This is a genomic window from Plantibacter sp. Mn2098, from assembly GCF_049319745.1.
GTDB lineage: Bacteria > Actinomycetota > Actinomycetes > Actinomycetales > Microbacteriaceae > Plantibacter.
Genome location: NZ_JBMOUH010000011.1, coordinates 57,672 through 166,017, shown reverse-complemented (window position 1 = coordinate 166,017; position 108,346 = coordinate 57,672). Strand labels below are relative to the sequence as shown.

The 108,346-nt window shown below is 67.2% G+C and carries 102 protein-coding genes, 4 tRNA genes, 1 pseudogene and 1 riboswitch (1 of these 108 running past the window's edge); of the genes and pseudogenes, 31 read left to right on the top strand and 76 right to left on the bottom strand.

What is annotated here, in order from left to right:
* Positions 1–105 precede the first annotated feature (105 nt).
* Both ACL9RL_RS17415 and ACL9RL_RS17410 read right to left on the bottom strand, forming a co-directional pair.
* Positions 106–178, bottom strand: a tRNA-Arg gene (locus ACL9RL_RS17415).
* A 39-nt stretch (positions 179–217) separates the two neighbouring features.
* Complete coding sequence (locus ACL9RL_RS17410; RefSeq protein ID WP_422781547.1) at positions 218–442, bottom strand: SCO4848 family membrane protein; 225 nt, start codon at positions 440–442, stop codon at positions 218–220.
* 74 nt (positions 443–516) lie between these two features.
* Here ACL9RL_RS17410 and orn point away from each other — a divergent pair, with 74 nt between their 5' ends.
* The 3 genes from orn to ACL9RL_RS17395 all read left to right on the top strand — a co-directional run bounded on the left by orn (position 517) and on the right by ACL9RL_RS17395 (position 1,692).
* On the top strand, positions 517–1,137 hold the full coding sequence (gene orn, locus ACL9RL_RS17405; RefSeq protein WP_422781546.1) for an oligoribonuclease: 621 nt from the start codon (positions 517–519) through the stop codon (positions 1,135–1,137).
* A 48-nt stretch (positions 1,138–1,185) separates the two neighbouring features.
* Positions 1,186–1,261, top strand: a tRNA-His gene (locus tag ACL9RL_RS17400).
* An 80-nt stretch (positions 1,262–1,341) separates the two neighbouring features.
* A complete protein-coding gene (locus ACL9RL_RS17395) occupies positions 1,342–1,692 on the top strand; it encodes a metallopeptidase family protein (protein ID WP_422781545.1) in 351 nt (116 codons plus the stop codon).
* A 40-nt stretch (positions 1,693–1,732) separates the two neighbouring features.
* Here ACL9RL_RS17395 and ACL9RL_RS17390 read toward each other — a convergent pair whose 3' ends face one another.
* The 6 genes from ACL9RL_RS17390 to dinB all read right to left on the bottom strand — a co-directional run bounded on the left by ACL9RL_RS17390 (position 1,733) and on the right by dinB (position 7,145).
* On the bottom strand, positions 1,733–2,368 hold the full coding sequence (locus ACL9RL_RS17390; RefSeq protein WP_422781544.1) for a hypothetical protein: 636 nt from the start codon (positions 2,366–2,368) through the stop codon (positions 1,733–1,735).
* Positions 2,365–3,165 carry an energy-coupling factor transporter transmembrane component T family protein gene (locus tag ACL9RL_RS17385; protein WP_422781543.1) on the bottom strand — a complete coding sequence of 267 codons (801 nt, stop codon included), beginning with the start codon at positions 3,163–3,165 and terminating at the stop codon, positions 2,365–2,367. Before ACL9RL_RS17385 ends, ACL9RL_RS17390 begins: the two co-directional genes overlap by 4 nt.
* Positions 3,162–4,664, bottom strand: a complete 1,503-nt coding sequence (locus ACL9RL_RS17380) for an ABC transporter ATP-binding protein (protein ID WP_422781542.1) — start codon at positions 4,662–4,664, stop codon at positions 3,162–3,164. The genes ACL9RL_RS17385 and ACL9RL_RS17380 overlap by 4 nt, the downstream gene beginning before the upstream one ends.
* Before the next feature lie 3 nt (positions 4,665–4,667).
* Entirely contained in the window at positions 4,668–5,297 is a 630-nt protein-coding gene (locus ACL9RL_RS17375) for an ECF transporter S component (RefSeq protein WP_422781541.1), read from the bottom strand.
* A gap of 36 nt (positions 5,298–5,333) precedes the next feature.
* Positions 5,334–5,442, bottom strand: a riboswitch (TPP riboswitch).
* A 46-nt stretch (positions 5,443–5,488) separates the two neighbouring features.
* Entirely contained in the window at positions 5,489–5,818 is a 330-nt protein-coding gene (locus ACL9RL_RS17370) for a hypothetical protein (protein WP_422781540.1), read from the bottom strand.
* A gap of 67 nt (positions 5,819–5,885) precedes the next feature.
* Positions 5,886–7,145, bottom strand: a complete 1,260-nt coding sequence (gene dinB, locus ACL9RL_RS17365) for a DNA polymerase IV (RefSeq protein WP_422781539.1) — start codon at positions 7,143–7,145, stop codon at positions 5,886–5,888.
* Between the two features lie 116 nt (positions 7,146–7,261).
* Between dinB and ACL9RL_RS17360 the strand changes: the two genes are divergently transcribed.
* A complete protein-coding gene (locus tag ACL9RL_RS17360; RefSeq protein WP_422781538.1) occupies positions 7,262–7,846 on the top strand; it encodes a TIGR03086 family metal-binding protein in 585 nt (194 codons plus the stop codon).
* Between the two features lie 30 nt (positions 7,847–7,876).
* On the opposite strand, the gene ACL9RL_RS17355 is transcribed toward ACL9RL_RS17360, so the two are convergent.
* From ACL9RL_RS17355 to gatC, 4 genes are all read right to left on the bottom strand, one after another.
* A complete protein-coding gene (locus ACL9RL_RS17355) occupies positions 7,877–8,473 on the bottom strand; it encodes a hypothetical protein (protein WP_422781537.1) in 597 nt (198 codons plus the stop codon).
* Between the two features lie 155 nt (positions 8,474–8,628).
* Entirely contained in the window at positions 8,629–10,137 is a 1,509-nt protein-coding gene (gatB, locus tag ACL9RL_RS17350) for an Asp-tRNA(Asn)/Glu-tRNA(Gln) amidotransferase subunit GatB (RefSeq protein WP_422781536.1), read from the bottom strand.
* A 3-nt stretch (positions 10,138–10,140) separates the two neighbouring features.
* Positions 10,141–11,652 (bottom strand): Asp-tRNA(Asn)/Glu-tRNA(Gln) amidotransferase subunit GatA, encoded by a 1,512-nt coding sequence (gatA, locus tag ACL9RL_RS17345; RefSeq protein ID WP_422781535.1) that lies wholly within the window; start codon positions 11,650–11,652, stop codon positions 10,141–10,143.
* Positions 11,649–11,948: an Asp-tRNA(Asn)/Glu-tRNA(Gln) amidotransferase subunit GatC gene (gatC, locus tag ACL9RL_RS17340; RefSeq protein ID WP_422781534.1), complete on the bottom strand. Its 300-nt coding sequence runs from the start codon at positions 11,946–11,948 to the stop codon at positions 11,649–11,651. The genes gatA and gatC overlap by 4 nt, the downstream gene beginning before the upstream one ends.
* A gap of 133 nt (positions 11,949–12,081) precedes the next feature.
* Between gatC and ACL9RL_RS17335 the strand changes: the two genes are divergently transcribed.
* On the top strand, positions 12,082–13,809 hold the full coding sequence (locus tag ACL9RL_RS17335; protein ID WP_422781533.1) for a long-chain-fatty-acid--CoA ligase: 1,728 nt from the start codon (positions 12,082–12,084) through the stop codon (positions 13,807–13,809).
* On the opposite strand, the gene ligA is transcribed toward ACL9RL_RS17335, so the two are convergent.
* Positions 13,806–16,118 (bottom strand): NAD-dependent DNA ligase LigA, encoded by a 2,313-nt coding sequence (gene ligA, locus ACL9RL_RS17330; RefSeq protein WP_422781532.1) that lies wholly within the window; start codon positions 16,116–16,118, stop codon positions 13,806–13,808. The genes ACL9RL_RS17335 and ligA overlap by 4 nt on opposite strands.
* 215 nt (positions 16,119–16,333) lie before the next feature.
* On the opposite strand from ligA, the gene ACL9RL_RS17325 reads away from it, so the two are divergent.
* Positions 16,334–17,821 carry a sugar porter family MFS transporter gene (locus ACL9RL_RS17325; RefSeq protein ID WP_422781531.1) on the top strand — a complete coding sequence of 496 codons (1,488 nt, stop codon included), beginning with the start codon at positions 16,334–16,336 and terminating at the stop codon, positions 17,819–17,821.
* A gap of 93 nt (positions 17,822–17,914) precedes the next feature.
* Here the strand turns inward: ACL9RL_RS17325 and mnmA are convergent, their stop codons facing one another.
* A complete protein-coding gene (gene mnmA, locus ACL9RL_RS17320) occupies positions 17,915–19,027 on the bottom strand; it encodes a tRNA 2-thiouridine(34) synthase MnmA (RefSeq protein WP_422781530.1) in 1,113 nt (370 codons plus the stop codon).
* Between the two features lie 68 nt (positions 19,028–19,095).
* On the bottom strand, positions 19,096–20,319 hold the full coding sequence (locus tag ACL9RL_RS17315) for a cysteine desulfurase family protein (protein WP_422781529.1): 1,224 nt from the start codon (positions 20,317–20,319) through the stop codon (positions 19,096–19,098).
* Positions 20,320–20,382: 63 nt separating this feature from the next.
* Between ACL9RL_RS17315 and glgX the strand changes: the two genes are divergently transcribed.
* Both glgX and ybaK read left to right on the top strand, forming a co-directional pair.
* Entirely contained in the window at positions 20,383–22,425 is a 2,043-nt protein-coding gene (gene glgX, locus ACL9RL_RS17310; RefSeq protein WP_422781528.1) for a glycogen debranching protein GlgX, read from the top strand.
* A complete protein-coding gene (gene ybaK, locus ACL9RL_RS17305; protein WP_422781527.1) occupies positions 22,425–22,919 on the top strand; it encodes a Cys-tRNA(Pro) deacylase in 495 nt (164 codons plus the stop codon). The genes glgX and ybaK overlap by 1 nt, the downstream gene beginning before the upstream one ends.
* 10 nt (positions 22,920–22,929) lie before the next feature.
* Here the strand turns inward: ybaK and ACL9RL_RS17300 are convergent, their stop codons facing one another.
* Positions 22,930–23,856, bottom strand: coding sequence for a saccharopine dehydrogenase (locus ACL9RL_RS17300; RefSeq protein ID WP_422781526.1), 927 nt, complete (start codon positions 23,854–23,856; stop codon positions 22,930–22,932).
* A 74-nt stretch (positions 23,857–23,930) separates the two neighbouring features.
* Here ACL9RL_RS17300 and ACL9RL_RS17295 point away from each other — a divergent pair, with 74 nt between their 5' ends.
* Positions 23,931–24,605 (top strand): TetR/AcrR family transcriptional regulator, encoded by a 675-nt coding sequence (locus tag ACL9RL_RS17295; RefSeq protein WP_422781525.1) that lies wholly within the window; start codon positions 23,931–23,933, stop codon positions 24,603–24,605.
* A 28-nt stretch (positions 24,606–24,633) separates the two neighbouring features.
* On the opposite strand, the gene glgP is transcribed toward ACL9RL_RS17295, so the two are convergent.
* A complete protein-coding gene (glgP, locus tag ACL9RL_RS17290) occupies positions 24,634–27,207 on the bottom strand; it encodes an alpha-glucan family phosphorylase (protein ID WP_422781524.1) in 2,574 nt (857 codons plus the stop codon).
* Positions 27,208–27,323: 116 nt separating this feature from the next.
* Here glgP and ACL9RL_RS17285 point away from each other — a divergent pair, with 116 nt between their 5' ends.
* Together ACL9RL_RS17285 and glgB are read left to right on the top strand one after the other, a co-directional pair.
* A complete protein-coding gene (locus ACL9RL_RS17285; protein WP_422781523.1) occupies positions 27,324–29,429 on the top strand; it encodes an alpha-1,4-glucan--maltose-1-phosphate maltosyltransferase in 2,106 nt (701 codons plus the stop codon).
* Positions 29,426–31,753, top strand: a complete 2,328-nt coding sequence (gene glgB / locus ACL9RL_RS17280) for a 1,4-alpha-glucan branching protein GlgB (RefSeq protein ID WP_422781522.1) — start codon at positions 29,426–29,428, stop codon at positions 31,751–31,753. Before ACL9RL_RS17285 ends, glgB begins: the two co-directional genes overlap by 4 nt.
* Positions 31,754–31,910: 157 nt before the next feature.
* Here glgB and ACL9RL_RS17275 read toward each other — a convergent pair whose 3' ends face one another.
* Positions 31,911–32,918 (bottom strand): tetratricopeptide repeat protein, encoded by a 1,008-nt coding sequence (locus ACL9RL_RS17275; protein WP_422781521.1) that lies wholly within the window; start codon positions 32,916–32,918, stop codon positions 31,911–31,913.
* Complete coding sequence (locus tag ACL9RL_RS17270; RefSeq protein WP_422781520.1) at positions 32,915–34,768, bottom strand: hypothetical protein; 1,854 nt, start codon at positions 34,766–34,768, stop codon at positions 32,915–32,917. The genes ACL9RL_RS17275 and ACL9RL_RS17270 overlap by 4 nt, the downstream gene beginning before the upstream one ends.
* A gap of 191 nt (positions 34,769–34,959) precedes the next feature.
* Here ACL9RL_RS17270 and ACL9RL_RS17265 point away from each other — a divergent pair, with 191 nt between their 5' ends.
* The gene (locus ACL9RL_RS17265; protein WP_422781519.1) at positions 34,960–36,012 is read left to right on the top strand and encodes an AI-2E family transporter; all 1,053 of its coding nucleotides are present in this window, start codon (positions 34,960–34,962) and stop codon (positions 36,010–36,012) included.
* Positions 36,013–36,024: 12 nt separating this feature from the next.
* Here ACL9RL_RS17265 and ACL9RL_RS17260 read toward each other — a convergent pair whose 3' ends face one another.
* From ACL9RL_RS17260 to rpsB, 9 genes are all read right to left on the bottom strand, one after another.
* Positions 36,025–36,741, bottom strand: a complete 717-nt coding sequence (locus ACL9RL_RS17260) for an alpha/beta hydrolase (RefSeq protein WP_422781552.1) — start codon at positions 36,739–36,741, stop codon at positions 36,025–36,027.
* 64 nt (positions 36,742–36,805) lie between these two features.
* On the bottom strand, positions 36,806–37,099 hold the full coding sequence (locus ACL9RL_RS17255; protein ID WP_422781518.1) for a hypothetical protein: 294 nt from the start codon (positions 37,097–37,099) through the stop codon (positions 36,806–36,808).
* A gap of 72 nt (positions 37,100–37,171) precedes the next feature.
* Positions 37,172–37,858, bottom strand: a complete 687-nt coding sequence (locus ACL9RL_RS17250) for a lytic transglycosylase domain-containing protein (RefSeq protein WP_422781517.1) — start codon at positions 37,856–37,858, stop codon at positions 37,172–37,174.
* A 54-nt stretch (positions 37,859–37,912) separates the two neighbouring features.
* On the bottom strand, positions 37,913–38,464 hold the full coding sequence (locus tag ACL9RL_RS17245) for a DivIVA domain-containing protein (RefSeq protein WP_422781516.1): 552 nt from the start codon (positions 38,462–38,464) through the stop codon (positions 37,913–37,915).
* Between the two features lie 101 nt (positions 38,465–38,565).
* Positions 38,566–39,600 carry a phosphatidate cytidylyltransferase gene (locus tag ACL9RL_RS17240; RefSeq protein ID WP_422781515.1) on the bottom strand — a complete coding sequence of 345 codons (1,035 nt, stop codon included), beginning with the start codon at positions 39,598–39,600 and terminating at the stop codon, positions 38,566–38,568.
* 43 nt (positions 39,601–39,643) lie between these two features.
* The gene (gene frr / locus ACL9RL_RS17235) at positions 39,644–40,198 is read right to left on the bottom strand and encodes a ribosome recycling factor (RefSeq protein WP_422781514.1); all 555 of its coding nucleotides are present in this window, start codon (positions 40,196–40,198) and stop codon (positions 39,644–39,646) included.
* A gap of 110 nt (positions 40,199–40,308) precedes the next feature.
* A complete protein-coding gene (pyrH, locus tag ACL9RL_RS17230) occupies positions 40,309–41,022 on the bottom strand; it encodes a UMP kinase (RefSeq protein WP_422781513.1) in 714 nt (237 codons plus the stop codon).
* 155 nt (positions 41,023–41,177) lie between these two features.
* Positions 41,178–42,005, bottom strand: coding sequence for a translation elongation factor Ts (gene tsf / locus ACL9RL_RS17225; RefSeq protein ID WP_422781512.1), 828 nt, complete (start codon positions 42,003–42,005; stop codon positions 41,178–41,180).
* A gap of 14 nt (positions 42,006–42,019) precedes the next feature.
* Complete coding sequence (gene rpsB / locus ACL9RL_RS17220) at positions 42,020–42,952, bottom strand: 30S ribosomal protein S2 (RefSeq protein ID WP_422781511.1); 933 nt, start codon at positions 42,950–42,952, stop codon at positions 42,020–42,022.
* Positions 42,953–43,259: 307 nt separating this feature from the next.
* On the opposite strand from rpsB, the pseudogene ACL9RL_RS17215 reads away from it, so the two are divergent.
* Positions 43,260–43,742: pseudogene (locus ACL9RL_RS17215) on the top strand (peptidoglycan DD-metalloendopeptidase family protein); the annotation flags it as partial.
* A gap of 66 nt (positions 43,743–43,808) precedes the next feature.
* Here ACL9RL_RS17215 and ACL9RL_RS17210 read toward each other — a convergent pair.
* The 10 genes from ACL9RL_RS17210 to ACL9RL_RS17165 form a co-directional block, all read right to left on the bottom strand.
* Positions 43,809–44,732 carry a tyrosine recombinase XerC gene (locus tag ACL9RL_RS17210; RefSeq protein ID WP_422781510.1) on the bottom strand — a complete coding sequence of 308 codons (924 nt, stop codon included), beginning with the start codon at positions 44,730–44,732 and terminating at the stop codon, positions 43,809–43,811.
* 54 nt (positions 44,733–44,786) lie between these two features.
* A complete protein-coding gene (locus ACL9RL_RS17205) occupies positions 44,787–45,140 on the bottom strand; it encodes an iron chaperone (RefSeq protein ID WP_422781509.1) in 354 nt (117 codons plus the stop codon).
* Positions 45,141–45,254: 114 nt separating this feature from the next.
* Positions 45,255–46,553 carry a DNA-processing protein DprA gene (locus ACL9RL_RS17200; protein WP_422781508.1) on the bottom strand — a complete coding sequence of 433 codons (1,299 nt, stop codon included), beginning with the start codon at positions 46,551–46,553 and terminating at the stop codon, positions 45,255–45,257.
* Positions 46,550–48,082 carry a YifB family Mg chelatase-like AAA ATPase gene (locus ACL9RL_RS17195; RefSeq protein ID WP_422781507.1) on the bottom strand — a complete coding sequence of 511 codons (1,533 nt, stop codon included), beginning with the start codon at positions 48,080–48,082 and terminating at the stop codon, positions 46,550–46,552. The genes ACL9RL_RS17200 and ACL9RL_RS17195 overlap by 4 nt, the downstream gene beginning before the upstream one ends.
* Positions 48,082–48,438 carry a YraN family protein gene (locus ACL9RL_RS17190; RefSeq protein WP_422781506.1) on the bottom strand — a complete coding sequence of 119 codons (357 nt, stop codon included), beginning with the start codon at positions 48,436–48,438 and terminating at the stop codon, positions 48,082–48,084. The genes ACL9RL_RS17195 and ACL9RL_RS17190 overlap by 1 nt, the downstream gene beginning before the upstream one ends.
* A gap of 114 nt (positions 48,439–48,552) precedes the next feature.
* Positions 48,553–48,876 carry a DUF2469 domain-containing protein gene (locus ACL9RL_RS17185; RefSeq protein WP_422781505.1) on the bottom strand — a complete coding sequence of 108 codons (324 nt, stop codon included), beginning with the start codon at positions 48,874–48,876 and terminating at the stop codon, positions 48,553–48,555.
* 12 nt (positions 48,877–48,888) lie between these two features.
* Positions 48,889–49,533, bottom strand: coding sequence for a ribonuclease HII (locus ACL9RL_RS17180; protein ID WP_422781504.1), 645 nt, complete (start codon positions 49,531–49,533; stop codon positions 48,889–48,891).
* Positions 49,533–50,267 (bottom strand): signal peptidase I, encoded by a 735-nt coding sequence (gene lepB / locus ACL9RL_RS17175; protein ID WP_422781503.1) that lies wholly within the window; start codon positions 50,265–50,267, stop codon positions 49,533–49,535. The genes ACL9RL_RS17180 and lepB overlap by 1 nt, the downstream gene beginning before the upstream one ends.
* 115 nt (positions 50,268–50,382) lie before the next feature.
* Positions 50,383–50,730, bottom strand: a complete 348-nt coding sequence (gene rplS, locus ACL9RL_RS17170) for a 50S ribosomal protein L19 (protein WP_422781502.1) — start codon at positions 50,728–50,730, stop codon at positions 50,383–50,385.
* A 149-nt stretch (positions 50,731–50,879) separates the two neighbouring features.
* The gene (locus ACL9RL_RS17165; protein ID WP_422781501.1) at positions 50,880–51,488 is read right to left on the bottom strand and encodes a hypothetical protein; all 609 of its coding nucleotides are present in this window, start codon (positions 51,486–51,488) and stop codon (positions 50,880–50,882) included.
* A gap of 101 nt (positions 51,489–51,589) precedes the next feature.
* On the opposite strand from ACL9RL_RS17165, the gene map reads away from it, so the two are divergent.
* The gene (map, locus tag ACL9RL_RS17160) at positions 51,590–52,357 is read left to right on the top strand and encodes a type I methionyl aminopeptidase (protein ID WP_422781500.1); all 768 of its coding nucleotides are present in this window, start codon (positions 51,590–51,592) and stop codon (positions 52,355–52,357) included.
* 111 nt (positions 52,358–52,468) lie between these two features.
* On the opposite strand, the gene ACL9RL_RS17155 is transcribed toward map, so the two are convergent.
* Positions 52,469–53,137: a LuxR C-terminal-related transcriptional regulator gene (locus ACL9RL_RS17155; protein ID WP_422781499.1), complete on the bottom strand. Its 669-nt coding sequence runs from the start codon at positions 53,135–53,137 to the stop codon at positions 52,469–52,471.
* Positions 53,134–54,366 (bottom strand): PspC domain-containing protein, encoded by a 1,233-nt coding sequence (locus ACL9RL_RS17150; protein ID WP_422781498.1) that lies wholly within the window; start codon positions 54,364–54,366, stop codon positions 53,134–53,136. Before ACL9RL_RS17150 ends, ACL9RL_RS17155 begins: the two co-directional genes overlap by 4 nt.
* 128 nt (positions 54,367–54,494) lie before the next feature.
* On the opposite strand from ACL9RL_RS17150, the gene ACL9RL_RS17145 reads away from it, so the two are divergent.
* Together ACL9RL_RS17145 and ACL9RL_RS17140 are read left to right on the top strand one after the other, a co-directional pair.
* Positions 54,495–56,072, top strand: coding sequence for a PspC domain-containing protein (locus ACL9RL_RS17145; RefSeq protein ID WP_422781497.1), 1,578 nt, complete (start codon positions 54,495–54,497; stop codon positions 56,070–56,072).
* Positions 56,069–56,584, top strand: a complete 516-nt coding sequence (locus tag ACL9RL_RS17140) for a hypothetical protein (protein ID WP_422781496.1) — start codon at positions 56,069–56,071, stop codon at positions 56,582–56,584. The genes ACL9RL_RS17145 and ACL9RL_RS17140 overlap by 4 nt, the downstream gene beginning before the upstream one ends.
* 111 nt (positions 56,585–56,695) lie before the next feature.
* Here the strand turns inward: ACL9RL_RS17140 and trmD are convergent, their stop codons facing one another.
* The 4 genes from trmD to rpsP are packed head-to-tail and all read right to left on the bottom strand — an operon-like array spanning position 56,696 to position 58,743.
* Positions 56,696–57,385: a tRNA (guanosine(37)-N1)-methyltransferase TrmD gene (gene trmD, locus ACL9RL_RS17135; protein ID WP_422781495.1), complete on the bottom strand. Its 690-nt coding sequence runs from the start codon at positions 57,383–57,385 to the stop codon at positions 56,696–56,698.
* A gap of 4 nt (positions 57,386–57,389) precedes the next feature.
* Complete coding sequence (gene rimM, locus ACL9RL_RS17130) at positions 57,390–58,061, bottom strand: ribosome maturation factor RimM (protein ID WP_422781494.1); 672 nt, start codon at positions 58,059–58,061, stop codon at positions 57,390–57,392.
* 2 nt (positions 58,062–58,063) lie between these two features.
* Entirely contained in the window at positions 58,064–58,315 is a 252-nt protein-coding gene (locus ACL9RL_RS17125; RefSeq protein WP_422781493.1) for an RNA-binding protein, read from the bottom strand.
* Positions 58,316–58,317: 2 nt separating this feature from the next.
* Positions 58,318–58,743 (bottom strand): 30S ribosomal protein S16, encoded by a 426-nt coding sequence (rpsP, locus tag ACL9RL_RS17120; protein WP_422781492.1) that lies wholly within the window; start codon positions 58,741–58,743, stop codon positions 58,318–58,320.
* Positions 58,744–58,990: 247 nt separating this feature from the next.
* On the opposite strand from rpsP, the gene ACL9RL_RS17115 reads away from it, so the two are divergent.
* Positions 58,991–60,142, top strand: coding sequence for a glutamate--cysteine ligase (locus ACL9RL_RS17115; RefSeq protein WP_422781491.1), 1,152 nt, complete (start codon positions 58,991–58,993; stop codon positions 60,140–60,142).
* 102 nt (positions 60,143–60,244) lie between these two features.
* Here the strand turns inward: ACL9RL_RS17115 and ffh are convergent, their stop codons facing one another.
* Positions 60,245–61,795 carry a signal recognition particle protein gene (gene ffh, locus ACL9RL_RS17110; RefSeq protein ID WP_422781490.1) on the bottom strand — a complete coding sequence of 517 codons (1,551 nt, stop codon included), beginning with the start codon at positions 61,793–61,795 and terminating at the stop codon, positions 60,245–60,247.
* Positions 61,796–61,943: 148 nt separating this feature from the next.
* Here ffh and lipB point away from each other — a divergent pair, with 148 nt between their 5' ends.
* Positions 61,944–62,582 (top strand): lipoyl(octanoyl) transferase LipB, encoded by a 639-nt coding sequence (lipB, locus tag ACL9RL_RS17105; RefSeq protein WP_422781489.1) that lies wholly within the window; start codon positions 61,944–61,946, stop codon positions 62,580–62,582.
* A complete protein-coding gene (gene lipA / locus ACL9RL_RS17100; protein ID WP_422781488.1) occupies positions 62,579–63,592 on the top strand; it encodes a lipoyl synthase in 1,014 nt (337 codons plus the stop codon). The genes lipB and lipA overlap by 4 nt, the downstream gene beginning before the upstream one ends.
* Before the next feature lie 45 nt (positions 63,593–63,637).
* On the opposite strand, the gene ACL9RL_RS17095 is transcribed toward lipA, so the two are convergent.
* The 3 genes from ACL9RL_RS17095 to smc are packed head-to-tail and all read right to left on the bottom strand — an operon-like array spanning position 63,638 to position 68,693.
* On the bottom strand, positions 63,638–64,138 hold the full coding sequence (locus ACL9RL_RS17095) for a DUF2004 domain-containing protein (protein ID WP_422781487.1): 501 nt from the start codon (positions 64,136–64,138) through the stop codon (positions 63,638–63,640).
* Positions 64,138–65,016: a signal recognition particle-docking protein FtsY gene (gene ftsY / locus ACL9RL_RS17090; protein WP_422781486.1), complete on the bottom strand. Its 879-nt coding sequence runs from the start codon at positions 65,014–65,016 to the stop codon at positions 64,138–64,140. The genes ACL9RL_RS17095 and ftsY overlap by 1 nt, the downstream gene beginning before the upstream one ends.
* 59 nt (positions 65,017–65,075) lie before the next feature.
* On the bottom strand, positions 65,076–68,693 hold the full coding sequence (gene smc, locus ACL9RL_RS17085; protein WP_422781485.1) for a chromosome segregation protein SMC: 3,618 nt from the start codon (positions 68,691–68,693) through the stop codon (positions 65,076–65,078).
* Between the two features lie 225 nt (positions 68,694–68,918).
* On the opposite strand from smc, the gene ACL9RL_RS17080 reads away from it, so the two are divergent.
* Entirely contained in the window at positions 68,919–69,998 is a 1,080-nt protein-coding gene (locus tag ACL9RL_RS17080; RefSeq protein ID WP_422781484.1) for a GNAT family N-acetyltransferase, read from the top strand.
* 24 nt (positions 69,999–70,022) lie between these two features.
* Here the strand turns inward: ACL9RL_RS17080 and mutM are convergent, their stop codons facing one another.
* From mutM to ACL9RL_RS17050, 6 genes are all read right to left on the bottom strand, one after another.
* On the bottom strand, positions 70,023–70,913 hold the full coding sequence (gene mutM / locus ACL9RL_RS17075) for a bifunctional DNA-formamidopyrimidine glycosylase/DNA-(apurinic or apyrimidinic site) lyase (protein ID WP_422781483.1): 891 nt from the start codon (positions 70,911–70,913) through the stop codon (positions 70,023–70,025).
* Positions 70,897–71,631 (bottom strand): ribonuclease III, encoded by a 735-nt coding sequence (rnc, locus tag ACL9RL_RS17070; protein WP_422781482.1) that lies wholly within the window; start codon positions 71,629–71,631, stop codon positions 70,897–70,899. The genes mutM and rnc overlap by 17 nt, the downstream gene beginning before the upstream one ends.
* 114 nt (positions 71,632–71,745) lie before the next feature.
* Positions 71,746–71,955, bottom strand: a complete 210-nt coding sequence (gene rpmF / locus ACL9RL_RS17065) for a 50S ribosomal protein L32 (protein WP_056006932.1) — start codon at positions 71,953–71,955, stop codon at positions 71,746–71,748.
* 3 nt (positions 71,956–71,958) lie between these two features.
* Entirely contained in the window at positions 71,959–72,453 is a 495-nt protein-coding gene (locus tag ACL9RL_RS17060; RefSeq protein ID WP_422781551.1) for a YceD family protein, read from the bottom strand.
* Positions 72,454–72,558: 105 nt separating this feature from the next.
* Positions 72,559–73,044, bottom strand: a complete 486-nt coding sequence (coaD, locus tag ACL9RL_RS17055; RefSeq protein WP_422781481.1) for a pantetheine-phosphate adenylyltransferase — start codon at positions 73,042–73,044, stop codon at positions 72,559–72,561.
* A 103-nt stretch (positions 73,045–73,147) separates the two neighbouring features.
* On the bottom strand, positions 73,148–75,319 hold the full coding sequence (locus tag ACL9RL_RS17050; RefSeq protein ID WP_422781480.1) for an ATP-dependent DNA helicase RecG: 2,172 nt from the start codon (positions 75,317–75,319) through the stop codon (positions 73,148–73,150).
* Positions 75,320–75,422: 103 nt separating this feature from the next.
* Between ACL9RL_RS17050 and rsmD the strand changes: the two genes are divergently transcribed.
* Positions 75,423–75,995 (top strand): 16S rRNA (guanine(966)-N(2))-methyltransferase RsmD, encoded by a 573-nt coding sequence (gene rsmD, locus ACL9RL_RS17045; RefSeq protein ID WP_422781479.1) that lies wholly within the window; start codon positions 75,423–75,425, stop codon positions 75,993–75,995.
* On the opposite strand, the gene thiL is transcribed toward rsmD, so the two are convergent.
* A complete protein-coding gene (thiL, locus tag ACL9RL_RS17040) occupies positions 75,983–76,996 on the bottom strand; it encodes a thiamine-phosphate kinase (RefSeq protein WP_422781478.1) in 1,014 nt (337 codons plus the stop codon). The two genes, rsmD and thiL, sit on opposite strands and share 13 nt — an antisense overlap.
* 25 nt (positions 76,997–77,021) lie before the next feature.
* On the opposite strand from thiL, the gene ACL9RL_RS17035 reads away from it, so the two are divergent.
* A complete protein-coding gene (locus tag ACL9RL_RS17035; protein WP_422781477.1) occupies positions 77,022–77,525 on the top strand; it encodes a DUF3515 family protein in 504 nt (167 codons plus the stop codon).
* Between the two features lie 233 nt (positions 77,526–77,758).
* Here ACL9RL_RS17035 and ACL9RL_RS17030 read toward each other — a convergent pair whose 3' ends face one another.
* The 9 genes from ACL9RL_RS17030 to ACL9RL_RS16990 all read right to left on the bottom strand — a co-directional run bounded on the left by ACL9RL_RS17030 (position 77,759) and on the right by ACL9RL_RS16990 (position 86,630).
* Entirely contained in the window at positions 77,759–78,850 is a 1,092-nt protein-coding gene (locus ACL9RL_RS17030) for a D-alanine--D-alanine ligase family protein (RefSeq protein ID WP_422781476.1), read from the bottom strand.
* Positions 78,753–79,889 carry an NAD(P)H-dependent glycerol-3-phosphate dehydrogenase gene (locus ACL9RL_RS17025; RefSeq protein WP_422781475.1) on the bottom strand — a complete coding sequence of 379 codons (1,137 nt, stop codon included), beginning with the start codon at positions 79,887–79,889 and terminating at the stop codon, positions 78,753–78,755. Before ACL9RL_RS17025 ends, ACL9RL_RS17030 begins: the two co-directional genes overlap by 98 nt.
* Positions 79,879–80,589 (bottom strand): lysophospholipid acyltransferase family protein, encoded by a 711-nt coding sequence (locus ACL9RL_RS17020; RefSeq protein ID WP_422781550.1) that lies wholly within the window; start codon positions 80,587–80,589, stop codon positions 79,879–79,881. The genes ACL9RL_RS17025 and ACL9RL_RS17020 overlap by 11 nt, the downstream gene beginning before the upstream one ends.
* A gap of 119 nt (positions 80,590–80,708) precedes the next feature.
* Positions 80,709–82,079 carry a UDP-N-acetylglucosamine 1-carboxyvinyltransferase gene (gene murA, locus ACL9RL_RS17015; RefSeq protein ID WP_422781474.1) on the bottom strand — a complete coding sequence of 457 codons (1,371 nt, stop codon included), beginning with the start codon at positions 82,077–82,079 and terminating at the stop codon, positions 80,709–80,711.
* Positions 82,080–82,115: 36 nt separating this feature from the next.
* Complete coding sequence (leuD, locus tag ACL9RL_RS17010) at positions 82,116–82,712, bottom strand: 3-isopropylmalate dehydratase small subunit (protein WP_422781473.1); 597 nt, start codon at positions 82,710–82,712, stop codon at positions 82,116–82,118.
* Positions 82,712–84,214, bottom strand: a complete 1,503-nt coding sequence (gene leuC / locus ACL9RL_RS17005) for a 3-isopropylmalate dehydratase large subunit (protein ID WP_422781472.1) — start codon at positions 84,212–84,214, stop codon at positions 82,712–82,714. Before leuC ends, leuD begins: the two co-directional genes overlap by 1 nt.
* 126 nt (positions 84,215–84,340) lie before the next feature.
* Positions 84,341–85,339 (bottom strand): TerC family protein, encoded by a 999-nt coding sequence (locus tag ACL9RL_RS17000; protein ID WP_422781471.1) that lies wholly within the window; start codon positions 85,337–85,339, stop codon positions 84,341–84,343.
* A 226-nt stretch (positions 85,340–85,565) separates the two neighbouring features.
* Positions 85,566–85,638: transfer RNA gene (locus ACL9RL_RS16995), tRNA-Glu, on the bottom strand.
* Between the two features lie 89 nt (positions 85,639–85,727).
* Positions 85,728–86,630 carry a diacylglycerol kinase family protein gene (locus tag ACL9RL_RS16990; RefSeq protein ID WP_422781470.1) on the bottom strand — a complete coding sequence of 301 codons (903 nt, stop codon included), beginning with the start codon at positions 86,628–86,630 and terminating at the stop codon, positions 85,728–85,730.
* 132 nt (positions 86,631–86,762) lie between these two features.
* Between ACL9RL_RS16990 and ACL9RL_RS16985 the strand changes: the two genes are divergently transcribed.
* Positions 86,763–87,401: an MBL fold metallo-hydrolase gene (locus tag ACL9RL_RS16985; RefSeq protein ID WP_422781469.1), complete on the top strand. Its 639-nt coding sequence runs from the start codon at positions 86,763–86,765 to the stop codon at positions 87,399–87,401.
* 94 nt (positions 87,402–87,495) lie between these two features.
* On the opposite strand, the gene ACL9RL_RS16980 is transcribed toward ACL9RL_RS16985, so the two are convergent.
* A complete protein-coding gene (locus ACL9RL_RS16980; RefSeq protein ID WP_422781468.1) occupies positions 87,496–88,590 on the bottom strand; it encodes a fatty acid desaturase family protein in 1,095 nt (364 codons plus the stop codon).
* Between the two features lie 354 nt (positions 88,591–88,944).
* Here ACL9RL_RS16980 and ACL9RL_RS16975 point away from each other — a divergent pair, with 354 nt between their 5' ends.
* Positions 88,945–89,148: a cold-shock protein gene (locus tag ACL9RL_RS16975; protein ID WP_422781467.1), complete on the top strand. Its 204-nt coding sequence runs from the start codon at positions 88,945–88,947 to the stop codon at positions 89,146–89,148.
* A 96-nt stretch (positions 89,149–89,244) separates the two neighbouring features.
* Here ACL9RL_RS16975 and ACL9RL_RS16970 read toward each other — a convergent pair whose 3' ends face one another.
* Together ACL9RL_RS16970 and ACL9RL_RS16965 are read right to left on the bottom strand one after the other, a co-directional pair.
* On the bottom strand, positions 89,245–89,679 hold the full coding sequence (locus tag ACL9RL_RS16970) for a DUF2269 family protein (RefSeq protein WP_422781466.1): 435 nt from the start codon (positions 89,677–89,679) through the stop codon (positions 89,245–89,247).
* A gap of 42 nt (positions 89,680–89,721) precedes the next feature.
* Positions 89,722–90,423, bottom strand: a complete 702-nt coding sequence (locus ACL9RL_RS16965) for an SOS response-associated peptidase (protein WP_422781465.1) — start codon at positions 90,421–90,423, stop codon at positions 89,722–89,724.
* Between the two features lie 108 nt (positions 90,424–90,531).
* On the opposite strand from ACL9RL_RS16965, the gene ACL9RL_RS16960 reads away from it, so the two are divergent.
* From ACL9RL_RS16960 to ACL9RL_RS16950, 3 genes are all read left to right on the top strand, one after another.
* Positions 90,532–91,275 (top strand): hypothetical protein, encoded by a 744-nt coding sequence (locus ACL9RL_RS16960; protein ID WP_422781464.1) that lies wholly within the window; start codon positions 90,532–90,534, stop codon positions 91,273–91,275.
* Positions 91,272–92,963 (top strand): DNA polymerase Y family protein, encoded by a 1,692-nt coding sequence (locus tag ACL9RL_RS16955; protein ID WP_422781463.1) that lies wholly within the window; start codon positions 91,272–91,274, stop codon positions 92,961–92,963. Before ACL9RL_RS16960 ends, ACL9RL_RS16955 begins: the two co-directional genes overlap by 4 nt.
* 82 nt (positions 92,964–93,045) lie before the next feature.
* On the top strand, positions 93,046–96,474 hold the full coding sequence (locus tag ACL9RL_RS16950) for an error-prone DNA polymerase (protein ID WP_422781462.1): 3,429 nt from the start codon (positions 93,046–93,048) through the stop codon (positions 96,472–96,474).
* Positions 96,475–96,528: 54 nt separating this feature from the next.
* Here the strand turns inward: ACL9RL_RS16950 and ACL9RL_RS16945 are convergent, their stop codons facing one another.
* Positions 96,529–96,921 (bottom strand): MmcQ/YjbR family DNA-binding protein, encoded by a 393-nt coding sequence (locus ACL9RL_RS16945; protein WP_422781461.1) that lies wholly within the window; start codon positions 96,919–96,921, stop codon positions 96,529–96,531.
* Positions 96,922–97,170: 249 nt separating this feature from the next.
* Between ACL9RL_RS16945 and ACL9RL_RS16940 the strand changes: the two genes are divergently transcribed.
* The 3 genes from ACL9RL_RS16940 to ACL9RL_RS16930 all read left to right on the top strand — a co-directional run bounded on the left by ACL9RL_RS16940 (position 97,171) and on the right by ACL9RL_RS16930 (position 99,782).
* Positions 97,171–97,647, top strand: coding sequence for a DapH/DapD/GlmU-related protein (locus ACL9RL_RS16940; protein WP_422781460.1), 477 nt, complete (start codon positions 97,171–97,173; stop codon positions 97,645–97,647).
* 109 nt (positions 97,648–97,756) lie between these two features.
* A complete protein-coding gene (locus ACL9RL_RS16935) occupies positions 97,757–98,074 on the top strand; it encodes a nucleotide pyrophosphohydrolase (protein ID WP_422781459.1) in 318 nt (105 codons plus the stop codon).
* Complete coding sequence (locus ACL9RL_RS16930) at positions 98,043–99,782, top strand: DNA/RNA helicase domain-containing protein (RefSeq protein WP_422781458.1); 1,740 nt, start codon at positions 98,043–98,045, stop codon at positions 99,780–99,782. Before ACL9RL_RS16935 ends, ACL9RL_RS16930 begins: the two co-directional genes overlap by 32 nt.
* Positions 99,783–100,123: 341 nt before the next feature.
* Here the strand turns inward: ACL9RL_RS16930 and ACL9RL_RS16925 are convergent.
* The 4 genes from ACL9RL_RS16925 to ACL9RL_RS16910 all read right to left on the bottom strand — a co-directional run bounded on the left by ACL9RL_RS16925 (position 100,124) and on the right by ACL9RL_RS16910 (position 103,793).
* A tRNA-Gln gene (locus ACL9RL_RS16925) sits at positions 100,124–100,195 on the bottom strand.
* A gap of 150 nt (positions 100,196–100,345) precedes the next feature.
* Entirely contained in the window at positions 100,346–101,266 is a 921-nt protein-coding gene (locus tag ACL9RL_RS16920) for an NAD(P)/FAD-dependent oxidoreductase (protein ID WP_422781457.1), read from the bottom strand.
* A complete protein-coding gene (gltX, locus tag ACL9RL_RS16915; protein ID WP_422781456.1) occupies positions 101,263–102,783 on the bottom strand; it encodes a glutamate--tRNA ligase in 1,521 nt (506 codons plus the stop codon). Before gltX ends, ACL9RL_RS16920 begins: the two co-directional genes overlap by 4 nt.
* Before the next feature lie 50 nt (positions 102,784–102,833).
* Complete coding sequence (locus ACL9RL_RS16910; protein ID WP_422781455.1) at positions 102,834–103,793, bottom strand: LysR family transcriptional regulator; 960 nt, start codon at positions 103,791–103,793, stop codon at positions 102,834–102,836.
* An 82-nt stretch (positions 103,794–103,875) separates the two neighbouring features.
* Here ACL9RL_RS16910 and ACL9RL_RS16905 point away from each other — a divergent pair, with 82 nt between their 5' ends.
* On the top strand, positions 103,876–104,982 hold the full coding sequence (locus ACL9RL_RS16905) for an aminotransferase class V-fold PLP-dependent enzyme (protein WP_422781454.1): 1,107 nt from the start codon (positions 103,876–103,878) through the stop codon (positions 104,980–104,982).
* On the opposite strand, the gene ACL9RL_RS16900 is transcribed toward ACL9RL_RS16905, so the two are convergent.
* The 4 genes from ACL9RL_RS16900 to ACL9RL_RS16885 all read right to left on the bottom strand — a co-directional run.
* Positions 104,951–106,234, bottom strand: a complete 1,284-nt coding sequence (locus ACL9RL_RS16900; RefSeq protein WP_422781453.1) for an MFS transporter — start codon at positions 106,232–106,234, stop codon at positions 104,951–104,953. The two genes, ACL9RL_RS16905 and ACL9RL_RS16900, sit on opposite strands and share 32 nt — an antisense overlap.
* A 14-nt stretch (positions 106,235–106,248) precedes the next feature.
* On the bottom strand, positions 106,249–107,013 hold the full coding sequence (locus ACL9RL_RS16895; protein ID WP_422781452.1) for a fumarylacetoacetate hydrolase family protein: 765 nt from the start codon (positions 107,011–107,013) through the stop codon (positions 106,249–106,251).
* A gap of 125 nt (positions 107,014–107,138) precedes the next feature.
* Positions 107,139–108,251: a branched-chain amino acid aminotransferase gene (locus ACL9RL_RS16890; RefSeq protein WP_422781451.1), complete on the bottom strand. Its 1,113-nt coding sequence runs from the start codon at positions 108,249–108,251 to the stop codon at positions 107,139–107,141.
* 26 nt (positions 108,252–108,277) lie between these two features.
* On the bottom strand, positions 108,278–108,346 hold the end of the coding sequence (locus ACL9RL_RS16885) for a 3-isopropylmalate dehydrogenase (RefSeq protein ID WP_422781450.1). Its footprint extends 987 nt past the window's final position; only the last 69 of its 1,056 coding nucleotides appear in the window; its start codon lies off the right edge, out of view; the stop codon is at positions 108,278–108,280.

Below are 108,346 nucleotides of genomic sequence, written 5' to 3'. Positions count from 1 at the left end.
GCGACCAAGAGATGAGAAGGCACCTCTCGAACACCTGATTGTGCCCCCGGCAGGATTCGAACCTGCGACCAAGAGATGAGAAGGCACCTCTCGAACACCTGATTGTGCCCCCGGCAGGATTCGAACCTGCGACCAAGAGATTAGAAGGCTCCTGCTCTATCCCCTGAGCTACGGAGGCGGCGTGAACAGAATACCGTAGGCGACCAGTCGCCTCGGTTCAGATGCCGACTCCGAGGAGTCCGAGGACGCCGAAGACGAGCGAAACGAGTCCGACGACGAGCGCGATGGTGACGAGCACGACGTGCACGATCAGGAACGGCGTCGCCTTGCCTGCCGCATCCCTGGCGCGTTCATCGCGGGCGACACGCTTGAGGAATTGCGGCCACACGACCACGTTGAAGACGCCGTTCACGAGCAGCAGGATGGAGAGTGCGAGGATCACCGGTCCAGTGTAGTTCGCGCAGCGGGCGACACCCGGCGGACAGCGACGTCGGACCGCCTGAGTAGACTCAAGCCATGAGTACAGCTGGGGACCGCATGGTCTGGATCGACTGCGAAATGACCGGACTCGACCTCGAGGTCGACGAACTCGTCGAAATCGCGGTCGTCATCACCGACTTCGAATTGAACATCCTGGATCCCGGATTCTCGATCGTCATCAAGCCGGACGACTCCGCGCTGGCCAACATGGGCGAGTTCGTCACCAACATGCACACCACCTCCGGTCTCATCGAGGAGATCCCCAACGGCGTGAGCGTCGCGGAGGCCGAGTTCGAAGTGCTCGAATACATTCAGAAGTTCGTTCCGGAGGAATCCAAGGCGCCGCTCGCCGGCAACACGATCGGCACGGACCGCGCATTCATCGCGAGGTACATGCCGCGCCTCGATTCCCACCTGCACTACCGCAACGTCGACGTGTCCTCCATCAAGGAACTCGCTCGCCGTTGGTACCCGCGCGTCTACTTCAACGCACCGTCCAAGCACGGCGGACACCGCGCCCTCGCGGACATCCTGGAGTCGATCCGCGAGCTCGCGTACTACCGCAAGGCGGTGTTCGTCGAGGTCCCCGGACCAACATCCGATGAAGCAAAATCAGTTTCTGAGGCCGTCGTGAACATTTACGCTCCAAACATGTAATAGACTTCTTCAGGCGCTTGTACGAGAAACAATTCGAACAAGCACATGGTGGGTATAGCTCAGTTGGTAGAGCGCCTGGTTGTGGTCCAGGAGGTCGCGGGTTCAAGCCCCGTTACTCACCCCAATAGCTTCACGGAGCGCCATCCGGACCGGATGGCGAATCTCCATGCTCGACACGGTTCGATTGCAGTGAGCGGAGACGACATGCTCGAACTCGATTCCGACGCGTTCGAAGCCATCGTGGTCGCGGAACTCGACCTCCTCCCCGATGAGATGATCGACGGACTCGACAACGTCGTGTTCGTCGTCGAGGACCGGCCGGAGAACGGCACCCTCGACACCCTCGGGTTGTACGACGGTGTCGCCGTGACCGAACGGGACCGATACGGATTCGGCGAGATGCCGGACCGAATCATCGTCTACCGGGAGCCGCACCTCGACGTCTGCGCGACGCTCGAAGAGTTGCAGGACGAGATCCACACGACGCTCGTGCACGAGATCGGCCATTACTACGGGATCGACGACGCACGCCTCCACGAACTCGGCTGGGCGTAGTCAGAACACCCTGACGGTCGATACACGCTGGCGGTCGATGTCAGCGCGCAGCGAGCCACCGATCCCACGTCACGCCGTGGACGCCCGCTGACAGCGCCTCGAGCGCTCGCGCGAGCACCTCCTCCGAGGCCGCTCCCCCGTCCAGCACGACGTCGGCCAGGGCGTCCGGACGCTCCCGCGCGATGAACGCATCCTCCTGCACCGTCCAGGCCGGCCACCACTCGACGGTACCGTCGCGACGGCTCAGCCTGCCCTCCCGCATCGGTGGTGGAGCATCCAGCCAGATCGAGGAGGCGGCGAGCCTCGCTGAAGCCCGCGACAGTGCTCCGCAGCCCTCGACCACCAACGGGATCGACGGATCGACGACGTGCGCCTCGGCACGCTCAGACCGATGCCAGTCCCACCGACGCCACACGGCCGGCAACCCGGCCGACAACGGACGGAGCACCGATTCGGTGAGCAGGACGCTCCCCTCGTCCAGTCCGTCCCAACCCGGGTACAGGTCGTCCATGTGCACGACCGTCGAGTCCGTGAGCGCCCCAGCGACCGCTGCGGCCAGGCTCGTCTTGCCCGAACCGGAACGACCGTCGATCAGGAGCACCGGAGCACGCGTGGCACCCGCGGATCCCCACGCTCCCGACGCTCCCGCCGGCATCCCGTCCTGTCCCACCGTCATGACCCGATGAATCGGAACGAGCCCGAGACAACGGCCGTGCCGATCGCGAGGACCATGATCCCGACCGCGACCAGCACTGCGACGGCGTCTGCCGCACTGAGCGTGGACGATCTCGCCCAGGTGCGAGGAATGGACGAACCGAACCCTCTCGCCTCCATCGCGGTCGCCAATTTACTCCCCCGGCGGATCGCGAACACGAGCAGCACAAACGCCATCGACACGAATCTCCGGATGACGCCGTGGTCGCCGAGCCCTCTGGCCCGCCTGGCCAACGCCATGCTCCTCCAGTCCTCCACGAACAGACCGAGCATGCGCGCACCGGCGAGCGTCCCGAGCACAAATCGACTCGGAAGCCTGACGATCTGCGACAGCCCGTCGGCGAGGTCCGTCGGGTCGACGCGCGCGAACAGCAGGATGGTCGGCAAGCCGAGCGCGACCACCCTGACGGTCACGGCTATGGCGAGTTCGATGGAGCTGTCGGTGATCCTGATCACCCAGAACGACCAGTACTCGTGCCCGCCCGGCTTGCCGTACAACAGCATGCTGATCCCGCCGACCGGGGCGAAGAGCAGCACCGGCCACGCTCGGCGCAGAAACGCCCGCAGCGTGAGTCCAGCGAGCGGGAAGAGCATCGCCTCGAGCACCACCGCGACGGCCGCGCTCACCCAGTCGATCGTCACGAGCAGCGGGAGGGACAACAGGATGACGATGAACGCCTTCGTCACCGGGTTCACCCGGTCGAGCACAACCGGACGGCCATCCCTGGTTGCGACAGGAGCATTCGCCAGCGCCGTCATGCCGCAGCCTCCGCTCCGCGCATCGGTTCGTGCATCGGTTCGAGTGTCAGGACACGATCGCCCAGCAGATCGACGTAGGCCGCGTCGTGCGTGACGGAGATGACCGTCATGCCGGCATCGAGCTCGTCCTGCAGGAGTTCGACCAGCGAGATCCAGCTCCTCCGATCCTGCCCGAACGTGGGTTCATCGAGGATCATCACCTGCGGCCTCGCGGCGAGCACCGTCGCAACCGACAAACGGCGCTTCTGACCACCGGACAGGCTGAAGGGATTCGCACGGGCGAGCTTCGCGAGGTCCAGTCGTTCGAGCAGATCGTCGACACGGGCCTCGATCTCGGCAGGGGCCCAGCGCAATGCGCGCAGGGCCACAGCGAGTTCGTCGTGGACGGTGCTCGTGACGAACTGGTGCTCAGGGTCCTGGAACACCGTGCCGACCCGGGTGAGCAGTTCCCTCGACGTCCACGTGATCGGCCGGCGACCGCGGCGACCGGCGAGGGCCTCCGATGAGCGGACCTCGCCCGAATACTCCGGCAGGAGACCCGCCAGCGTCAAGGCGAGCGTCGACTTCCCGGCGCCGTTGGGTCCGACCACGACCGTCGATCGCCCGGTCTCGATGGCGACCTCCAGATGCTCCTGCACGGGAACACCCGCAGCACGCGCCGTCCGCGGAACCCGAGAGATCCCGAGGTCCTGCGCCAAGAGCGCGTGCGTCCCATCGCCTGGCCGCCCTCGGCGAGCGAGCCCGAGCGGGACTCCGGGAACCCACACGCCCGACGCTGCGAGCCGCGCGCCGACATCGTCGAGCACCGTTTCCGGCGAACCGTCCGCGAGTACACCGCCGTCCGGATCGAGGACGATGACCCGGGTGATGAGGTCACGCCACACGTCGACGCGGTGCTCGATGACGACGAGCGTCGAGGAACCGTCGCCGACGACCCGTTCAACCGCATCGCGCACCTCGAGGACCCCGGCCGGGTCGAGATTCGCCGTCGGCTCATCGAGAAGGAGCAGCGATGGCTGCATCGCGAGCACACCGGCCAGGGCCAGCCGCTGCTTCTGCCCGCCGGACATCGCCTGCGTCGGGTGATCGAGCGGCAGGTCGAGCCCGACCGCATCGAGGCTCGCCCGCACCCGTGCCCAGATCTCGTCCCTCGGGACGCCGAGATTCTCGCATCCGAATGCGACATCGTCGCCGACGCGCGCGAGGATGACCTGCGAATCGGGGTCCTGCAGAACCAGGCCCGCGCGGCCTCGGACCCGTTCGGGAGGCTCGCCGTCGATCAGGATCGAACCGGCGACCTCGCCCTCGTCCGAGCCGCCCAGGACACCGGCGAGGGCATGGATGAGGGTGGACTTGCCCGCCCCGGACGCGCCGAGGAGGAGCACCCGCTCCCCCGGTTCGATCGTGAACGTCAGATCGCGGGCGGCCCAGGCCTTCCGGCCGGCGTGTCGCCACCCCCAGCCGTCGACCTGGACCCGCGCCGCGATTCCGCGTGACACGATCTAGACCTCGTTCCGGGCATCCCGTCCAGCCGCGAACCGGCTGAGCGCCCCCGTTGACGCGAGCGCCTTCACAAGCGCCCACCCGAGCACACCCGCGAGGACGGCACCCGAGACGACCGTTGCGATGAGGTAGAAGGTGTTGAACTCCGCCGACTTCGCGAGGTTGCCGGAGGTGAAGAGTTCGAGCAGCCACTCCGCGAGTCCTGCGCCCGCGCCGGCGAGGATCGCCGGCAGCAGACCGAATCGACGGTACGCGAACGCCGCGAAGACGAGTTCCGCACCGAGCCCCTGTGCGAGGCCGGAGTAGACCGTGGAGATGCCCCACACGTTGCCGATGAGCGCGGAGACGACCGCGCCGATGAGTTCGACGAGGAGCGCAGCACCCGGCTTCCGGATGATGAGGCCGCCGAGGACCCCGCCGAGCAGCCAGACGCCGTTCGCGATGCCGCCGAAGCCGGGTGTCACCGCGTTGGCGCCCTCGTACCAGAGGTAGCCGATGGTGTTCCAAGCCCAGAAGATGAGCCCGGTTGCGACGCCGAGGACGGCGACCACGACGATGTCGACGACGCGCCACTTGAGAGTGCGGTTGTTGGCGTCGAGGCGTGCTGGTGTGTTGATCGATGCTGACACGTGACGTGCCCTTCCTGTTTTGGGAAAGAGGGCACGGGTAGTGAGAAATGGTCTCCCTGCGCTGGCATGATCCAGATCAGGTTTGACGGTCGAAGGCGGATACCTTCCTCTCAGCCCGGTTCACCGGACTCCCGTGATGTCACCGAGTATAGCTCTGGTGAACAGCGGGGAACGCTTCGCGCGTCCCTCCGCTACTTCTTGAGCGCCCGGATGATCCCGGAGAGCGCTTTGCCGCTTACCCAGATGAACGGGATGGCGACCGCGATGAGCGAGATCAGGTTCGGGTCGAAGCGCAGCCCGTCCCTGGTCTTGATGTACGCGCCGACCGGAACGGCGAGTCCGCCGCCGCCTCCGCCACCGGCTGCTTCATCGTCGCCGCCTTCGCTGCCGGCGCCGAAGCCGTAGTACGACAGCGCGACGGGGACGAACTTCACGCCGTCGACATCCTGCTGCTCGCCGTAGGCCGCCGTCACGCCGATGTTCTTGGCCTGTTCCGCAAGTTTCAACACGAGATTCGTCATGGTGCCACGCTACCCCGCGCACCCACGAGAACCAAGGTGCATCACGGCGGGTGACCAGCGTGGGCCCTCAGCGCTCCTGCAGGCCATCGCCCCGGCTGCCGAGTCCGCGTCGCCTCGGTTTGCCGAGCAGCGACGCGGGGGCGATGGCATGATCCCCGAACCGGCCGGCGACCTGATCCATCGTGGCCTCGGCATCCCGCCACTCCTCATCCGGGTCCCAGAGCCCGGCCGACCCGCCGGCATCCTCCGACAGTTGCTCGACCTTGACACCGATCAGACGGACGAGTTGTCCACGGCGGTCGAGTGCGTCGAACAGCGAGACCGCCTCCTCGTACAGCCGTCGGCCGACGTTCGTGGGGTCCGGGAGCGTCTTGGATCGCGACACGACCGAGAAGTCGGCGAAGCGCACCCGGATGCCAACCGTTCGCCCGGCGAATCCGCCGCGCCGAAGCCGCACCGCGACGAGGTTCGCGAGATTGAGGACCTCTCGTCGCAGCATTGCAGGATCGGCGATGTCGGTCTCGAACGTGACCTCGTGGCTGACGCTCTTCTCGCGCCGCACCGTGGTCACGGATCGGGGGTCGACACCGCTCGCGAGCTCGAGCAGTTTGCGTCCCGTGGCGTCCCCCACCGCGCGTTGCAACACCGAGAGCGGAGTGTCCGCCACCTCCCCGACCGTGCGGATGCCGCGGTTCAGGAGCTGCTCCTCCGTCTTGCCGCCGACACCCCAGAGCGCGCCCACCGGCAACGGCCGCAGGAAGGCGACGGTCTCATCCGCGGGCACCACGAGCAACCCGTCCGGCTTGGACAGACCGGATGCCAGCTTCGCCACGTACTTCGTGGCGGCGACCCCGACGGAGCACGGCAATCCGGTCTCGGCGAGCACCCGTTGCTTGATGATGCTCGCGATCTCCTTGGGTCGGCCCATGAGCCTGATAGCGCCTGAGACGTCGAGGAAGGCCTCGTCGATGCTGAGCGGCTCGACGAGCGGCGTGATCGATTCGAACACCTGCATCACCAGATCCGAGTACTTGCGGTACTCCCCGTGATGGGGCTCCAACACGATCGCCGTCGGGCAGAGCCGCAGCGCCTGGGACACCGGCATCGCCGCCTTGACGCCGTACCGCCTGGCCTCATAGCTGGCGGAGGTGACGACCGAGCGGCCTTCACGATGTCCGACGATGAGCGGGAGCCCGGCAAGTTCCGGTCGCTGCAAGAGCTCCACCGAGACGAAGAACGCGTCCATGTCGACGTGCAGGATGTGGGTGCCGCTGTCATCCGCGTCCGCGTGGGACACGCGCCGTGATGCACCGTCCTGCCGACTCATGACACCATTGTCTCAGCAGGGTCCGACATCGCCTCGCCGGCAGCGTGGCGTCCGATCCGGCCGAGCGGAATGAGCTGGCGCATCGTGCGTTGGAGTAAGCGACGAAAGGTGCGCCCGTGACTGACATCGACTGGCTCCACATGCAGCAACTCGCAACCGACGAGTTCACCAGACGGCTCGAAGCGGTCACCGATTGGGACGGTGAGACACCGGACACCGAGTGGACGACGAAGCAACTCGTGCAGCACGTCATCGAAGAGCAGCAGTGGATCGATCCGCTCCTCGGCGGCATCACGGTGAAGCAGGCCGAAGCGCTCATCGCGCCGCTCTCGAACGACCTCCAGGCCGAATGGGAGCGCTATGCTGCGCAGGCCCGTGCCGCCTGGCTCCGCGCCAAGCCGACGACCCGCGTCCACCTGTCGTACGACACGGTCAACCTCGACCACTACCTGAGCGAGCAGGTGTCGGACGTGGCCATCCACACGTGGGACCTGGCGCGCGCGACCGGCTCGGACGAGAACCTGCCGATCGAACTCGTCGAAGCGGTGTGGACCGTCTTCGAGCCGCAGCAGGACGCACTCGAAGCGAGCGGGCTCTTCGCGTCGAAGGTCGACCTCGGGGAGGACGCTCCGCTGCAGTGGCGGCTGCTCGCGCTCACCGGACGGGACGTGCGAACCGCCCGGCCGCTCCCCCGGAGCTGACCGAGCTGACCCGGACCCCGGAGCCTCCGTTCACACCAGCCCGTAGATGAGCGGCCGTAGCCACTCGCGGAACGCCTCTCGGTCGTCGCGGAGCGTCTCGCTCACGACGATCGTGTCGGAGGCGACGACCCACGCGCCCGTCTCCGCGATCGGCAGCACCTCGAGGTCGATCCGGAACGAACTCGACTGACGCCGCAACTCGAACTGACGCTCCCGGATGAGGTCGTAGACGTCACGAAGCCGCGACGGTTGTCGCGAGTTCAAGGCGACGGCGTACTCGCGGAGGCGGTCATCGGCCCAGACCGACGCGTCGCCGTACGCACGGTACGCGAGTTCCTGCAATTCGAGCGCACGATCGAACGCCGCGAAGTGCGGCGGTTTGGCCTCGACCACGAACGGCCTCGTGTCACGACGGGCGATGCCGAGCCACCAGCCGTCCCACTGGGCGGCGAGGAGGGTCTGGTCGATGTCGCTCACGTCGACCCGCGGGACCTCCGGCGCGACCGCCGGCAGGTGCGGCGCGCAGACAGCGCCGAGTCCCGCCATCTGCCGGAGCGCGAGTGCGATCAGCAGCACGGTGGGGCAGTCTTCAGTGACCTGCCAGCGAATGGTTCCTTCCACCAGCATGCGAGCAGTGTAAACCCACACCCGTGGGCTGGGCCAGGGCTACCGTGTGCGCACCACCGGACACTTCGACAAGCTCAGTGACCGGACGCCCGGTCCCTGAGCTTGTCGAAGGGCCCGAAAGCTCACAACGACACCACCCGGGACCGGACCGAGGACTACTCCGCCGTTGCGGCCGCGCGCTCCAGGACGAGTTCACGCACACGAGCCGCATCGGCCTGTCCGCGCATGGCCTTCATGACCGAACCGATGACCGCGCCGGCCGCCTGCACCTTGCCGTCGCGGATCTTCGCGAGCACGTCGGGCTGGGACGCGAGCGCCTCATCGATCGCGGCGATGAGCGCTCCGTCGTCCGAGACGACTTCGAGCCCGCGCGATGCGACGACCTCCGCCGGTGCACCCTCGCCGGCGATGACGCCTTCGAGCACCTGGCGGGCGAGCTTGTCGGTCAGCGTTCCGGCATCGATCAGTCTGGCGAGCTCTGCGACGTGCTCCGGCGAGACGAGCGTCGAAGCCTCGACGTCCTGCTGGTTCGCGAGGCGCGAGATCTCACCCGTCCACCACTTGCGCGCAGCAGCAGGCGTTGCGCCGGCGGCGACGGTCGCGGTGATCTCGTTCAGCAGGCCACCGTTGACGACGTCCTGGAACTCGAGATCGGTGAAGCCCCACTCGCCCTTCAGACGACGACGACGCAGCGCCGGCGCCTCGGGCAGCGCGGCACGCAGCTCCTCGATCAGCTCCGGCGACGGAACCACGGGCAGCAGGTCCGGCTCAGGGAAGTACCGGTAGTCGTCGGCGTCGCTCTTCGGACGGCCGGCAGACGTTGCTCCCGTGTCCTCGTGCCAGTGACGGGTCTCCTGCGTGATCGAACCGCCGGCCTTGAGGATGGCCGCCTGACGCTGGATCTCGTAGCGGACCGCGCGCTCGACGGAACGGAGCGAGTTGACGTTCTTCGTCTCCGTGCGCGTGCCGAGCTTCTCCTGGCCACGCGGGCGCAGCGAGATGTTCGCGTCGCATCGCAGGTTGCCCCGCTCCATCTTCGCGTCGGAGATGCCGAGCGCCACAACGATGTCGCGGATTGCGGAGACGTACGCCTTCGCGATCTCGGGTGCGCGGTGCTCAGTGCCGTAGATGGGCTTCGTGACGATCTCGACGAGCGGCACACCGGCACGGTTGTAGTCGACGAGCGAGTACTCCGCACCCTGGATGCGGCCGGTCGAACCACCGATGTGTGTGAGCTTGCCGGCGTCCTCCTCCATGTGCGCGCGCTCGATCGGCACGGTCACGATGGTGCCGTCGGCGAGCTCGACGTCGACGGAGCCCTCGAAGGCGATCGGCTCGTCGAACTGAGAGATCTGATAGTTCTTCGCGAGGTCGGGGTAGAAGTAGTTCTTCCGGGCGAAGCGGCTGGACGGCGCGATCGAGCAGCCGAGGGCGAGGCCCAGGCTGATCGAGTAGCGCACGGCCTGCTCGTTCACAACGGGCAGCGAGCCCGGGAGACCGAGGCACACGGGCGAGATGTTCGTGTTGGGGGCGTCGCCGAACCCGTTGGGCGCCGACGAGAACATCTTCGTCTTGGTGTTGAGCTCCACGTGGACCTCGAAACCGAGGACGGGCTCGTACAGTTCGAGCGCCTCCTCGTAGGACAGGAGTGCGTCCTTCGCCATGTTCTACTTCCCTCCGAGAGTCGGTGCCTGCGAGATGAGCGAGTGTCCCCACTGCCCTTCGAGCAGCGCTTCGAGCGCCGCTCCCACCCGGTAGAGCCGGGCGTCTTCCCTCGCGGGGGCCATGAACTGGATGCCGACGGGCAGGCCGTCCTCCGGCGCGAGGCCGATGGGGACGCTGATGCCCGGGATGCCGGCGAGGTTCGCCGGGATGGTGGTGACGTCGTTGAGGTACATCGCGAGCGGGTCGTCGATGCGCTCACCGAGCTTGAACGCCGTGGTGGGGGCGCTCGGGCTGACGAGGACATCGACCTGGTCGAACGCCGCAGCGAAGTCGCGCTGGATGAGCGTGCGCACCTTCTGGGCACTGCCGTAGTACGCGTCGTAGTAGCCGGCGCTCAGGGCGTAGGTGCCGAGGATGATGCGTCGCTTGACCTCCGGGCCGAAACCGGCCTCACGCGTCGCGGACATGACCTGCTCGACCGTGCCGCCACCCTGGGGCGTGACCCGCATGCCGAAGCGCACGGAGTCGAACTTGGCCAGGTTGCTCGACGCCTCCGCCGGGAGAATGAGGTAGTACGCGGCGACCGCGTACTCGAAGTGAGGTGCGCCCACCTCGACGATCTCGGCCCCATTGGCCTCGAGGACCGCGAGCGCCTCCTGGAAGCGGCTCTTGACACCGGCCTGGAAGCCTTCGCCGTTGAGTTCCTTGACGACGCCGACGCGCAGGCCCTTGAGGACCTGACCCGTCGCACCCTCGCGGGCGGCGGCGGCCATCGACGGCCAGGCGTCCTTGAGGGACGTCGAGTCGAGGGCGTCGTGGCCCGCGATGACGTCCTGCAGGAGGCCCGCGTCGAGGACCGTGCGGCTCACTGGGCCGACCTGGTCGAGCGAGGAGGCCAGCGCGATTGCGCCGTAGCGGCTGACCGCGCCGTACGTGGGCTTCACGCCGACGGTACCGGTGACGTGCGCCGGCTGACGGATCGATCCACCGGTGTCGCTGCCGAGCGCGATGGGCGCCTCGAACGCGGCGACCGCAGCAGCGGAACCACCACCGGATCCACCCGGGATGCGGTCGAGGTCCCACGGGTTGTGCGTCGGGCCGTACGCGGAGTGCTCCGTGCTGGACCCCATCGCGAACTCGTCCATGTTGGTCTTGCCGAGCGGCACGAGGCCGGCAGCGCGCGAGCGTGCCACGACCGTCGCGTCGAAGGGCGACATGTACCCCTCGAGGATCTTGCTGCCGGACGTCGACGGCATGTCGGTCGTGACGAGCACGTCCTTGATGGCGAGCGGCACACCGGCGAGTTCACCGAGCTGTTCACCGGCGGCACGACGGGCGTCGATGTCGGCTGCGACCGTGAGCGCGTTGTCGGAGACGTGCAGGAAGGCGTGGACGTCGCCGTCGACCTGGGCGATGCGATCGAGGTGGGCCTGCGTGGCCTCGACGCTCGACACCTCGCCGGAGGAGAGCTTGGCCGAGAGCTCGGCCGCGGTCAGGCGGATCAGATCGGTCACTGCTCTTCTCCCAGGATTGCGGACACCTTGAAACGGTTGTCGGCGGACTCCGGCGCGTTCAACAGCGCCTGCTCCACGGTCAGCGTGTTCCCGACGACGTCGTCGCGGTAGACGTTCTCCAGCGGGATCGGGTGGCTGGTGGCCGGCACGTCAGGCGTCGCGACCTCCTGCACCTTGGCGATGCTGTCGACGATGGAGTCGAGTTCGGTGGTCAGGTGGTCGATCTCGTCCTGACTCAGGGCGATCCTGGCGAGGTTCGCGAGATGCGCGACCTGCTCGGAGGTGATTTCAGACATGCGTCTCCCGTACGTGTTGCGGTGGCGGTGGGTCCAGTCTATTCGTCCGGGCGTCACTCCCCTACTCTCCTGGCGTCGTGCGGGAGGCGTCGTCACCGCGCGGAAGCGGGCGCATTCCCCGTAGGGTTGTCCCGTGAGATCGAGCGATGACGCCACCGACGCAGACCGTACGACCAGACCGCGCCCCTGGGTCGCCAGCTACGCCGCGGGGGTGCCGTCCGACATTCCAGAGCAGACAGGGAGCCTCGGCGACCTCGTCGAGCAGTCCGCGGCGAGCTACCCGGACGCCGTCGCCCTCGAGTTCTTCGGTGCGACGACGAACTACACGGAGCTGACCGAGCAGATCGCCCGCGCCGCGGAGGGGCTCCGGTCGCTCGGCGTCCGCTCCGGCGACACCGTCGCGCTGATGCTGCCGAACTGCCCGCAGCACATCGTCGCGTTCTACGCCGTCCTCCGCCTCGGCGCCGTCGTCATCGAGCACAACCCGCTCTACACGCCGCAGGAGCTGCGCCACCAGTTCGAAGACCACCGCGCGAAGGTCGCGATCGTCTGGGACAAGGTCGCACCCCACCTGCAGGACTTCCCGGCGGACCTCGCGGTGACCTCGCTTATCACGATCGACATCACCCGAGCGATGCCGGCGACCATGCGTCTCGCACTCCGCCTGCCGATCAAGAAGGCCAAGGAGTCCAGGGCGCAACTGACCGGCCCCGTCTCGGGCACGATCCGCTGGGAGAGCCTGCTCGCATCGAATCCGATCGATCCTGAGCACCCGAAGCCGGCGACGTCGCAGCTCGCGCTCATCCAGTACACGAGCGGGACGACGGGTTCGCCGAAGGGCGCGGCGCTCACCCACGCGAACCTGCTCGCCAATGCTGCCCAGTCCCGCGCCTGGGTTCCGACGGTCAAACGCGGTGAGGCGGTCGTCTACGCCGTCCTGCCGATGTTCCACGCCTACGGCCTGACCCTGTGCCTCACCTTCGCGATGAGCATGGGGTCGCGGCTCGTCCTGTTCCCGAAGTTCGATCCTGACCTCGTGCTGAAGGTCATGCGCAAGCGGCCGCCGACCTTCCTCCCCGCCGTCCCGCCCATCGCGGATCGACTGCTCGCAGCCGCCACGGCGCAGGGCGTGTCCATCCGCGGCACCGAGATCGCGATCTCCGGAGCGATGGCGCTCCCCCATGAGCTCGTGGTCCCGTTCGAGCGCGCATCAGGCGGATTCCTCGTCGAGGGCTACGGGCTCTCGGAGTGCTCGCCGGTCATCTCTGCGAACCCCGTCTCAGATGGGCGGAAGCCCGGCACGATCGGCCTGCCGCTGCCGAGCACCGAGGTCAAGATCGTGGACCCTGAGGACCCGACGACCGAACGACCGACGGGCGAACCTGGCGAACTCCTCGTCCGCGGTCCGCAGGTCTTCCAGGGGTACTACAACAAGCCACAGGAGAGCGCTGCGGTGCTGCTCCCAGGGGGTTGGTTCCGCACGGGCGACATCGTCCGCATCGACGACGAGGGGTTCATGACGGTCGTCGACCGCATCAAGGAGCTCATCATCACGGGTGGATTCAACGTGGCGCCGACCGAGGTCGAGCATGTCCTGCGAAGCCACCCGTCGATCACCGATGCCGCCGTGGTCGGCCTGCCGAGCGCGCACTCCGGCGAGGAGGTCGTCGCGGCGGTCGTCGTCGCACCAGGGCAGACGCTCGACGTCGAAGAGCTCCGCGCCTACGCTCGTGGCATCCTCACGCCCTACAAGGTGCCGCGGCGCATCGTCCAGGTCGACGCCCTGCCGACGTCCCTCATCGGCAAGGTCCTGCGTCGTTCAGTCAGGGAGCAGCTCCTGCAGGACGACCAGCAGCACTAGCTGGAGGATTCAGCCGGCTCAGGGGCGGGCCCCAGGGCGTCCGGGCCCTCGGTGACGAGGATGGCGAACTCGGCTGCATCGATGATGCGGACACCGAGCGACTCGGCCTTTGCCAGTTTGGAACCGGCGCCTGGACCGGCAGCGACGAAGTCCGTCTTCTTCGAGACGCTCGATGCGGCCTTGCCGCCGGCCGAGATGATGGCCTCCTGAGCGCCGTCCCGTGTGAAGCCGTCGAGCGAACCCGTCGCCACGATCGTCAGACCGGAGAGCACTCCGCCCGAGGCCTCCGCTGCACCGGGTCCTGGGTGACCAGGGGTGGCGAACTGCACACCGTCCACCGTCCACCGGTCGACGATGTCGCGGTGCCAGTCGACCTCGAACCACGCCAGCAGGGCGTCCGCGATGATGCCGCCGACGCCGTCCACCGCCGCGAGTTCCTCGCGGCTGGCGGACCGGATCGCGTCGAGCGAACCGAAGTACTCGGCGAGCGAGCGAGCCGCCACCGGACCGACGTGACGGATGTTGAGCGCCACGAGCAGCCGTGACAGCGGGCGGAATCTGGCGGCGTCGAGATTGGCGAGCAACTCGATCGCGTTCTTCGACGGCACGGAGTCCTCATCGCCGTCGAATTCGGCGGCATCGGGGTCGTGGAAGCCATCCTTCTTGGGCGCTCGCTTCCGACGGAACGGCGTATCGGTCTTGGGTGTGCCGTCGTCGAGGAGTTTGGGCAGACCCGTCTCGGAGTCCCGGACGACGACCGTCACCGGGAAGATGTCCGCCATCTTGAGCGAGAAGATGCCCGCCTCGGTGGGCAGCGGCGGCTGGGCCGGTTCGAGCGGCTGCGTGAGCGCGGCGGCAGCGACCTCGCCGAGCGCTTCGACGTCCAGCGCGCTCCGCGAACCGAGGTGCTCCACCCGACCACGGACCTGCGCAGGGCAGCTCTTGGAATTGGGGCAGCGGAGGTCGATGTCGCCCTCCTTGGCCGGAGCGAGCGGTGTGCCGCACTCCGGACAGTCGGCCGGCATCACGAACTCCCGCTCCGTGCCGTCGCGCAGTTCCACCACCGGCCCGAGGACCTCCGGGATGACGTCACCCGCCTTCCGCAGGACGACCGTGTCACCGATGAGCACACCCTTGGCCTTCACCACGTCCTGGTTGTGCAGCGTGGCCTGGCGGACCTCGCTCCCGGCGACGCGCACCTTCTCCATCACCGCGAACGGTGTTGCCCGGCCGGTTCTGCCGACGCTCACCACGATGTCGAGCAGTTTGGTGTTGACCTGCTCCGGCGGGTACTTGTAGGCGATCGCCCAGCGAGGCGCCCTGCTGGTCGCCCCGAGCTCCGCGTGCAGTGCGAGATCATCGATCTTGATGACGATGCCGTCGATCTCGTGTTCGACGCTGTCTCGGTGCTCGCCGAAGTACTGGATGAAGGCTGCTGCGTCCGCGGCCGTCTTCGTCACGCGGTAGTGCGTCGAGGTGGGCAGGCCCCAGCTGTGCAGCAGCTCGTAGACCTGCGACTGCGAGCGGACGGGTGGGTTCTCCCACGCGCCGATGCCGTGCACGAGCATCTGCAGCCGAGACAGGCGGTCCTTCATGAGGGTCAACTGAGCCGGCGTCTTGCTCTCGGCCTTCTGGCGGAGCGAGCCGCTGGCCGCATTGCGCGGGTTCGCGAAGATGCGCTCCCCGGCCTCCGCCTGCGAGGCGTTGAGCTCTCGGAAGGCCTCGACCGGGAAGAAGATCTCGCCGCGCACCTCGACGACGTCCGGGAACGGTACGACGGCGTCCGACCCCGTCGGCGCCGGAGCCGGCTGCAACCTGGTGGGGATGGAGGCGATGTACTTGACGTTCTCCGTCACGTCCTCCCCGACGACGCCGTCTCCGCGCGTGGCGGCGCTCACGAGCACACCGCGTTCGTAGCGGAGGTTGATGGCGAGCCCGTCGATCTTGAGCTCGCACAGGAAGTCGACGGCGCCCCCTGCGTCGCGCTGCGCCTTGGCGGCCCACGCCTCGAACTCCTCGATCGAGAAGACGTTGTCGAGGCTCAGCATGCGTTCGAGGTGCGTGACCGGATCGAACAGCGTCGTCTCTGCGCGCCCGCCGACGGTCTGCGTCGGGCTGTCCTGGCTCTGCAGCTCCGGATAGAGCCGTTCGAGTTCTTCGAGCCGGTGGATCATGCCGTCGTACTCGAGATCGGAGACGAGCGACTCGTCGCGCTCGTAGTACGCGTCGCGCAGTTCGAGGATGCGCGTCGTCAGCGCCTCGGCTTCCTGGGAGGCCTGCTGGAGAGTGAGTTCGATGCCGTCTGCCACCTGCTCAGTCTAGAGAAGGCCGCCGACATCGGCCCATCCGGGACCGGATCGCGCCACCCCCTTGATGAGGGCCGTGACGCGAGTACAGTGGACGGCGTTCGGTGTCGAGCGAGGGGGACGCCGACAACATCGTGCACGACCGTACTCGCTGACCCTCCCGACGAACCTCCGCAGTGCAATCCGCCGCGGAGCAGGCAGTGCAGAAACGAGGAATCGTGTCCACAACCCCAGCGAGCGGCAGTACGCCAGACATCAGTCCGAAGCAACTCCAACGTCGGGTGGTGGGAATCGCGATCTCGGCGGCCGTCGGCGGATTCCTCTTCGGCTTCGACTCGTCGGTCGTCAACGGCGCGGTCGACGCCATGCAGACGGCCTTCAATCTGAGCGAAGTCGCGATCGGCTTCGCCGTCGCCTCCGCGCTCCTCGGTTGTGCGCTCGGCGCCTACCTCGCCGGCCGCATCGCCGACAGTCGAGGACGCATCTTCACGATGCTCATCGGCGCCGGGCTCTTCTTCGTCTCCTCCTTCGGCGCCGGCTTCGCGTTCGCGCCGTGGGATCTCATCATCTGGCGCGTCGTCGGCGGCCTCGGCATCGGCATCGCCTCCGTCGTCGCCCCCGCCTACATCGCCGAGATCGCCCCGAGCACCATCCGCGGCCGCCTCGCATCGCTGCAGCAGCTCGCGATCACCCTCGGCATCTTCGCTGCGCTCCTCTCGGACTCGCTGCTCGCGGGGGCCGCCGGAGGCGCGATCAAGGAACTCTGGTTCGGCGTCGAAGCGTGGCGCTGGATGTTCATCGCCTGCGCGATCCCAGCGGTCGTCTACGGCCTCCTCGCCCTCAGACTGCCTGAGTCGCCCCGCTTCCTCGTCCGCGCTGGTCGTGTCGACGAAGCACGCAAGGTCTTCGCGAGCATCCTTCCGAAGGCGGAGGTCGACAAGGCCGTCCGTGAGGCCGAGCAGGCTGTCAAGCAGGACGAGACCACGAAGAAGGCCAGCCTCTGGTCGGGTCCGGGCCGGCTCCTGCCGATCGTCTGGATCGGCATCATCCTGTCGATCTTCCAGCAGTTCGTCGGCATCAACGTGATCTTCTACTACTCGACCACGCTTTGGAAGGCGGTCGGCTTCCAGGAGTCGGATTCGTTCACGATCTCCGTCATCACCTCGGTCACGAACGTCGCCGTGACGATCGTCGCGATCCTGCTCGTCGACCGCATCGGTCGCCGCCCCATCCTGCTCACGGGTTCCATCGGCATGGCCGTCTCACTCGGCGCGATGGCGATCTCGTTTATGAACTCGTCCACGAACGCGGCTGGCGATGTCAGCCTCGACCAGCCGTGGGGCACGGTCGCGTTGATCGCCGCGAACGTCTTCGTCGTCGCGTTCGGCGCGTCGTGGGGCCCGCTCGTCTGGGTGCTGCTCGGTGAGATCTTCCCGGGCAAGATCCGCGCGAAGGCACTCGGTGTCGCCGCGATGGCCCAGTGGATCGCGAACTTCCTCATCACCGTGACGTTCCCCGGCCTGTCGGCCTGGTCCCTGCCGCTCACCTACGGCATGTACGCCTTCTTCGCCCTGCTGTCGTTCTTCTTCGTCCTCATCAAGATCCCGGAGACGAACGGTCTGACGCTCGAACAAGCGGAGACGCTGTTCGTCAAGAAGCCGAAGGGTCAGAATGCCGCCGCGAAGGCCGCCACGAAGACCGTGTAGGTCCGGGCGCTGAGACGCACCCGCAGAAACGGCCACCGACATCGCGTCGGTGGCCGTTTCGGCGTTCTGGGTGTTGCGGCTGCGCGCCTGGGCTCAGCCGGTGGCCGAAACCGGGACAGCGCTCACGGTGCGATCGATCGTGAACTGACCGAGCACACGGGTTCCGAGGTAGAGGACTGCGGTCTGACCGGGTGCCACGCCGTCGAGCGGCACGTCCGGCCGAACCACGATCTCGCCGTCGACGAGCACGGCGGTGGCCGGGACCGGATCGGCGTGCGCGCGGATCTGCACGTCGCAGGAGAACGCCGTCTCGAGGTTCTCCGGGGCGCGCCCGGCCCAGGTGTACCTGCCGCCGGCGATCTCACCGATCGCGAGCGCCTCCTTGGGGCCGACGACGACGGTGTTGTCCTTCGGTCGCACTTCCAGCACAAAACGAGGGCGGCCGTCGGGAGCCGGGACACCGAGGTGCAGGCCCTTCCGCTGACCGACCGTGAAGGCATGCGCACCCTCGTGCGAACCGACGACCGAGCCGTCCCGATCGAGCACCTGCCCGGTTTCGGTTCCGACGCGCTCCCCCAGCCAACCGCGGGTGTCGCCGTCCGGGATGAAGCAGATGTCGTGGCTGTCCGGCTTGTTCGCGACGGTGAAACCGCGCTCTGCCGCTTCAGCGCGCACCTCGGCCTTGGACGGCGTCGCACCGAGCGGGAACATCGAGTGGGCCAGCTGCTCAGCGGTCAGGACGCCGAGGACGTAGGACTGGTCCTTGGCCCAAGCGCTTGCGCGGTGGAGTTCGCGATGGCCGTCCTCCGTGGTCACGATGCTTGCGTAGTGGCCGGTGACGACGGCATCGAATCCGAGGTCGATCGCCTTCTCCAACAGGGCTGCGAACTTGATCTTCTCGTTGCAGCGCATGCAGGGGTTCGGCGTGCGGCCGGCGCGGTACTCCGCGATGAAGTCGTCGACGACGTCGAGCTTGAACCGCTCGGAGAAGTCCCACACGTAGTACGGGATGCCGATGAGGTTCGCGGCCCGCTGGGCGTCCATCGAGTCCTCGATGGTGCAGCACCCTCGGCTGCCCGTGCGGAGCGTGCCCGGCATCCTGCTGAGCGCAAGATGCACGCCGACCACGTCGTGCCCGGCGTCGACCGCCCGTGCCGCCGCCACTGCGGAATCGACTCCGCCACTCATCGCTGCCAGTACCTTCACCCGACAAGTCTACGCGCCGTATCCTCCAGGCCTCCCGGAAGCGGCGGCCTGGCCGAACGGGCGAGTGGTCAGGGGCGCGCGCCGAGGACCGTGGTCCGGTCCGCGTAGCCGGCCTTCGCGGCGTTCGCGTAGGCGTGCGGCAGCGCTCGGACGAGTGCATCGACGTCGGCCTCTGTCGTCGTCCGTCCGAGGGTGACGCGGATGGCGGTCCGTGCGACGTCCTCCGAGCGACCCATCGCGAGGAGCACGTGCGACGGCTCCGGCACTCCGGCCTGACAGGCCGATCCGGTGGAGACGGCGACACCGGCCATGTCGAGCAGGAACAGGAGCGAGTCCCCCTGCGCGCCGGGGAAGACGAAGTGCGCGTTGCTCGGCAGGCGATCGACGGGGTCGCCGTTCACAACTGCGCCGGGGACCGCGTGCTGCACGCCGGCGATCAACCGCTCCCGCAGCGCCGTCAAGCGGGCGTGCTCTGTGATCCGGTCGCGTTCTGCTGCTGCGGCGGCGACGGCGAACGACACCGCTGCGGCGACGTCCTGGGTGCCGGAGCGCAGCCCGCGCTGTTGCCCCCCGCCGTGCTGGAGCGGTTCGAGCGTCACGGACCGCGATGCAACGAGTGCGCCGATGCCGACGGGTCCGCCGATCTTGTGGGCGGAGACGCTCAGCGCGACGAGTCCCGTCGCCCCCGTCGAACCGGACGCTGCGCGCAATCCGTCGACGTCGATCGGGACGTGGCCGTATGCCGAAACGGCGTCGATGTGGAACGGGACGCCGTGTGCGGCGCTGATCCCGGCGATCTCGGCAACGGGCTGGATGGTGCCGACCTCGTTGTTCGCCCACAGCATCGTGGCGAGCGAGACGCGGTCCCCGTCCTCGGCGAGCGCCGCGGCGAAGGCGGCAGCGTCGATGCGGCCGAGGGCGTCGATGCCGATCCAGCGCGGCTGGGCGCCCTCGTGCCGCTGCAACCACTCGATCGTGTCCATCGTCGCGTGGTGCTCACCGTTCGGGGCCACGACGACGGGGCGGGTGCGGTCGTCTTGTCGTTTCCAGTGCAGTCCTTTGACCGCGAGGTTGATCGACTCGGTGCCGCCGGAGGTGAAGACGAGCTCGATGGGGTCGCAGCCGAGGGTGGCCGCGACGGTCTCCCGTGCTTCCTCCAGCATCCGTCTGGCCTGCTGCCCCGGACCGTGGATGGATGCCGGGTTGCCGACGACGGCCATCGCCTCGGCGTACGCGCTGATCGCTTCAGGGCGCATGGGGGTGGTGGCCGCGTGATCCAGATAGACCGACACGTTCATCTCCAAACAACACTCGTTGGGGAAGATTGCCCCCACTCACTCACTACTCTAGAACGCATGACTGCCGCAGACCCCCTGCACGACCTCGGAGTCCGCCTCGGCCCCTACGGCGGCGAACTCCGCGTCTGGTCCGAGCACGCCGATGCACTCGAATTGGTGATCTTCGACGACAAGGATCCCAACTGGATCACCCGCACCGTGCAGATGGAACGCGGCGAGGGGAACGTCTGGACCGGTCGCTCACGCAGCCTCATCCGGGGTCGCCGGTATGCGGTCAGGGCATCGGGTCCAACGAGTCCGAACAACGTCTTCAACCCGCAGACGCTCCTGCTCGACCCCTATGCGCGCGGACTCACCCGGGTCGCCGCGGAGCAGTGGCGTTCATATGTCGTCGACGACGCGTTCGACTGGGGTGAGGCGCAGAAGCCGAAGACCCCGCTGGATCGGACAGTGCTCTACGAGGGCCATGTCAAGGGACTCACCCGCCTTCACCCCGGTGTCCCGGAGGAACTGCGGGGCAGCTACGCAGGACTCGCGCACCCCGCCATGATCGAGCACCTGCACTCGCTCGGCGTGACGAGCATCGAGTTGCTCCCCGTGCACGCGTTCGTCTCCGAGCAGCGGCTCATCAAGCAGGGGCTCACCAACTATTGGGGCTACAACACCGTCAATTTCTTCAGTCCGCACGCCGCGTACGCGACGCGTCAGGCGCAGGCGGCAGGTCCCGACGCCGTGCTGCGGGAGTTCAAGGGGATGGTGAAGCTCCTCCACGAGGCCGGCCTCGAGGTCATCCTCGACGTCGTCTACAACCACACGGCCGAGGAGGGTCTCGGCGGCCCGCGGATGAGCTTCCGCGGCATCGACAACGCGAACTACTACCGTCAGGACGACACGGGCGCGTACATCGACGTCACCGGCTGCGGCAACACCGTGAACTTCTCGCACGATGTTCCACAGCGCCTCGTCCTCGACTCGCTGCGCTACTGGGCGAACGAGGTCCAGGCGGACGGGTTCCGTTTCGACCTCGCGGCGACGCTCGGCCGTGACGAGCGCGTCGAGTACACGCGTGACCACCCGCTCATCAACGCGATCGTGACCGATCCGCAGCTCGCGGACGTCAAGATGATCGCCGAGCCGTGGGACGTCGGCATGGGCGGTTGGCAGACCGGCAACTTCCCCGATGGCTGGCACGAGTGGAACGACCGCTACCGCGACCGCGTCCGGAACTTCTGGCTCTCCGACATCGATTACGCCAGGCGTGCAGAGGCCCCCATCGGCATCGGCGGATTCGCCACTCGTCTGGCGGGGTCGAGCAACACCTTCGCCGCGGAGCGCGGCCCGCTCGCCTCGGTCAACTTCATCACGGCACACGACGGCTTCACCCTCGCGGACCTCGTCTCCTACGACGTCAAGCACAACGTCGGCAACGGCGAATCCAACCGCGACGGCACCGACAACAACCGGTCGTTCAACCACGGCGCGGAGGGCCCGACGACGGACGAGACGGTCCTCGCAGCCAGGCGCAAGGCCATGCGGAACCTCCTCGGCACCCTGTTGCTCTCCTCCGGGATGCCGATGCTGACCGCCGGAGACGAATTCGGCCGTAGCCAGCAGGGCAACAACAACGCGTACTGCCACGATTCCGAACTCACCTGGCTCGACTGGACCTTCGAACCGTGGCAGCAGGACCTCCTGCAGCACACGACGAAACTCCTCGAACTCCGCCGCACGAACCCGGCGCTCCGGCCCATCCGGTTCGCAACGCTCGGCGAGGACACGCCGAGCGCATCGGTCATGGACTGGTTCGACGCCGGTGGCGAGACCATGAGCACCGACGACTGGACGAGCCCGCGCAACCGCACGCTGCAGTTCTTCTCCGCGTCGACGCCGGAGACGGAGGACGCCAACCGGATCCTCTTGATCGTCCACGGCGTCGAGACCTCCGTCGACGTCACCCTGCCGGCGCACGATGACGTCGACCACTACGTCCGCGTCTGGAACAGCGCGAACGAGACGCCGGATGCACCGGAGCAGCAGTTCTCCCCCGGCGACGTCCTGCCCGTCGCGCCGACGTCGATGCAGCTCTTCCGAGCGGTGTGATGGCGGCGAAGAAGCGTCAGGAGGGTGGTGGGACCCCGGCGACCGTGCGCCTCACGACGCTCGGCATCGCGTTCGTCGCACACCCGTACGTCCACGACCCGGCGGCACCCAGCTTCGGCCTGGAAGCGGCTGCGGCCCTCGGCGTCGCGCCGGAGCGGGTGTTCAAGACGCTCCTGGCCGACGTCGACGGCACGCTCGTGGTCGGCGTCGTCCCCGTGTCGACGCAACTGGATCTGAAGGCAATCGCGGCGGCCGCCGGCGGCAAACGTGCGCAGATGGCCGACCCGGCGCTCGCGGAGCGGAAGACCGGGTACGTCGTCGGCGGCATCAGCCCCATCGGGCAGAAGACGCCGCTGCGCACGTTCGTGGACGAGTCCGCCGGCCTGTGGGACACGGTGTTCGTGTCCGGCGGACGTCGCGGGTTCGATCTGGAACTCCGTGCGGACGACCTCCTGACGGTCACCTCCGGAGCGTTCGCGGACATCGCGCGCTGACCCGGGCAGATCAGTCCCGCCCGACCGTGATGCCGTCCCATCCGTCGACGTCCTCCACGGCGAGCACGGCTTGGACGCCGTGCACACCGGCTGCGAGACCGACCGATCTGATCGCGGCGGTTGCAGCCGCGAGCCCGGTCGCGCGGGACTGACCGTTCCCCACGGCCCAGGCGCGCTCGCCAGAGCCCGATTCGGCCAGGACGACCCAGCGGTCACCTCCCGGCAGGTGCACCGCTGGGAGTCCGCGTGCGCCCGGCACCCAGGTCAGTACGGCGAGGAGGGCGGTGCTGAACCGGTCGTCCGTACCGAAGAATGAGCGCACCGGCCGATCGAGTTCACGCGTGAGGGTGTGCTGATCGGCGAAATCGGCCCGCAACAACCGTCTCACCCGCCCGCCAGGCAGCAGCATCGATCTGGGCGAGGTGTAGTTGCGGACCCGGCCGCCACCGGCCGGGTCGACGAAGGACTGTCCGAACAGCGAGTAGCTCCATGCCGTGGCCGCCGGTCCGTGGGCATCCCCTGCGCCCAGGACGATGCCGATGTCGATCGGTCCGACAGAGCGAGCGGCCACGTCCCTGGCCAACACGTTGGTGATCCCGGGGGCGAGTCCGACGCCCAGGACGACGGGAGCAGACCAGTCGCGCCGCTCGAGCTGCTGCAGATAGGCGGCCGTCGCACTGATCTCGACGAACGCCGCGCCGGCCGAGGCGACCGAGGCCGCCACTCGTGGATCTTCCTGACCTGAAGCGTTCACAACGACGTCGACGTGTTGAGCTGCACTCGTGAGGCCGATGAGATCCGGGCCTTGCAGATCGACCACGATGTCGGTGCGCGCAGCGTTTCGACCACCGCTGACCGCTTCGACGCCTTGCGCACGGAGCGATGTGATCGTTTCGCGTCCGACCGCGCCTGAACCACCGAGCACCAGAACCCGCATCGCTCCTCCATCCAGCCACTCTTTTTAGAGTGGAACTAAAAGAACTCTATCTATAGTGTCACTATAGTCATCGTATGGACGGAGACCTCCCCGAGTCGTTCGCAGCACTCCCCACGAAGCCGGACGGACGCAGAGCACGTGCTGAACGAACGCGCGCGGGGATCGTCGAGTCGGCCGTCGCGCTCTTCGCCGAGACCGGATACACCGCGACCTCCATCTCGGCGATCGCCGCGCGGGCCGGCGTCAGCGAGCAGACGATCTACTACTCCTTCGGCACCAAGCGCGAGATCCTCGCGAAAGCCCTCGACGCCGCAGCGGCCGGCGACGACGCGCACATCCGGATCATCGACCGCGCCTGGGTGCGGCACGCCACGTCAGCCGAGCACGCCGCAGAACAGATCCGACGGCAGGTCGCCGGTGCCGCAGAGATCCTCTCCCGCACGGCCGGCATCCTCGACGTCGTGCGCGGAGCGATGAACACGGAACCGGAGATCGCCGTGCTCTGGAACGAGAACCTCGCGCAGCGCAGACTCACGCAGCTCGTATTCGCCCGCGCCCTCGCCGCCCGTGGTGCGTTGGCGCCCGGCCTGACTGCCTCACGGGCTGCTGACCTCTCGCTCGCAGCGACGAGCCCGGAGAGCTACCTCCTGCTCACCCGGGATCGCGGCTTCAGCGCGCGGGACTGGGAGCACTGGACGACGCGGATGCTCGTCGGAACGTTGCTCGACGGCGCAGAGGCCTCGGGCTGAACCCGCCAGGGCGACGCCGCAACGACGACTACCCCTCAGCCACCGCGATGAGCCCGAGTTCCGCCGGCCCGATGAGATGCGGATGCCGCGGCACCACACGGACCGTATAGCCGAAGCCGCCGGCCCGGTCGAGGACGATCGACCCCGTGTACTCGAGCGAATCGTCCGGCGAACCCGTGCGCGACGACTGCTGCCACTCGAGCGCCTCGGTGCGGACCTGCGTCAGTTCCCCGCCAGGCTCGGAGACACCGGAGACGACCTCGACCGCGACGTCCTCAGGACTCAGCTCACCGAGCTGCACGTACGCGCGCAGCCGGAGGACGTCGCCGACCTGCGGGACCTCGTCGACGCCGCCGCTCTCCACATGGGCGACGACGACGCCCGGCCAGGCCTGTCGCACTCGCGCCTTGTACACGGCGAGATCCCTGGCGCCCTGGTTGTTCGACGCCGTGAGGGTCGTCTCCATCGCCCCGGCCGGCAGATACATCCGCTCGACGTACTCGCGGACCATCCGGTCGGCGCTCAAGGCCGGTGACAGCGTCGTGATCGTGTGCCGGACCATCCGCATCCACCGCTCGGGCAGACCGGCCTCGTTGCGCTCGTAGAACCGCGGAGCCAGCTGATGCTCGATCATCTCGTAGAGCGCAGCAGCCTCGAGGTCGTCGCGTTCGTCATCACTCGTCGCGTTGTCCGCCGTGGGGATCGCCCACCCGTTCTCGCCGTCGAAGAACTCATCCCACCAGCCGTCGAGGATCGACAGGTTGAGGGCGCCGTTCAACGCGGCCTTCATCCCGGACGTCCCGCAGGCCTCCAGCGGACGCAGCGGGTTGTTGAGCCACACGTCGCACCCGGGGTACAGGTTCTTCGCCATCGCGATGCCGTAGTCGGGCAGGAACACGATGCGCGTGCGCAGCTGCGGGTCCTGACTGAACTGCACAAGCTGCTGGATGAGCCGCTTGCCCTCGTCGTCGGCCGGATGCGACTTGCCGGCGATGACGATCTGCACTGGCCGCTCCTCGTCGAGCAGGAGGCGCCGCAGACGCTCCGGATCGCGCAGCATGAGCGTCAGGCGCTTGTACGTCGGGACACGGCGTGCGAAGCCGATCGTCAGCACGTCCGGGTCGAGGAGGTCGTCGATCCACCCAGGGACGACCGCCGTCGGCGTCTCGGATCGCAGGCGGGAGGAGACCCGCCGTCTGACGTCCTGCACGAGCTGCTCGCGCATGTCCCGGCGCAGCGACCAGAGCGCATCGTCTGTGAGGGACGGAGAGGACCAGTCCGCGGCGGAGGTGTCCGTGGTCCCGAGCGTGCCCTCGGCGAGCGCCGCGACCATCGCATCGGTCCAGGTCGGCGCGTGGACGCCGTTCGTGACCGAGGTGATCGGCACGTCCGAGACGTCGAATCCGGGCCAGAGCCCCTTGAACATCTCCCGGCTCACCGCGCCGTGCAGGACGCTCACACCGTTGGCCCGCTGGGCGAGGCGCAACCCCATCATGGCCATGTTGAAGACATCGCCGGAACCGCCGTTCGCCTGCTCGTCCCCGAGGGCGAGCACATCGGACGTCGCGACCCCTGGCAGCAGATCGCCGGTGAAGTAGCTCTCGATGAGCGACCGGTCGAATCGGTCGATGCCGGCCGGGACGGGTGTGTGGGTGGTGAACACGGTGCCGGCCCGCACGACCTGCACGGCCTCGTCGAAGCTCAAGCCGATGCCGATGAGATCGCTGATCCGTTCGAGACCGAGGAAGCCGGCGTGCCCCTCGTTCGTGTGGAAGACCTGCGGAGCGGGCTGATCGTTCAGCTCCGCCCACCGCTTGATGGCGCGTACGCCGCCGATGCCGAGCAGCAGCTCCTGCAGCAGGCGATGCTCGCCCGAGCCGCCGTAGAGGCGGTCCGTCACAAAACGCAGCCCGTCGGCGTTCTCCGGGATGTCGGTGTCGAGCAGCAGCAACGGGACGCGGCCGACCTGTGCGATCCACACACGCGCGTTGAGCGTGCGATCCTCCGACAGCGCGAGGGTCACGGTGACGGCGGTGCCGTCCGGCTCCCGGAGCACCGTGAGCGGGAGGCCATCCGGGTCCTGGACCGGATACGTCTCCTGCTGCCAGCCGTCGGAGGTGAGCGACTGTGCGAAGTAACCGGAGCGGTACAGCAGACCGACGCCGACGAGCGGCACCCCGAGGTCCGAGGCGCTCTTCAGGTGGTCGCCGGCCAGGATGCCGAGGCCGCCGGAGTACTGCGGGAGCGCTGAGGCGATGCCGAACTCAGGTGAGAAGTATGCGATCGACGTCGGCTTCTGCTCCTCGATGCCCTGATACCAGCGCGGCTCGGCGATGTAGGCGCGGAGATCGTCGCGGAGCGCCTGCGCGCGGGCGACGAAGCCTTCGTCGGCCGCGAGCTCGTCCAACCGCTCCGGCGTCACCATGCCGAGTCCGCTGATGGGGTCGTGGTCGGTGTCGCGCCAGACGAGCGGCTCGATCTCGGCGAACAACCGCTGCGTCGGCTCATGCCAGGACCAGCGAAGGTTCGCCGCGAGCTCGGCGAGCGGCGCGAGCCGTTCCGGGATGACTGCACGGACGGTAAACCTGCGGATGGCCTTCACGCGCTCAGCATAAGGCAGGTGCATGACGACGACGTAAACCCTGCGTCGTTGCACGGCGCATCGGCCCGATTCGCGGTACGGTCGGACGAGTGTCACCGAAGGAGATGGATCGCACCATGCCGAAGTCAGCACCGCAGACCGAATCACCACGCCCGGACGAGCGCGGCGCGCGCCCCGGCGAGGCCGAGTCAGGATCCGGGACGGGGGACGGAACCGGAGCAGCCCTTCCGGCCGCGGGTGTCGGCCGCATCCCGATCCTCGATCCGAGCCCGGCGGTCGACGGCGGTCGCTGGCCGGCGAAGGCGTTCGTCGGCGAGGTGGTGCCCTTCGGAGCCACCGTCTTCCGAGAGGGCCACGACCTCGTCGGCGCCCAGGTGGTCCTCACGACCCCCTCGGGACGCGAGTACACCCATCCGGTCCCCCTCGCCCCGGGAGCCGCGGGAACCGACCGCTACGAGACCGACATCCGCCTCGATGAAGAGGGAACGTGGACGTATCGCATCCGCGCCTACGCTGACGATCTCGCGACCTGGGTGCACAACGCGACCGTCAAGATCGCCGCAGGGGTCGACGTCGAGGTGATGTACCTCATCGGCGCCCGTCTCCTCGAGGACGCGTCGATCGACAAGCGTCGTCCGCTCCGTGACCGGAAGCATCTCGCCGCACTCGCCGCGACGCTCCGGAACCCCGACGATCCCGGCCGATTCGCGGCCATCACGAACGAACGGCTCCACACGATCGCGACGCTCGCCCCCATCGCGAGCCTCGTGACCGAAACCGCCCCGCTCGCGATCCGCGTCGAACGCGAGCGGGCGGGCGTCGGCAGCTGGTACGAGTTCTTCCCCCGCTCAGAGGGCGCGAAACGCAACGCCGACGGGTCGTGGACCTCCGGCACCTTCCGCACAGCGGCAAAGCGGTTGCCGGCGGTCGCAGCGATGGGCTTCGACGTCGTCTACCTGCCACCCATCCACCCCATCGGCCATGCCTTCCGCAAGGGGCCGAACAACACGCTCACCCCGGGACCGCACGATCCCGGCTCACCATGGGCGATCGGTTCTGCCGACGGCGGACACGACGCCATCCACCCGGAGCTCGGCACGGTCAAGGACTTCAGCTACTTCCTCGGACAGGCGAGGAAGCACCGACTCGAGATCGCGATCGACCTCGCGTTGCAGGCATCCCCGGACCACCCGTGGGTGGCCGAACACCCCGAGTGGTTCACAACCCTGCCGGACGGCACCATCGCGTTCGCGGAGAACCCGCCGAAGAAGTACCAGGACATCTATCCCATCAACTTCGACAACGATCCGCAGGGCATCCGCGACGAGGTGCTGCGCATCGTCCGGTACTGGATCTCACTCGGCGTGCGCATCTTCCGCGTCGACAACCCGCACACCAAGCCGCTCGACTTCTGGGAGTGGCTCATCGGCACCATCAATGCGGAGGACCCGGACGTCGTGTTCCTCGCCGAGGCGTTCACGAGGCCGGCGATCCTGCGATCCCTCGCGAAGGTGGGCTTCCAGCAGAGCTACACCTACTTCACCTGGCGCAACACGAAGGACGAGATCGAGGAGTTCGTCACCGAACTCGCGACGGTCACCGCCGACTACCTGCGCCCGAACCTCTTCGTGAACACCCCGGACATCCTGACCGAGTACCTCCAGTTCGGCGGACGCGGCGCGTTCAAGACCCGGGCGGCGATCGCCGCGACGGCCGCACCCACCTGGGGCGTGTACGCAGGTTTCGAACTGTTCGAGAACGTCGCCCGCCCGGGCGCCGAGGAGAACATCGACAGCGAGAAGTACGAGTTCCGACCACGTGAGTGGGCCAAGGCCGAGGCCGCCGGCGCATCACTCGCCCCCTATCTGACCCTGCTCAACCAGGCTCGTCGCGACCACCCGGCCCTCCGGCAGTTGCGCAACATCGACTTCCATTGGAGCGACGACGACAGCGTCATCGTGTACAGCAAGCACCTCGCTGCGGAATACACCGGCTCAGGCGCCCCGGACACGATCCTCGTCGTGGCGAACCTCGACCCGCACTCGGTCAGACAGACGATGGTCCACCTGGACCAGACCAGCTTCGGATCGACCCCGGGCGCGACACTCGACGTGACGGACCTCGTCACGGGGCAGAGTTGGGTGTGGGGCGACAGCAACTTCGTGCAGTTGGACGCCTTCGTGGAACCCGTGCACATCCTGGACGTGAGGATCCGACCATGACCGATGACAGCAAGGCGACTCCCCCGGCAGATCAGTCCACGGCACCGCGACGGCACGGTCGACGGGCTGCGAGCCCGGGCGGTGCTCCGGCGCAGGCGGCGCAGGCACCCACTCCGGCTCCGACTCACGACGAGATCACGCTGCCGACGATCGACGGCTGGATCCTCGACGCCGTGGCCGACGGCAGCTACTACGACCCGCACACCGTCCTCGGGCAGCACGCCGTGCAGATCGACGGCGTCTCCGACGCGCTCGTGGTGATCCGCACGCGTCGGCCGCTCGCCGAGCAGGTCGTCGCGATCCTTAGCAACGGAGCCCACATCGAATTAACGCATGTGCGGGCCGGGATCTGGCAGGGATTCCACGTCACCGGACTCGGCGACTACGAGATCGAGGCCCGCTACGCGGACGGTTCGACCTGGATCGCCGACGATCCCTACCGGTACGTCCCGTCCCTCGGGGAACTCGATCTGCACCTCATCGGCGAGGGCCGCCACGAGGAGCTCTGGACGGTGCTCGGATCGCACGTCATCGAGCATGCCGGCGTGCGCGCTGCGACCTCCGGCACGGCGTTCGCGGTATGGGCGCCCCATGCGCGGGCGGTCAGGGTCATCGGCGGCTTCAACGGCTGGGACGGCGCATCCCACGCCATGCGCAACATGGGCAGCACCGGCGTGTGGGAGCTCTTCGTCCCGGCGCTCGGCACGGGAGAACTGTACAAGTACGAGATCCTCGCCCAGGACGGCCGATGGGTCAGACGAGCCGATCCGATGGCCAGATTCACCGAGATCCCGCCCGCCACGGCATCGGTCACCGGTGTGAGCGAGTATCGGTGGACCGACGGTGCATGGCTCGACCGGCGGGCGGCTTCGGACCCGCACAACGGTCCCATGAGCGTCTACGAACTGCACATGGGCTCATGGAGACCCGGCCTCGGGTATCGGGAGATCGCCGACCAGCTGATCGACTACGTCACCGAGCTCGGGTACACCCACGTCGAGTTCATGCCCCTCGCAGAACACCCGTTCGGCGGGTCCTGGGGGTATCAGGTCACCGGCTACTACGCGCCTACGAGCCGTTTCGGACACCCGGACGACCTCAAGTACCTGATCGACCGGTTGCACGGCGCCGGCATCGGCGTCCTCCTCGACTGGGTGCCCGGGCACTTCCCGAAGGACGAGTGGGCGCTCGCGAACTTCGACGGGCAGCCGCTCTACGAGCACCCGGACCCTCGCAGGGGCGAACAGCAGGACTGGGGCACCCTGGTCTTCGACTTCGGGCAGCGCCAGGTACGGAACTTCCTCGTCGCCAACGCGCTCTACTGGCTCGAGGAGTTCCACATCGACGGGCTGCGCGTCGACGCGGTCGCCTCGATGCTGTACCTCGACTACTCCCGCAAAGACGGCGAGTGGCTGCCGAACGAGCACGGCGGACGCGAGAACCTCGAAGCGATCAGCCTGCTGCAGGAGACGAACGCGACCGCGTACAAGCGCAATCCGGGCATCGTCATGATCGCGGAGGAGTCCACGAGCTGGGGCGGCGTCACCGCGCCGACGACGGCGGGCGGACTGGGGTTCGGCCTCAAGTGGAACATGGGGTGGATGCACGACTCGCTCGAGTACATCAAGCACGATCCGCTGTACCGGGGGCACCACCACGGCGAGATCACGTTCTCGTTCCTGTACACGCACAGCGAGAACTTCATCCTGCCGATCAGCCACGACGAGGTCGTGCACGGCAAGGGTTCGCTGCTCGCGAAGATGCCGGGCGACCACTGGCAGCAGCTCGCCAACGTCCGCGCCTACCTGGCGTTCATGTGGGCGCACCCCGGCAAGCAACTGCTGTTCATGGGGCAGGAGTTCGGACAGCCGTCCGAGTGGTCCGAGGAACGTGGCCTCGACTGGTGGATCCTCGATCAGCCGAGCCATCGCGGCCTGCTCGACCTCGTCGCCCGGATGAACCGGGTGTACCGCGAGGTGCCGGCGTTCTGGGAGCGCGATCACGAACCCGGTGGATTCGAGTGGTTGGACGGGGGCGATTCCCGCAACAGCGTCGTGTCGTTCCTGCGTCGCGATCACTCGGGTGGCGTCATCGCGGCGCTCGTGAACTTCTCGGGGACGCCGGTCGGCCCGTACCGGGTCGGTCTGCCGCACGCTGGGCGTTGGGAGGAGCTCCTCAACACCGATGCGACCGAGTACGGCGGGTCAGGCGTCGGCAACTACGGCGAGGTGCACGCAGACGACACCCCCTGGGCCGGGCGTCCGGCATCCGCTGAGCTGACGCTGCCGCCCCTCGGCGTCCTCTGGCTCCGCTACACCCCCTGACTCCCCGCGACCTCCCCGCGAGCTGCCCGCGAACTGTCACTCGTGGCTGTTCCCGCATCGCCAGAACGACCACGACCGACAGCTCGCGAGCTGTCGGTCGTGGTCGTTCTCAAGCCCGCAGAACCGCCACAACTGACAGTTCGCGGGCAGGAAGGGGTTAGTAGAGCAGTCCGGTCAGGCGCGAGCGGGCGCGCGAGACGCGCGGATCGGTGGCGCCGACGACGACGAACAGCTCGAGCAGGCGGCCACGGACGAGGTCCTTTCCCGGCTGGTCGAGGTCGGGGAAGAGCGTCAACAGACGGTCGAACGCGTCCTCGATGTGCCCACCGGACAGGTCGAGGTCTGCAACGAGCAGCTGCGCGTCGAGGTCGTCAGGAGCGGCAGCCGCTCCCCCACGGATCTCGTCGAGCGACTTGCCGGAGAGCCGGTGCAGCAGGTTCACCTGCGCGAGCCCGGCGATCGCCATGTCGTCCTTCGGGTTCTGGGCGATGGCTGTCGTGTAGGCGGCGATGGCGGCCGGGTAGTCCCCGCGCTCGATCGCGTCGTACGCCTCAGCGTGCAGTGGCGGCAGCGGCGGTTCCTCCGGTGCCGCGACCTCAGCGGCGGGCGAACCCTCCGCGACGACCGCACGACCGGACACGCCGTTCTGTGCCGAGAGTTCGAGGAGCTGCTCGATGACGTCGCGGACCTGGTTCTCCGGGATGGCGCCGTTGAACATCGGCACCGGACGACCGGCGACGACCGCGACGACCATCGGGATGGACTGCGCCTGGAACGCCTGCGCGAGCTGCGGGTTCGTGTCGACGTCCACCTTCGCGAGGACGAATCGGCCGGCGTACTCCGCGGTCAGACGCTCAAGGACCGGTGAGAGCTGCTTGCACGGCCCACACCACTCCGCCCACAGGTCGATCACGACGGGGACGACGGTGGAGAGCTCGACCACGTCGCCGAAGCCGGCGTCGGTCGCGTCGAAGACGAGCGATGCGACGGGAACCGTCACGCCGTCGGTCGACCCCACCGGCTCAGGAGCGACCCCAGGCTGTCCCTGTGGGGCGCCGACGCCCTGGCCCGCCTGCTGTGCCGGAGGCGCGGCGTGACGCCTCGCGAGACCCGACAGGTCGACAGCGCCTCTCAGGTGCGCGGCACTCGGCTCTGCGGCGCTCACGGGAGCTCCGCCGCACTGATGAGGGACTGGGTGAATCCGAGCAAGGTGATCTTCTCTCCAGAGTTGACGCCGGGAACGTAGAAGAGCAGCTGGTCGCCGTAGGTGGCCTGAGTGCCTTTGGCCGTTTCGGTCAGGCCGGACAGTGCCGCGACTGCACCGCTCGGTTTTACGGTAGCACCGGTCGTGACCACCTTCGTGACCTCGTTCTCGTGGATGTTGACCGCCACGATGGCGCCGGAGTCGTTCGTGGCGAGCGCGATGTTCGGGCCGGGGCCCGCCTCGGCGGAGAACTCGATGCTGGCCGTCGAGGACAGGCCGGCCTTCTTCTTCTCACGGTCTGCGGCGATCTGCGTCCGGAAGACGTCGCCCTCTGCGTTGAACTCGGCGGCGTACTTGCTCGAGTCACCGTTGATGATGACATCGGCGTAGGCGGCTGCCAGCTGGTCGGGCGGCAGCACAACGAGCTTCGAGTCCGGCGGGACGGAGGCGGCACCGATGGTCGCCGGTGCGACGTTCTCGAGCCTGGCGCCCTCGAGGAGCTTCTCCGCGTACACGACCTGGTAGTTCGAGCGCGGGTTCTCCTGGTTCATCACGAGCACGGTCGGCGGCACGGTGTCGTCCGTCTTGTCCTGGATGACCGTCATGACCGTGCGCGGCCAGCTGTCCGTCGCCTGCGGGAGTGTGAGCGTGACCGGGGACGCCGGGATGAGCGTCGGACCGGGGTACTCCGCGTTCTTGCCGCGGATGGTGTAGTTGGACGTGCGCTCCACGAGCGCAGGACCGGCGAACCGGATCCCAGCCTTCGCCGGGTCGAGGGCGGCGTCCGCCTCTGCAGCGCTCGTCGAGATGCGCGACACGATGCGCTCCACCTGGGGAACTGTGACGACTGGCGCGGCGAAGTCCTTGTCCGCGTCGGAGGGCAGGTTGGTCGCCGAGACGGTCGGCGACGGCGTCGGCTGGGAGATCTGCGGCCAGAAGTCCTGCGAGCATCCGCTCAGACCGAGCGTGCCGACGAGGACGATGGGAACGGCGACGACGAATGACCGACGCATCGATGACCGTCCCTTCGGGCCTTCTTCGATCGCCTTCTGCTGCTTGGGCGAGTTGAGCTTCGGAGGCTTCGGCTGCTTGGGCAGTTTGCTGTGCCCCTTGCGTCCGGTCGTGATGCCCTTGCGGCGCGGGCCGCGGGAGCGGCGCATGCGCGAGATGCCGAGCAGGTAAAGGACGATGCCGCCGATCAGCACGAGCATGCCGCCGACGATGAGCGGACCGGCCCACGGGGTGGCGTTGTCGAGCGGCCAGGCGAGGCGGAGCGAGCTGGGGGCAGGCTTCGTCCCATCGGTCGCGATGAGGACGTCGACGTCCTTCGGCAGGTTCACGGTGGTGATGACCGCACCGGTCTCGTCGTACTCGCCGAGCCACAGGTCGGACCCTCTGGGGTTCGGGCCTGCTGCATCAGTCCCGGACGCGGCATCTGTGGCTGCGCCCGATGCCCCTGCCTCGTCGGTCGTCGCAGGCTTCGGCGTGACGACCTTGCTCGTGAGCTTCCCGGAGTCGGCATCCACACCGATCGATGCGTACGGCTGATCTCCGAGCCATGCGGAGATGTCAGCCGCACGGCCGTAGCTGAGGAACACGGGATCCTTGGCGGAGGCGCTCGCGACGATCGACTGTGCGCCCGGGTGGGTCTGCAGGACCTTGCCGGGGATCACGATGAAACGCTCGCCGCTGTCGACGGTCGTCTCAAAGCTCAGCGTGCCCGGTTTCAAGAACACGGTGCGCTGCGCGATTCCGGTGACGATCATGACTGCGGCCACCACGAACGCCGCGATAGCTAGAACAAATCGCACGAAATAATCTCCTTCAGCGCCGATTCCGGCGCATGTCGCCATTCGCCGCACTCGCCGCGGCAATCGACATAGATGCTCCAGAGTAGTGGATCTCACTGGGAGGTGCCTAGACGGAAGCTGAACAGGCGCGGCGGAGATCTCGGGTTCCACGCACGCCCCTATGATTGTCCAGACGTCAACGAGGGGCACCGATGAAGATCCACAACGCGTTCAGAGTCGGCCTGGTGGGAACCCTCGGCGTCGGGCTCGGGGCCTTGATCCTCTCCTCGGTCGTCGCCCTGTCCACGATCCTGACCTACGTGGGTGCGGCACTCTTCATCGCGCTCGGTCTCGACCCCTTCGTGTCGTGGCTGGAGAAGCGATCGCTCCCCCGCTGGGCGGCGCTCGTCATCACGGTGGTCCTGGTGCTCGGCGTGTTCGTCGGGCTGGTGTTCGCGGTCGTGCCGACCATCGTGTCCCAGACGAGCGCGCTCATCGAGCGGGTGCCGTCGCTCATCGAGGACGTCGGCAGACTCGACTGGCTCGAGGCCCTCAAGTCCCAATTCCCTGCGCTCCCGCTCGACGACCTCCTGCTCGAGATCGAGAAGTTCTTCAGCGACCCGAAGACGATCGCCGCCATCACGGGCGGCGTCTTCCAGGCCGGCGTCGCCATCGCGAACGGCTTCTTTGGCGCCCTCATCGTGCTGATCCTGACCCTCTACTTCACGGCATCGCTCGGATCAATCAAGCGTGGGATGTACCAGCTGGTGCCGGCCTCGAAGCGCGCGCGGTTCGCAGATCTGAGCGATCAGATCACGGGCTCCGTCGGCCGCTACGTCATCGGCCAGGTGACGCTCGCGGCGTGCAACGGTGTGCTGAGCTTCATCTTCCTGTCGATCATCAACGGGCCGTTCCCGGCCGTGCTCGCGTGCATCGCGTTCTTCTTCTCGCTCATCCCGCTCGTCGGCAGTCTGACCGGATCGATCCTCATCGTCCTGATCTGCCTCATCCCGGGCCTCGGTTCGCCACTCACGGCGCTCGTCGCCGGCATCTACTACCTCATCTACATGCAGGTCGAGGCGTATGTGCTGAGCCCGAACATCATGCGGCGCGCGGTTTCCGTGCCGGGGGCGCTCATCGTCATCGCCGCCCTCGCCGGCGGGTCGTTGCTCGGCTTGCTCGGTGCGCTCGTCGCGATCCCCGCGGCGGCGGCGGTGCTCCTGATCGTCAAACAGGTCGTGATCCCGAGGCAGAACGAACTCTGACCGGGACGGTCGCTACGGCGAAGAGACCCATTCGGTCGGCAGCGGCAGCGCCTCCGGGTTGACGGCGGCGACGATCTCGGTGAGGACGCGCCTGGTCTGGTTCTCTCCGACCCACAGGTGTTTTCCCCCGTCGACGGCGATGAGCGTCGCGCTGGGGACCGCGGCGAACCGTGCGGCCGCCTCTGCCGGGCGGAGGTAGTCGTCGAACTCCGGCACGAGCACCACGACCGGACGCGGGTCGTCCCGCCATCTGGCGAGTTCATCCGCCGACGTCCGGTGCAGCGGCGGCGAGAGCAGGATGACGCCCTCGACGTCCGTGTCGACGCCGTACTTCAACGCCAGTTCCGTCCCGAAGGACCACCCGAGCAGCCACGGGTTCGGGAGCCCGCGCTCCCGGACGAACGCGAGCGCGGCCTCGACGTCGGCACGCTCTGCGACACCACCGTCGAACGCGCCGTCGCTCGTTCCGCGCGGCGACGTCGTGCCGCGTGTGTTGAATCGCAGCACGGCGATGCCGGCCGCCTCCGGGAGTCGCAGCGCGGCCTTGCGGAGGATGTGCGAATCCATAAAGCCGCCGGCCGTGGGCAGCGGATGCAGCGTCACGAGTGTGGCGACGATCTTCCCGTCCACCGGTGTTGCGAGTTCGCCGACGAGCGTCAGGCCGTCCGAGGTGTGCAGCTCGATGTCCTCGCGCACCGCCGGGAGCTCGACGGCTCCCCTGATCTCGATGCGCTCGCTCACGATTCCGCTCCTTCTGACAGCTGTACGTCCGGTCCTGATCCGCGACTCGTGGTCACCGGATCCGCCAGCAGTGGGTGTGCCAGTGCCGCCTGGCTGCGATGTCGGCGGCGTCGCCCATCAGTCCGTCGGCACGCCAAGCGACGAGGTGCGCCGTTCCGGGAGTGATCGTCTGACCGCAGCCGGGGCACAGGTATTCCTTCTGCGAACTCGCACCAGACACGGGCTGGACGTACCAGCTGCCGTCCCGGTGGTCTTCCGTCCGCTTCCACCCGGCAAGCAGGTGGCTCAGATCCGAGGCATCATCGTCGGAACCCTGTTTGGGCCGATGGCGATGGTGGCGTGGCATGTGACAAGTCTATGCACACGCGCGGGCATGGATGGAGTTCTCCAGGACGATCGCGCGGATTCCGTACGAGGGTCAGTACCAGCCGTTGGCTTCCGAGTGCGCCCACGCGCCACACGGCGTGCTGTAGCGACCGGTGATGTAGCCGAGTCCCCACGTGATCTGCGTGGCCGGGTTCGTCGCCCAGTCTGCGCCGGCGGAGGCCATCTTGCTCCCGGGCAGCGCCTGCGGGATGCCGGTGGCGCCGGAGCTGGCGTTGTACGCGTAGACGTTCCAGCCGGACTCGCGGTTCCAGAGCGACACGAGGCAGCTGTACTGGTCGTCGCCCCAGCCGTAGGAGGCCATCATGCCGTACGCGACGGCCTGCGCGGTGCCGGGATCCGGGACGCCTGCCGCGGGAGCGCCGCCACCGGAGGACGACGACGACGTGCTCGTCGTCGCGGCGGGGGGCGGAGGGGGCGGCGGTGCGATCGCCTCGTACCCGTCACGCGTGATCGTGTACTGGAAGTTCGAGCTGGCGACGACGGACTGCGCCACGGTGCCACCGAACTGAGCGTCCTTCTCGACGTAGGAGGAGGCACTCACTCCGCTCGTCGGGTCGACCATCGTGACCGCAACGAAGCCGAAGGCTGCGGTGGCGGCGAAGATGCCGAGGACCGCCTTGCCGCGTGAGCGGGGTCGGCGATAGACCTGAACGGCACGCCCTGAGGTGGACCTGGGCTGCGGTTCTCTACGGGAAACGTCGGTTGTGTTCTGAGGCACGATTCATCGATAGTAGCGGAGAAGCCCAGATCAGGCGAGCTGTGACGCCGATGTTCAGCGAACCGCCAGCATCACATCGACGACGCTGTCGAGCACCGCATCGACCTGCGACTCGTTGTATCCGGCCCACTGATTGCGGAACACCGCCGTGCGAACGCGGTCGACGCTGAGCGGCTTGCCCTCCTGGAAGTACGCGACGAGACGCTCCGACAAGGCGTCGACGTCCTTCCGGCTGTACCCGCGGGCGAGGAAGTTGACGCGCTTGAATCGCTCGCCCTCCGGACGGTTCAGGCGGTTGAGGAGCACCTGCGCCGTTGCGCGCGCATCGTGCAGCCATTCCTTGGCCCCGACCGCGTCCACCGAGCGCTCGCGCTCGCGGAGGGCGAACGCGTCCTCGAGGCGCTCCAGCGCTGCGTCGACGTGATCCGTGCTGTACCCGTGCCGACGGAGAGAGAAGGCGACGTGTCGGATGTCCTGGGCGACGAGCAGGGGCGGAGCCGCCGGATCCTGTCCGTACGCCTCCCTGGCACGCTGCAGGAACTCGTCGACCTCGGACTGGTCATAACCACGCTTCGAACGCTGGGAAGTGGGGAACGTAGCACTCACCAGACCATTCTCTCCCATGGGTGCGGCTCAGCGCGAAACCGACCGTGGGGACAGTGACCGGACCGGGCGTCGAATGCAGGCCGATCGGGCGCGGGATCCGCTCAGACGAAGATCAGATACACGACGTAGGCGATGACCGCGGAGGGCAGGATCGAGTCGAGCCGATCGAGGAACCCGCCGTGACCCGGCAACCAGGAACTCATGTCCTTGACGCCGATGTCGCGCTTGATGAGCGACTCCGCGAGGTCGCCGACGGTCGCACTGCCGAGGAGCAGGAGACCGAGGATCACACCGACCCACCACGGAACCTGCAGCATAAAGATCGCCAGCAGGACGCCCGCGATGACGGCGACGACGGCCGCGCCGGCGAAGCCCTCCCATGTCTTGTTCGGGCTGATGACGGGCGCCATCTTGTGCTTGCCGAACGACAGCCCGCTCGCGTAGGCGCCGACATCGACGCAGATCACGAGCACGAGGAAGGCGAGCGCCCACCACTCGCCGTTCGGCTGCGCGACCAGGAGGACGGCGAACGATGCCAGGAAGGGCACGTACACCTGGATGAGCGTTCCGGAGGCGATGTCACGGATGAGGGTCGGCAGATCCGTCCGCCTGCTCTCCGCGAGCTGCTCGAACACCCGCCACAGTGCGACGAACAGGATGCCGAGCAGCACAACGAGCCACCTGGACACGTCGTGCAGGAAGAACGCCGCCGGTTGCATGGCCACGGCGGAGATGACCGTCGGGATGGGAGGGACGCGGCGTCCCGTCTGCTCAAACGCCTTCCGGAGTTCGAGCGACGCGAACGCCACGACCGCGGCGGCCAGCGCCACGAACAGCACCTTGAAGAAGATGAGGCTCACGAGCATGATGCCGCCGGCAGCCACGCCGATCACGATCGCCATCAGCAGATTGCGACCGACCCTGGCCTCGATGCGCTCGTTCGTCGCATCGAATTGCGCCTTCGTGGCATGCACCTGCCGCTCGATGTCGGCGCGCTTCGATTCGACCTGCTTCTCGAACTTCGCCCGACGGTCCTTCAGCTGCGACCGGATCTCCGCCGGGTCGAGCTTTCCGTGGTGCTTGTCGTCGGAGACCGGCGGTTCACCCGCCGGACCCGATGTCCCCTGGTCTTCCACGTGGTTCCTCCCGCGGATGCGCCGTGCTCGGAAACCGAGCAGATCAGACTGTGAGCAGTTCCGTCTCTTTGGACTTCAGGGCGTCGTCGATCGCGTCGATGTGCGACTTCGTGACCGCTTCGAGTTCCTTCTCGGCGCGTGCGACGTCGTCATCGCCGACCTCGCTCTTGAGAGCCTCGAGGTCGTCCTTCGCCTTGCGGCGGATGTTGCGGACGGCCACCTTGGCATCCTCGCCCTTGCTGCGGACGATCTTCACGTACTCCTTGCGACGCTCCTCGGTGAGTTCAGGGAGGGTCACACGGATGAGGGTGCCGTCGTTGGTCGGGTTCGCGCCCAGGTTCGGGGTGTCCCGGATGGCCTGCTCGATGTCGCGCAGCGCACCCTTGTCGTAGGGCGTGATGACGATCGTGCGTGCTTCCTGGTTCTGCAGGGACGCGAGCTGCGCGAGCGGCGTCGGCGTTCCGTAGTAGCTGACCATGATCTTCTGGAACAGCTGGGGGTTTGCACGACCCGTACGAATCGACGAGAAATCGTCTTTGGCGACCTCGACCGCCTTCGACATCCGGGTTCCTACGTCCGAGAGGACATCCGCGATCACGAGCACTCCTTTGATTGCACTTCTGAATTCAGTCTAGTCTGGCGGGCGTCGACCGACCTGGTCGACGGACGCTCGCCTCCGCGCTCCGTGTGGACGGGCGCGTGCGGTCGTCAGGCCGAGGTGACGAGGGTGCCGATCTCGGCACCGCGGATGGCGGCCGTCACGTTGCCGGCGGGCTCCATGCCGAAGACGCGCATGGGCATGCCGTTGTCCATGCAGAGGCTGAACGCGGTCGAGTCGACGACCTTGAGTCCCTGCTGGAGCGCGTCCTGGTAGGAGATGCCGTCGATCTTGACGGCGTTGGGGTCGAGACGGGGGTCAGCCGTGTAGACGCCGTCGACGCCGTTCTTCGCGACGAGCACGATGTCCGCGCCGATCTCCAGCGCGCGCTGCGCCGAGACGGTGTCCGTGGAGAAGTAGGGCAGACCGGCGCCGGCGCCGAAGATGACGACACGACCCTTCTCGAGGTGACGCTCTGCACGCAGCGGGATGTACGGCTCCGCCACCTGGGTCATCGCGATCGCGGACTGCACACGCGTCGCCGCACCCGCCTGCTCGAGGAAGTCCTGGAGCGCGAGGGCGTTCATCACGGTGCCGAGCATGCCCATGTAGTCGGCACGACCGCGGTCCATGCCGCGCTGGCTGAGCTCAGCGCCACGGAAGAAGTTGCCACCGCCGACGACGATTGCGATCTCGACCTCTTGCGCCGCCTCGGCGATCTCGCGAGCGATGCCGCTCACGACGTCCGGGTTCACACCCAGGGCGCCGCCGCCGAATGCCTCACCCGAGAGTTTCAGTAGAACTCTGCGCTTCTTCTCCGGCATTTCTGTCCCTCCGTCGTCCTGAATCAACCTAGTGCCTCACGCTTGGCGTGTGCACGGATCAGGGCCGACGACGTCGATCCGACATCGTCTGGACACCGTCCCCGCACACAGAAGAGTCCGGATCGCTGGAAGCGATCCGGACTCTTCTCGTGGTGTTACGCGCCGACCTTGAAGCGGGCGAACCCGGTCACGGTCAGGCCTGCATCTGCAAGGACCTTCGCGACGGACAGCTTGTTGTCCTTCGCGTAGTCCTGCTCCAGGAGCGCGACCTGCTTGAAGTACGCGGTCAGGCGACCCTCGACGATCTTCGGGAGAGCCGCTTCCGGCTTTCCTTCGTTCTTCGAGATCTCGGTGACGATCTCGCGCTCCTTCTCGACCTCTGCCGCGGGAACTTCGTCGCGCGTGAGGTAGATGGGTGCAGCGAAGGAGATGTGCTGCGCGATGCTGCGAGCAGTCTCCGCGTCGTCGCCGGAGTAGCCGACGACCACACCGACCTGCGGGGGCAGGTCCTTGTTGGTCTTGTGGAGGTAGACGGCGAACTTCTCGCCCTCGACCACGGCGACCTGACGCAGTTCGACCTTCTCGCCGATGATGGCGGCCTCGTCGTTGATGACGTCGAGGACGGTCTTGTCACCGACGGGAGCGGCGTTGCCCTCCGCGACGGTGGTCGCGCCGGCAGCGGCGACAGCGTCCAGCACGATGTTCGACAGCGCGAGGAACTTCTCGTTCTTCGCAACGAAGTCGGTCTCACAACCGAGCTCGATCAGCGTCGTGGTGGCGCCGTTCTCCTTGGCGGCGACGAGTCCTTCGCTCGTGGAGCGGTCGGCACGCTTCGCGTTGCCCTTCGCACCCTTGAGACGCAGGATCTCGGTCGCCTTCTCGACGTCGCCTTCAGCTTCGACGAGAGCGTTCTTGGTGTCGACCATTCCGGTGCCGAGCTGCTCGCGCAGCGCCTTCAGGTCCTCGAGCGAAAAATTAGCCATAGGTGCTTTCCCTCTTACTTCTCGTCTGCAGCGGTCTCAGCTGCGACAACGGCTTCAGCTGCTGCTGCGCCCTCAGCGTCTGCTGCGGACTCGGTTGCGGAACCCTCAACGGCCTGGATGTCGGCGATGACCTCTGCTGCCTCAGCGGCTGCAACGGTCTCGTCTGCGACGGCAGCGGTCTCAGCGGAACCCTGGAGGAGCTCCTGCTCCCACTCGGCGAGCGGCTCTGCAGCTGCTTCGCCCTCGGAGGGCTTCTGGTGGCGCTGGATGAGGCCCTCGGCTGCTGCGTCGGCGATGATGCGCGTCAGCAGGCCGACGGAACGGATCGCGTCGTCGTTGCCCGGGATCGGGTACTGGACCTCGTCGGGGTCGCAGTTGGTGTCGAGGATGCCGATGACGGGGATGCCGAGCTTGCGGGCCTCGTCGATCGCGAGGTGCTCCTTCTTGGTGTCGACGACCCACAGCGCCGAAGGCGTCTTGGTGAGGTTGCGGATACCACCGAGCGACTTGTGGAGCTTGTCCAGCTCGCGCTTCTTGATGAGGAGTTCCTTCTTGGTGAAGCCGCTCTTGGAAGCGTCTTCGAAGTCGAGCTCCTCGAGCTCCTTCATACGAGCGAGGCGCTTCGACACCGTCTGGAAGTTGGTGAGGAGGCCACCGAGCCAGCGCTGGTTGACGTAGGGCTGGCCGACGCGCGTCGCCTGCTCTGCGATGACTTCCTGAGCCTGCTTCTTCGTGCCGACGAAGAGGATGGTGCCGCCGTGGGCTACCGTCTCCTTGACGAAGTCGTACGCCTGGTCGATGTAGGCCAGCGACTGCTGCAGGTCGATGATGTAGATGCCGGAACGCTCCGTGAAGATGAAGCGCTTCATCTTCGGGTTCCAACGGCGGGTCTGGTGCCCGAAGTGCACGCCGCTGTCGAGCAGCTGGCGAATCGTTACGACGGCCATGAGCCGTACTCCTGTTCTGCGCTCGCCAGTTCCCTGGTCTGCGCCTCGGTTGATGGTGAAGACCGGATGGTCTCGCCCCTGGTGCCCGGCACACGACCGCCCAGCTCCGAAGAGCGGGACCGAATGGAAGTGGACGCCGAATGGCACGCGTAGTCATCCCGACACGCGGGATGCTTCAACGATCATAGCATCCGACGGTTCACGATCGGTGCGCGATGCCTTCCCCACAACCGGCGATTCGGCGCGCTCCGTCCACAGATCCGGACCGCCTCCGTTCCGCCCCTGACCCCACGCGGATGATCGACCCATGACTCCCCCGAACACCCACCGCCCGCTCGTCCTCTGCGTCTTGGCACTGTCCATCGGCGCGGCCCTCGCGCTCGGCGCCGCTCGTGCTTCGGAGGCGAGCGGAGCCGTCGCCGTCGGCGGCTCCGTCTCCGTGCAACACGACTGGCAGTGGCCTGTCGCCCGGCCGCACGCCGTCGTCGGCCCGTTCGAGGCACCGGCCACGAGATACACAGCCGGGCACCGAGGGATCGACATCGGCGCGTCCGCGGGCGCGCCGGTGGTCGCACCGGCCGATGGCGTCGTCTCGTTCGTCGGAGTCGTTGTCGATCGACCGCTGCTGTCGATCCGTCACGGCGACGGCCTCGTGTCGACCGTGGAACCCGTGACCTCTCCCCTCGTGGCGGGCCAGTCCGTCGCCCGCGGCTCCCCCGTGGGCGCGGTCGCGACCGGCGGGCACTGCACCACGACGTGTCTGCACCTGGGTGTGCGTCTGGACGGCGAGTACATCAACCCGCTGTTGTTGCTCGGTGAGGTTCCGCCCGCCGTGCTCCTGCCGCTCGCTTCGGACTCAGGCCCGCGGGTGAGCCGTGCGGTAACTGTCCTTGATGCGTTCGAGCGACACGTGGGTGTAGATCTGGGTTGTGCTGAGGCTCGCGTGGCCGAGGAGCTCCTGCACGGCGCGGAGGTCAGCTCCGCCGTCGAGGAGATGTGTGGCGGCGGTGTGCCGGAGTGCGTGCGGCCCAGCCGGTCCCCCGCCGGGTATGCGTTCGAGCAGTTCCGCGACGAGCGTGTACACCGCCCGCGTACCGAGGCGTCCACCTCTGGAGCCGAGGAAGACGGCCCGTCCCGTATGGGTGCCTCGTGCGAGGAGTCCCGACCTGGCCATCGTCAGGTAGTCGACGATCGCCGACTGCGCCGGCACACCGAACGGCACGACTCGTTCCTTGTCGCCCTTGCCGGTGACGCGGGCGGTGAGGCGGTCGAGATCGAGGTCGTCGAGGTCCAACCCGCAGAGTTCCGAGACGCGGAGTGCTGAGGCGTAGAGCAGTTCCACGACGGCCAGATCTCTGAGCCGGTCGAGGTCCCCTGTCGCGGCTCGCTCTTCGAGGATGCCGAGCAAGGTGTCGAACTGTCCCCGGTTCACCACACGCGGCAGCGTCCTACCGGTCTTGGGGCTGCGGAGTCTGGCTGCCGGATCGATCCCGATCGCGCCCGTGTGCATCGCCCAGGCCGTCCAGCTCTTGACGGCGGCGGTCCGCCGCGCGAGCGTCGCTTTCGACGCGCCGCCGGTGGAGCCGGCCCACAGCCAGTCCCGAAGGAGGTCGAGCGTCACTTGCCGCGGTTGGTCGACGTCCCGTTCCGCGGCGAACGCCTGGAGTTGGCGAAGGTCGGAAGCGTAGGCCCTGGCGGTCTGGTCCGAGAGCCTGCGTTCGGCGGTGAGGTGGCGCACGAATGCGGCGACGCTGCTCTCGATGTCATGCGTCTCGTCCACACGACCAGCATGACGCGCACCGGCTCCGCTGGGCTGGAGCCGGTGCGCGCGCCGTCAACCACGCTTCGTGACGAGTGCCTCGACGATGCGGGTGATGAGCTGGTCCGGGATGGGTTCCGCGACGGTGAAGCGTACGGTGTCCTTCGTGGACCGGTACGGCGCGATGTCGGCTTCGAGATCATCGTCGAAGACCGGGATCGCGTAGAGCGCGACGTGTCGCTTCCAGCCGGCGAAGTACGTGAGACGCTTGCCGTCGAGGTCGATCGTCGGCATGTGATAGCTGATGCGTTCCGTGGCTTCCGGCACCACCTCGAGGATGTCGGTCCGGATCGACTGGAGGCAGCGCTGCACCTCCTTCGGGAACGATGCAACGTACTCGTCGACGCTTGCGAACGCCTGCTGAACCATGTCGGGCTCCTTCGCTCGATGATCCTCGTGACGTGCCCACTCTGGCACGCCGTCCTCGGGTGTCCGGGAAGCCTACGCTCCCTTTCCTGAGACTCTGCGCAACGCCGCGTCCGGTCACGCACGCACGATCACCCAGCCCTGCTCGCGCTCGCACGCCGATCCGTCGAGCGCGAGCATCCCGAGGATCGCCTCGACCGTCCGGGTGGACAGTCCGCTGCGTTTCGCGAGGTCTGGGACGCTCCGCGCACGCCCGACACTCATGGCATCCCGGAGACGCAGCGTGTCCGGCGACTCGGCTCGATCGGGCTCCTCGGCCGCCACTGTCGACCACCCGGCGAGTTCCGCCATCTGCTCGGCGTTCGTGACGCAGGTGGCCGCATAATCGCGGATGAGCCGATGACAGCCGGCGGACGCCGGACTCGTCACCGGGCCGGGGACGGCACCGAGCGGCCGGCCGAGCGTCGCAGCGTGACCGGCGGTGTTGATGGAGCCGGAACGCCACCCGGCCTCGAGCACCACGGTCGCCGCGGAGCCCGCCGCAATCAACCGGTTCCGTTGCAGGAACCGCCATTTCGTGGGCGTCGCGCCGCACGGCAGCTCGCTCACCACGGCGCCGGTCGCCCTGATGCGCTCGAGCAGGGACTCGTGTCCGCTCGGGTAGGGCCGGTCCACGCCGCCGGCGAGATACGCGACGGTCACCCCGCCGCCGGCGATCGCCGCCCGGTGTGCCGTCCCATCGATCCCGTAGGCGGCACCGGACACGATCGCAAAACGTCGATCGACGAGTCCCGCGGAGGACTCCATGGCGATGTGCTCGCCATAGCCGGTCGCAGCGCGGGCGCCGACGAGCGCGATCGATGCGCCCTCGCATGCCGCAGCGTCCGGCGATCCCCGGAGCCACAACGCATGCGGCGCGTGCGGTCCGAGATCTGTCAGCGCATCGTTCCAGCCGCAGCTTCCGGGCAGTATGAGCACCGCGCCGATCGTGGCCGCATTCTCCAGTGAACGGATGACGTCCGCCGACGACAGTCTCGGCTGCCAGCGTTCGAGTGCCGCCGTGATGGTCTTGAGGCCGGTGCTGCCGCTCCGAGAGGCCTCGACCGCGCCGCTGCTGGTTCCGGCTGCCCGCCTGCCCGCGTCCGGTGAGCCGCCGAGCGGCCCGTGGGCCGATTCAGATCCTGAGGAGAGCATCGCCGCGACGTCCCCCGATGGGCGCCGATCGATGACCACTTGCAGGGCCGCCGCCGCGCCGAGCGATCCGACGAGGAGGCCGGCGATGCCGTCACCTGGTTCAGCGACGCTCGTCCACGCCGCCCGGGCGAACGCATCGTCCGCGTCCGCATCGACGCCGCCCCATCCCACACCCCGCAACAGTCGGGTCACGCGCTGCGCATCGAGCCCGAGGATGCTCATGAGATGCCCTTCCGGAGGAACAGCGCCCGCCCGAGATGATCTGCAGTCGGCGCGTCTGCACCGTCGAGGTCCGCCAGCGTCCAGCCGAGCCGCAGGATGCGATCGTACCCGCGCATCGTGATGCCGCCCCGCTCCAAGGACCGATCGAGCGGCCCAGTGATCGAACGGGCGAGCGCCATCCGTCTCCCCCGCAGCCAGGCGCCGCTCACCTCCGAGTTGGTCCGCCACCCCGACCCGTCGAGCCGATCTGCGCTCACCGCCCGCGCCTCGACGACACGTCGTCTGGCGGCTGCCGTGTCGATCGGCAGTGTGTCCCCGAGCGGCATCGCGAGTGTTGTGGTGATGCGGTGCACCCGCAACTGGATGTCGATGCGGTCGAGCAGCGGCCCGGAGATCCGCGCGAGGTAGCGCCTCCTCGCGAAGGGCGGGCAGGTGCACTGCCCGTCTGCTGTCCCGTACTGGCCGCATGGACACGGATTTGCCGCGAGCACCAGTTGGAACCGGCCGGGATACGTCGCCGAGCCATGCACGCGCTGCACCGTGATCACCCCGGATTCGAGCGGCTGCCGCAGCGCATCGAGCACGTCGGATCTGAACTCCGGAGCCTCGTCCAAGAACAGCACCCCGTGGGCGGCACGAGCGGCGGCACCCGGCCTGATCTGTCGTGATCCGCCGCCGAGCATCGCAGCGGCCGAAGCCGTGTGATGTGGACTCTCCCACGGTGGCCTCGTCACGAGCCCGTCCGTAGGCGGCACCCCGATGAGCGACCGGATGCAACTGACCTCGATGGCGGCCTCCGGCTCCAACTCGGGCAGGATGCCGGGCAGACGCGACGCGAGCATCGTCTTGCCGGCCCCAGGAGGCCCCACCATCATGAGGTGGTGTCCACCCGCGGCCGCGACCGTGAGCGCCTCGACCGCGTCGGGCTGGCCGACGATGTCACGCAGATCGTCGGCATCGTTCTCGTCGATCGCGTCGAACCGGTGTCGAACCGGCTCCAGGTCGATCGGATCGAGATCGGCACCGTGCCAGATGGCGGCGTCCCTGAGCGATGCGACGCCGACGACACCGATGCCGGGGACAAGACTCGCCTCGTCGGCGTTCGCCGTGGGCACCATCACGCACTCATAGCCTGCGCGAGCCGCCGCGAGCACGGCCGGCAGCACCCCGGCGAGCGGGCGCAGCCTGCCATCCAGACCGAGTTCGCCCAGATGCACGACCCGCTCGATCGAGGCTCGACGCGCCAAGCCGCCGATCGCGAGGCACGCGATCGCGATCCCCAGATCGAAGGCGGATCCCTGCTTCGGCAGCGAGGCAGGTGACAGGTTGATCGTGAGGTGCCCACCTGGCAAGGGACAGCGGGAGTTGAGCGCCGCGCTCTTGATGCGCTGCGCCGCCTCGTTGAGCGACTTGTCCGGCAGGCCCACGATCGACAACCCGGGGATCGAGTTGGCGGAGGACGCCTCGATCTCGATGATCGAACCGCCCAGGCCGTTGAGAGCCACCGCCCACGTGCGCGCCACAGCCATCAGGACACGCCCTCGAGGTGATCGAGACGGATGTCCTGACCGTGCTTCACCACGATGCCGATGACGTCCAACCGCATCGCCCGGATCCGCGGCTCGTGCTCCGCGCACCAGGCGCCGGCGAGCCGTCGGAGCCGCTGCAGCTTCGAGACCGACACCGCCTCGGACGGCAGACCGTAGCCGATGCCTGAACGCGTCTTCACCTCGACGAAGACGAGGACACCGTCCCGCAGCGCCACGATGTCGATCTCGCCCTGGCGACACCGCCAATTGCGGTCGACGATCGAGTAGCCCGACCGTTCCAAGTGTTCTGCGGCGAATTGTTCGCCCTGCCGCCCCAGTACATCCTTCTGCGCCATGTCAGCACCTCCACGAACGATCGTGGTGCGCAGACGATACCCGGAACCGGGATCAGTAGAACTGTGGAGAACTCGGTACCGAAACCCACCCTGTGAGGGAAGGCAGTGATCCCACTACTCGTCGAGCGTGAGTTCCTTGGGCAGCTCGAAGTCTCGAGAGGACAGACGCTCGATGTTGACGTCCTTGAACGTCAGCACCCGAACACTCTTCACGAAACGGTCCGAGCGGTACACGTCCCACACCCAGACGTCCGTCATGGAGAGCTCGAAGTAGAAGTCGTTCGCCGTGTCGCGACGCACGAGATCGACCTCGTTGGCGAGGTAGAAACGTCGTTCGGTCTCGATCACGTACTGGAACTGACCCACAACATCGCGATATTCGCGGTACAGGGCCAGCTCGACCTCGCGGTCGTAATCTTCGAACTCGTCATCGTCCATGGTGCATCTATCCTACGCGTAGGCGGGGAGCCAACTGCTCCGGTGGTGAGGGGTGAGCCCGAGCTCTCGGAGGGCGTCCATGTGGGCCGGCGAACCGTATCCCTTGTTGCCCAACCAGCCGTACCCGGGTTGTTCGGTGTGCAGTTCGATCATCATCCGATCGCGGTGGACCTTCGCGATGACCGACGCCGCCGCGACGGAGGCGCAGTCGCGGTCCGCCTTGACGCGCGTCGTGATCGTCAACGGACGCTGCAGCGATGTCGACAGCCAGTCGCTGTTGCCGTCGAGGAGGACGACGGCGCCCGTGACATCGGCTCCGAGTTCGTGCAACTCCAAGAGCGCACGGCGTCCGGCCATCCCGAGGCACGCCGTGATGCCGTGCTCATCGACCTCGGCGGCCGATGCGATGCCGACGGAGGAGAAGAGCACCCACTCCTTGGCGAGCGGCTCCATCGCCGTCCTGGCCTTCTCGCTCAGCATCTTCGAATCACGCAGCCCAGCGGGGAACGCGCCGCACGCTGCAGCGACGAACGCGGCCCCGACGGCGACCGGCCCCGCGATGGCGCCGCGCCCGACCTCGTCCATCCCGATGACCCCGGAGGCACCGCCGGCGAACAACTCCAGTTCGACGTCGAGCGTCGGATCGGCCACGGCCACTACTGCTTCCCCTTCGGGTCCGGAACGCCACCGAAGGTGTTCGGGTAGTTGTCGAGCCAGCCCCAGTTGCTGGAGGGCCAGGTGATGACGAATGCGCGACCGACGACGTTCTCGATCGGGACGAACCCCTTGCCAGGAGTCGAGCCGTTGTATCTGGAGTCCTTGGAGTTGTAGCGGTTGTCCCCCATGACCCAGAGCGAGCCCTCCGGGACCACGATGTCGAACGGATCAGCCGACACCTTCTCCGCTCCGGGCGGCAGCTTCACGTACGGCTCGTCGAGCGGGACGTCGTTGACCGTCATCTGGCCGAGCGCGTTGCAGCAGGCGACGTGATCGCCAGGTAGACCGATGACCCGTTTGATGAGGTGGTCGTCGCTGTCGGGGGCGGCGAGTCCGAAGATGGACAGGACCCATTCGACCGCCGCTGCGGCCGGCGCCTGCTCGACCTTGGGCTGCGTCGGCAGCCATCCGCCGGGGTCACGGAACACCACGACGTCGCCGCGGCTGAGTGGCACGACGTTCGGCACGAGCTCGTTGACGAGGATGCGGTCCTTGATCTGCAGCGTGTTCTCCATCGACCCGGACGGGATGTAGAACGAGCGGACGAGGAACGTCTTGATGAGGAAGGAGACCAGCAGCGCGATCACGAAGATGATCAGCAGATCCCGGAGGAAGAGGAGGACGCCCCGCTTCCCGCGTGGTCGTCGAACCGTGTTCGGAGTGGTGTCCGTCATTGCAGAATTGTCTGTCATTTAACCGCCTGAGCTCCTCACCAGCTTATCCGGTGAGGAGCTCAGAACCTGTCAATCAGGTGTCACGCAGCGAGGCCGCGTGATGCGGGGAAGACGACTAGTTGTCGCGCTTCTCCTTGATCTTCGCCTTCTTGCCGCGCAGTTCGCGCAGGTAGTACAGCTTGGCGCGACGCACGTCACCGCGGGTGACGAGCTCGATGTGGTCGATGGTGGGCGAGTGAACCGGGAAGGTACGCTCGACGCCGACCTGGTAGCTGACCTTGCGGACGACGAACGTCTCGCGGACGCCCTCGCCGGAGCGGCTGATGACGACGCCCTGGAACACCTGGATACGGGACTTGTTGCCCTCGATGATGTTCACGTGCACCTTGACGTTGTCGCCGGCGCGGAAGGCCGGGATGTCCGTCTTGAGGGATGCTGCGTCGACTGAGTCGAGAATATGCATGTTGGTTCTCTCTCTGCGACCGCCACAGGTCGACCGCTGAATGAAGTCAGAATGGTGATGTGCCCGTAACCGGCGTTCCCCTGTGGCAGAACTGCGCAGGCACAAAGAGCAATTGTGTCATAGACGGGGCGCTTTCAGCAAAGCGGGCGTCAGTGCCGTTCGTCCGGCTTCGACTCCTGCACGATGATGACCTCGGCGTCCCCGGCGGGAGCGAACCGCTGGCGCGGCCCGTCCTGGGCGAAACCCGACGCATCGCCGCCCGACGGATCTCCGTTCGTCCGGAACAGCGGGCCGCCGCCGAACTGTCCGGGGGCACCGAACTGCGGACCGCCGAACTGGCTCGGTCCACCGGCGGCAGCGCGCTCGAACTCCGCCATGGCGGCCTTCGTCCGAGCACTCGTCTCACTGATCAGCTGGCCTATCGAAGACCAGAACGCCGCGAGACCGGTGAGGATGCCGAGCACAGCCCAGATCCCGATGCCGGCGCTGAAGAATCCGAATCCGATGATCGACACGTGCCAGAGGGCGAGGAGGCCCACGTCCGTCCAGGACACGAGTTTCGTCTCCCGCACGCTCGCGCGAGCGGAGATCAGCAGCGAGACGACGAGCATCGCGATGGCGAGGATCGGCATGGCGATGAAGAGCCCGGCGAGGCTCCAGCCGCTGTCTCCGAAGAGCCCCCAGCCGACGAATGGCCAGATGGGGAGCACGATGACCGCGATGTACCGCCAGGAGAAGAATGCTCGACGGAGGATCATGCGACCAGCGTAGCGCCGCGTTCCTGAGGTGCGGCTGCGCGTTCGCTGGAGACGGAATCGGCCGCATCGTCCGGCAGAATGGTCGCGGAGAGGGGAACGACGTGATCGAACTGCGCACACCGTCCGAGATCGAGGAGATGCGACCGGCTGGTCGATTTGTGGCCGAGGTCCTGACGACGCTCGTGGCCGAAGCCGCCGTCGGGGTCAATCTTCTGACGCTCGACCGCATCGCGCACGATCTGATCCGCTCTCGCGGCGCCGAATCGTGCTACATCGACTATCACCCGTCATTCGGTGCGAGCCCCTTCGGCAAGGTGTTGTGCACCTCGGTCAACGACGCCGTGCTGCATGGACTCCCCCGCGACTACGCACTGCGCGACGGCGACCTCCTGAGCGTCGACTTCGCAGCATCGGTCGACGGCTGGGTGTCGGACTCCGCGGTCAGCGTCGTCGTCGGCACGCCGAAGCCGGCCGATCTGAAACTCATCGATGCGACCAAGCGGGCACTCGACGCCGGCATCGCCGCCGCCGTGGTCGGCAACAAGATCGGTGACATCTCTGCCGCCATCGCCGAGGTCGGTCACGCCGCCGGCTACTCGATCAACACGGACTTCGGCGGGCACGGCGTCGGCCGGACCATGCACGGCGACCCGCACGTCCCGAACGACGGCCGTCCGGGCCGCGGCTATCCGCTGCGTGCCGGCCTCGTGATCGCGATCGAACCGTGGTTCCTCGCAACGACAGACCGGATCGTCACCGATGCGGACGGTTGGACGTTGCGGAGCGCGGACGGCTCACGGGGTGCACACTCCGAGCACACCGTTGCGATCACCGACGACGGTCCGGTCATTCTGACGGCGCGCGGCTAGCAGCCCATCAGTCGACCGGACGGTCCGGTCATTCTGACGGCGCGTGGCTAGCAGCCCATCAGTCGACCGCGTGATCTTGCACTGCGCCCGAGCAGTGCACAAGCGACGCCGCTAGAGCAGCTTCCGCTGCAACGCCCAGGCGGCGAGTTCGTGCCGGGACGACAGCTGGAGCTTCCGCAGCACGCTCGAGACGTGCGTCTCGACGGTCTTGACCGAGATGAAGAGCTCCCCGGCGACCTCCTTGTAGGCATAGCCGCGGGCGATGAGCCGCATGACCTCCTGCTCGCGTGCCGAGAGGCGGTCGAGTTCGTCGACGGACTCCGCGGTCTCGCCGCTCACCGCTCCGAAGGCGTCGAGCACAAAACCCGCGAGCCGCGGGGAGAACACGGCGTCGCCGTCGCGGACGCGCCTGGCCGCATCGGAGACCTCCTGCCCGGATGAGCTCTTCGTGATGTAGCCGCGTGCACCGGCGCGGATCACCCGCACGACGTCCTCTGCCGCGTCCGAGACGCTGAGCGCCAGGAATCTCGTCTCCGGCGCCGTGTGCGCGGCCCCGGCGATGACGTCCGCACCGCCTCCCCCGTTCCCGCCAGGCAGGTGGACGTCGAGGAGCACGACCTGGGGGCGCTCGGCGATCACCACGGAAACGGCCTCCTCGACCGACGCGGCCTCACCGACGACCTCGATGTCATCGGCGAGTTCACTGCGGAGGCCCGACCGGAAGATGGAGTGGTCGTCCACGATCACCACGGTCAGTCGTTCGGCGGTCTCGTCGCTCATGCGTTCCTCGTCTGTTCGTTCTGGTCCGGCAGGCTCAATCTGACCTCGACGCCGGTGCCTCCTGGGCCCTGACGGAGGTCTGCCGTCCCGCCGATGCGTCGCATCCGGCCGATGATGGATTCCCTGACCCCGAGCCGGTCATCCGGCACGTCGTCAAGGGCGAAGCCAGGGCCGCGATCCGTCACCGACAGTTGGATGCCGCCCGCGGTGTTCTCGAAGTAGACCGACACGTCCCCGCCGGCGTGCCTGGCCGCGTTGAGCATCGCCTCGCGCGCCGCCGCGAGGAACGGCTCAGGGACGGCCGTCACACCGCCGACGGTCACGACCTCGATGCGCGCCGGATAGTCGGTCTCGATGACCGCTGCGATCGCGCGGAGCTCCGTCGCAGCATCGTTCGTCGACGTCGTTGTGCCGGCGAACAGCCACGCGCGGAGCTCCCGTTCCTGAGCGCGGGCGAGCCGTGAGGCTTCGCTCGCAGGGCCGGCCTGCTGTTGGATGAGCGCGAGGGTCTGCAGCACTGAGTCGTGCAGGTGGGCAGCGATCTCGGCCCGATCCGCCTCGCGCAGTCTGGCCGAGCGCTCATCCGCGAGATCGCGCACGAGACGCAATGCCCAGGGGGCGACGACCACGCCGACCCCGAGCAGCACCGCGATCGCGGCCACCACAACGGTCCAGCCGTTCGGACGGTCGCCCATCACGAAGAACAGGAGGATGCCGAGCACCACGAGCACCAGCGCACCGAGGATCCGGACGAGTGGCGCTGAGGTGCGGCGCGCGGCCCCTCGCCGCAGGTCTGCGAATTGCCCCCAGGCAAGCCCTGCTCCGGCAAGCACGATCACCAGGGGTACAACACCGTCGAGCGAGATGCCGACGCCGAATCGGGAGGCGACGAGTGCGACGCCCGCCGCGAGCAGCGCGATGCCGAGCAGGATCTCGGTGACCGGAGCACGACGGGCGGCTTCGACCTCCGCCTCCCTTCCAGCCGGCGCGGACGGCCCGTCCTCCGCACCACTCCGGGATCGGGCCAAATACGAGTGCAGCGGCAGCGGAGCATCGGTCGTCTCCGAATCCGGCGTCATGACCCAGAGCCATGCGTACAGGAGCACCCCGGCTCCGCCGCACGCGGCCAGGATGACGGTCGCGGTGCGCACGGCTGCGACAGGGAGCCCCGTGTGCTCGGCGAAGCCCGCGCACACACCGCCGACGTAGCGGTGGCGCGGTCTCGTCATCACCGCGGTTCCCATGCACACGTCCAATCAGGATCTGCTCCCCCGCACACACTCAGGGGTCGGAGATCAGGGTCGACTCAGGGTTCTTCCCGATACCGGCCCACCTCCTCGATGGGCACACTCGAAGCATGACGAATTCACCTGCTGGCGATCAGCACCCCCCGAGCGGCGCAACGCCGCCCAAGGACGGCATCACGTCGTTCTTCAACTGGTTCCGCTCGACCGGGCTCCAGCGCAGCGACTCCCGCTGGATCGGCGGCGTCGCCGGTGGCATCGCGGCTCGTCTCGGCATCGACCCGATCATCGTGCGCGGCATCTTCATCGTCGTCGCCGTGCTCGGCGGACCAGCGCTCTTCCTGTACGCCGCCGCCTGGGCGCTCGTTCCGGACACCGCAGGGAGGATCTACCTCGAACGCGCCATCCGCGGCATCTTCGACCCGGCGATCGTCGCCATCGGCATCCTCGTCCTGTTCACGGTCGTCCCCTTCATGCGCGGACTGTGGTGGGCCGGCGCTCCGGGCTGGTGGAACATGCCCGCGTGGCTTCAGGGCACGCTGACCACTGGTTGGGTGCTTGCGCTCGTCGCCGTGATCGTGTGGCTCATCATCCGGTTCGCCCGTCGCGACGAGCCGGGTGCGACGAACCAGGCCCAGAGCCCGGGCGCCCAGCAGCCGGGCACCCAGCAGCGCGACTACTGGACGAGCGACGCGAACCTCGGCACTCCCGCTCCGGGGTCGGGTGCCACGTTCGTCGCCGGCGCAGGCGGTGCGGCCACAGCAGCCGACACAGCGACCCAGGCGCAGACCTCGGCGTTCGCGGCAGAGGCGAGCACCTTGCCGACCGCACAAACCACCGCCCCGACGGCTCCGACCGCCGCCTTCGCCGGAGCGACCCCGACGACGCCGTACGGGACGCCCGCCCCAGGATTCGCCCCCCAGCCCATGCACCACGGCGCCCGACGAGCAGGGTGGACGTCGCAGGAGTTCCGCGAGGAGGTCCAACGTCAACGGGAAGAACAGGCGCGCGCCGACCGCGCACGTGCACTGCAGCGCCGCCACACCGTCCCTGGTGCCGGCTTCATCGCGATCTCCCTCGGACTCGCCCTCGTCGGCGGCGCCGTCGCGGCCGTCTTCATCACCCAGGCCGGGCTGCCGCATGCTGCACTCGTCACCGGTATCGGAACAGCACTCGCCGTCGTCGCGCTTGCGACCGTCGTCGCCGGGATCATGGGCCGCAATAGCGGCTGGCTCGCCTCCTTCGCCTGGATCGGCGTCATCGCCCTCCTGGTCGTCGGCGTCGTCCCGGCCGGGACGCAGATGCAGCCGTTCGGGCGGAGCGACTGGCATGTGACCAGCTCCAGCCCGACTGCGCCGCAGGGATTCGCGATGATCGCCGGCGCACCGACCGTCGACCTCTCAGACCTGGACGCCCCTGGCGCACGCCTCGGCGGAACGATCGACGTCTGGCTCGGAGCCGGCAAGCTCGACCTCGTCCTGCCCGATGACGTCCCGGTCATCGTCAAACTGCAGACCCTGGCCGGCACGATGGACATCGAGGACCGCGCCGGCGAAACCGAGCGAGGCGGAGTGTTCTACCGCAACGAAGCACGCTTCGGCCGCACGGCATCACCTGACACCGTCACCGTCCAGGTCTGGATGCTCGCCGGCACAACACACATCACCGACGACGAACGGGCAGGACGATGAGCGAACAGCACGACCCCACGGAAGGCGCGGCAGCAGCAACAACGCCGACGGACATCCAGCAGACGTCGGACACTCAGACGACGCCGACCGCACCGACCGAGCGTCTCGACGCGGGCACCGGAGGAGCAGCACCGGCGGGGGCCGCGCAGTTCCCCGGCTCACGCATGGACTGGTTCCCGATGGGGTCCGCCACCTCCGCAGGACCCGCCGGTTCGGCAGGACCCGCCGAACCTTTCGGACCCACCGGAGCTAGCGGCACAGCTGGACAGACCGCCCCAGGCGTTCATCCCACCGGCGGCTCCTCGTCGACGGAGCCGTCCGCGCCCCAGCGTCGATCGGCTCGCTTCGGCACGATCCTCTGGGGTGTGCTCCTGCTCACCTTCGCGGCGGCGATCGTGACGAACGCCGTGACGGCCATCTCGATCGACCCTGTCACGTGGATCATCACCGCGCTCATCGGTGTCGGAGCGATCCTCATCGTCGCCGGCATCGCTGCGGCCATCCGTCGCTAGCATCTCCACACACCCACATAGACAACATCCTTCGTTCTCCGGAAGCAGTCGGCACGGGTTGCACCACACAACCGACGTGCACGTCTTCCGGAGAACGGAGGATGTGGTGTCTTAAGGGAGGAGATCTGGACGAACTTCGCGCGTGCGGATCAGCTGCTGCTCGCGGCGCCACGCGGCGATCGCACCGTGGTTGCCGCTCAAGAGCACCGGCGGGACGTCGAGTCCGCGCCAGGCGGAGGGCTTGGTGTAACTCGGGTACTCCAGCAGACCGTCCTCGTGCGACTCCTGCACCAGGCTCTCCGGATTCCCGACGACGCCGGGCACCAGGCGGCCGATCGCCTCGATCATCGCCATCACGGCGACCTCTCCGCCGTTCAGCACGTAGTCCCCGAGGCTCACGAGGCGCACACGCGCACGCGCAGCGGTGTGCTCAAACACTCGGTGGTCGATCCCCTCGTACCGGCCGCAACCGAATACGAGGTGCTGCTCCTCGGCCAATTCGCGGGCCATGGCCTGGGTGAACACCTCACCGGCCGGAGACGGGAAGATGACGATGGGGTCGTCCTCGGAGTCGTCGCCGAGGATGTCGTCCATCGCCTCGCCCCACGGCTCAGGCTTCATCACCATGCCGGCACCGCCGCCGTACGGGGTGTCGTCGACGGTGCGGTGCCGGTCGTGGGTGTGGTCGCGCAGGTCGTGCACACCGAGCTCGATGAGCCCGGTCTGCCTCGCTTTGCCGAGCAAGGAGATGTCCAGCACATCGAAGAACGCGGGGAAGATCGTCACGATGTCGATGCGCATGACGTCAGTCCTCGGTGCTGGTCTCGGGCGGGGTCTCTGCGGAGTCTGCGTCATCGGCGTCGTCGGCGACGTGCTTCGCCGCACCGCGCTTGGACGGCTGCGACGTCTCCGGCTCCGGCTCGCCCGAGTCCGGGATCTCTTCGAAGAGACCGGTCGGAGGGGTCACGGTGACGATGCCCGATGCGATGTCGACGGTCGGCACGATGGCCTTCACAAACGGGACCATCACCTCGCCGTCGTCCGTCTTGACGATCAGGAGATCCTGCGCCGGCATGTGGTCGACTCTGGCGACCGTTCCGACCTGGACGCCGTCGCGCTGCACGGAGAGGCCGACGAGCTGGTGGTCGTACCAGGCGTCCTCGTCCTCCGGGAGGTCTGATTCGTCCTGCTCGACCCACAGGATCGCCTTGACGAGCGTCTCTGCTTCGGACCGATCGTCGACGCCGACGAAGAACCCGACGGGTTGGCTGTTGTACCAGCGCAGCTCGACGAGTTCGAGTGTCTTGTTGCGCCACTTCGATCCGGTCGGCACCTGGAGGGTGAACGTGGAACCGGGTGTGAAGCGGCGTTCGGGCTCATCGGTGTACAGCTCGATCTTGAGCGCACCCTTGAGGCCGTGTGCCTTGGTGAGTCGGCCGACCCGCAACTGGGTCTTGGGCTCCTTCTCCTCGCTCACCGTCACGCGGTGGCGCCGGAGGCGTCTGTGTCGACGACGTCGACTCGGACCCGTCGGCCGTCGGCGAGAGCCGACACGAGGGTCCGCAAAGCCTTTGCGGTGCGACCGGCACGACCAATGACGCGACCGAGGTCCTCGGGGTTCACACGAACCTCGAGGACCTCGCCGCGTGCAGAGTTCTGTGCCGTGACGCGCACGTCATCGGGGTGATCAACGATCCCCTTGACGAGGTGTTCAAGCGCAGGAGCGAGCAAGGTTACGCCTGCTCTGCTTCGGTTGCTTCTTCAGCGGGTGCTGCAGCCTCTTCGACCGGAGCAGCCTTCGCGGGCGCCTCAGCCTTGGGCTTCAGGACCGGCTTCTTCTTCTCGTCGGCGACGAAGGCGACCTTGGCCTCCTTGACGCGAACGGTGCTGACCGCGTCCTTGTCACCCTTGAACTTGCCCCAGTCACCCGTGAGCTTGAGGAGCGCAGCGACCTGCTCGGTCGGCTGTGCGCCGACGCTCAGCCAGTACTGCGCGCGCTCGGAGTCGACCTCGATGAACGAGGGCTCCTCGGTGGGGTGGTACTTGCCGATCTCTTCGATGACACGGCCGTCGCGCTTCGTGCGCGAGTCCGCGACGACGATGCGGTAGTACGGCGCGCGGATCTTGCCGAGGCGCTTGAGACGGATTTTGACAGCCACAATTCTCCTGAAAATGTATGTTGTTTGAGCGTGCTCGCTGTCGAACGGTGGGGCCACACAACGACGCGAAAACTTTGGTGATGCCGCGAGCGCCGGATAGAGGGTCGAACGGTCGCAGACTCAACGGTCCATTCTGCCAGACTTCCGGCCCTCACGGTAATCGGCGTTCACGCACAACCGCAATCCATCGCGTGACGTGTGAGGATTGGCGTAGATTTCGGACGGAATCGGATGGCGAGGGGTGGGTATGACGATCGAATTCGCGCGATCAGAGCGATCGACGGTCGGCCTCGAATGGGAGATCGCCCTCGTCGACCGCGACACGGGAGACCTGGTGTCCGTCGCAGATGAGGTCCTGACCTCCCTCCGCAAACCCGATGGCGCGAACCACGACCACATCACGGGCGAACTCCTCCTCAACACGGTCGAACTCGTGAGCGGCGTCCACCACACGGTGCCGGACGCCATCGCCGACCTCCAGGGCCAGATGGCAGAGGTCCGCCGCATCACCGACCCGATGGGCGTCGAACTGATCTGCAGCGGCTCGCACCCCTTCGGCCAGTGGTACGACCAGCAGGTCACGGACAAGGAGCGGTACCACAAGCTCATCGACCGCACCCAGTGGTGGGGCCGCAACATGATGATCTGGGGCGTGCACGCTCACGTCGGCGTCGAGCACGTCGACAAGGTCCTCCCCCTGATGAACGGGCTCCTCACGTTCTTCCCGCATCTGCAGGCGCTCTCAGCCTCGAGCCCGTACTGGGGCGGCGTCGACACCGGCTACGCCTCGAACCGCGCATTGATGTTCCAACAGCTCCCCACCGCTGGACTCCCCTATCAGCTCTCCACCTGGGAGCAGTTCGAGGACTACGTCGACGACATGACCGTCACCGGCATCATCGAGGACCACACGGAGGTGCGCTGGGACATCAGACCCTCGCCGCACTGGGGCACGGTCGAGATGCGCGCGTGCGACGGCGCGTCGACCGCCGGCGAGTTCGCAGCGCTCGCATCGCTCATCCACTGCCTGACCGAACATCTCTCCGACCGGCTGGACGATGGCGAGAGCCTCCAGACCCTGCCGCCCTGGTACGTGCGCGAGAACAAGTGGCGTTCGGCCAGGTACGGTCTGGATGCCGAGATCATCCTCGACTCCTCCGGCCACGAGCGTCTCGTCACCGACGACATCCGCGACCTCCTGGAGACGCTTGCGCCGATCGCGAAACGACTCGGTTGCACCGAGGAGCTCGCGAGCGTCGACACGGTGTTGCAGCACGGCGCGAGCTATCAGCGACAGCTCGCCGTCGCGGCGGCGAACGGCGGCAGCCTGCAGGCGGTTGTGAGCTCGCTGGCGCACGAACTGCGTTATGGGGTCGGCGGGCAGCCGCCGACGGCGTAACACTTCGATGAACGACGTCGGGCCCCGCTCCACAGTTGGAGCGGGGCCCGACGTTCATCTGCTCACCGGACGATCATCAACCGCGGTGGGCTCGAACGCGCGTTAGCGGCCGAGGAACTTCTGCAGCTCGGCCAGCTCCGCCTCGGTGGGAGCCGCCTTGCCCGGCTTGCTCCCGAGCCCGAAGCCGGCGCCGCTCGGCGCCTCGACGGCCGCGGCTGCGATGCCGGAGTTCTCGGCGGCACGCTTGGCCGGGTTCCCTGAACGAGAGCCCTTCTTCTTCTGCTGCTGCACCTTCTTGCCGCTGTGGCCGCCAGGCACCGGGCCCATCCCCGGGATGTTCGGAACCCCGCCCTTCGCGACCGTCTTCATCATCTTGGCGGCCTGCTCGAACCGGTTGACGAGGCCGTTGACCTCGGTGACCGTCATGCCGGAGCCCTTCGCGATGCGGAGCCTGCGCGAACCGTTGAGGACCTTCGGGTTGGTGCGCTCGAGCTTCGTCATCGACTGGATGATCGCCTCGGTGCGGATGATCTCGCGCTCGTCGAAGTTCTCGAGCTGCTGCTTCATCTGCCCCATGCCCGGCAGCATGCCCATCATCTTCTTGATGGAGCCCATGCCGCGCAACTGCTGCATCTGCTTGAGGAAGTCGTCGAGCGTGAACGTGTCCGTCGCGAACTTCTCGGCGACCTTCCGCGCCTCTTCTTCGTCGAAGTTCTCCTGCGCCTGCTCGATGAGCGTGAGGATGTCGCCGAGGTCGAGGATGCGGCTGGCCATGCGGTCGGGGTGGAAGGGCTCGAAATCATCGAGGCCCTCACCCGTGGAGGCGAAGATGATGGGACGGCCGGTGACCGAGGCGATGGACAGTGCCGCGCCGCCTCGCGCGTCACCGTCGAGCTTGGAGAGGACGACACCGGTGAAGTCGACACCGTCCTGGAACGCCTTCGCGGTCGTGACGGCGTCCTGGCCGATCATGGCGTCGATGACGAAGAGCACCTCGTCCGGGTTGACGGCCTTGCGGATGTTGGACGCCTGCTTCATGAGCTCGGCGTCGACGCCGAGACGACCGGCGGTGTCGACGATGACGGTGTCGTACTGCTTCTGCTCGGCGAACTTGACGCCGTCTCTGGCGACCTTCACCGGGTCGCCGACGCCGTTGCCCGGCTCGGGAGCGTAGACCGGGACGCCGGCCTGCTCGCCGACGACCTGGAGCTGCGTGACGGCGTTGGGGCGCTGGAGGTCGGAGGCGACGAGGAGCGGCGTGTGCCCGTCCTTCTTGAGCCACTTCGCCAGCTTGCCGGCGAGCGTGGTCTTACCCGCACCCTGGAGACCGGCGAGCATAATGACGGTCGGCGGCTTCTTCGCGAACTCGAGACGGCGCTGCTGTCCGCCGAGGATCGTGATGAGCTCGTCGTTGACGATCTGCACGACCTGCTGGGCCGGGTTGAGCGCACGGTTGACCTCGTCGCCGAGAGCACGGTCGCGGACGCGAGCCGTGAAGGCCTTGACGACGTCGAGCGAGACGTCGGCGTCGAGCAGTGCGCGACGGATCTCGCGGACGGTGCCGTCGACGTCTGCCGCCGACAACTTGCCCTTCGTGCGAAGGTTCTTGAACGTTTCCGCGAGGCGGTCAGAGAGGGTACCGAACGTTGCCATGATCCCTCCAGTTTAGGGCAGCCGGGACCTGGGCGCTGTCGGGCGGCGCGCGCCGAGCGCGAACACCCGATGCGGAGTGCAGCACGGGTCCGGAAACACCTCGGATGTCGATTAAGTGGACGCCATCCAAAAATGCTACGGTGTCGCCATGACGACGGTTCAGATCGTGGGGCTCTCCCCCGCCTACGTGCCCTACCTCGACGGCTGGGAACTGCAACGCTCGATCCACACCAAGGTGGTGGAGGGCGCCAGATCCGACACCCTCCTCCTCTGCGAACACCTCCCGGTCTACACGGCGGGAAAACTCACACGAGCCCACGAACGACCCGACGACGGAACGCCCGTGGTCGATGTCGACCGCGGCGGCCGCATCACCTGGCACGGCCCAGGACAGCTCACGGGCTACCCCATCGTCCGTCTCCCGGAGCCCGTCGACGTCGTCGCCCATGTGCGGGTGCTCGAGGAACTGATGATCAGGGTCATCGCCGAGTTCGGCGTGGTCGGGCATCTCGTCGAGGGGCGATCGGGCGTGTGGGTCGGCCACGGTCCGCTCGAGTCGAAGATCGGCGCCATCGGCGTCCGGGTGAAGTCCGGCGTCACGATGCACGGCTTCGCGCTCAACTGCGACAACTCACTCGATCCGTTCTCCCACATCGTGCCGTGCGGCATCTCCGACGCCGGCGTCACCACGATCACCCGTGAGACCGGCATCCGCACGACGCCGGCCGATGTCATCGATGCCGTGACGAGACACTTCGCCGCACTCCACGAGACGGTGCCGGCATGAGCGCGTGCGGCGGCAACACCCCGGCGCCAGACACGGTCGGCGGCCGGAAGCTGCTCCGACTCGAAGTCAGGAACGCGCAGACCCCCATCGAGCGGAAGCCGGACTGGATCAAGACCAAGGCCACCATGGGTCCCGAATACCGGACGCTCCAGACCCTCGTGAAAGAGGAGGGCCTGCACACGGTGTGCCAGGAGGCCGGCTGTCCCAACATCTACGAGTGCTGGGAGGACCGCGAGGCCACCTTCCTCATCGGTGGTTCCCAGTGCACAAGACGCTGCGACTTCTGCCAGATCGACACAGGGAAACCAGCCGACTACGACACGGACGAACCGAGACGGGTCGCGGAGTCGGTCAGCCGGATGGGGCTGCGATACGCGACCGTGACGGGAGTCGCTCGCGATGATCTCCCGGACGAGGGGGCGTGGCTGCACGCTGAGACGGTCCGGCGCATCCACGCCGACAACCCGGGGACGGGCGTCGAGATCCTCGCGACGGACTTCTCCGGCAATCCGGCACTCCTGCAGGAGGTCTTCTCGTCACGTCCGGAGGTCTTCGCCCACAACGTCGAGACGGTGCCGCGCATCTTCAAGCGCATCCGGCCGGCGTTCCGGTACGACCGTTCGCTCGACGTCCTGACCCAGGCGAGGGCGGCCGGGCTCATCACGAAGTCGAACCTCATCCTCGGCATGGGTGAGGACCGGGCTGAGATCAGCCAGGCGCTCGAAGACCTGCACGATGCCGGAACCGACATCATCACCGTCACCCAGTACCTGCGCCCGACGCCCCGGCACCTGCCGGTGGATCGCTGGGTCAAACCGCAGGAGTTCCTGGAGATCAAGGAGGAGGCTGAGGAGATCGGATTCCTGGGCGTCCTCGCCGGACCGCTCGTCCGCTCGTCCTACCGCGCCGGCCGGCTCTGGGCGCAGTCGATGACGGCGAAGGGACGCGAGTTGCCCGACGGCCTCAAGCACCTCGCCGACGCATCGCTCGGCTTCGCGCAAGCGGTGTGACGGGCTCACGCGCCCGCGTCGGCGCCGCGGGAGGGAAGCGCCTGCTCAGTCCTCGCTGGTCACTCCCGTGACCTCGCCGTCCGAGCTGTAGGCCACGAGCAGTACGCCGTCCAGCTGGTCGGCATCGAGCGAGTACTCGAAGACCGCGAACGGCTCCCCCGCACCGTGCTGGTGCGGGGAGAAGCCGACGCTCAACAGGGTCATGGACCGGATGACGTCGACGTCCCGGTCGCCGGACTGGTCGACGAGGACGTCCTCGATCGACTCGCCCAGCTCGTCGACGGCCTGCACGATGTACTCGGTGACCTCAGAGGTGCGGTCGTCGACCTCGCTCAGCATCGCCTCACGGGATCGCAGGTCGAAGCCTTCGAGCGCCAGGATCATGGCAGCTGCCAGATCGAGCGCCTCCTCCGTGATATCCGACTCGTCCGGGGCGCTGAGATCGACAGAGACCGACTGCTCGCCCACGTCGATGTTCTCCGACCAGTACACCCCGCCGCCCGGCTCGCTCGCGATGATGCCGAAGTAGTCGTGTTCGATGGCCATCAGTTGCCCACCAGGTTCTGTGCGAAGACGTGCGGCGTAAAACCGGTGAGGTCGCCGATGGACTCCCCCTGGCCGACGAGCTTGATCGGGATGCCCGTCTTCTCCTGCACTGCCAGCACGAAGCCGCCCTTGGCGGAGCCGTCGAGCTTCGTCAGCACCAGACCGGTCACTCCGGCGTGTTCGATGAACGCCTGCGCCTGCGAGAGGCCGTTCTGGCCCGTCGTCGCGTCGAGCACGAGGAGGACCTCGGCGATGGGGGTCTGCTTCTCGACGACCCGACGGATCTTGGACAGCTCGTCCATCAGACCGCCCTTGGTCTGCAAACGGCCGGCCGTATCGATGATGACGATCTCGGTTCCGGACTGCTTCGCGTACTCGATGGTCTGGAACGCGACGGATGCCGGATCCTGGCCCTGCTGCTGCGGCCGGACGATCTGCGCCCCGGCCCGCTCCGCCCAGGTGGCGAGCTGCTCGACGGCGGCGGCGCGGAAGGTGTCGGCCGCGCCGACGACGACTGTGCGGTCGTAGTTGCGGAGGAACTTCGCGAACTTGCCGATCGTGGTCGTCTTGCCGACCCCGTTCACACCGACCACGAGGACCACCGCCGGTCGGTCGCTGAGCTTCAGCGTCGTGTCGAACTTCGAGAGCCGTTCTTCGACCTCTTCGCGCAGCATCCGCTGGAGGTCGCGCGGGTCGGTGGTGCGGTAGCGGTCGACCTTCGCGTGGAGTCCGTCGACGATCGACTCCGTCACGTCCGGGCCGAAGTCGGCGCCGATCAGCGCGTCTTCGAGATTCTCCCAGGTGGACTCGTCGATCGTGGGTCGTTGGAACATGCCTTTGAGGGCTCCGGAGAGCGACCAAGGTGTGCGTTCTGCCATGGACTCAGCGTAGCCGGAGCTGCGGGGCAGGGTGTACGTCGCCGTACGTGCAGCCGTGGTCAGCTGGCGCGTTCCTCCGCGACCCGCTGGCCGACGACCGCCGACACGCCGTCCTGCCGCATCGAGACGCCGTAGAGCGCGTCCGCGATCTCCATCGTGCGCTTCTGGTGGGTGATGACGATGAGCTGGCTCGTCTGACGTAGATCCTCGAAGATCGCGAGCAGCCGGCCGAGGTTCGCGTCGTCCAGCGCCGCCTCGACCTCGTCCATGATGTAGAACGGGCTGGGGCGGGCCTTGAAGATTGCGATGAGGAGTGCGACGGCCGCGAGCGACCGCTCACCGCCGGAGAGCAGCGACAACCGCTCGATCTTCTTGCCGGCCGGCTTCACCGAGACCTCGATGCCGGTCGTCAGCATGTTGTCCGGGTCGGTCAGGGTGATGCTGCCCGTTCCGCCGGGGAACAGGATCGGGAAGACCTTGCCGAACGCTTCCTTCGTGTCCTCGAACGCGCTCGCGAAGATGACCTCCATCTTGCCGTCGATGTCCTCGATGATCGACAGGAGGTCCTTGCGGGTGTTCGTGAGGTCGGTCAGTTGCTCGGTGAGGAAGAGGTGGCGCTGTTCGAGCGCCGCGAACTCTTCGAGCGCGAGCGGGTTCACCCGGCCGAGGCGCGCGAACTTCCGCTCCGCCTTCGCGAGGCGCTTCTCCTGCGCCGCGCGGACGAACGGGATGCCGGCCGGCGGCGCTTCGCCGTCGTCCGGGGTGACGAGGGGGTCGGCTTCGATCGGAGCCGCAGCCGGTTCCTCTGCGTCCTCGCCTCCGTCCTCGTCGTCGAGTCCCGCCGATGCACGCGGCGTGGCGGGGTCGATCGGCACGAGCACGTCCGGACCGTACTCGGCCACGAGGACGTCTTCGACGAGTCCGAGCTCGGAACCGGCGCGTTCGAGGAGGCTCGACAGGTGGAGCTTCTTCTCGTAGATCTGCAGTTCGAGGCCGTGCACGTTCTCGGTGATGACCTGGAGGCGCTGCCGGAGCGACGACTCGTCGCGTCGGAGGCTCACGAGCTCCTGGTTCTGGCTGGCGCGCTTCGCTTCCGCATCGGCGAGGGCCAGCCTGGCTTGAGCGACGGAGCGGTCGACGGAGTCGAGCACTGGCGGCAGCGCGTCGACGACCGATGTCGCCGTCGAGACCTGCCTGGCTCGGATGACCGCTCGTCTGGCGGCCTCTTCCGCGGCGGCGCGATCGGCCTGGCGCTGGCGTTCGAGGGCGACGCCCCTCGCTTCTTCGGCGCGGACCCGTTCTCTGGCCGTTTCGAGCTGCAGCCGTGACTGCACCTCCGCCTCTCGGGCGGCATCGAGCTCGGCGGACAACCGGTCCCTCGCCGAGACGTCCAGCATGGGGCGGGGCCTGGCGCGCGCCGTCTCCAACTCGCTCTTTGCGAGTGCTGCGGCCCGTTCGGCCTCGTCGACGGCCTCCTGCGCACGCACCCGGGTCGCTTCGAGACGTCCGAACTCGGCCTCGGCGGCCTCGAACTGCACGGTGACCCGGTTGACGCGTTCCGCCTGGGCCGCGAGTTGCGCATCGAATTCCCGGAGCGCGGCGAGCGCCGCCTGGGACCGCTGCTTGGTCTCCTGCACGATGCTGCGCTGCTCGGCCAGGTCGAAGCTCGCGCGTTCGATGAGCGATTCGACCTCGCCGTGGCGCTCGGCCGCTGCGTCACGCTCTGCGAGGAGTTCGATGCGGCTCTGCTCGCCGCCTGTGCCGCCGCTCAGCAGGTATTCGGTCGCGACGTCGCCCGTGCGGGTGACGAAGGTGAATCCGGCGGATGCCGCGCCAAGCGCCTCGCGCGCTGCGACGGCGGCTGCGAGGTCGTCGACCACGAGGATCTGGGACAGGATCCCGAGCACCCCGTCCGGCGCCTGCACGAGATCGGCGGCCGAAATCATTCCCTCCGGAGCAGGGACTCTGCGGGAACCGGAGGTCGCGATGACCACGTCGACCCGTCCCAAGTCGTGTTCCGCGGCGTACGCGATGGCGCGGAGCGCGGCTTCGCCGTCGTCGGCCACCGCCGCTTCTGCGAGCGTACCGAGGGCTGCTGCGATCGCCGGCTCGTATCCGGGCGAGACCTGCACACACTCGGCGACGATGCCGGAGACGCCGTCGAGGCCGCTCCTGGCGACCTCCGCAGAGCCCGTCTTGATGTCGAGGGCGCGGGACAGGGCGCTCGTCTTCGCGCCGAGCGAGTCGCGTTCGCGCTCCAGCCCGTGCAGGGCTTCACGGAGGCGTTCGATCTCGCTCTCGGCTGCGACGAGTTCCTTCTGCGCGAGCTCGTAGGCGTCGTCGAGGCCGGAGGCATCCGGGTCGGTGATCGCCGGGTCGTCCTCGAGCGCCGCGTACTGCAGGCGGGCCTCGTCTCGTCTGAGGGTCGCGGCGTCGATCTGGTTCTGCTGTCGGAGGAGTTCTCCTCGGACGGCGGCGAGTTTCGATGCAGCCGTGTCCGCCTGACCGGAGAGCTTCGTGATCTCCAGGTCGTGTCTCGACACGAGGGCGCTCTGCGCGGCGATCTCCACGTCGACGGCGTCCAGCTCGGCCCGCTTCGCCTTCGTCGCCTGCTGGGCGGCTGCGAGGGCCGCTTCGGATTCGCCGACGGCTCCACGGAGGATGACGACCTCTGCCGCCGCGTCATCGACCATCTGCTGGGTCACACGGGACTCTGTCTGCACGGACTCCGTCTGCGAGCCGAGGAGGGCGAGTCGCTGGTTTGCGAGCGTGTAGAGGTTGCGGAGCCGCTCCTGCACACTCTCCAGTTCGAAACTCACGCGTCGCGCCTCGTCGACCGCGTCGCCGACCTGGGCCTGCTCGATGCGTTGGATGCGCAGTTGCGCCTGTTCCAGCTGCTCCTGCACCACGATGCGTTCGCTGTGACGTTCGCTCTCGGAGCGGTTGTAATCGCCGAGCGCGCGCCGGAGGGCGACGACGTCGTCGGCGAGGATCCGCGCCCTGGCGTCTCGCACGACCGCGGCGATCGTCTGGGCCTCGCGGGCGATCTCCGCCTGCTGTCCGAGGGGCTTCAGCTGCCGCCTGATCTCGCCGGCGAGGTCGCTCAGGCGTGTGAGGTTCGTCTGCATCGCATCGAGCTTGCGGAGGGTCTTCTCCTTGCGACGGCGGTGCTTGAGGATGCCGGCCGCTTCTTCGATGAAGCCGCGGCGGTCCTCCGGTGTCGCGTGCAGCACGGCATCGAGCTGTCCCTGCCCGACGATAACGTGCATCTCCCGCCCGAGACCGGAATCGCTCAGGAGCTCCTGGACGTCGAGGAGGCGACAGGTGTCACCGTTGATGGCGTATTCGCTGCCGCCGTTGCGAAACAGCGTGCGGCTGATCGTGACCTCGGTGTAGTCGATGGGCAGCGCGCCGTCGGCGTTGTCGATCGTGAGTGTGACCTCTGCACGGCCGAGCGGTCCGCGCGTGGAGGTGCCGGCGAAGATGACGTCCTCCATCTTGCCGCCACGGAGCGTTTTGGCGCCCTGCTCCCCCATGACCCACGCCAGGGCGTCGACGACGTTCGATTTGCCGGAACCGTTCGGTCCGACGACGCACGTCACACCCTGCTCGAACGCGAACGTCGTGGGTGCGGCGAACGACTTGAACCCCTTGAGCGTCAGGCTCTTCAGGTACACGTGCACCTCACTCTCACGGTCACGGGATGCTGAACCTACGGTAGCGAACGATCGACGCGCAGGTGGCCATCCACGCGGCGCTTCCGCCGCAGAACCATCACGATCCGGTTCCGGCGGTTCCGCGGCGCCACCGTGCGGAGTAGTCTGATCGGCTGTCCTGGTGCCGACATGTGTCGGCCACTCAGCGGGCGGCACCTCGACCACAGCGCTCGGAAGGACCGCACCATGGACATCGAGATCAGGCCGCTCCAGGTTCCCGAACGCGTCGATGCGCCGGAGGCCGCGACGTTCAGCGAGCAGCTGGAGCTCGGCAACGCCCTCGAACGCGAGGTCTGGGGCAACGACGACTTCGACCGCACGCTCGACGCAGTCCTCCCCTCTTACCTCGACCAGCGCTTCGAGCGGCGGATCGGCATGACCGCGCACCTCGACGGAGAACTCGTCGGTCGCGGCGTCGTCGCCTATCAGCGTGGCGAGGGTGAGACCACCGCGTGGCTGGAAGTCGGCGTCGCGCCGGCCGCCCGCAGACGTGGCGTCGGCAGTGCACTTCTCGCCGATGCGGAAGCGGCCGCCCTGGCGGAGGGCCGGACGATCGCGGAGATCGCCACGCAACACACCGTCGAGCAGGTTCAGGCAAGCGCAACACGATTGGGCGGTTCGGATGGCGAACGAGTCATCCCGGGCGACGATCCGGCGGTGCTGTGGGCACTTGCCCGCGGCTACACGCTCGGTCAGGCCGAGCGCATGAATCGATGCGATGTCGCCGCCATCGCGTCGGACCTCCCCCAGCTGATCGCCGACGGTGAGCGTCGCTCAGGAGCCCGTTATGCACTGCGGTACTGGTCGGGTCGGACGCCGAGCGACCTCCTCGACACGATGGCGAACGCGCGCGAACACATGGCGCTCGACGTCCCGGCCGGCGGTCTGCACGTCGATGCAGAGCACTGGAGCGCGTCCCGCGTCGAGAATCGGGACGGCCAGTTCATCGCCAGCGGTGAAACACCCCTCGGCGTCGCAGCCATCCACCTCGAATCCGGCACGATCGCCGGCTACAGCGAACTGATCCTGACGGACGGCAAGCAGATCGCCGAGCAGTACGACACCCTCGTCCTCGCCGACCATCGCGGTCACGGTCTCGGCATGCGTCTGAAGGCCGCGAATCTCCGACGCCTGATCGACCTGGCACCCGAACGCACCCGCGTCTACACCTGGAACGCCGACGAGAACCGCTACATGCTCGCCATCAACGACCGCCTCGGCTTCCGGGTCGTCGGCTACACCGGCATCTGGCAGCGCGCGCTGTAGCGGCGTCTTCGGCTCAGATCCGGCTCACACCCGCGGCTGGCACGTCGGACAGAAGTGCGAGGAGCGGTTCATGAACTGCTCCCGCACGATCGTGTCACCGCACCGCGAGCACGTCTTCCCCTGCCGCCCGTAGGCATTGAGGGAGTGCGCGAAGTAGCCGGCCTGACCATTCACGTTGACGTACTGGGCATCGAAGCTCGTGCCGCCCTCCGCAAGTGCCTTCGCAAGCACTGCACGCACCTCCGCGAGGAGCAGGCGCGTCCGCACATCGCCCAGCGTGGACGTCGGCTCCTCATAGTTGATCTTCGCCGCCCACAGCGCCTCATCGGCATAGATGTTGCCGATGCCGCTCACCAGCGTCTGGTCGAGGATCGCGCGCTTCACACCGGTGCGCTTCGCAGCGAGCGAAGCGACGAACAGGTCGTCGTCGAACGCGGGATCGATGGCGTCCCGCGCGATGTGGGCGACCTGGCTCGGGATGAGTGCGGCAGCATCGCCGAACCCGCCGTGCACACCGTCGTCCGTCGCGAGCAATCGGTCGACGGCCATCGACCCGAAGATGCGCTGATCGACGAAGTGGAACCACAGCTCCCCGTGCTCCGGGTGATCGAGATGCAGTCGGATGCGCAACTGCCGGTCGTCTGGCGCGCCCGGCTCGCGCAGGAGCATCTGCCCGCTCATCCCGAGATGACCGACGATCGCTTCATCGCCGTCGAGCGGGAACCACAGGAACTTGCCCCGACGCACGGCGGAACGGATGGTTCGTCCAGCGAGCCTGGCCGAGAAGTCCGCGGACCCCAGCACATGCCGTTTCACCGAACGCGCGTCGAACACCTCGACTCCTGCGATGACCGCTCCCGTGACCGCCGGCTCCAGGCCGGCCCTGACCACTTCGACTTCAGGAAGTTCTGGCACTGATGTCCGTCCACGCTTCGAGCGCGGCCGCCATCTCCGCGTGCTTCTTGCTGCTGCCACTGCCCGTCGCCGTGTACGGCCCGACCGTGACGGTCGCGACGAACCGACGATTGTGGTCCGGTCCGGTACTCACGATGTCGTACACGGGTGCCGAAGCGCCGATGAGCGCCGCAGCCTCCTGCAGGCTCGTCTTCGGATCCATCGCAGCCCCGAATCGCTCCGGGTTGTTCACCAGCGGGTCGACGAGGCGCAGCACGAGCGCCGTCGCCTGCTCTGGGCCTGCCGACAGATACGTGGCGCCGATGACGGCCTCCATCGTGTCGGCCAGGATCGAAGCCTTGTCACGGCCACCGGTGAGGTCCTCGCCCTTGCCGAGGCGCACCTGCTCCCCCAGGCCGATGCCCCTGGCGATCTCCGCGAGGGCGATCGTCGACACGAGGCTCGCCCGACGCTTCGCGAGCTGACCTTCATCGAGTTCGGGGAAATCGCGGTACAGCATGACCGTGACGGCCTGCCCGAGGATCGAGTCGCCGAGGAACTCAAGACGCTCGTTGTGCGGAACGCCGCCGTGCTCATAAGCATACGAGCGGTGCGTCAATGCGAGCTCGAGGAGCTCCAGCGAGACCGGAACGCCGAGCTGTTCCGCGAACGCAACAACACCGGGGTCTGGTTCCCAATCGGAACCGACCCCGGTGTTGTTCTGGTGTTGAGACGTCATGCCAAACCCTTCGAACGCAACCGAGCGGCCAACGTTCACCTCACTCGTTGCATCGCCGACCGAATGGTCGGAGGCCGACATCACCGCGCATCGGCCAGAGGCCGAGCACACGGATCAAACGTCAGCGACCTTGCGGCCCTTGTATTCCAGGTACAGGGCGGTGCCCTGCGAGTCTTCGACGACCTTGGCGCGGTGCGGCAGGCTGTAGGTGACGCGACCGTTCTCAACCGTCTTGACGAGGGTGGGGACAGCGGCCTTCCACTGCGAGCGACGCGAGCGGGTGTTCGAGCGCGAGACCTTCCGCTTCGGAGGGTTTCCAGCCATGGCTTATTTCTCTTCTCTGTCTGCAGTGCTGGTGTCGCCAGCACTGGGGTCTGTGGAAAAGCTCGAGAGCGCAGCCCAGCGAGGGTCTGTTGCTTCTTGAGGATTTCGTTCCGGGATTTCGGCCAGTCGCTCCCCGGTCTCTGGGTCGAGTCCGGGGCAATCCGGCTGGCACACCGGCTGAAACGGCAATGCGAGTACAACCGCATCTCTGACCAGAGATTCAAGATCCACGTGGTCATCGTGAACCTCGAAGTCAGACGCTTCCTGACCAGGATACGCGAAAAGCTCCTGAAACTCGACTTCGACAGGCAGAGAGATGTCACGGAGGCATCGTCCGCACTCGCCGACCGCCGTCGTATCGACCTCTCCGGTCACGAGGACGCCCTCATGAACGGACTCGAGACGGACGTGTTCGAAGATGGTCGAACCCTCCGCAACGGCGACCAGACCCTCACCGAGGTGGTCGGTCAACACGATCTCGTAGTCGTGCTCACGCATCTCACCCGGGTGGCCGATCAGGTCTCGCACATTGACGCTGTACGGGGACGTTGGTGTTCTCTTCCTAGTCACGATCGTCGATTCTACGCGTCCGTGAGGCGGTGCTCACCCGTTCTGGAGGAACGTGGCCACAACCGGCGGCACGTACGGGCTGACATCGCCGCCGAGTCCGGCCACCTGGCGCACGAGCGAGCTCGACACGTGCGCATGCGCGGGGTCTGGCAGCAGGAAGACGGTCTCGACGCCGGCGAGGCTCCGGTTCATGATGGCCATGGGCGTCTCGTACGCGACGTCCACCTGTGACCTGATGCCCTTCACGAGCACACTCGCACCGACATCGGTGCAGTAGTCGACGAGCAGACCGACGTTCCACTGCGCCACGACGATGTTCTCGTGCGGGAACCCGGCGCCGCTGATCGACTGTTCCAGCAGACTCACGCGTTGCGGCATCGGCAGGAGAGCCGTCTTGCCCGGGTTGTGCACCACGAGCACGTGCAGCTCGTCGAAGATTCGGGCTGCCCGCTCGATGACATCGAGGTGTCCGAGCGTGACGGGGTCGAATGAGCCGGGGACGACGGCGATCCTCTTCATGCCACCAGCCTAGCCGCAGGGTATGCCGCGAACGGGATGCGATCCGCAACGACCGACACGGCCGCGGCACGCAGGGAGCAGGGAGCAGCGAGCGGTGCCGGCGTCAGTTCTTGCTGAGTGCTGCACGTTCCGATTCGTCGAGCCTGCGTTGCAGCGCATCGATGATCGCCGGATGGCCGCCGAGGTCCGGGTCGACCTGCAGCACACGGGCAGCGTCACCCCTGGCGTCGGAGATGAGGTCGCCGTCGAAGGCGACCCTGAGGATCTTGAGTGAGGACCTGCCGCCGGACTGCGCAGTTCCCAGCACGTTGCCCTCCCGCCGCAGCTCGAGGTCCACTTGCGCGAGGTCGAACCCGTCGAGTGTGGCCGCGACGGCCTCCACCCGCTCCCGCGCGATCGTCTCGGGCTCCGCCGCGGTCACGAGCAGGCACAGCCCCGGCACACCGCCTCGACCGACGCGGCCCCGCAACTGATGCATCTGCGACACCCCGAAGCGGTCTGCGTCGAGCACGACCATCGTGGAGGCGTTCGGCACGTCGACACCGACCTCGATGACCGTCGTCGCGACGAGCACTTTGATCTCGCCCGCGGCGAAGGCGAGCATGGTGCGCTCCTTCTCCTCTGACGTCATCCTCCCGTGGAGCGCTTCGATCCGGACCCCGGCGAACAACGGGTGCCCCCGCAACCCTTCAAGGGTGGCGGTCACGGATGCGATGGGTCGTGTGGGATCGCCGTCCTCCTCGTCGAGTTCTTCACCCGGCTCGATCTGCTTCGCATCGATCGCCGGGCAGACCACGAACGCCTGCCGCCCGAGCGCCAATTCCTCCGCCATGCGCTCCCAGACGCGCCCGATCCACCCCGGGTGGTCGGTGAGCGGCACCACGAACGACTCGATGCCCTGCCTGCCCTTGGGCAGCTCGCGGATGGTGCTCACGTCGAGGTCGCCGAAGACCGTCATGGCGACCGTGCGCGGGATGGGCGTTGCCGTGAGCACCAGCACATGCGGAGGCGTGCGGCCCTTGCGGCGCAGGACATCGCGTTGCTCGACGCCGAACCGGTGCTGCTCGTCGACGACGACGAGCCCGAGGTCGTAGAAATTGACGTTGTCGCCCAGCAGCGCGTGTGTACCGATCACGATGCGCGCCTGCCCGGAGACGATGCGCAACAGCGCCTTCTTGCGCTCCGCCGCGCCGACCTGGCCGGTGAGGAGCGTCGGCATGAGTTCAGCGGCGAGATCGGGGCCGAGCGATCGGACGATCGACCGCAGATGCTGCGCCGCGAGCACTTCCGTCGGGGCGAGGAGCGCCGACTGCCCGCCGGAATCGGCCACGGCAGCCATCGCTCGCAGCGCGACGAGCGTCTTTCCGGACCCGACCTCGCCCTGGACCAGACGGTTCATCGGCTCGGGAGACGCCATGTCGCTCGCGATCTCCGCGCCAACGGTCTGTTGATCTCCTGTGAGCGAGAACGGCAGCGCAGCATCGAGCCGAGTCAGATACCCGTTCTCCGACGGGAGTCGGGGGTCGGCCAGCAGTGCACGAGACGCCGCCCGCTGCTGCAGGAGCGCTGTCTGCATCAGGAACGCCTCCTGGTACCGCAACGACCTCCTCGCCTGCTGCCAGTCCCGGTCTGCCTGCGGAGCGTGCACGGCCCTGATCGCGTCGTCGAAAGACATCTCTCCGCGTGCGGCCCTGACCTCGTACGGGACCGGGTCCTCGAGCTTCGGGAGGGCATCGAGCACGAGGGCCATCGACTTCTGGATCTGCCAGCTGGCGATCGTGTTGGTCGCCGGGTAGATGGGGATCGGGGTGTCTGCCCACCGCTTGGCGTCGGGCGTGGCGAGCGCCGGAGCCTCGCTCTCATCCGGGAACATCTCATAGTCCGGATGCGCCAGCTGGTAACTGCCGCGGTAGTCGCCCACCTTGCCGGCGAAGATGCCGCGCAGCCCGGGCCGGAGTTCTTTGGCGCGCCACGCCTGATTGAAGAACGTGAGCGTGAGCCGCCCCTGCCCGTCGGAGATGACGACCTCGAGCAATGACCCGCGACGCTGCTTCATGCTGCGCTCACGGACCTCGAGCACATCGGCGACGATCGTGACGTTCTCCCCGAGCGGCAGCGTGCCGAGCGCCGTCAGCTCTCCGCGCCGTGCATACCGCCTGGGGTAGTGCTCGAGCATCTCCCCCACGGTCTCGATGCCGAACGCACGCTGCAACGCCGTCGCCGTGCGGCCCCCGAGGACACCGCCGAGCTTGGCACTCAGAGAGGTCTCGGTCATGCGACGAGTCTATTCGCGGCCGCCGACATCGCCTCCGCCGCCCACGAGGTGGCGCCGGGATACCGCGTTGGCGATCTCGCACTCCGACTGCAAGGATGGACGGATGGCCGGTATCAGGATCATCTCGGGATTTGCCGGTTCGCTCACGATCCGCGTCCCGAACAGCGGAACACGCCCCACGAGCGACCGCGTGCGCGAGGCGCTCTTCTCCGCACTCGAAGCACGCGACGCCATGGACGGCGCAGAGGTCCTCGACCTGTACTCGGGTTCCGGCGCGCTGGGCCTGGAGGCGGTCAGCAGGGGCGCCGTCTCTGCCGTCTTCGTCGATCGCTCGGCGGACGCCGCGAAGGTCTGCCGCAGCAACGCCAAGATCGTCAGTGCCGCGGCCCCGAAGAGCGCGACGCCTCGGATCACCGTGCACGCCCAATCCGTCGGCGCCTACCTCGCCGGAGCGACGGTGCCATTCGACCTCGTCTTCGTCGACCCGCCCTACGACCTGCCGGAAGCCGAACTGACGTCGAACCTCCAGGCCCTCGGCACGCTCATCGCCCCCGACGGGATCCTGCTCGTCGAACGCAGCTCCCGCTCCCCCGAGCCGCAGCTGCCGCCGGAGCTCGAACTGCTGAAGAAGAGCACCTACGGCGAGACACTCGTCTGGTGGGTTCAGCCCGCCTGATCGTTCCAGTCGCGGTAGGGGTCCCATCCGCCCGCGCCGAGGTATGGCGCGTCATCGACGTGCACCCCGGCACCGGCCTCGACGATCCCGATGCGACGGAACGGCTCCGGGAGCTCTGTCCCGGCCGGGAACATCGCGAGCAGCGAGTGGTCCTCGCCGCCGGCGAGGGCCGTCTGCACGTCGTCTCCGAGGAGCGACGAGTCGAACCGGATGGCGACACCGCTCGCGTTCGCGAGGCGTCTGGCGTCGAGCGCCAAACCGTCGGAGAGGTCGAGCATCGCCGTCGCCCCGGCATCGGCGGCGATGACTCCGGCCCTGATCGGCGGTGACGGCTTCAGCTGAGGCAGGACGTCCGACTCACGTGTCGAACGCAACTCCTCCGCGCGCTCGGCCGACGGCGTCCCGTCCTCGTCGACGCCGAGCGTGAACAGCAGGCGCAGCCCGGCAGCTGCCGCGCCGAGCGGTCCTGCGACCGCAACGACATCGCCGACATGGGCGCCTGATCGCAGCACGGGAGCCCGTCCGCCGAGATCGCCGAACGCGGTGATCGCGATCGTGAACGTCTCCGACACCGCGAGATCCCCGCCGACCACACCACAGCCATCGGTCAGCGCCTCGCATGCGTCGCGCAGCCCGTCGGAGAACCCGTCGAGCACGGCGACCGGCAGCCACTTCGGCATCGCGAGGGCGACGACCAGTGCGGTCGGACTCGCTCCCATCGCAGCGATGTCCGCGAGGTTCGTCGCGGCGGCCTTCCAGCCCAGGTCGTGTGCACTCGACCACGCGAGACGGAAGTCCGGTCCGTGGATCATCGTGTCTGTCGTCACCACAAGACGACCGTCCGGGACGGAGACCACGGCCGCATCGTCGCCTGGGCCGAGGAGCTCTCCCGCCGCGCGCGGCAAGCGAGGGAAGATCCTGGCGAGCAGTTCCGCCTCGCCGAGGTCGCCAACCGTCGGGACCGCTCGCATCGATTCGGTCGTGTTCACAGCCTCGGTCATACGATCAACGGTAGCCTGAAAGACGATGTCCAAGAATCGCCTCCTCACCGCTGCCCTCGCCACCGCGGCCGCCGCAGCGGCACTGCTCCTCACCGGGTGCGCACCCATCGTCGCCATGCAGCCGGCGGCCGACGCCAACAACGCGAAATGCGCCGAGGTGACCGTCCGATTGCCCGACGTCGTCGCCGATCTGCCCGAACGGCAGACCGACGCGCAGGCGACCGGTGCGTGGGGTGATCCCGCAGAGATCCTGCTGCACTGCGGTGTCGCGGTCCCCGGTCCGACCACGCTGCAGTGCCAGACGGTCAACGGCGTCGACTGGATCATCGACGACAGTCAGAAGCCGCAGTACCGTTTCACGACCTACGGTCGCACCCCGGCGGTCGAACTCGTGATGGATTCGAACAAGGTCGCGAGCAGCACGGTCCTCGCCGACCTCGGTCCCGCCGTGTCGGTGTTGCCAATCACGGGCAAGTGCACCGGCGCCAGCGACCTGCCGGAGCCCGCCCCCATCCCCACCGACGGCTAGTCGCCACCCCACCGGCGTCGTCGAGCACAACTCCTTCAAATCTGCTCGGCCGAAACCGGCAGCCCCGGAATTCCGGGGGCGCTGTCGGATGGTGCTTCAGATCGAAGGAGTTATGCGCGATGCGTGGACGACGGAGGTACGGCGGGTCAGGACTGCGACCTCGGGGCCAGTGACCGAAGGCCAGCGACCGAGGTCAACAGCAGAGGACCAGCGACGAGGGCCAGCGCCAGGCGTCAGCTACGGGCTCGCGCGACCTCGATGAGCTCGGTGATGAGCTCGGGGTAGCTCAGGCCGGACGCCAACCAGCAGCTCGGGAACATCGAGATCGGCGTGAAGCCCGGCATCGTGTTGACCTCGTTGACGACGAATCCGTCGGCCGTGAGGAAGAAGTCGACACGGGCGAGACTCAAGCATCCGAGAGCCTCGAATGCACGGCGTGACAGGTCCTGCATCTCGGCAAGCTGCGCCGGGGTGAGATCGGCCGGGCACACGAGGTCGATGCCCGGCGCGTCGAGGTACTTGGCGTCGAAGTCGTAGAAGTCACGACCGCTCACCACGACCTCACCGGCCACGGAGGTGCGGATCGGCTCACCCTGGAGGGATTCGAGCACCGCGAGTTCAACCTCACGACCGACGATCCCGGTCTCGACCAGCACCGAAGAGTCCTCCGCCAAGGCGATCTCGGCAGCCGCCGCGAACTCCTCGACACTCGAGATCTTGCTCACGCCGACGCTCGACCCAGCGCGGGCCGGCTTCACAAACGCCGGCAGCCCGAGCGAGGCGATGGAGGCGGTCACGGCTTCGGGATCGTTCGCCCACTCGTACGCGGTGAACCGCACCCAGGGCGCAACGGCGATACCCGCGGCCTGCAGCACGGTCTTCGTGTAGTGCTTGTCCATCCCGAGAGAGGATGCGAGCACCCCGGACCCGACGAACGGCAGATCGACGAGGTCGAGCATGCCCTGCACCGTGCCGTCCTCGCCGAACCGGCCGTGGAGGATCGGGAACACGATGTCGACGGGGCCAAGCTCACGCGCGGCGCCCGACTCGTCGACGATGCTCAGCGAACGATTCCCGACGCGCTCCGGCCAGCGCACGCGCGGACGGGAATCGTCGACCTGAGGCAGGTCGGCCGGATCGAGGGTGAACCGTGCGGGGTCGTCCACTTCGAGGACGTACTCCCCGGCGTGGGTGATGCCGACCGGGATGACCTCATAGCGGTCCCGATCAATCGCTGCGAGGACCCCGCCCGCCGTCGCGCAACTGATTGAATGCTCGCTTGACCGACCGCCAAACAGCACCACCACTACGGTCTTGTCCGTCATCGTTCGTCCTCTCCCCTTGGGGTTCGCCGTCATCTGTTGTGAGGTGCGGCGCGATGTCCTTCGGGTCGAGCGTGCCGTCGAGCACCTGCTTGACCTGTTCGACGATCGGCATCGACACGCCCTTCGCACGAGCGAGTTCGAGCACCGGCGCAACCGATGCGAGCCCCTCTGCCGTCTGTTGCATCTGTTTGACGACATCGTCGAACTTGTAGCCCTGGCCGAGCAGCCGCCCGGCGGTGTTGTTTCGTGAGAGCGGGGACTGGCAGGTCGCGATGAGGTCACCGAGACCAGCGAGGCCGGACAGCGTCTCGGCCTGCGCGCCGTGGGCGACTGCGAAGTCTGTCATCTCCACAAGGCCGCGCGTGATGATCGACGCCTTCGTGTTCTCGCCGTAGCCGACACCGTCGACGATGCCGATCGCCACGGCGATGAGGTTTTTGAGGACCCCGCCGAACTCGGTCCCGATCACGTCGGTGTTCACAAAACTGCGGAAGTACCGGTTCCGCGCCAGGAGCGCGACGGCCTGCGCCGTTTCGATGCTCTCCGAGGAGATGACGGCGGCCGTCGGCTGCTCCCTGGCGATCTCGAGCGCGAGGTTCGGACCGGATGCGACCGCGATCCTGGCCGGATCGATGTCGAGCGACTCGCGGATCACCTCGCTCATCCGCGATCCGCTGCGGCGTTCGACGCCCTTCATGAGCGAAACGACGATGGCGTCCGGCGCGAGGTGCGGACGCACCGCGATCAGGTTGTCGCGGAGCGACTGGCTGGGCACGGACACGAATACGACCGGCGCATCCGTGAGCGCCTCGACGAGGCTCGACGTCGCCGTCATCCGCTGGGGCAGGTTGATGCCTGGCAGGTAGTCGCTGTTGCGCTTCGCCTCGGCGATCTCGCGTGCGAGTTCCGGACGGCGCGCCCACATCGTGACGTCCGCGCCGCCGTCGGCCAGGATCTTGCCGAACGTCGTTCCCCAACTCCCGGCGCCGAGGACGGTCACCTTGGGGGCGATGCTCGCCCGACTGGTCTTACGACTCAAAACGGCCCGTCTCCTTCTGATGATGCTTGCTCGGGTCCCAGCGTTCGGCTGGGGCTTTCTCGCCCCGGAGTTCCTCGCACAGCACCGTGATCGCCTGCATCACGACCTCGGTCGCGCCGTTCAGCGTTTTCGAGTCTAGCGGGAGCCCCTCGAACGCCGAGAGGTCGACCGGGTCGCCGATCGCGACCTCGACCAGCTTCCGCGGGAAGAGGCTCAGCTTGCCGTACCGCGGCATGACCTGCTGTGTTCCCCAGTGCGCGGCGGGGATGATCGGCAGACCGTGGGTGAGTGCGATGCGCACGGCGCCCGTCTTGCCGCGCATCGGCCAGAAGTCCGGGTCCCTGGTGAGCGAGCCCTCCGGGTACACGATGACGCCCTGTCCGTGCTCGACGAGTTGCGCGGCGGCGGACACCGGGTCGTGTCCGCGCGTCGAGCCCTGCCGTTCGACCGGGATCTGACCGGCTTTCTTCAGGAGCCAACCGACCACCGGGATCTTGAACAGGCTCGCCTTGGCCATGAACCGCGGCGCACGACCGAGCTTCCACACGGCGACGCCCATAACGAGCGGGTCGAACTCGCTGTCGTGGTTCGGCGCCAGGATGAACGGCCCGGACATCGGCAGCTTCTCACCGTGCCGGATGCGGAGCTTGACGAGCGCGGAGAACGGCGGCAGCGCGATCGCCGAGAGCAGCCAGTAGATCGACGGTCGGGTCTTCTCCCGGCTCGACGTCGCCCCGGCCGTTTCGAGCGACCGAGACGAGTCTGATGATCCTTCGGAAGCCCCCGCAGACGCCCCCTCCGGCGCGCGCTCGACCACCGCTACTCTGCTTCGAGGACGAAGTCGGCGCCCAGCTGCTGCAGCTTCGTGATGAAGTTCTCGTAGCCGCGGCTGATGATGCCGACGTTGCTGACCGTGGACTTCCCCTCGGCCGTCAGTGCGGCGATGAGGTGGCTGAATCCGCCGCGGAGGTCTGGGACCTCGATGTCGGCGCCGTGGAGCGGGGTCGGACCGTTGATGACGGCGGCCTGCTCGAGGTTCCGACGGGGAACACGGCGAGGCGTGCCCTGGAGGCCGTTCGGGTGCACCACGATGTTCGCGCCCATGGAGTTGAGCGCGTCGGTGAAGCCGAAGCGGTTCTCGTACACGGTCTCGTGGACGATCGACTCGCCCTTCGCCTGCGTGAGCGCGACGATGAGCGGCTGCTGCCAGTCCGTCATAAAGCCGGGGTGCACGTCGGTCTCGATGACGACGGGCTTCAGTTCGCCCTTGCGGTAGAAGCGGATGCCGTCGTCGGCGATGTCGAAGCCGCCGCCGGCCTTCCGGAAGATGTTCAGGAACGTCATCATGTCCTGCTGCTTCGCGCCGCCGACGAAGACGTCGCCGTCGGTCGCGAGTGCTGCGGAAGCCCAGCTGGCGGCCTCGTTGCGGTCGCAGATGGCCGTGTGGTCGTAGCCCTCGAGACGGTCGACGCCCTCGATGACGATGACCCGGTTTGGCTCGTAGGAGATGATGGCGCCCATCTTCTGCAGCACGGCGATCAAGTCCATGATCTCGGGCTCGATGGCGGCGTTCTTCAGCTCCGTGGTGCCCTTCGCGCGGACGGCCGTGAGCAGTACCTGCTCGGTGGCGCCGACGCTCGGGTATGGGAGGTGCACGGTCGTGCCGTGGAGCCCGTTGGGGGCGGAGAGACGGATGCCCTGCGGCAGCTTCTCGACGACGGCGCCGAACTTGCGGAGCGCGTCGAGGTGGAAGTCGATGGGCCGGTCGCCGATGCGGCAGCCGCCGAGGTCGGGGATGAACGCAGCGCCCAGGCGGTGCAGGAGCGGACCGCAGAACAGGATCGGAATGCGGGAGAAGCCGGCGTGCGCGTCGATCTCCTCCATGTGCGCCGATTCGACGTTGCTCGGGTCGAGCCGGAGCTCGTTCGGGTTGTCGCCCTCCGAGACGTCGACGCCGTGGATCTCGAGGAGCGAGCGGACGACCCGGACATCACTGATGTTCGGGACGTTCCGCAGCACGCTCGCGCTCTCGCCGAGCAGCGAAGCCACCATCGCCTTGGTCACGAGGTTCTTGGCACCCTTGACCTCGATCCGACCGGACAGCGGGATGCCGCCGTTGATCGTGATGCGGTCGACGTCGAGGCCGACTTGTGAGCCGGCTGCGTGTGACGCCTGAACGAGTGAATTCAAATCTGTACCTTCAGTCTTGCTACGTGACCGGTCTGGTCACTTGGCGGGGATCGTGCGCGGCAACCAGTTCGGGCGCTTCGCTTCGAATTCGGAGATCCGCTCCTCGCTGCGGAGCGTCAGGCCGATGTCGTCGAGACCTTCGATGAGCCGCCAACGAGTGTAGTCGTCGACCTCGAAGGAAACCGTGAGGTCGCCGACCGTGGCGGTTCGGTCGATCAGGTTGACGACGGCCTCGACACCCGGCTGGGCTTCGAGCGCCTGCCAGAGGCGTTCGAGGTCTGCTTCGGTGACCTGGGCTGCCAGGAGGCCCTGCTTGCCCGAGTTGCCACGGAAGATGTCGCCGAAGCGGGAGGAGATGACGACCTTGAAACCGAAGTCGCGGAGTGCCCAGACGGCGTGTTCGCGGCTCGAACCCGTGCCGAAGTCGTGGCCGGCGACGAGGACGCTGACGCCCTGGTACGCAGGCTGGTTGAGGATGAACTCCGGGTCCTGACGCCAGGCGGCGAACAGGGCGTCGTCGAAGCCCGTCTTCGTGACTCGCTTGAGGTAGACGGCCGGGATGATCTGGTCGGTGTCGACGTTGGAGCGGCGCAGCGGAGCGGCGATCCCGGTCACGGTGGTGAACTTGTCCATCAGGCCGAGACCTCTTCCTTGGCGTCGTGGGACACGCCCCGGCTGGCATCGTCCGCCAGGTCGGCCGGGCTGGACAGCGTGCCGCGGATGGCGGTGGCCGCCGCGACGAGCGGCGACACCAGGTGCGTGCGACCGCCCTTGCCCTGACGGCCTTCGAAGTTGCGGTTGGAAGTGGACGCGCAGCGCTCCCCCGGAGCCAACTGGTCCGGGTTCATGCCGAGACACATCGAGCAGCCGGCGAACCGCCACTCGGCGCCGAACGCGGTGATGATCTTGTCGAGTCCCTCTGCTTCGGCCTCCAGGCGGACACGGGCGGAACCCGGGACCACCATCACGCGGACACCGTCTGCCTTCTGCTTGCCGGCTACGACCGAGGCGAACGCCCGCAGGTCCTCGATGCGCGAGTTGGTGCAGGAGCCCATGAACACGGCGTCGACCGGGATGTCCTTCATCGGCGTTCCGGCCGTGAGGTCCATGTATTCGAGCGCACGCTCGGCCGCAGCGCGGTCGTTCGCGTCAGTCATGGCTGCCGGGTCGGGGACCGCGTCGCTCAGCGAGACGCCCTGGCCCGGGTTCGTGCCCCAGGTGACGAAGGGTTCCAGCTCGTTCGCGTCGAGGAAGACCTCGGCGTCGAACACGGCGCCCTCGTCCGTCGGCAGCGTGTTCCAGTATGCGACTGCTTCGTCCCAGTCGGCGCCCTGTGGCGCGTGTGGACGGCCTTCGAGGTAGTCGTAGGTCGTCTGGTCCGGCGCAACCATGCCGGCACGCGCACCTGCCTCGATCGACATGTTGCAGATCGTCATGCGGCCCTCCATGGAGAGCGCACGGATTGCGGAGCCGCGGTATTCGAGCACGTAGCCCTGGCCGCCTCCCGTACCGATCTTGGCGATGACGGCGAGGATGATGTCCTTCGCCGTGACACCGGGGCGAAGCGTGCCCTCGACCGTGATGGCCATGGTCTTGAACGGCTTGAGCGGCAGCGTCTGGGTGGCCATGACGTGCTCCACCTCGCTCGTGCCGATGCCGAACGCCATCGCACCGAACGCGCCGTGCGTGGACGTGTGCGAGTCACCGCAGACGACGGTGATGCCCGGCATGGTCAGCCCGAGCTGCGGACCGACGACGTGCACGATGCCCTGCTCGATGTCGCCCAGCGAGTGGATGCGGACACCGAACTCGTCGGCGTTCTTCCGCAACGTCTCGATCTGGGTGCGGCTCGTCAGGTCCGCGATGGGCTTGTCGATGCCGAGGGTCGGCGTGTTGTGGTCTTCCGTGGCGATCGTCAGATCGAGGCGACGCAGGCCGCGGTCTGCCATGCGCAGACCGTCGAACGCCTGTGGGCTCGTGACCTCGTGCACGAGGTGCAGATCGATGTAGATCAGGTCGGGAGTGCCGTCCTCGCCCTTCACGACGAGGTGGTCATCCCAGACCTTCTCAGCCAGCGTGCGGGGGGCGTCGGTCAGAGTACGGGTGCTCTGGCCGTCAAAAGTGTCCTGTGACATTGCGTGAGATTCCTTCAAACGATGAGTGGTCAGGCATCGGCAACCTCCGCGACGAGGGCAGCCTGTGAACTAGGCCTCGTCGCGGCAGCGAAGGAGAAGCAGCCCGAACAACACCGGTCCAGAGTATCACTCCCCTGAGACGCCGACCTTCTTCGCGTCGCGTGCCGACTTGATCAAACTGGCGACGGTTGCAACCGCCATCGCGCCGATGATGACGGCGAGCGAGGTCCAGGTGTTGATCTCCGGGGCCCAGTCGATGTGCTCGCCGCCGTTGATGAACGGCAGCTCGTTGACGTGCATCGCGTGCAGGAAGAGCTTGATGCCGATGAACCCGAGGATGAACGCGATGCCGTACTTGAGGTACACCAGCCGATCGAGCAGACCGCCGAGGAGGAAGTAGAGCTGGCGCAGACCCATCAGTGCGAACAGGTTCGCGGTGAACACGATGAACGGGCTCTGGGTGATGCCGAAGATGGCCGGGATCGAGTCGATCGCGAAGATGAGGTCGGTGGTGCCGATCGCGATGAACACGATGACCATGGGCGTCCAGAACTTCTTGCCGTCGACGACGACACGAACCTTGGAACCGTGGAAGTCGGGGGTCAGCGCGATGCGCTTGCGGAGGAAGACCACGAGTCGCGTCTCGCCGTCCTCGGCGTCCTCGTTGTGCCCGAACGCCTGCTTCCACGCCGTGTAGAGGAGGAAGAGCCCGAAGATGTAGAAGATGAAGGAGAAGGCCTCGATGAACGCGGCACCGGCGATGATGAAGATCGCCCGCAGCACGAGCGCGACGATGATGCCAACCATCAGGACTTCCTGCTGATACTTCCGGGGCACCGAGAAGCGGCTCATGATGATCACGAACACGAACAGGTTGTCGATCGAGAGGCTGTACTCGGTCAGCCAGCCCGCCAGGAACTGCCCTGACCATTCACCGCCGGCGAAGATCAGCAGGAGCAGCGCGAAGATCAGCGCCAGTCCCACGTAGAACACGACCCAGAGGGTCGATTCCTTGGTGGAGGGGATGTGCGGCCGCTTGTAGACGATCAAGAGGTCGGCCACGAGAATCAGCACGAGCACAACGAGCGAGCCGATTTCAAACCAGACGGGGAGTTCGAGTTCCATGCGGAACCTTTCGAGTTGGAGGTACGTCGAATGATCGAACGTCTCTCCCGCGACTCTGCAGTCGCCACCGTGCCCGGGATCCCAACGCTGCGACCCGTCCTGACGGACACGGCGAATTGGGATACTCCCCTTCGCTCCGGCCATTCTACAGGGACCGCGCGGCCATCCTGCGCCAAACGCACAACAGCCCGGTTCCTCGCAGAGAGGAACCGGGCTGTTGTTTGTGTGACCCCAACGGGATTTGAACCCGTGCTGCCGCCGTGAGAGGGCGGTGTCCTAGGCCGCTAAACGATGGGGCCGGAACAACGATACGAGTATGCCACACCCGGCAAGCGGGTACAAAATCGAGCGGGACGGCGACGACGGAACACCGGATCAGGAGTGGAATTCAGCCGAATACGCGCAGCGAAGCCGGGATGACGTCGACCTGGGCCGGGAGCGGACCGACCCGCTCGCCATCCGCGTACGCCGTGACGCCGTCGGCCTCCAGAGACACGGAGCGCACCCGTCGCAGCTGAACGACGTCGAGTCCCGTGTGCGTACCCGAGAACACCTTGGGGAAGAGCCGCAGGAACTTCAGCCGCGACACGGGGCGGACGATGAAGAGGTCGAGTTGTCCGTCGTCGAGGGACGCATCCGGGGCGATGAGCATCCCTCCCCCGATGGAGGTGTTGTTCGCGACCGAGATGAGCACCGCATCGACCGTTTCAGCGACGCCGTCGACCACCAGCCGGTAGGTCCTCGGTCGCAGGCGCAACAACTCGACGAGCAACGCGATCGTGTACCTGCGTTTGCCACGCGGCCAGCGCAGGAGGTTCGCGCGCTCGTTCACGAGCGCGTCGAACCCGGCGGAGAGCACACCGGCGAACCACACGGTGTCCCCCGCGTGCCGCACTCGACCGGCATCGATCACCCGTGGTTCCTTCCGCAGCGCATCACGGAGATGCGCCAGTGCCGCCTCAGTGTCACCGAGCGGGATGCCGAGTCCTTTCGCGACGTCGTTGCCCGTCCCGGACGGAACGATGCCGAACGGAAGCTGCGTGCCGTGGACGATGGACACCGCCAGACTCACCATCCCGTCTCCACCGACGACAACGAGCGCGTCGAGCCCGTTCGCCACTTCGCGGACGACCGAAGCGCGCAAGCCCTCCAGATCGGCTTCAGCAAGCTGCACGACCTCGTATCCGTCCTGCCGCAACGTGGTCACGACGCGCGGCCCGACATCGGTGGTCGCCCCGAAGGACGCCTGCGGGTTGATGGCGACGCCGATGCGTCCAGGTGGCTGGGTCACAGCCCGATTCTGACAGGAATTCTGACCGGAAACCGTCGCCGTCACCGGATGACTGGCCGCATCGCTCGACGTCAGCTGCGAACTCCGCCCGCAGGCTTGCCGCCCACAGGCGGATGGGTATTCACTCGGAGTATGAAATTGACGAAACTCGAACACGCCGCCCTCGTCCTCGAAGAGTCGGGGAAGAAGCTCTACATCGATCCGGGTTCGTTCACCACCCCGATCACCGACGGCGGCCAGGCCGTCGCCATCGTCATCACCCACGAGCACCAGGACCACTGGACACCTGAGCAGCTCGAGCGCATCCTCGCGAAGAGCCCCGGTATCCCGATCTACGCTCCAGCCGGCGTCGCCGCGGCCGCCTCCGGCTTCGCCGTGCAGACCGTCGCCCACGGAGACACGGTCACGGCCGGTCCGTTCACGCTCCGCTTCTTCGGCGAGAAGCACGCCGTCATCCACTCCTCGATCCCCGTGGTCGACAACGTCGGCGTGCTCGTGAACGACACGCTCTACTACGGCGGAGACTCCTTCACCATTCCGGAGGGCGTCGAGGTCGACCTGCTCGCAGTGCCGGCCGGCGCCCCCTGGCTGAAGATCGCCGAGACGATCGACTACGTGCTGGCCGTTGCACCGAAGCGTTCCTTCTCAACCCACGAGATGGTGCTGTCCACGGCTGGCAAGGCGATGTCGAACGGTCGCATCCAGTGGGCGACCGAGCAGGGCGGCGGCGTGTTCTACGGCCTCGAACCGTTCGACACGCTCGAGGTCTGATCGGGCAGCACGCCGACAGACGGAACGCGGTGCATCGGCTGAGCCGGTGCACCGCGTTTCTGTCGTTCGAGCGGCCCTTGCAGGCGCCCCGCCGCTACGGGCGTCTGTACTGATTGACCATCGGGCAGTCGAAGGGATCCCTCGCGGACAAGCCGACGCGGTTCAGGTACTCGATGACGATGCCGTAGGACTTCAGCAGCGTGGTCTCGGTGTACGGGATCTGCTGCGTCTCGCAGTGCTCCTGGACGATGAGACGAGCCTGCGCGAGGTGCGGACGAGGCATGTTCGGGAAGAGGTGGTGCTCGATCTGGTAGTTGAGCCCACCCATGAACGTCGCCATGCCGAACCCCTTGATGTTGCGGGAGGTGAGCACCTGCTTGCGGAGGAAGTCGACCTTGCTGCCGGCGGGGATGATCGGCATGCCCTTGTGGTTGGGAGCGAACGATGCGCCCATGTAGACGCCGAAGACGGCGAGCTGGACACCGATGAAGGCGAACGCCATACCGAGCGGCAGGAAGAGGAAGATGGCGGCGACGTAGAGGCTGATGCGGGCCACGACCATGCTGATCTCGACGGCGCGGCCGTTGACCTTGCCCGGGCCGAAGAGCGTCTTGAAGGACAAGACGTGCAGGTTGAGCCCCTCGAGCATCAGGAGCGGGAAGAACAGGTATCCCTGCTTCCGTGTGATGAGCGCCTGGAAGCCCTTGGCCTTTGCGGCGTCCTCCTCGATGAAGGAGATCGTGTCGATCTCGATGTCGGGGTCCTTGCCGACCGTGTTCGGGTTGGCGTGGTGACGCGTGTGCTTCGTCATCCACCACGAGTAGCTGATGCCGACGATGCCAGCCGCGAGGAAACGACCCGCGCGGTCATTGGCCGGCCCGGATTCGAAGACCTGACGGTGCGACGCCTCGTGCGCCAGGAAGGCGAACTGCGTGAGCACGATGCCGAGCGCCCCAGCGATGAGCAGCTGGAACCAGGACTCCCGCAGGAGGATGAATCCGGTGACGCAGCCGAGCAGCGCGATCACGAGGAACGAGAACGTCAGGATGTAGAACGTCCGGTGTCTGCGAAGCAACCCTGCGTCGCGCACCGTCTTCAACAGAGCCGAATACGTGCTCGTGGCGTTGGGGGCCCCGACGATGCGGGGCGTGGTTGTTCGAACAGGTCCGAGGGTAGCTTCGAAGGACATGTGCTCACTCCGGGGGATATATGTCGACTTCCCAGCCGGGGTTTCGAGCAACTGCTCTGTAGATGCCCTCACTCTAGAGCGAGCGCCTGATGAATTCCCGCACATTCGAGAAACTCGCAGTCTCGATTCCCAGGACTCGTATGACGCGGGATGACAAGTCTGGATTTTTGTTACCAGTTTGAGTCCTATTTCGAGGCGATATGGGCTACCTTTGGACAAGAGTTGTTGTGTTGCGCAGGTATTTCAAGCAGCTTCCCTACCGAACGGGATGCCGCTTTTCTGAGGAGCGAACAAAGAACACCGCGACGAACGTTCCCGAAAGTCGGGAACGGTCACTCATGAAAAGAGGAATACATGTCAACTGGAACTGTGAAGTGGTTCAACGCCGAAAAGGGTTTCGGATTCATCACGCCTGACGACGGCAGCGCCGACGTCTTCGCTCACTTCTCCGCCATCGCATCGAGCGGCTACCGCTCGCTCGAGGAGAACCAGAAGGTCGAATTCGAGACCGCTCGTGGCCCCAAGGGCCTGCAGGCTGAGAACATCCGCCCGCTCTAAATTCTGACGATGTGATCGGGCCGGTCATTCCAGCCCCCACATGAGAGAAGCCCCGGACTTCGGTCCGGGGCTTCTTTGTGTCTGGCTACTCGAAGCTCAGGGCTTCCAGACCATCAGCACCACCACGACGACGAGCAGCAGGCTCACCACACCAGACCCGGCACTGATCGCCGGAGAGCGCGTGATGACGGTGCCGCCATCAGCGCCCGACGCCGCCGCGCGACGCATTGCCGGGACGACGAGCGCGAGGCTCACCACGACCGCGATGACGTACAGGATGATCGACCACAGCACCCACGGCGTGGTCACCGAGAGCTGGTACTTGGGATCGGCCATGCCGACCAGACCGAAGCCCAGCACGAAGACGATGAGCGACAGGTAGCTGAAGATCATCGTCGATTTGGCAAGGACCGCCACCTGGGCGTGCGCACCCGACCGCAGTGCGCGCATCGCGGTCATCGGCAGGATGGCCATGGGCCCGACGATGAAGACGGCCCCCACCACGTGGAGAATTGAAAAAACGGTTTCCATACCTGGATGGTAGCCGCGTCGAGCGCCCGATGCCGGGCGGATTCAGCCTGCGACGGGCTCGATGAGCTGAGGGCCATCATCCTTGACCGGCCCCACTTCATGGAAGACGAGGTCGTCGAACATGTCGGTCGAGGCGTCCACCGCAGCATCGACGAAGGACTGGTCCCCCGGCTCGTGCGGGTCGAGCCAGGTGTCCCAGAACTCGGGCGGCAGCATGACCGGGGTGCGGGGATGGAGTCCGGCGAGCTCACCGATGGCGTCCCTCGTCAGGATGGTGGCGCTCAACACCCAGCGGGCGGGATCCTCCGGTGGGAGCGACTCGTCCTTCCACCAGGAGTACAGGCCGGCGAACGCGATGGGGACGTCGCTCGCGCTGTGGATGAAGTACGGCGTCTTCTGCGTCCCCTCCGTGTGCCATTCGTAGTAGCCGGTGGCCGGGATGATGGCACGACGCGAGACGACGGAGGCGGCGAACGTCGCCTTGCTCGCGACCTCCTCCGAGCGGGCGTTGAAGGTGGGGTATTTGCTCGCCAACTCCTTGGCGAACGAGGGGACGAGCGACCACCTGGCCGATTCGAGGCGACGCACGACCGGCTCGGACTTGGCGGACTCGAGGATCACCGGCACCTGATCGGTGGGCCGCACGTTGTACGACGGCCCCGGGAGTTCAGCTGCCGCCTGGTCGATGTCGAAGAGCTCGATCAGGTCTTGGGAGGATTCCGTCACCACAAAACGTCCGCACATATCGTCAGCGTACCGCCGCCCTCCGACATCGATGCGGCATCGGCACGACACGCGCGAGTCGAGCGGATCGCAATTGACTTCTTCGAACATGTGTTCGAACATGGGTGCATGACCAGTCCCCTCGCAATCGAGAACCCCGCCGTCGCGGGTGTCTCGGCACGCGTCCGGGAACTGCAGGGCCGCATCACCAGGATGCAGGCTCCGAAACTCGACTCCAGGGCGCTCCCGACCCCCGGGCAGCTCGCTCCGCTGTTCCCGGGCGGGGCGCTGCAAGCCGGAGCCAGCTATTCGGTCATCGGATCGACCTCGCTCGCCATGTCCTTGCTGGCCGGCCCCTCAGCCGCCGGAGCGTGGTGCGGGGTCATCGGCATCCCCGGCTTCGGGGTGGAGGCTGCGGCTGACGCCGGAATCGATCTCGACCGACTGGTGCTCGTACCGCAACCAGGAGCCCACTGGCTGTCCGTCACCTCGGCCATGGCGGACGTCGCCGGCGTCCTGATCGCCGCAGCACCAGGCCGGGTGGCCCCGAGTGATGCCGCGCGGCTCTCCGCGCGGCTCAGGCAGCGTGAGACGACGCTCATCGTGCTCGGGCAGTGGTCTGAGAGCGAGGCGACGCTACGGATCTCATCGAGCCGTTGGAGTGGTCTCGGCGTCGGCCACGGACATCTCGAAGAGCGTGAGGTCACCGTCACCTCCATGCTCAGACAGGGCCTCGCAGGACGTCCGCGCACAGCGACGCTGCGGCTCTCCCCCACCACCGGAACGGCGCGGCAGGGCGGCACGGCGGCAGCAGCAGCTTCCGCAGCCGTGGAGCAGCAGCACACTCCGCTCAGGAGGGTGGCCAACCTGTGAGCGGGGCATCGGAACGCGCCGCCGTCGGACAGACGAGCCTCATCACCGAGCAGATCGACCGCACCATGATCCTCTGGTGCCCGGATTGGCCCGTGGGAGCCGCACGCCGTTGGGCCGCGGAACACGCATCGGAGAACTCCGCCGGTGCTGCCGACGCCGACACGAGCGGACGCACCGCCATCGGCTCGGGAACGACCACCCCGCTCCACGACGGTCCGCTCGCGCTCATCGAGCACGGTGAGGTCTTCGCCTGCGATGCAGCGGCCAGGGCCGCAGGCGTCCGCCGTGGCCTCCGCGTCAGAGAGGCCCAAGCCCGCTGCACCGAGTTGCAGGTCATCGCCTACGACCCCGTGGTCGATGCGAGAGCCTTCGAACCGGTCGTCGCCGAGATCGAGCAGATCATGCCGGGGGTGCAACTCCTCCGACCCGGCATCTGCGCCATCCGTTCCAGGGGTCCCAGTCGGTACTACGGCGGAGAGGAGCAGGCTGCGGACGTCCTCCTCGAACGCGTCTCCTCGCTCGGCATCGTCGGCGCGAGGGTCGGCATCGCCGACGGCCCGTTCGCCGCGGAGTACGCCGCGCGGATGACCGGAACGGCACCGATCGGCATCGTCCAGCCGGAGGCATCACCCGCCTTCCTCGCACCGCTCCCCCTCGATGTGCTCGGACAACCGGAACTCGTCTCGCTGTTGCGTCGGCTCGGCATCCGAACGCTCGGGGCGTTCGCCGCACTGCCAGCAGCAGAGGTCCGCGATCGATTCGGCTCAGAGGGTGCCTTCGCCCACCGGCTCGCGGCCGGAACCGACACAAGACGGGTCGTGCCGGGGAAGGCTCCGAAGGAGTTGTCGGTGTCGGTCGCTTTCGAGCCTGCACTCGATCGCATCGACCAGATCGCCTTCGGCTTCCGTCAATCCGCCGACCGGTTCATCGAACAGATCAGATCCACCGGCCACGTCAGCACCGCCATCACCGTGACGCTGCAGACCCAGGAGGGCGAGCACTCCACCAGGACATGGCTCCATCCCCGATGGTTCACCGCCGCCGATGTGCTCGACCGCGTCAGATGGCAGCTCCAGGGCTCCAGCACAACGGGTGAAGGACTCGGGTCCCCGCTCGCGTTCGTCGCGATCGTCCCCGAGACGCTCGATGCAGCCGGAGACCACGAGGAAGGGCTCTGGGGAGGCGGACCGGATGAGCGCATCCACCACGGGCTCTCTCGGGTGCAGAGCATGCTCGGTCATACGGGGGTCCTCACCGCCATCCGCTCAGGCGGGCGGATGCTCGCAGACCGACGACTCCTCATCCCCTGGGGCGGACTCCCGCCCGGTGGCGAGGCGGCCGTCGCATCGGCACGGGGCAGACCATGGCCGGGCGCGATCCCCGGCGTCAACCCCGCCACGATCTTCGATCCGTTCGCACCGGCCACCGTCACCGACGACGCCGGCGTCACCGTCGACATCGACGACCGCGGCACCCTCACTGGACCACCCGCCAACCTTCGTACAGAGGGCAGCAGCCAACCACGACGAATCGTCGCCTGGGCCGGCCCGTGGACCATCGACGAACGCTGGTGGGATGCCAGGCAACATCGTCGGTTGCATCGTTTCCAAGTCGTCGACGAGGCGGGGTCGGCCTCACTCCTCGTCCTCCACGACCAGCACTGGTTCGTGGAGGCGAGCTACGACTGACCACCACAGCACACGCCCAGCGGCGCCGGCCGAGCAGCCGAAGCCCAGCGGTCGAGGCAGCACCACACCCGAAGGAGCAGTTATGGGATGGCACAATCCGCCGGTTCCCTGGTCCGAGTTCGAACGCAAGCTCTCCGGTGCGAGCAGACCGCCGTCCGCGCCGCTCGGAGCCGACGGCGGCGACAGCCCGGCCTGGTCACGGAAGCGGCTCCCCTACGCACCGGCGGCACCCGTCGCAGCAGCGGAGAGGCCACTCGAACACGTCGTCCCGTACGCGGAGCTGCACGCGCACTCCACCTTCAGTTTCCTCGACGGCGCCAGTCCGCCCGAGCGGCTCGTCGAGGAGGCGGCCAGGCTCGGCCTCCACGCGCTCGCCATCACCGACCATGACGGGTTCCAAGGGGTCGTCCGCATGGCGGAGGCCGCAGAGCGGTTCCCGGACCTCCGAACGGTCTACGGCGCGGAGCTCTCCTTCGGGTTGAGCGGACCGCAGAACGGCGAAGCGGACCCAGAGGGGCATCACCTGCTCCTCCTCGCCAAACGTGAGGAGGGCTACCACCGACTCGCCGGAGCCATCACGGACGCCCAGCTGGCCGACGGCGCCCAGAAAGGACGCCCCGTGTACAACATGGAGGCGTTGGCCGAGTCGGTGGCCGGCCATGTCATCGTCCTCACCGGATGCCGCAAGGGCCGGGTCCGCTCAGCCCTCGCCGCGCACGGTCTGGATGCCGCGGCCACCGAAGTCGACCGGCTGGTCGCCCTGTTCGGGCCGGAGAACGTCGTCATCGAGCTCATCGACCGTGGGCAACCGGAGGACAGTGCGGCGAACGACGCCCTCGCAGAGATCGCAGCCATGCTCGACCTGTCCGTCGTCGCCACCGGGAACGTCCACTACGCGACGCCGGACCAGCATCGCCTCGGTGGAGCACTCGCTGCCGTCCGTGCCCGGCGCAGCCTCGACGAGATGGACGGCTGGCTGCCGGCATCGGACAGCGCGCATCTGCGCAGCGGCGCGGAGATGGAGCAACGGTTCGCCCGGTATCCGGGAGCCGTCGCGAAGAGCGTGGAACTGGCCGATGAACTCGCCTTCAGTCTGCGGGCCGTCCGTCCGCACCTCCCCAAGCAGGACGTCCCGGACGGCCACACCCCGATGAGCTGGCTGCGCCACCTCGTGTGGGAGGCCGTGCCCCGGAAGTACCCGGATGCCACATCGGAAGACATCGACCGGATCGAACGAGAACTCGAAGTCATCGAGCAGAAGGACTTCCCGGGGTACTTCCTCATCGTCTACGACATCGTCGCGTTCGCGCGCAGTCAAGGCATCCTCTGTCAGGGGCGAGGATCGGCAGCCAACTCGGCCGTCTGCTATCTGCTCGACATCACGGCAGTCGATTCCATCAAATACAAACTGCCGTTCGAACGCTTCCTGTCAAGCATGCGGGATGAGGAGCCGGACATCGACGTCGACTTCGACTCGGACCGCCGTGAGGAGGCCATTCAGTACGTCTACCGGAAGTACGGCCGCCGGAACGCCGCGCAGGTCGCCAACGTCATCAGTTACCGTCCCAAATTCGCCGTACGAGACATGGCCAAGGCGCTGGGTTACAGCCCCGGTCAACAGGACGCCTGGTCGAAGCAGGTCGAACGATGGGGCGCCCTCGTCTCGAGTCAGGACCACGACATCCCGGATCAGGTGGTCGGTCTGGCCCAGGAGCTCCTCACCTTCCCCCGGCACCTGGGCATCCACTCCGGCGGCATGGTGTTGACCGACCGCCCCGTCGGCGAGGTGTGCCCCATCGAACACGCCAGGATGGAGGGCCGGACGGTCCTCCAGTGGGACAAGGACGATTGTGCCTGGATGGGACTTGTGAAGTTCGACCTCCTGGGTCTCGGGATGCTGTCAGCCATCCAATACTGTTTCGACTTCGTCGCAGACGGCCTCGGCGAACGATGGACGCTCGACACCGTCCCCAAAGAGGAGCCAGGCGTCTACGACCAACTGTGCCGCGCCGATTCCATCGGGGTGTTCCAGGTGGAGAGCCGTGCGCAGATGGGGATGCTCCCCCGGCTGCTCCCCCGGGAGTTCTACGACCTCGTGATCGAAGTCGCCATGATCCGCCCTGGCCCCATCCAGGGCGGTGCCGTGCACCCGTACCTCCGGCGGAAGACCGGCCAGGAAGCGGTCACCTACCTGCATCCGAGCCTCGAACCGGTCCTCGAACGCACCCTCGGCGTCCCGCTGTTCCAGGAACAGCTGATGCAGATGGCCATGGCCGTCGGCGGGTGTTCTGCTGAGGACGCCGACCTCCTCAGGCGGGCGATGGGGTCCAAACGCGGCGAGGAGAAGATCGACTCGCTCAAGGAGAAGCTCTACGCGGGTATGGCGGAGAACGGGATCGTCGGTCCGGATGCCGATGCGGTCTATACCAAGATCCAAGCCTTCGCGAACTTCGGGTTCGCGGAGAGCCACTCGTTGAGCTTCGCGCTGCTCGTCTATGTGAGTGCGTGGCTCCGGTTGCACTACCCGGGGGCGTTCCTCGCGGCGCTGCTCAAAGCGCAGCCGATGGGGTTCTACTCCCCCATGACGCTCGTTGCCGATGCGCGCCGTCACGGGGTCACGGTGCTCCGGCCCGACATCCTCCGGTCCGGGGTGGACGCCGTTCTCGAACCGCGGGGGCCAGACGCTGTGGCAGGCGCGGCCGCTCCGACCGGGCGGGCATCGTGCCTTGACCGTTCCCAGCCGGTCATCGGCCCCTTCGATCGGTCGCTCCCCGACGACACGGCCGCCCACCGCCGGGACGGGGCGTTCGATGTCCGACTCGGGCTCGCGGAAGTCCGCGGCATCGGCAAGGCGCTTGCCGTCAAGATCGTCGCGGAACGCGACCAGCACGGCGACTACCTGGATCAGGGCGATCTTGCACGGCGGGTGGGCTTCACCACCCAGCAGCTCGAGTCACTGTCCGCAGCCGGCGCCTTCGACAGCCTCGGAGTCACCAGGCGGGAGGCGCTCTGGGGCGCAGCCCAGGCCAGTCGGCAGCGGCCCGATCAGTTGACCGGAACCTTCGTGACGGTGCAGCCGCCGCTGCTGCCCATCCCCACCGCTGCGGAGCAGGTCATCTCCGACATCTGGGCGACCGGGCTCTCCACGGACGACCACCCCATCCGGCATGTGAGAGACGAGCTGCGTCACCGGGGAGCGCTTCGCTCCGATCAGCTGGCCCAGGCCGAGCCCGACCGACGAGTGGAGGTCGGCGGCATCGTCACGCACCGGCAACGCCCCGCGACGGCGAGCGGCATCACGTTTATGAATCTCGAGGACGAGGCTGGGCTCGTCAATGTGATCTGCAGCGTCGGCGTCTGGAACCGCTACCGTCGGGTGGCCAGAGAAGCACCGGCGATGGTGGTCAGAGGCATGCTGGAGCGTTCGCCGGAGGGCATCGTGAATCTCGTCGCCGATCGGCTGGAACCGCTCCTCATCGGTGCGGCGGTGAGATCACGGGACTTCCAGTGAGCGGCCGGGCACAGCATGGGTTCTGGTGAGCCACCGGCCGGGTCACTCGCGTGCTCACACACCGCCCAGTGTCAACCGCTTCATCTTCGGGAGTTTTGCGACGATGAGCGCGTGTGCGTCCTCCACTATCTCGAAGATCACGTCCACCGGGACGCTCCCGTCGAGGATCACACTGCTCCAGTGCCGTTTGTTCATGTGATAGCCGGGGGTGATGCCGGCGAACGTCTCGCGGAGGAGCCGCGCATGATCCGGGTCGCCTTTCACCGTGATGCTCGGCTGCGCCAACGAGAGGTCGCCAACGGCGAACCAGGTTCCGAACACGCTGAACACACCGAGCTCCGGCGATCGTTGGAAAGGGAAGCGCTCTTCCGCGCCAGGCAGACCGGCGCAGAACGCGCGCAACTCATCGATGTCGATCCCGCTCGGTCCGGGCGTTGCGCCTGGCATCATGCTCCTCACCTGCGACGACCGATGTGGCCTTCCGCTCCGGTGCAAACCGTTCCGGTTCGCCGCTCCGAACATGCTAACGAGGCCCACCGACACGTGCTCGCGAATCCTCACGGCTCTCCTCCGGGCCGGTTGCAGGCCGCCGGCAAACGGTCCACACACCGAACATTCAGTTCCAGAAGTTCCAGGAATGCCACGGGGGTCCGTCGTGTTGGAGTCTGTGACCCGAATACCAGGAGGGGGTAACACATGGCCCGAGTGTATGAAGAGATCGAAAGCCGAGCCGGCGAGGTGGAGCGGTACCGCCGCCACCCGAACGGTCGTGGCATGGTGGCCGCTCGCGCCCTGATCGACCCGAGCGCGTACATCGACCGCACGACATTCGTCGAGGCGGAAGCCGATGTCCGCGCCAACGCGTGGATCGGCGCAGGCACCTGGATCGACCGTTCCGTCGTCATCGGCGAGGGCGCATTCATCGGAGCGAACGTGCACATCGGCGCCGGAAGCGTCATCGGACGCGGTGCCCGCGTCGGCAGCGACTCCCGGATCGGCAACAACGTCAAGGTCGCCCACGGGACGACCGTCGAGCGCGACAGCCGCGTCCAGGCCGGCACCCTCATCGGCGCCTCAGCCCCGGTGATGTCCGAACCGACCGTGCGTCAGACGTCCCGAGCACCGCGGACGCCGCGCACCGGCGGCCCCGATCGCTTCGGTCGCGCAGCCTGACCCAGGACCTCCAACGGCCCGTCCTCCATACGGAGGGCGGGCCGTTGTCGCTGAGCAGCCTCGATGCAGATCCTCCGGCTGCTCAGCCCTCGACTGATAGTTTGGGGACATGTCAGATGAGATCGCACGGGAGGCCCTGCGTGCATTCGTACGGGAGCGTGACTGGGAGCAATTCCACACTCCGGAGAACCTTGCGAAAAGCATCAGCATCGAAGCCGCGGAACTCTTGGAGTGCTTCCAATGGGGCGGAGAAAACCTCGTTGCAGCGAAAGACGAATTGGCCGACGTCCTGACCTATTGCCTCTTGCTGGCCGATCGACTTGGTCTCGATCCGCAGGCGATCGTGCTGGAGAAGCTGGAACAGACTCGCTCGAAGTATCCGGCAGAGAAGGCTCGTGGCCGAAGCGAGAAGTATGACCGGCTTTAGCCTCGAACGCTTTCCCTTTGCGGCCGATGACGTCAAGCTATGGGGCGAAGCAGATCCGAGGCATCGGAACTGGCCCGTCGTCTACGTCATGAACAACGACCGCGAGGTCTACATCGGCGAATCGTTGAACGTAGAAGGCCGTATGCGTCAGCATCTCGACTCTGACGAGAAGCGTCGGCTGAACTGGGTGCGAGTGGTGCTCGACCAGAGGTTCAACAAGTCAGCCTGTCTCGATCTGGAATCGTTCTTGATCCGCATGTTCTCCGGCGACGGCCGCCTGCAGGTCCTCAATCACAACGCAGGGATCACAGACGCGGACTACTACGACCGCAGCACATACCAACAGACCTTCGACGATGTCTTCGAGACGCTTCGCACGCAGGAACACCTGTTTCAGCGAACGCTCCCAGAGATCATTAACAGCGACCTGTTCAAGCTGTCCCCCTTCAAAGCACTCAACCACGACCAAGCGATCGCGGTCGAAGACATCCTCGAAGGGCTCTTCGCCGATCTGGAAGATGACAAGCCCAGCATCTCGATCGTGCAGGGCAATCCCGGCACTGGCAAAACTGTTGTCGCGATCTATCTCCTCAAACTCCTCGAAGACATCAAGCGCCACGACCCAGAAGAGCCTCTCGACAGCGAATCCATCTTCAGCGACTTCTTCACCCCCGGCCATGCCGAGCTCCTCGCCTCACTCCGCGTCGGCATCGTCGTTCCACAGCAGTCACTTCGTGAGTCGATCTCTCGCGTCTTCAAGCTCACGCCTGGGCTCAGCAAGAACCTAGTCCTCACCCCCTTTGAGGTCGGTGAGAGCGCCGAACCGTTCGACCTGCTTCTCGTTGACGAAGCACACCGCCTCAACCAACGCGCGAACCAGGCTTCCGGCCCCCTCAACAAGAAGTTCGCGGACATCAATCGGAGTCTTTTTGGCGAAGATAGGCCCGAGCTGACACAGCTGGACTGGATTCGCAAGCAGAGCACGCACACAATCCTCATGATCGACACCGGTCAGAGTGTGCGGCCAGCAGATCTTCCCACGCACACGACCAAAGCTCTCCTTGATGAGGCCTCAGCCTCAGGCCGTCATTACCCGCTCCGTTCACAGATGAGGATCACGGCCGAACGGGATTACGTCGGATACGCGCGGTCCGTTCTCAGCGACGCTCCCCCGCTTGCGCGTGAACACTTCGACGGATACGACCTTCGATTCTTCACCGACCTCAGCGAAATGCGAGACGAGATCTTCGCGAGAGAGCGGGAGCACGGGCTGTCTCGCCTTGTCGCCGGGTACGCCTGGGAATGGCGCAGCAGACACGATCCGAATGCCTTCGACATCGAGATCGGCCAGGAGCGGTTCCGGTGGAACTCGACGCAGCGCGACTGGATCAACTCCCCGAAGTCGGTACAAGAGGTCGGCTCCATCCATACCGTGCAGGGATACGACTTGAACTACGCCGGCGTCATCATCGGGAAGGATCTTCGCTACGAACCGAGAACGGGCAAGCTCTACTTCGATCGTTCCCGGTACTACGACAAGAAGGGGCGCGAGAATAACCCGAAGCTCGGGATCATCTACTCAGACGACGACATCCTCGAGTACATCCGCAACATCTATGTCGTGCTCCTCACCCGAGGAATCCAAGGCACGTACGTCTACGTTGAAGATGAACACCTCCGGGAACACCTCAGCGGGTACTTCTCGTAAGCGTCTTCGCTGCTTCACCGATCTCAATCAGGAGAGGGTCGCCGGCTTCTTGCGCGATCTCGTCTACATCGTAGACGTCTTTCCCCTGAGCGACGACAGATGCCGCCACCCGAACACTGCGATCCGTGTGTATCCCTGACGCTCTGCCACATGCCTAAACACTGATCCGCCCGCCTCGATGAGCTCACTCGGTCGGACGCCATCCGTCCGTTCCCGCGACTTGGTAGCTGATCGCAGGCTGCGTCACGCCGAAGTGCGCGGCAAGCCGACGCTGCGACTCACCTTCGCCGATACTCACGCACCAACGCAAAAGGCCCGCATTGCTGCGGGCCTGCGTACTGCTGGGGTACCTGGACTCGAACCAAGAACAACTGAACCAGAATCAGTCGTGTTGCCAATTACACCATACCCCAATGGTCTGAACCAGTAGGCCCGACCGAGAGTAAACTCTATCCTACGTGCGTGAGTCCGGCAAATTGAGCGGCCCCGGCGCGCTGGCCGGGCGTGTCACCGCGCCCGGCCGGACAGCAGTCCGGACAACGGACGACACAATGCGCCTGACGCTACGCCTGAACGCCGGCCCGATCACGGTTCAGCGCCCTCGCCACACGTGCTCCCGCACCGGCCGCGACGATGAGCTGCTGCGGCCCGGGCGGCGTGATGTCGCCAGCCGCGTACACCCCGGCGACCGAGGTGCGCCCCCAACCGTCGACGACCACCAGGCCCTCGCCATCGGTCTCCACACCGAGATCGGCGAGGAAGTCCAGCTTGGCCGCCCACGCCGGACGGACGAAGCCGGCCGTCCGCGGAACGGTGGTCCCATCCGCCAACACCACACCGGTGAAGCCCTCACGGCCACCGGCGAGCTCGGCGATCTCCCGACGCTCGACCGAGATGCCAGCGGCGCCGAGACGCGCCTCCTCGTCCGCAGGCAGGACATCGGCACCGTTGGTGAACACGATGAGGTCATCCGACCACTGCGCGATGAGCAGCGCCCACTCCGCCAAATCGTCCGACTCGCCGAAGAACGCGAGCGGAGCATCCGCCTTCTCGAACCCGTCGCACTCGACACAGCTGTGCAGATCGGTTCCGTAGAACGCGCGCATGTTCTGCAGCGCAGGCAGCGTCTCGGTGATCCCCGTCGCGATCACGATCGACGTGGTCACCACATCGCGATCCGGCTCACCACGAACACCCTGGGCGACGACCCGGAAACCGTCCTCCGCGCGCGTCACGCTCTGCACGAGCGCGAACTGCACCTCGGCATTCTCGTACCCGGCGACCTCTTCGCGGCCGATGCGCCGCAGATCGAGCGGCGGGATGCCGTCACGGGTCAGGAAGCCGTGCGAGAGCAGCGTGGCCGCATGACGCGGCCGGTTGCCGTCGAGCACCAGCACACGACGCCGAGCCCGCGCGAGATTGAGCGCCGCCGACAGACCGGCAGGCCCTCCCCCGACGACGACGACGTCGTAGACCTCGCTCACGACGCGAGCTTCGCCGACAGCTTGTCGAGACGCGCGATGGTCTCAGGCTTTCCGAGGATCTCGAACGACTCGAAGAGCGGCGGCGAGATACGACGACCGGACGCGGCGACCCGCAACGGACCGTACGCGATGCGCGGCTTCAACCCGAGACCCTCGATGAGCGCACCGGCGAGAGCCTCCTGGAGCGCAGCGGCGTTCCAATCGGCCTCAGTCACGAGTTCGAGCGCACCGATAGCGGCGGCGAGCACCTCACCGGCGTTTGCGGGAAGGCTCTTGAGCGCGTCTTCCTGGTACTCGAGCGCGTCAGAGGTGATGAACAGGAACCCGAGCATGTCGGGAGCCTCACCGAGCAGACCGATACGCTCCTGCACAAGTGGCGCGGCGGCATCGAGGATCGACTGCTGCTCGGCGGTGAGTTCGCCGGACACGACGCCGGCCTCCGTCAAGTACGGGACGGTCCGCGCCGCGAAGTCCTCGACGGACAGCAGACGGATGTGGTCGCCGTTGATCGACTCGGCCTTCTTGAGGTCGAAACGGGCCGGGTTCGGGTTGACGTTCACGACGTCGAACGCGGCGATCATCTCTTCGATGGAGAAGACGTCGCGGTCTGCGGACAACGACCACCCGAGCAGCGCCAGGTAGTTGATGAGGCCCTCAGGGATGAAGCCGCGGTCGCGGTGGTGGAAGAGGTTCGCCTCCGGGTCGCGCTTGGACAGCTTCTTGTTGCCCTCGCCCATGACGTAGGGCAGGTGACCGAAGCGGGGCACGAACGTCGTCACGCCGATGTCGATGAGGGCGTGGTACAGCGCGATCTGACGCGGGGTCGACGGCAGGATGTCCTCGCCGCGGAGGACGTGCGTGATCTGCATGATCGCGTCGTCCACCGGGTTCACGAGCGTGTAGAGCGGCTGACCGTTCGGGCGCACCACAACGAAATCGGTGAACGAACCGGCCGGGAACGTGATGTCTCCGCGTACGAGGTCGTCGAAGCTCAGGTCGGTGTCCGGCACCCGCAGACGCAGCGCCGGCTGACGGCCCTCTGCACGGAATGCCGCACGCTGCTCGTCGGTGAGGTCGCGGTCGAAGTTGTCGTACCCGAACTGCTTCGGGCGACCGGCGGCCTCGTTGCGCGCGTCTATCTCCTCCGCGTTGGAGTAGCTCTCGTAGAGGTGACCGGCCTCGGTCAGGCGCGCGATGACGTCCGTGTAGACATCGCTGCGAAGCGACTGGCGGTACGGCTCGTGCGGTCCGCCGACGCCGACGCCCTCGTCCCAGTCCAGCTTCAGCCAGGTGAGCGCATCGATGAGCTGGTTGTAGCTCTCCTCGCTGTCACGCGCAGCGTCGGTGTCCTCGATGCGGAAGACGAGCTTGCCGCCGGTGTGCCTCGCGTAGGCCCAGTTGAACAGGGCCGTGCGGATGAGGCCGACGTGCGGCGTCCCGGTCGGCGAAGGGCAGAAGCGGACGCGGACGTCCTGGCCGGTGGCAGTGGTGAAAGGGTGTGCATTCGTGTCAGACATCGTTGCCAATCCTAGCCGCCGGGCCGCGTCGGCGCTGGTGCGAACCGGGTTCAGACGGCGACGCCGATGTCCGGTCTGGTCAGCCCGGCGACGATGCGCATCGTTGCAGCCACGGCTGGGACGCGGTCGGCACCCGCCGACCCGACGAGGTGCAGCATCCGCTCGTCCCCACGCCCTGTCGGCCGCGCAACGGCACCGTGAGGCAGCGTCGAGGAACCGATGGCGAGACTCGGCAACAACGCGACGCCGAGGCCGGCCGCGACGAGGGCCGTCACCGCTGCGACGTTGTCGGTCTCGTGGGCGATGACCGGCACGAATCCGCTCGACGCGCACAGGCCGAGCAGATGGCCGCGGCACCTCGGACACCCGGCGATCCACCGTTCGTGGGCGAGGTCCTGGATGGACACGATCGCCTGCCCGGCCATCGGATGGGTCGCCGGCAGCACGAGCATCATCCGGTCGTTCCACAGGTTGTCCACCCGCAACCCGACCGCGCTGGCCAGATGCGGATCCGCGTGGTCCCCCGGATAGCTGAACGTGATCGCGAGATCCACCTCGCCAGCGCGGACCGCCGCGACCGCCTCAGGCGGCTCCGCCTCGACGAAGGTGACCGTCACCGCCGGGTGCGTGCGGGCGAGCTCACCGAGCAGCGTCGGGATGATCGCAGACGATGCCGACGGGAAGGCCGCCAACCGGACACGACCGGATCGCAGACCGGTCAACTCGTGGATCTCCATGGCCGCCGCTTCGAGCGCGCGGACGACGGTCACGGCGTGCGCCGCGAGGATGCGCCCGGCCTCGGTCAGCCGCACTCCTCTCCCCCGGCGCTCGACGACGGGGACGCCGAGCTTCGTCTCCAGACGCCGCAGATGCTGGCTCACGGCGGGCTGGCTGTAGCCGAGGCTCTCTGCGGCGGCAGTGATGGTGCCGTGCTCCGCCAATGCGTGCACGATCCGCAAGGCGCCGGAGTCGAGTTCGGCAACGATGTCGTCCGGATGCTCCAGGGTCATGCGCAGAAGCATAACTCCTGCTTATGTTTTACATCGCAATCATGTCCTTGTTGGATGGAATGTGCGCGGCGACACTGGGAGCATGTCCGCCACACCGCTCTCTTCGGGAATCGCACCCGCCCCGGCGACCGTCGCCTCGTCGAGCCGCTCGCTCAGCGAGGCGATCACCTCGTTCCCGAGCGTCCCCGGCTACCTGTCAGCGTGCACCCTCGGCTTGCCGACGACCGCGAGCGTCGAGGCGCTCCGAGCCGATCTCGCCTCCTGGACGACGGCGACGACCGACGCGGCGGCGTACGGCAAGACCATCGAACGCACCCGCGCGGCCTATGCCTCGCTCGTCCACGCGCCGCTCGCGTCCGTCGCCATCGGATCGCAGACCTCCGCCATGGTGAGTCTCATCGCAGCGTCCGCTCCGGACGGCGCCGAGATCCTCTGCGTCGACGGCGACTTCAGCTCCCTCGTCGCCCCATTCCTGGTCCACGCGGACCGCGGCGTCCGCGTTCGGCACGTCCCGATCGATGACCTCGCGGAGGCCGTCGATCAGCACACCTGGCTCGTCGCGTTCTCGATCGTCCAGTCCGCGACCGGCCGCATCGTCGACCACGGCGCCGTGGTCGCGGCAGCCAGGGCGAACGACGCCCTGACGCTGTGCGACCTCACTCAGGCGGCCGGTTGGCTTCCCGTCGACGCCTCGCAATTCGATGCGACCGTCTGCCACGCCTACAAATGGCTGTGTTCACCCCGCGGCGTCGCCTTCCTCACCGTCGGACCGTCGATGCTCGACATCATCCGTCCCATCCAGGCCGGCTGGTACTCGGGCGACGACGTGTGGGCGTCCTGCTACGGTCCGTCCCTCCATCTCGCGGCGGATGCCAGACGGTTCGACGTCTCACCGGCCTGGCAGGCGTGGGTGGGTGCGGCCCCGGCAATCGAGCTGTTCGCCTCGCTCGACCACACCGCCGTCCACCGCCACGCGGTCGCCCTCGGCAACGCGATGAGCATCGGACTCGGCCTCGACCCCCACGATCAGGCGATCGTCACCTGGCCCGATCAGGACGGGTCGGAGCTCGCCCGTCTGACTGCCGCCGGGATCACGGCATCCGGACGCGCAGGACGCGCACGCGTCGCATTCCACCTGTGGAACACCGAAGACGACGTCACGGCTGCGCTGCGGGCGCTCGGCCGCTGACGCCGCCGAGTCCACCACCCAGTCGACCACGCACAACAACCGCCGCGACGACCACGATCGCCACGAGCGTGATGCAACCGAACGCCAGTCCCGCGTAGCCGGCGAACGCCAGCACAACACCTGCCAAGGCGCCGCCGACCGCGCCGGCGAGACTCATCAGCAGGTCGGTGATCCCCTGATACCGAGTGCGCCGCGAGGCCGGCGACAACTCGGTGACGAGCGCAGAGCCTGCGACCGTGCTCGCGCTCCAGCCGAGGCCGAGGAGCACGAGCCCGACTCCGACGGCGAAGGAATCGTCGGAGCACAGGGCAGCGACGAGCAAAGCCGCGAGGACCAGCGCCTGACCGAGGATGATCACCGGGATGCGACCCAAGCGGTCCGCCAGGATGCCGAACACCGGCGAGAGCCCGTACATCCCGGCGATGTGGAGGCTGAGCGTCAAACCGATGACCGTGATCGACGCTCCGTGGTGCTGCAGGTGCACGGGCGTCATCGCCATCACGGCGACCATCACCGCGTGACTGAGGGCGACCGAGAGGATCGCGAACCGCAGACCGATGCCGGCGTGCGCGTGCGGTTCGGCGGGCACCGCACCGGGCCGGATGGCGGCAGACGCTGCGCCGGCAAGACTGGTCAGGAGCGGATCCGGGCGGAGTGCCACGAGGTACAGCACGACCGCGAGCACTTGCGACACGATCGCGAAGACGAACGGCCCGGCGAGTTCCGGGATGCCGATGGTGCGAGCGAGACTCGCGCCGACCCCCACGAGGTTGGGGCCGACGACGGAACCGATCGTCGTCGCCCAGACCACGGTCGAGAGATCGCGCCCCCTGGTCGACGGCTGGGCGAGGTCGCTCGCCGCGAATCGGGCCTGCAGATTCGCAGCGGAACCGACACCGATGCACGCGAGCGCGACGAGCAGGAGGGGGAACACACCGATCACCGCGGCGACGATCACCAGCGCTGAGCCGAACGCCGCGACCCCTGCACCGGCGGCGAGCGAGTTGCGCCGCCCCCTGGACTGGGCGAGCCGCGCGAGCGGAACCGCGGCCGCCGCCGCACCGAGCGTCGTCATGGTGGCGGCGAGGCCCGACCATTCGTCGGAGCCGGACACGCTCGCAGCCAGCAAAGCGCCCATCGAGAGAGCTGCACCGAAGCCCAAGCCGCCGAGGATCTGCCCGGCGACCAGCACACCGACGGTCCGACGCTGAACCGCGACCGTCTCGGCGGAAGGACGCGGTTCAGCACTCACGCGATCGACTCGGCTCAGGGACGGCGTCCGGTGTTGCGCAGCACACCGATGCCGGAGACCTCGACCTCGACGGTCTCGCCGCTCTGGAACGGACCGATGCCGGCCGGCGTGCCCGTGAGGATGACGTCACCGGGGAGCAGGGTCCAGACAGCGGAGGCGTACTCGACGATCTCACCGATCGAGTGGATCATGTCGGAGAGCGGCGCCTGCTGGCGCACCTCGCCGTTCACCCGCGTCTCGATCGTCGCGTCCTCGATGTCGAACTCGGTCTCGATCCACGGTCCGAGCGGGCAGAAGGTGTCGAAGCCCTTGGCACGCGCCCACTGGCCGTCGGCCTGCTGCAGGTCGCGAGCCGTGACGTCGTTGGCGATCGTGTAGCCGAAGATGACCTCGTCGGCGCGGTCGGCGCTGACGTTCTTCGCGATGGTGCCGATCACGATCGCGAGCTCGCCCTCGAAGTCGATGCGCTCGGACTGCGGAGGGAAGACGATCTGGTCCCCCGTGCCGACGACGGAGGTGTTCGGCTTCAGGAAGAGCAGCGGCTCTGCCGGCGCCTCTCCACCCATCTCGGCGGCGTGATCGTGGTAGTTCTTCCCGACCGCGACCACCTTGGAGCGCGGGATGACCGGGGCCAGCAGGGTGGCGTCCGCGAGCGGCACACGCTCTCCGGTGGTTTCGAAGCCCGAGTACAACGGGTCGCCGTCGAGGACCACAAGATCCGCTTCGTCGATGATGCCGTACCGGATGGTCTGGTCGTGGCTGAACCGTGCGATTTTCACCCTTCCACCCTAACGCGAGACCCTGACGGATCGATGCCAGGCATCGTCCCGTCAGGGTCTTCGCAGCGAGTGGAGCCGGTCGATCGGCGCAGTGGATGAACAGCCGCCGATCGAACAGCGGTGGATCAGGCGTCGAGGCGCGTCATCCAGCCGTGACGGTCCGGGAGGCGGCCGTACTGGATGTCCGTGAGCTCCTGGCGGAGCGACATCGTGAGTTCGCCGGCGGGGGCGTCTGCGTCGCCGACGGTGAAGTCGGCTCCCTTGAGCTGGGCGATGGGCGTGATGACCGCCGCGGTGCCGCAGGCGAACACTTCGACGATGTCGCCGTTCTCGACGCCGTCGCGCCACTCGTCGATCGTGACGCGGCGACGCTCGACCGTGTGGCCACGGTCCTCGGCGAGCTGCAGGATGCTGTCGCGCGTGATGCCCTCGAGGATCGAGTCGGACTCCGGCGTGACGAGCGTGCCGTCCTTCTTCACGAGGACGACGTTCATGCCGCCGAGCTCCTCGATGTACTTCGCCTCCTGCGAGTCGAGGAACAGCACCTGGGCGCAGCCCTGCTCGTACGCCTCGGCCTGCGGGAGGAGCGACGACGCGTAGTTGCCGCCCGTCTTGGCCGCACCCGTCCCGCCCTTGCCTGCACGGCTGTAGTCGGTGGAGAGCCAGATCGACACCGGGGCCACGCCGCCGGAGAAGTAGGCGCCCGCCGGGCTCGCGATCACGTAGTACGCGACCTTCTTCGCCGGGCGGACCCCGAGGAACGCCTCCTTCGCGAACATAAACGGACGCAGGTACAGGCTGGTCTCCGGTGCGGAAGGCACCCAGGAGCCATCGATCGCGATGAGCTGCTTGAGCGACTCGACGAAGTACTCGATCGGCAGCTCAGGCAGGGCGAGTCGCTTGGCGGAGCGCTGCAGCCGACGACCGTTGGCGTCGGGACGGAACGACCAGATCGAACCGTCCGCGTGGCGGTACGCCTTCAGCCCCTCGAAGATCTCCTGCGCGTAGTGGAGCACCGCGGCAGCCGGGTCGAGCGAGATCGGACCGTACGCCTGGACACGCGGACGGTGCCAACCACCGTGCTCGGACCAGCAGATGTCGACCATGTGGTCGGTGAAGTGCTGTCCGAAGCCGGGGTTCGCGAGGATCGCGTCCCGTTCCGCGTCGCCGAGCGCGTGCTCGTTGGGGGTGACCGTGTACGAGAGGTCACGCTGTGCCATCTGGAGCTGAGTGGTCATGGTCCGTCTTCCGTCGAATCCTGTGTCTAGTGTGCGCTCACGAGGGCCACGATCGCATCCCCGACCTCGGTCGTGGTGCGGGTGGAGCCGGCGCG

What these genes read in the sequence shown, in the direction of transcription:
- orn (WP_422781546.1), top strand. Translation starts at nt 517, where the DNA reads ATGAGTACAGCTGGGGACCGCATGGTCTGGATCGACTGCGAAATGACC.
- ACL9RL_RS17395 (WP_422781545.1), top strand. Translation starts at nt 1,342, where the DNA reads ATGCTCGAACTCGATTCCGACGCGTTCGAAGCCATCGTGGTCGCGGAA.
- ACL9RL_RS17390 (WP_422781544.1), bottom strand. Translation starts at nt 2,368, where the DNA reads ATGACGGTGGGACAGGACGGGATGCCGGCGGGAGCGTCGGGAGCGTGG.
- ACL9RL_RS17385 (WP_422781543.1), bottom strand. Translation starts at nt 3,165, where the DNA reads ATGACGGCGCTGGCGAATGCTCCTGTCGCAACCAGGGATGGCCGTCCG.
- ACL9RL_RS17370 (WP_422781540.1), bottom strand. Translation starts at nt 5,818, where the DNA reads ATGACGAATCTCGTGTTGAAACTTGCGGAACAGGCCAAGAACATCGGC.
- dinB (WP_422781539.1), bottom strand. Translation starts at nt 7,145, where the DNA reads ATGAGTCGGCAGGACGGTGCATCACGGCGCGTGTCCCACGCGGACGCG.
- ACL9RL_RS17355 (WP_422781537.1), bottom strand. Translation starts at nt 8,473, where the DNA reads ATGCTGGTGGAAGGAACCATTCGCTGGCAGGTCACTGAAGACTGCCCC.
- gatB (WP_422781536.1), bottom strand. Translation starts at nt 10,137, where the DNA reads ATGGCGAAGGACGCACTCCTGTCCTACGAGGAGGCGCTCGAACTGTAC.
- gatC (WP_422781534.1), bottom strand. Translation starts at nt 11,948, where the DNA reads ATGTCTGAAATCACCTCCGAGCAGGTCGCGCATCTCGCGAACCTCGCC.
- glgX (WP_422781528.1), top strand. Translation starts at nt 20,383, where the DNA reads ATGACTGCCGCAGACCCCCTGCACGACCTCGGAGTCCGCCTCGGCCCC.
- ybaK (WP_422781527.1), top strand. Translation starts at nt 22,425, where the DNA reads ATGGCGGCGAAGAAGCGTCAGGAGGGTGGTGGGACCCCGGCGACCGTG.
- ACL9RL_RS17300 (WP_422781526.1), bottom strand. Translation starts at nt 23,856, where the DNA reads ATGCGGGTTCTGGTGCTCGGTGGTTCAGGCGCGGTCGGACGCGAAACG.
- ACL9RL_RS17295 (WP_422781525.1), top strand. Translation starts at nt 23,931, where the DNA reads ATGGACGGAGACCTCCCCGAGTCGTTCGCAGCACTCCCCACGAAGCCG.
- ACL9RL_RS17285 (WP_422781523.1), top strand. Translation starts at nt 27,324, where the DNA reads ATGCCGAAGTCAGCACCGCAGACCGAATCACCACGCCCGGACGAGCGC.
- glgB (WP_422781522.1), top strand. Translation starts at nt 29,426, where the DNA reads ATGACCGATGACAGCAAGGCGACTCCCCCGGCAGATCAGTCCACGGCA.
- ACL9RL_RS17265 (WP_422781519.1), top strand. Translation starts at nt 34,960, where the DNA reads ATGAAGATCCACAACGCGTTCAGAGTCGGCCTGGTGGGAACCCTCGGC.
- ACL9RL_RS17255 (WP_422781518.1), bottom strand. Translation starts at nt 37,099, where the DNA reads ATGCCACGCCACCATCGCCATCGGCCCAAACAGGGTTCCGACGATGAT.
- pyrH (WP_422781513.1), bottom strand. Translation starts at nt 41,022, where the DNA reads ATGCCGGAGAAGAAGCGCAGAGTTCTACTGAAACTCTCGGGTGAGGCA.
- tsf (WP_422781512.1), bottom strand. Translation starts at nt 42,005, where the DNA reads ATGGCTAATTTTTCGCTCGAGGACCTGAAGGCGCTGCGCGAGCAGCTC.
- rpsB (WP_422781511.1), bottom strand. Translation starts at nt 42,952, where the DNA reads ATGGCCGTCGTAACGATTCGCCAGCTGCTCGACAGCGGCGTGCACTTC.
- ACL9RL_RS17205 (WP_422781509.1), bottom strand. Translation starts at nt 45,140, where the DNA reads ATGGTTCAGCAGGCGTTCGCAAGCGTCGACGAGTACGTTGCATCGTTC.
- ACL9RL_RS17200 (WP_422781508.1), bottom strand. Translation starts at nt 46,553, where the DNA reads ATGAGCATCCTCGGGCTCGATGCGCAGCGCGTGACCCGACTGTTGCGG.
- ACL9RL_RS17195 (WP_422781507.1), bottom strand. Translation starts at nt 48,082, where the DNA reads ATGGCTGTGGCGCGCACGTGGGCGGTGGCTCTCAACGGCCTGGGCGGT.
- ACL9RL_RS17190 (WP_422781506.1), bottom strand. Translation starts at nt 48,438, where the DNA reads ATGGCGCAGAAGGATGTACTGGGGCGGCAGGGCGAACAATTCGCCGCA.
- ACL9RL_RS17185 (WP_422781505.1), bottom strand. Translation starts at nt 48,876, where the DNA reads ATGGACGATGACGAGTTCGAAGATTACGACCGCGAGGTCGAGCTGGCC.
- lepB (WP_422781503.1), bottom strand. Translation starts at nt 50,267, where the DNA reads ATGACGGACACCACTCCGAACACGGTTCGACGACCACGCGGGAAGCGG.
- rplS (WP_422781502.1), bottom strand. Translation starts at nt 50,730, where the DNA reads ATGCATATTCTCGACTCAGTCGACGCAGCATCCCTCAAGACGGACATC.
- ACL9RL_RS17165 (WP_422781501.1), bottom strand. Translation starts at nt 51,488, where the DNA reads ATGATCCTCCGTCGAGCATTCTTCTCCTGGCGGTACATCGCGGTCATC.
- ACL9RL_RS17155 (WP_422781499.1), bottom strand. Translation starts at nt 53,137, where the DNA reads ATGAGCGACGAGACCGCCGAACGACTGACCGTGGTGATCGTGGACGAC.
- ACL9RL_RS17150 (WP_422781498.1), bottom strand. Translation starts at nt 54,366, where the DNA reads ATGACGAGACCGCGCCACCGCTACGTCGGCGGTGTGTGCGCGGGCTTC.
- ACL9RL_RS17145 (WP_422781497.1), top strand. Translation starts at nt 54,495, where the DNA reads ATGACGAATTCACCTGCTGGCGATCAGCACCCCCCGAGCGGCGCAACG.
- ACL9RL_RS17140 (WP_422781496.1), top strand. Translation starts at nt 56,069, where the DNA reads ATGAGCGAACAGCACGACCCCACGGAAGGCGCGGCAGCAGCAACAACG.
- trmD (WP_422781495.1), bottom strand. Translation starts at nt 57,385, where the DNA reads ATGCGCATCGACATCGTGACGATCTTCCCCGCGTTCTTCGATGTGCTG.
- ACL9RL_RS17115 (WP_422781491.1), top strand. Translation starts at nt 58,991, where the DNA reads ATGACGATCGAATTCGCGCGATCAGAGCGATCGACGGTCGGCCTCGAA.
- ffh (WP_422781490.1), bottom strand. Translation starts at nt 61,795, where the DNA reads ATGGCAACGTTCGGTACCCTCTCTGACCGCCTCGCGGAAACGTTCAAG.
- lipB (WP_422781489.1), top strand. Translation starts at nt 61,944, where the DNA reads ATGACGACGGTTCAGATCGTGGGGCTCTCCCCCGCCTACGTGCCCTAC.
- lipA (WP_422781488.1), top strand. Translation starts at nt 62,579, where the DNA reads ATGAGCGCGTGCGGCGGCAACACCCCGGCGCCAGACACGGTCGGCGGC.
- ACL9RL_RS17095 (WP_422781487.1), bottom strand. Translation starts at nt 64,138, where the DNA reads ATGGCCATCGAACACGACTACTTCGGCATCATCGCGAGCGAGCCGGGC.
- ftsY (WP_422781486.1), bottom strand. Translation starts at nt 65,016, where the DNA reads ATGGCAGAACGCACACCTTGGTCGCTCTCCGGAGCCCTCAAAGGCATG.
- ACL9RL_RS17080 (WP_422781484.1), top strand. Translation starts at nt 68,919, where the DNA reads ATGGACATCGAGATCAGGCCGCTCCAGGTTCCCGAACGCGTCGATGCG.
- rnc (WP_422781482.1), bottom strand. Translation starts at nt 71,631, where the DNA reads ATGACGTCTCAACACCAGAACAACACCGGGGTCGGTTCCGATTGGGAA.
- rpmF (WP_056006932.1), bottom strand. Translation starts at nt 71,955, where the DNA reads ATGGCTGGAAACCCTCCGAAGCGGAAGGTCTCGCGCTCGAACACCCGC.
- ACL9RL_RS17060 (WP_422781551.1), bottom strand. Translation starts at nt 72,453, where the DNA reads ATGCGTGAGCACGACTACGAGATCGTGTTGACCGACCACCTCGGTGAG.
- coaD (WP_422781481.1), bottom strand. Translation starts at nt 73,044, where the DNA reads ATGAAGAGGATCGCCGTCGTCCCCGGCTCATTCGACCCCGTCACGCTC.
- ACL9RL_RS17050 (WP_422781480.1), bottom strand. Translation starts at nt 75,319, where the DNA reads ATGACCGAGACCTCTCTGAGTGCCAAGCTCGGCGGTGTCCTCGGGGGC.
- rsmD (WP_422781479.1), top strand. Translation starts at nt 75,423, where the DNA reads ATGGCCGGTATCAGGATCATCTCGGGATTTGCCGGTTCGCTCACGATC.
- thiL (WP_422781478.1), bottom strand. Translation starts at nt 76,996, where the DNA reads ATGACCGAGGCTGTGAACACGACCGAATCGATGCGAGCGGTCCCGACG.
- ACL9RL_RS17035 (WP_422781477.1), top strand. Translation starts at nt 77,022, where the DNA reads ATGTCCAAGAATCGCCTCCTCACCGCTGCCCTCGCCACCGCGGCCGCC.
- ACL9RL_RS17030 (WP_422781476.1), bottom strand. Translation starts at nt 78,850, where the DNA reads ATGACGGACAAGACCGTAGTGGTGGTGCTGTTTGGCGGTCGGTCAAGC.
- leuD (WP_422781473.1), bottom strand. Translation starts at nt 82,712, where the DNA reads ATGGACAAGTTCACCACCGTGACCGGGATCGCCGCTCCGCTGCGCCGC.
- leuC (WP_422781472.1), bottom strand. Translation starts at nt 84,214, where the DNA reads ATGTCACAGGACACTTTTGACGGCCAGAGCACCCGTACTCTGACCGAC.
- ACL9RL_RS17000 (WP_422781471.1), bottom strand. Translation starts at nt 85,339, where the DNA reads ATGGAACTCGAACTCCCCGTCTGGTTTGAAATCGGCTCGCTCGTTGTG.
- ACL9RL_RS16985 (WP_422781469.1), top strand. Translation starts at nt 86,763, where the DNA reads ATGAAATTGACGAAACTCGAACACGCCGCCCTCGTCCTCGAAGAGTCG.
- ACL9RL_RS16980 (WP_422781468.1), bottom strand. Translation starts at nt 88,590, where the DNA reads ATGTCCTTCGAAGCTACCCTCGGACCTGTTCGAACAACCACGCCCCGC.
- ACL9RL_RS16975 (WP_422781467.1), top strand. Translation starts at nt 88,945, where the DNA reads ATGTCAACTGGAACTGTGAAGTGGTTCAACGCCGAAAAGGGTTTCGGA.
- ACL9RL_RS16970 (WP_422781466.1), bottom strand. Translation starts at nt 89,679, where the DNA reads ATGGAAACCGTTTTTTCAATTCTCCACGTGGTGGGGGCCGTCTTCATC.
- ACL9RL_RS16965 (WP_422781465.1), bottom strand. Translation starts at nt 90,423, where the DNA reads ATGTGCGGACGTTTTGTGGTGACGGAATCCTCCCAAGACCTGATCGAG.
- ACL9RL_RS16960 (WP_422781464.1), top strand. Translation starts at nt 90,532, where the DNA reads ATGACCAGTCCCCTCGCAATCGAGAACCCCGCCGTCGCGGGTGTCTCG.
- ACL9RL_RS16950 (WP_422781462.1), top strand. Translation starts at nt 93,046, where the DNA reads ATGGGATGGCACAATCCGCCGGTTCCCTGGTCCGAGTTCGAACGCAAG.
- ACL9RL_RS16945 (WP_422781461.1), bottom strand. Translation starts at nt 96,921, where the DNA reads ATGCCAGGCGCAACGCCCGGACCGAGCGGGATCGACATCGATGAGTTG.
- ACL9RL_RS16940 (WP_422781460.1), top strand. Translation starts at nt 97,171, where the DNA reads ATGGCCCGAGTGTATGAAGAGATCGAAAGCCGAGCCGGCGAGGTGGAG.
- ACL9RL_RS16935 (WP_422781459.1), top strand. Translation starts at nt 97,757, where the DNA reads ATGTCAGATGAGATCGCACGGGAGGCCCTGCGTGCATTCGTACGGGAG.
- gltX (WP_422781456.1), bottom strand. Translation starts at nt 102,783, where the DNA reads ATGTCTGACACGAATGCACACCCTTTCACCACTGCCACCGGCCAGGAC.
- ACL9RL_RS16910 (WP_422781455.1), bottom strand. Translation starts at nt 103,793, where the DNA reads ATGACCCTGGAGCATCCGGACGACATCGTTGCCGAACTCGACTCCGGC.
- ACL9RL_RS16905 (WP_422781454.1), top strand. Translation starts at nt 103,876, where the DNA reads ATGTCCGCCACACCGCTCTCTTCGGGAATCGCACCCGCCCCGGCGACC.
- ACL9RL_RS16890 (WP_422781451.1), bottom strand. Translation starts at nt 108,251, where the DNA reads ATGACCACTCAGCTCCAGATGGCACAGCGTGACCTCTCGTACACGGTC.